Source organism: Olivibacter sp. SDN3 (assembly GCF_014334135.1).
GTDB lineage: Bacteria > Bacteroidota > Bacteroidia > Sphingobacteriales > Sphingobacteriaceae > Olivibacter.
This window is the reverse complement of the sequence record NZ_CP060497.1, coordinates 5,478,789-5,594,131: the sequence shown is the minus strand read 5'-3', so window position 1 is coordinate 5,594,131 and position 115,343 is coordinate 5,478,789. Positions and strand designations below refer to the sequence as shown.

Below are 115,343 nucleotides of genomic sequence, written 5' to 3'. Positions count from 1 at the left end.
AGCCGATCGTCCGCTGGTTGGTTTATACATGTTCAGATACGAAGCCGTTACCCAACAGTTTGATCATATAAAGGCTTATGCCGTGGCGCTTGATACCGCTGGTTTTGAGCCTTTGTTGTTTTATGGACATCCGCTTGAGCAAGCGATTAAGCAATATTGTTTGAATGAAGATAGTACCGCTATGCTATCGGCTTTGCTTAATTTTTCTTCGCTTCCCGGGTCGTCCGATGATCGACTGCGAACAGCTTTTTCCCAGCTCGGTGTGCCCGTAATCAACGCCATCGGGCTCGCGGAGGCAGCACAGGAATGGCAGGCATCAACGCTTGGAATTTCCTTAGCGGCGCGTGCCATGGTGCTCGCAAGACCGGAGTTAAGTGGACAGATACAGCCTACCATTGCTACCACGATGGAAACGATAGAAGATGCACAGGGGACTGAATATACCGTTAAAAAAGCACCAACAAGCCGAATCAATCGCTTGGTGGGCCGCGTTAAAGCATGGTCAAGATTGCAGGAATTGCCCAATGAAGATAAAAAAATTGCACTGGTCTATTATAATGGCCATCCGGGTAAGCACAACATCGGGGCAAGTTATTTAAATGTTCTCCCCCAGAGTATGTCGACAATCCTAGGCCGACTGACTGAGGAGAATTATGATTTAGGAGGAACTTGCCCTCCGGCAGATACCGTATTTCAGGCGGTGATGCGCGGTGGACGAAATATCGGTACTTGGGCGCCGGCAGAGCTGGACCGATTGGTTCGGGAGACGAATCCGGTGCTAATACCCATGGAGACATATACAAGTTGGTTTAAACAGCTGCATCCTAAACTACAGGCGCATGTTACCGCAAAATGGGGAGCACCCGAAACGTCTCGCATCATGACCTGGCAACGGAGCGATGGGAAAAAATTCTTCGTCCTGCCCCGCGTGCGTTACGGCAATATCAATTTGATGCCGCAACCTGCCCGCGGATGGGAAGAAGATACGGAGGCCCTGTTTCATGACGTCACCTTACCCCCACATCACCAATATATCGCTTTCTACCTCTATTTACAGCATGGTTTCCATGCCGATGCCGTTATCCATCTGGGTACCCACGGCACGCACGAATGGTTATCGGGAAGGGAGGCAGGCTTCGATGATGATGATGCTCCCGAGGCTTTGATCGGTAACCTGGTCAATATCTACCCCTATATTATGGACAATGTAGGAGAGGGTACACAAGCCAAAAGGCGGGGCATGGCGGTCATCATTGATCACCTAACACCGCCCTTTGATCAGGCAGCGTTGCGGCCGGACCTGCGTGACCTGGCCGGTGCCATTAACGACTATGACGTTGCCATGGCTAAAAGTCCAGCCCTAGCCGATATTCATCTAAAAACCATCAATCGCTTGGCTAAAAAAGCCAACCTACATCAGGATATGGGCATTACCGGCGATTTTAAAGAGGAGGATATACAGGAATTGGAGCACTACCTGCAAGACATTAATAGCAACCTCACACCTATGGGGATGCATACCTTCGGCAAATCGCCCGATTCTTTGATGGCCATGAAGACTGCGGAGGCCATTGTGAGTAGAATGCAGGATATTCCGCCGGAATCGCGCGATACCTTACTGCATAAAATTTATCAACGAATTGTGGTGAGCGGAGCAAGAGAAATGGATGCTTTGATCACGGCGCTTAATGGAAAATACATTGCCGCTGGATCTGGGAATGACCCTATCCGTAATCCAGATGCCTTACCTACAGGAAAAAACTTTTATTCGTTCGATCCCTCCCGGATGCCTACCGAAGATACCTACCGAACGGGGCGGGAGTTGGCCGAACAGTTAATTGTCGATTACCAACACCAGCATGACGGGCAGTTTCCGGATAAAATTACTATCAACTTATGGTCGGTAGAAACGGTACGCCATGAAGGTATTATGGAATCGCAAATATTGGCGCTTCTTGGCGTCAAACCGGTTTACGACGGGTTTGGCCGTATCAAAGGGATCGAAGGTATTCCTAACGACAGCTTGGACCGCCCACGTGTGGATGTAGTAATTACACCTTCCGGCCTTTACCGGGATATGTTTCCCAATATGGTTTTGCTGTTGGATGAGGCGGTTAATCTTGCTTACCAACAAGGCGGTCAAGATAACTTTGTAAGGCAACATGTAGAGCAGATAAAAACACAACTGTTAGCGGCAGGCGTTCAGGATACGGCACTTGCCGAACGTTTGGCAACGGTGCGTCTATTTGGTACAGCAAGTGGAACCTATGGCACCGGAGTAAACGATGTGATACAGGCTTCAGATCGTTGGAATGACGAACAGGAAGTAAGTGACGTGTATTTTAACAGAATGGGTCATTTATATGGTCAGGGTTTTTGGGGCGAAAATATAGAAGGCGCTACTATGCCCGAATCTGCGAAAGAACTGACCGTTTCACTTTTTAAAGAAGCCTTATCGGGCACCAAGGCAGTTGTACATAGTCGTTCAACAAACGTATACGGAGCATTGGACAATGATGATTTTTTTCAATACCTGGGAGGCATGGCGATGGCGGTGCGTCAAGTTGACGGTACCACTCCCGATATTTTAGTGACGAATCTAACTGACCCCGGAACGCCCAAACAGGAAACCCTGGAAAAGTTTATCGGTCGTGAGATGAACAGCAGATACCTGAACCCTAAATGGGTGCAAAAAATGCTCGATGAAGGTTATGCTGGTGCCCGGATGGTTAGCCGAGTTGCCGATAATATGTGGGGTTGGCAAGTTACTGCTCCAGAGGTTATTGATGCGCAGAAATGGGAACAGTGGTTTGACACTTATGTGGCTGATCAATATGATTTGCAGATAAAGGATCAATTCGAAAAGGCAGGCAATCTTTATGCTTATCAAACGATGTTGGCCCGTATGTTGGAAGTTGTTCGGAAAGAATATTGGAAACCCGATGATGAAAGCTTGGATAAGCTTGTAGAAGAATACTTGCAAACGGCCGATAAAGTGGGCTTATCCTGTGCAGACAATGTCTGTGGCAATGAGTCGCTTACCGAATTCGTAAAAGAAGTTGCACAGCATGGTGGCAGCAAAGCACTCTTGGATGATTTAATTGAAGGCTTGGGTAGGATCCGTCAAAGCCCTTCTAACAGTGCGTCTACCAATCTCCCTTCTAATGTTTCAGGTAATACCCGTCCTATGCCACAAGCGAATACCTCTCCGGTAAAAGAGGGGCAACAGGAAGCAGTAGCGCCGATTAGCGGATACAAAATGGAGGAAGTTAGCCAGGAGGCGTCGACAGCTGAAGGTGGTCAACAGGCAAAAATAAATACCTTAGAGTATTTAATGCTTATTATTGGCCTTTGTTCGCTGATGATTGCAGGCTTTATTTTTGGGAGAAAATATTAATGTTCTTCTACGAAAGCTATTGGAAGGTTTTTCGTTTAACGAAAATTGAACTACGCTTCGATGGCAACCCGGTTGGGTACCGACAATAGTTATCACCTTTTTGTCGCTTATACGTCTTCTTATGAAGCTTTTCGCTGTACCTTTATGTTTTGGCGATAAAAACAGACCCTGTTTTGCAAATTTAAAGCGTCAGTTTTTATAAAAACTGCTCCTTTTTTCTCAAAAACTGCTCCCAAAATAGAAAAAATAGACGGAAATCAGCCCTAGTTTGATAAAAGAACATATCTTATGTCCTTTTTTTTATTTAAAAAATAATAAATTTATCATAATAATAAATTTTTATTCTACTATAATTTAGTCCTGATTTTTCCATGGATGTCTTCATACTCATGCCCAATTATTCGTCTAATCTACTTTTTTACAAACAATTCGATGATGGCTTAGTTAAATGCTAAGATGGGGTGTTATACTTGTCACCGGTACAAATACCTGCTACCACGGATAAAATATTGTATAGGGGAAATTTAAGTGTTAAAAAACGTAAACATATCGCATGTCTGAAAATAAGAATGAGATTGCCGTAGAGAATAGAGAGTGGCTGGAATCGATCAGATGGGTGATCGATAACCAGTCGGCCGAACGTGCAGAAGAATTAATTGAACTGATACGGCAAGAAGCTATAAAACGAGGTGTAAAACCTGAACATCAACTCCATAGCCCTTATGTAAATTCTATTCCCCCAATAGAAGAATTACCTTATCCCGGTGATTTGGAGATGGAAGAGAAGCTTATCGGGATAATGCGTTGGAATGCGATGGCCATGGTGTTGAAAGCGAATAAGTTAGAAGATGGGATTGGTGGTCATATATCAACCTATAATTCTATTGCTGATCTTTTTGAAGTGGGGTTTAATCATTTTTTTCGGGGAGGTGATGACGGAGTGCCTGACATGGTATATTTTCAGGGGCATGCAGCTCCGGGGGTATATGCACGGGCTTTTTTAGAAGGTAGGTTAACAGAAACGCAGCTGGAAAACTATCGTAGAGAGCTTAATCCTGCCGGGGGATTACCTTCTTATCCGCACCCCCGCTTTATGGGTGAATTTTGGAATAACCCCACCGTATCTATGGGCTTGGCACCATTGATGGCAGTGTATCGGGCGCGCTTTAATAAGTATTTGATAAACCGAGGATTAATTGAAAAGAACGATCAGAAAGTTTGGGTGTTTATAGGTGATGGAGAAATGGATGAGCCAGAATCTACTGCAGCTTTATCCATAGCTGCACGCGAGAAATTAGACAACCTGATCTTTATCGTTAACTGTAATTTGCAGCGCCTGGATGGACCTGTGAGAGGTAACAGTAAAATTGTTCAAGAACTGGAAGGGGTTTTTAAAGGCTATGGTTGGAATACCCTGAAGTTACTTTGGGGAAGCGATTGGGATCCACTGTTCGAACAAGATGAAGCCGGTGAGCTGACGCAGTTACTAACGGAGCTTCCTGATGGACAGTTCCAGAAATTTGCTTTTACCGATGGCGCTTACCTCCGTGAACATTTATTCGGCAAAAGCGAGCGACTTAAAAAATTGGTGAAGGATTATTCCGATAAGGAGCTTTTCCGCCTGAAAAGGGGCGGACATGATCTTTTAAAAATATTCAATGCATACCATGCGGCCACTGATCATACAGGGCAACCTACGGTAATACTTGCGCAAACCATTAAAGGTTACGGACAAGGTAAATCCGGAGAAGCCAGTAACGTGACCCATCAACAGAAGAAAATGAGTGTAGACGACCTGAAGCAATTTCGGGATCGCTTTGGTATAGCACTTTCAGACGAACAGTTGGATGAACTGCCCTTTATCCACCCCGGTAAAAATAGTGATGAGGTTAAATATGTATTAAAACAGCGAAAAGAAGCCGGTGGTTCTTTACCAAAACGTGAAGATAAAAGCGACCATCTGAAAGAACCTGATCCAGCTTCCTTTGAGCGTTTCTATAAAGGTTCTGGAGAGAAAAAGGTAGCCACAACGATGGCCATGGTGCAGTTGATGAGTAGACTGATCAACGATAAAGAAATAGGAAAATTGATTATACCGATTATTCCAGATGAATCGCGGACCTTCGGTATTGACGCTTTATTCGGAAGAATTGGTATCTACGCTTCTGACGGGCAACTGTATGAACCGGTCGATAAGAGCAGTATTATGTTCTATAAAGAGGATAAAACCGGCGTAATATTGGAGGAAGGTATTACGGAAGCTGGAAGTATGGGGTCCTTTATTGCAGCGGGTTCTGCCTATGCCTCCCTTGGCATCAATACCATTCCTTTCTTTTTCTTTTACTCGATGTTTGGTTTTCAGCGTATTGGCGACTTGATTTGGGCTGCAGCAGATGCAAAGGCAAAAGGTTTTATGATTGGCGGTGTTTCGGGGCGAACCACGCTGCCGGGAGAAGGACTTCAACATACTGATGGCCATAGCCAAGTGTTTGCCCTATCCGTACCCTGCTTACAGGCCTATGATCCGGCTTTTGCTTATGAGATTGCCGTTATCGTACAGGATGGAATCAAACGAATGTATCGGGATAAAGAGAATATATTTTATTACCTCACCGTAACCAATCAAACTTATGTCATGCCTGAAATGCCAAAAGATAGCAAAGAAGGCATTCTCAAGGGGATGTACCGTTTTAAAAAGTCTTCGGCAGGAAGAAGAAAGCGTAAAGCACATCTTTTTGGTAGCGGTGCTATTATGACAGAAGTATTGCAGGCGGCCGATTTGCTGGAGAAGGATTATAAGGTTTCCGTGGATATCTGGAGCATCACCAGTTATAAAGCTTTGTATGACGATGCCATTGATACGGAACGCAAAAATCGCCTGCGAGGACAATTGAATAAGGAAAGAAATTATATCCAACAATGTTTGAAGGACGAAAAAGGAGCCTTCGTTGCCGCAACGGATTATTTAAAGAATTTACCTTTAGCGATCGACCGATGGTTTCCGGAAAGGCTTGCCGTGCTCGGAACGGATGGTTTCGGTAGGAGCGATTCTTATCGCGATATGCGCAAACATTTCGAGGTAAACTTCGAGCAGATTGCCTTTGCCGTACTCTATGAACTGGCTTTATCTGGAGATATGCCCGCAAGTGAGCTCAAAAAAGCAGCTAAAGACTTGCATATTGATGCCGACAAGGTTGATCCACGAGAATTTAATTAACAAGAAATTTAAAATCCAAATAAACATGGCCAAAGAAATTAAACTTCCCCAAATATCTGAAGGTGTAGATAGTGCTGAAGTTGCAGAAGTGATGGTGTCTGCTGGCGATACCATCAGCGAAGGTGACTCGATGATTGCTGTAGAAACCGATAAAGCGTCGGTGGAAGTGCCGAGTACTGCCAGCGGTAAGATAAAAGAGGTGAAGGTAAAGGAGGGGGGCGAAATTAAAGTGGGAGACGTTATAATTGTGCTGGAAGAGGGCGATGACGATAGCGATGAAGAGAAAGAAGCGTCAACAGATGAAAAGGATGAGGATGCCGAGGCCGAAAAGGAGCAAGCCAACGCAGAAGAAGACAGCGATGAAGATGAGGGAGATGTGGAGGAGGATACGGATAAAAAAGAGGATGACGATTCATCCGGTGATGAGGATGCTGCCGATGGAGAAGAGGGAAGTGATGAGGGAAAGGAGAAAGATGATGAAGAAGAAGATGCCGGGCAGGATAAAGAGGTAAAAGCGCAGCAGGAACAGCCAGAAGATAAAAAGAAAGAGGATGAAAAAGAATATAGCGCTGTAGCGGCTTCTCCATCCGTAAGAAGATTGGCAAGAGAGCTGGGAGTTGATATTCAATCGATTAAGGGTAGTGGGGAAAAAGGGAGGATTAATGAAGGGGATGTGAAGGCAGCAAAGTCGGGAGATAATACCAAAAAACAAACGCCTGCAGCAGCGGATCTTCCGGATTTCAGTAAATGGGGGAGTGTTGAAAGGCAAAAGATGTCGAGTATCCGTAAGGCCACTGCCAAAAGCACTAGCGGTTCCTGGACACAGATACCACATGTAACACAGTTTGATCAAACGGATATTACGGATTTGGAAGCATACCGCAAAAAAATGCAGGAGAAGGCAACTGATGTAAAAATTACGGTTACAGCTATACTTGCCAAAATAGTTGTAAGTGCATTACAGCGTTTTCCGACCTTTAATTCGAGTCTGGATATCGCCAATAAGGAGATCATCCTGAAACATTATTACCATATAGGTATTGCCGTAGATACCGAAAAAGGACTACTGGTGCCTGTGATAAAAGATGCAGACAAAAAAAGCATATACGAGATAGCTGCTGAAATTACAGCGCTCTCAGAAAAGGCCAGAGATCAAAAACTTTCGCCGGAAGAAATGCAGGGAGGCACTTTTGTTATTTCAAATTTGGGAGGAATTGGCGGCACGCAATTTACGCCAATCGTTTATCATCCACAGGTGGCCATATTAGGTGTATCGCGTGCCGTGATTCAGCCGGTATATATCGACGACGCGTTTCAACCACGACAAATATTGCCGCTTAGTCTTTCATACGATCACCGAGTGATCGATGGTGCAGCGGGAGCTAAGTTTTTACGATGGATAGGCGATGCCATAGAGGATCCATTAAAGGCCATATTGGGAAGTTAAACGATGCATTTACGTTAATAAGCATTTGCTCATCATGAAAGATACCGAAGAGAAAAACGGCAAACAGGAAAGTAAAAAACACAAGGTGGTGGTCATTGGTGCCGGGCCGGGAGGATATGCAGCAGCTTTTAAAGCAGCTGACCTGGGGATGGATGTTACATTGGTAGACCCAGCGGCTAATCCGGGAGGGGTATGTTTATACCGAGGTTGTATTCCGTCTAAAGCACTGCTGCATCTGGTTAAAATACAAGAAGAAGCGTTAAAAGCGGGGCAATATGGTATTCAATTTGCTAAACCCAAAATTGATCTTACCAAAGTCAGAGCATGGAAAGAAAGTGTGGTTGAAAAGCTTACGGGAGGGCTTGGTCAGCTCTCAAAAAGCAGAAAGGTGAAGTATGTAAAAGGTACGGCGCGTTTTCTCAGTAACAGTGAAATCGAAATAAAGTCGAATAACAATAGGAAGTCGAAAATAGCTTACGACAATGCCATTATTGCGGTTGGGTCGACACCCGCAACGCTTCCGGATGTAGCGATAGACCACCGATATGTGATTGATTCTACCGATGCCCTGAAATTGGAGAAAATCCCGAAAGAGCTTTTGGTGATCGGTGGGGGCTATATCGGCTTGGAACTAGGCAGTGTATATGCAGCGCTGGGGGCAAACGTGTCTATTGCTGAAATGGCTTCTGGTTTTCTTCCGGGAGTTGATAAAAACCTGGTTGATGTGCTGTATAGAGAGACTAAATCACGGTATAAGGAACTGTGGTTCAATACCGAAATCAGTGATATAAAAGTCGTCAACCGAAAAGTTGAGGTAGCCTTTTCTAAAGATAACAAAGAACAGAAAAAGAAATATGATCAGGTATTAGTGGCTATCGGTAGGAGGCCTAACACGCAAAATCTTGGATTGGAAAAAGTGGGAATTGCACTTAACGAGAAAGGTTTTATTCCCGTAAACATGCAGCGACAAACTAATAAACAACATATTTATGCTATCGGTGATGTGACTGGAGAACCCATGCTTGCTCATAAGGCGAATAGGGAAGGAATTGTTGCTGCTGAATATATTGCCGGTCATAAAGGGGCTGGTTATGATCCTGTTAGTATGCCTGCGGTAGTTTTTACCAACCCTGAAATTGCCTGGTGCGGTTTAACCGAAATGGAAGCCAAAGAAAAGAATAAGGACTACAAGGTGCTCAAGTTTCCCTGGTCGGCTTCCGGAAGAGCGGCAACTATGGGTACAGGCAACGGACTTACTAAATTGCTGGTGGAAAAAGATAGTGGCAGAGTGTTGGGTGGAGGCATAGTGGGGAAAGAGGCCGGGAGTTTAATTACTGAAATTGTTTTGGCTATGGAAATGGGCAGTACCGTGGAAGATCTGGCTTTAACCATCCATCCGCACCCAACCCTATCTGAAACCATTATGGAAAGTGCCGAAATGTTTTTTGGCAAGGCAACGCATTTTGGGTAATTCCATGGTTTATTGTTAGCGAAAAAAGTTCAGGAACTGCTTGCATTTGACTAGCGTGAACGTATAATTCGCGGCTCATGATAGGTAAACGGTAAAGGTAACCGGGGCGTCGGTATCTTTTAACGATAGGTGCCAAAAATTCTGTCCCATATGCTGGTATAAAATCCAAAATTGTGGTTCATATCTTCGTGGTGTTTATGATGGAACGTAGATGTCCCTAAATACCTAAAAAGCAAACTTTTCCTTGTGCGCTGTGCAAAAGGTTCGAAGCCCAGATGTCCGACAATGCCGAACAGCACATTTATAATCAAATAGGCAATGATAGCGTAAATGCTGAAATTGCCGATTAAAAGCAAACCAATCCATAACATACCGAAAGCTATTGTTTCAATCGGATGAAGAACAAAAAGATCGATGGGCTGCGGATGTACAGATAGATGATGCAGAGCGTGTATGCTTCGATGAAGAAATGTGCGGTGTATCACATAGTGGAAAATATACATCAGAAAATCCATCGCGAAAAAAAGAAAGATTAAGTGGCCGATTATCCGGAAAGTGTAGTTGAAATCTATGGTTATAAACCCTTTTCGCCAAAGGGAAAAGCCAATGAGGGTAACGAATGTATTGATCAATACCGTACAACCACTGATTAACCAATCTTTTCTATTAGCTGCTTTAATTTGACGGTGATGACGTTTTAACAGAATGTTACCAAAGCCAATAGCTAAACCGAAGATCAACAAGTTTAGTAAGAGAAAGATCACTAAACATTCGTAAATAGCGCATTGGCTTATTTGTTTCAAAAAAAAATACACTTCTATTTTTATTTAACGCTTATATATAACAGCCAAGATACGAAATGTGGGTTAAATATGGATTAGAAATGATGGCTGAAACCAGCTCCGATAATTAGCCCATTGCCATAGACAGGGCTATTTGCAAGTCTGTCGGCACGTGCTCCGGTACCCATAGCACCAATTTCCAGGTATTGCACAAAATCTGGAGCAAGATTAAAGGCCACGCCTATTAAACCATAACCTCCACTTTTAAAACTTTCAGCTGAAAAAGTACTGTGCGGAAACATGAATACGCCTCCTGCTTCTCCATAGGTGCTTAACTTGCCTTCAATGATGCTTTTTCTGGCAACAACACCTAAACGATTACTGAAAAAACCTTGCCAGGTAGACCCGCCATCGGGTAGGGGCATATCCATCCAGTTGATGCCTGCATGCAAACGAAAAGCAATACGTCCATTAGCAAAATATGGTGAGGTGAAATTGGCCTCAACACCGAAATCCCGGTGTAATTGGTTTATTGCTATTCCTGCGGCAAATTTGGTGGAAACATCATCAAAGGTAGATTGTGCAGATGCATTAGCAGATAACAATAAAAATGGCAGCGAATATAGTAACTTCCTTATACACATCATTTAACGTTTATTTAGCAACAATTTACAAATGGTCTTTACCTGTTAAACGTTTCAGTTTACAGGGTATTGTTTTTACGGTCTGTTTAAACTCGTTGCTTAAAAATTTTTAACCTACCTCCATTTCTTCTGCCGGTTTGATCTCCTTTTTTTTCGCTCCCAATTGCATGAGTACCGGTACGCAAAATGATACGGCACCAATGATACTGATAATGCTGCCGAGTATCACAAAAGTCCTGCTTATCCCTATGTTATCAGCAATAAAACCGGTACTTAATAAGCCAATCATGGAAGGAAGTAGCGCTATGCTGAAAAACATGGAAAATACACGTCCGAGCATGGTTGGGTCAATTTTTTCCTGTATAATAGTTGTAAAACAGGCATTGTACACGGATGCTGCTATTCCTCCAAGTGTTGTTAGTACAACAAAGATGAGGAAACCGCCACTTGGCAGCAATCCGGAGATGGCCAAGGTAATACCCAAAAGAAGGTGCATGCAATTAATGATGATCACTTTGTTCATCGTGGGCTTAAATATACCGAGTAAACCACCACCGGCTAACATACCAATTCCCCATACGACTTCTATAACGCTCATTTCAAATTTTCCACCGCCAAAATGCTGTAGGGTAAGCAGTGGAAAAAGTACGGCTACCGGCATGATACAAAAGGTTGCTAAGATCGAAAAAAGAAACATATAAGATAAACCCTTATTGCTCGTTACCCCTTTTATACCTAATGAAATGTCACGCAATACCTGTTTGATGCTGGATTTTTCTTGTAGTGAGCGTGACGGATTGGGAATTTTTACAAAGAATAGGGATGTGATGGCAATAATTGCTCCAGCGATGTCTAACAATAGAACTTGTCCAATATCCATTAATCCAATGGCTAAAGCACCTAAGGCTGGTCCTGCAACATTGGAAACCGACTGAATAATCTGATTGATACCAGCTATGCGGAGTAATTCGGATTCGGGCGCCAATAGAGGTACAGAAGCCTGCATAGCTGGCATATGAAAGGCAGAACCCAGGGAACGCATACCCAAAAGCAGGTAAATATATAGCAGTTCAAAATGACCCATATAAAAAAGAACAGACATGATCAGCGTACAGATGGCTATGAAGCCGTCGGCAACAATCATGGTGCGTTTACGGTCCCAACGATCGATATAAACGCCGGCAAATGGGCCAATGAGCGCCTGCGGTAGAAGTGCCGCAATAGCTGCGTACGCCAATACTTCAGCGGAGCCGGTTTCAAGGCTTAACCAAATAATAATAGCAAAATTAACGGCCGAACTGCTTAGTAACGACATAAATTGCCCCGTCCAAATAATGGCAAAAGTTTTTTTCCAGGAGTTTTGCATGGTATAGCGTATATTGAACTTACTTAAATGCTATACATATAGCATAAGAAAGTTAATGATAAATGAAGACGTTATTTAAAGTAGATTGTTTCAGGACTGCTCCTGAAAAAAGGAAAAGACCAAGGATTAATTCCCTTGTCTTATTACCAAGCCTTGAAGGCCAAGGTTTTATTTGAATTGATCAGCTTCATTGAAGTAAATGTTTTATTACCAGGCAAAAATAGCGCTTATTTTAATTAAAATGAAATTATGATGTTTTTAACAAGGGCCTTTTACGATTGCCCGGCTTCTTTTGACGGTGTTTAAAGGTAGATGAGCAATTTGTTGTTATATAAAATTTTTATTACAAATAGTTGATTGTCTTTGTTTTACAATTGTTTTTCTGTATTTTTCTATGAAGTTATAATTGCGTATGGCTGTAATGCTGTTTAACAGATGAAACCTGCCTGAGCTAGCGTTAACAAGATGTTATAATAAACCAGCTCATGCAAGCTTCATTGCCATTGAAAAAATAAACCGGGTGTAAAGGTTTCATTTATTCCATTGAATCCTACACGCATAAATAATTATGCTAATGAGAATTTTAGCCGTTGGAGATTTACATGGGAGGCCTTTCTGGCGAAATATAGATTTCAATAATTACGAGAAAATCGTCTTTATAGGAGATTATGTGGATGGTTACGTTTACCGTGATGAAGAAGTCTACGATAACCTTACCCAATTAATCGAAGCGAAAATAAAATACCCGGAAAAAATAGTGTTGTTACTGGGTAATCATGATATTCAATACATGCATTATCCCAATTACCGATGCTCAGGTTTTCGGATGAGTATGCAAAAACAACTGACAGCGATATTTGATCAATATAAAAATCTTTTTCAAATAGCTTTTCAATTAAAGCAATACCTATTTACGCACGCCGGTGTGAGCAGTAAATGGTACGATGATCTGCTAAAGTATGTTGATGTACAATGTCCGACATTCCGTTTCGATCAATTCGAGACCCTAGCTGAGGCACTTAACGCTTTGGATCAAACTTTAGCACGGGATATGTTGCACCAAATTAGCGTTTACAGAGGAGGAACAGCGAATCATGGGGGAGTCACCTGGGCAGACAAGATAGAATTAGAGCACCCTTTACAGGGCTATTTTCAGCTAGTAGGACATACCCCAGTTTCCACCATACAACAATTGGATATAGATGCTGATACATCCGTAACATTTATTGATGTATTAGGGACGGAAGAGAAATTTTATGAATTGTCGATTGCCTTTTAAGCCCTGTTTATTAGCTGCCGTTTAAATTTATATGGTAAAACCGTTTACAAAAATTGATCATTTTAGTTTTACGATGGTATATTGAGCTGATTGTTGATCGTTGCTCCTTTGCTATTGATTGGCTATTGATATCCTAAAACTATTTAGCAAAAATCATGTAAGGAATAGAAAAGCAAGTAGATAAGTGGGATTTAGCCGGTATTATCGAAGATAATGGCTTGCAAAAAACAATTATTGGGTTGTGTTTTTTCATGAAATTGTGAGCAAAAGGTAACAAAAAACATTAATATTATATTCAGCAAACAATAACGGCTGTATTTTTTGTGATAAATTTCTTTCCTTTACGCTAGAATCTAATATGTATCATTTAAGACGAGAATTGTATGAGCGAAGACTTCCTTCTTCACATTCATAATAGACAAAATCGGATGGAAGTGGTGCCTTCTAACGATATTATTGCAGGATGGGCTTTCGACTTGCTAGATCTGATTTATCCGGAGCGTAAGGCCTTACCCAAATACTCTTTGCAAGAAGTAAAGGCTTTGTTTCAAAAACTAGAGCTGGAACTAGTCAAGCTGCTTGACGTTACCAAGGCTTGTAATGATGCTAATAATCAGTTAGTGGCCAAAAATTTTTTTGAGGCTATCCCGGAGTTGTATCGGGTGATGAACACCGATGTAGAGGCTATTTTGGAGGGAGACCCTGCGTCGAGAAGTGAATTTGAGATTATTCGCACCTACCCTGGATTTCTGGCCATTTCTTTATATCGATTGGCGCATGCCCTACTGAAATTGGATGTTCCATTGATACCTAGAATCTTAACAGAACGGGCACATTCGCTTACAGGGATAGATATACACCCCGGCGCACAAATTGGAGAATACCTATATATTGACCACGGCACAGGAATCGTCATTGGAGAAACAAGTATCATAGGAGATCATGTGAAACTTTATCAGGGCGTAACATTAGGTGCCTTGAGTGTTGAAAAATATATGGCTAATATCAAAAGGCATCCCACTATAGAAGACCATGTAATTATTTATGCGGGAGCAACTATTTTAGGTGGCGAAACCATAGTTGGGCGTGATTGTATTATTGGAGGGAATGTATGGCTTACCAAAAGCGTTCCTCCGGGGGCTACCGTTTATCATCAATCTACGGTAAAAGTCATCGAGGCCAATAAGGCCTAAAACCGCATAAATGCCGTGGCACCGATGCGCTAATCAATCAAATAGAAAGCTATTTTATCGATGATTTTCGTAAACGGCATATGAGCGTTCAAAAAAAGCAATTATTTCTTGGCTTTTGTCATTTAACCGTTGTTCTAAATGCTGCGCATTTTAGCTAAGTTTGTAGTTAAAGCAATCACATGATTATGGGAAAATTAATAGAAAATATAGGAAATACCCCCTTGGTAGCCATACAACGCTTAAACACCAATCCCAATGTACAGCTATTTGCAAAATTAGAAGGAAATAATCCCGGTGGAAGTGTGAAAGACCGAGCTGCGCTTAATATGATAAGAAGTGCTATGGAACGGGGAGAAATTGACCAAAAAACACGTTTAATTGAAGCTACCAGCGGTAATACCGGAATAGCCCTGGCCATGATAGCGGCTATTTATGGTTTGGATATCGAGTTGGTAATGCCTTCCAATTCTACTAGAGAACGTACATTGACCATGGAGGCTTTCGGCGCTAAAGTGACGTTATTGGAATCTATCGAGATATGTAGAGATTATGCGGAAGAAAAAGGACAAAAAGAGGGTTATTTCATATTAAATCAATTTGCTAACCCGGATAATTATTTGGCACATTATAAAACAACCGGACCAGAAATCTGGCGAGACACAGCAGGTAAGATTACACATTTTGTAAGTTCAATGGGTACAACCGGGAGTATAATGGGTAATTCTATGTTTCTTAAAGAGAAAAATCAGGCGATAGAGATTATTGGATGCCAACCAACGGAAGAATCTTCGATTCCGGGTATCCGGAGATGGCCACCGGAATATCTACCCAAAATTTTTGATCCCTCTAGGGTAGATCGTATTATTGATGTTTCGCAACAACAGGCAACGGAACGTGCCAGACAGTTGGCAAAAGACGAAGGTATTTTTGTAGGTATGAGTACCGGTGGGGCCTTACATGTTGCCTTACAGGTGGCTGAAGAGTTGGACGAAGGAATTATCGTTTTTATAGCCTGTGACAGGGGAGACAGGTATTTAAGTAGTGATCTGTTTGATAAATAGTTGTTTGCGTCTTAAAAAAATTCCTTTCTCGCAGCTAGCAGAAGTAAACTTGTAACATAAAATAACAATTATTTTTTGTTAACTTTATAATAACCAATTAGAAAAGGAGGTTATTATGAACCTGATTCACAGGGTAGAGCATTGGGGAGATACGCATCATCCCCGCTGGCTTGACGTTTTAAGGATTATTTTGGGCATTGCCATTTTTGCCAAAGGCGTTAGCTTTATAGCAGATACAGACGCGGTTGCTAAGCTTGTAGAGCGTACGCACTTTCAGTTATCTACATGGTCTGTGGTACATTACATTGCTTTTGCACACCTGGTTGGAGGAATTTTGATTACATTGGGATTGCTTACGAGGGTAGCGGTTGCCTTCCAGTTGCCCATATTGATCGGTGCTGTTTTTTTTGTAAACATAACCAGCGAATTCACTTTTCTTAATTCAGAATTTTGGGTGTCTTTAATTGTGCTGGTTCTATTGATAGTTTTTTTCATTGTGGGCTCCGGACCGTACTCCATGGACCATACGATGCGAAAACCCGGATCGAAAAGATGGTTTTAACCCGATTCTGCATTTGGAATTTAAATGAAATGTTATTAATAGCGGTGACAGAATGAATATCAGGGAAAAGGGCATCGCTGTAAAGGGGCGAATACGAATTCCGGACTTAAATACCTGAATTCAGGTATTTTTTATAACAGTTTGTTCATGTAGCTTTGTAGTAGAAAATAAAGGTTTCTATGAACAATAGTTGTATAATAAAAAGCTGCTTCCAAAAGAAGTGGCTTTTTTTATTCAAAAGGTTTGATATATTTATCAATGGAAATTGTATAAGTTAATAATAAATAAAAAAACCATATTTTGTTGTTAACAAATAGCAAACATATGTCCAGTATGTGTTTAAACCAGTTTTTAAACCGAAACAGAAACTTACAGATACCCTGATTGAAAATACTTACCCTTTAAGCAAAACCAATGAAAAGAACTAATTACCTAATAATTTGCCTCTTATCTTTTTTGTTTATATGCTTATCATGCAATAAGAAAAACAAGGATAACTTCAATTCCGATTTTTCGCTCTTTAAAGATTATATCGCTGAGTTTAGTGCAGGCATCATTTCTTCCAGTGCTGATATTCGTATAGTATTTGCCTTTAACAAGAAAGAATGGACCGCCAATCAAGAATTGGATCCAAAGTTATTTAAAATCGAACCAAAAATTGAAGGTAAGGTAATTGCATTGTCTCAAAATACGGTTGTTTTTAAACCAAAGGATCGTTTAAAACAGGATACCGAATATCGGGTTTCGTTTAATTTAGGTGAGGTGATCGATGTTCCGAAAGATCTCGCCAAGTTTAATTTCACAATAAGAACAATCCAACAAGATTTTGTAATGCTCACCAATGAATTACAGTCTTACAACGAGGATTGGCAGTACCTACATGCAATACTTCGAACGAACGATGATTTGAGTGCTCCCTTGGCGGCTAAAATTGTCCATGCAGAGCAAGACGGTAAAAAATTACCATTGCGTTTTGAACCGGCGAAATCAGGAACTGAATTCCGATTTATAGTTGACAGTATTAAGAGGCCAGCTGCTGATAGTGAGATAAAACTCGTTTGGGATGGTAAACCATTGGGTGTTGATCAAAAAGGGGATGAAGCCGTTGAAATCGCTGCAAAAGGTAATTTCAGGGTATTGAAGGTGAGTAAAGCCGGCGATAATGGGCAAACGATGTTGGTGAATTTTTCAGATCCAATAAAAAAGAATCAACATTTTGATGGTCTTGCCGTATTGGATTCAGTAGAGAACCTGACCTATAGTGTCGACGGGAATGTACTGAAGATTTTTTCGAACAATACCATTCATGGGGAACGGGTGTTGGAAATTTTTCAAGGCATAGAAAATGTATATGGAAATAAACTAAAAAAGAGCTATACCAAGAAAATTCTTTTTGAACAGACGAAACCGGGAGTACGGATGTTAAAAAACGGATCACTTTTACCAAGCTCAAGCAATCTTAAAGTGAATTTTGAAGCCGCCAACCTTAAAGCCGTCGACGTAAAGGTATACAAAATTTATCAAGACAATGTTTTACAGTTTTTACAGGATAATGATATCAATGGGAACTACAATTTGAGAAAAGTAGCCCTGCCTATTGCAAAGAAAAAATTGGAACTTACACATAATAAGCTCTATAATAATGGTAAATGGAATGTTTTTGCATTAGATTTAGCAGAGTTGGTTAAACCCGAACCGGGGGCAATCTATCACCTTGAGTTTAGTTATAAGAAGGCTTATTCGATCTATCCTTGCGGAACTAAATCGGATGATGAGATGGCGTTAGACGAGGATATACCCCTCGAAGATGAACAGGAGAATTTGCGTGGAAATAGTAATGCCGATGACTACACTTATTATGACGATTATAACTGGAAAGAACGGGACGACCCCTGTTCTAATTCCTATTATTATTATGATAATAAGGTGCATGCCAATATTTTAGCGACAGACCTCGGTGTGATCGCCAAAATGGGTAAAAATAATACCTACTTCTTTGCGGTCAACAATATCGTAACTACCGAACCTGTTGCGGGTGCAACCGTTGAGCTTTATGATTATCAGCAGCAACAGGTGGGCACCGGGCAGACAAATGGAGAGGGGATAGTCACTTTTGATGATACAAAGAGAGGATATTTTGTTATAGTAAAGAAAGATAAGCAGACTACTTATGTGAAGTTGGAAGAGGGACTTTCGCTTTCGCTCAGTAATTTTGACGTTTCGGGTACTGAACTTCAAAAAGGTCTCAAAGGATATATCTATGGCGAAAGAGGGGTATGGCGACCTGGCGATACGCTATTTCTATCATTTATGCTAAATGATCAGGCGAATAGGTTGCCATCTACGCACCCGATTAAATTAAGATTAACTGATCCGAATGGTAAACTCATCACGCAGGAGGTTCAAAAATATCAGGAATCGAATCATTATCGTTTTGTTATTCCCACCGATGCAGCATCTCCCACAGGGAATTGGGAAGCGATGGTGAGCGTTGGCGGTGCACGGTTTTATAAAACGGTGAAGATTGAGACGATTAAACCCAATCGTTTGAAAATCAAGAATAAATTGGCGGGTAAGTTGATAACGGCGGGCCGGCCTATCACCGACCAGATTGAGGTTATGTGGTTGCACGGAGCAGTAGCTAAGCAGCTGAAAGCAGAGATGCAAGCGAAATTCTATGCTACCAAGACCACATTTAAGGGGTATGATAACTATGTTTTTGATGATCCCGCGCGAAAGTTCAGCCCAGAAGAGGTGAATATTTTTTCAGGCAATTTAAACGAAGAGGGTAAGGCAACTATCGGCATAAAACCATCTTTACATACACAAGCGCCAGGCATGCTCAGGGCTTCTTTTATCACTAAAGTATATGAAAGCGGCGGCGATTTCAGTACGGATATAGCATCGGCTACCTATGCGCCCTATAACACTTATATAGGGCTAAAATTACCTGATAAAAACAAGTACGGAATGTTGGAAACAGGTAAAATGAACCGTTACGATATTGTATCGCTAGATGAGCTTGGGAAACCGAAAGCTACCCCAAATCTGGAAGTAAAAGTATATAAAGTGGAATGGCGTTGGTGGTGGGATGCGTCTAATGACAACTTATCCAATTATAGCGCTTCTTCCAGCAAAACTCCAGCAGAGCATTTTAAGATCAGCACCGGTGCGGATGGAAAAACAAGTGTTCAATTTAAAGTGGATGAGAACGACTGGGGGCGTTATTTTATCCAGGTAACTGATCTGGATGGAGGTCACACAACGGGTGAGACGGTGTTAATTGATTGGCCTTATTGGTCTGCCAAAACGAAAAACACGGATGCTACTAATGCGCATATGCTTGTTTTTTCTGCTGATAAAACAAGTTATCATGTGGGTGACAAAATGAAAGTTTCTTTTCCCTCAAGCGAAGGTGGTCGCGCATTGGTGTCTATTGAAAATGGTTCGGAGGTGATCGACACCCGTTGGGTGGAAACAACAAAGGGTGAAACACAATTGGAGATTCCGGTAACAGAAGGAATGGCTCCCAATGTATATATTCATGTGTCCTTATTGCAGCCACATGCTTCCACGTTAAACGATGCGCCGATCAGAATGTATGGTATTATTCCAATAGAAGTGCTGGATACCCAGACGGTATTGGAACCTGTATTAGCTATGCCCGATGTATTGCGGCCCGAACAGACGGTGAATATACAGGTGAAAGAGAAAAAAGGACGGAAGATGACTTATACGCTCGCCATAGTAGACGAGGGACTGCTCGATCTGACCCGTTTTAAAACGCCCAATGCCTGGGATAAGTTTTACTCGAAGGAAGCCTTGGGTGTCAGAACCTGGGATGTATACAATGACGTAATTGGTGCTTATGGTGGCAAAATAAACCAAGTATTTAGTATTGGAGGTGATGAGGATGTCGGCGGCGGCGAGGCCAAAAATGCCGATCGCTTTAAACCTGTGGTAATTTATTTAGGGCCCTTTAGTCTTCCAAAGAACGGGAATAATAACCATAAGATAAAAATACCAAACTATATAGGTTCCGTACGTACTATGGTCGTGGCAGGTGATGCGGAGCAAAGTGCTTACGGCAAGGCAGAAAAAGCGACTCCGGTGAGAGCGCCCCTCATGGTTCTGGCGTCACTCCCCAGAAAAGTGTCACCCTCAGAAAAGGTGACCTTGCCGGTCACTATTTTTGCTATGGAAAACCATGTGAAAAATGCTCAGGTACAGGTTAAAACAAGTGGAGGAATAAAAGTTGCAGGTAGCACAAGTCAGTCGGTCAGTTTTACACAGCCTGATGAAAAGATGCTGTATTTTGACCTTGAGATCGGAAATAATACGGGTGTCGGTAAAATAGAGGTCTTGGCCACGGCTGGCAATGAGAAAGCTTCGTATCCTGTTGAGATTGCTATTACTAATCCCAACCCGATAACGAACGACTATAAAGAACTAGTGTTAAAGGCAAATGAAGAACAGACAATAGCTTGGGAAACTTTTGGCGTGAATGGCACTAACCAAGCCTCTTTGGAAGTGTCATCATTTCCCTCAATTAATTTGAACAGTCGGCTGAACTATCTCATACAATATCCGCATGGTTGTTTGGAACAAACGATATCGAGCGTTTTTCCGCAATTGTATTTAGGCGAAATTGTCGATTTGGATAAAAGAAGGCAGCAGACTATTCAGCAACACGTAACAGAAGGTATTAACAAACTGGCGCATTATCAGCTTACCAATGGTGGTTTTGCTTATTGGCCAGGGCAGTCTGCCGCGGATGACTGGTCTACTTCCTATGCCGGACATTTTCTGCTGGAAGCTGCAGCGAAAGGTTATGTTCTTCCTTCCGATTTTAAAAATAAATGGATAGCCTATCAGCAAAGAGCATCCAAACAGTGGCGCATTGAAACGCACCGTGGTAGTGATTTTGCACAGGCTTATCGTCTATATACGCTTGCTGTAGCAGGTGCTCCAGATTTGGCCTCGATGAACAGATTACGTGAAACCGTTGGGATCTCAAATGAAGCTCGACTTCGATTAGCGGCTGCCTATGCTTTGGCAGGCCAAAAGAAGGCAGGTAATGACCTACTTGGCCAGAGTAGTATAGATAATACCAATAGCGCTTATCATGCTTTCTATTACGGCTCTCGGGAACGCAATCGGGCTATGGTTTTAGAGACTTTGATATTGTTAGGACAAAGCGCTAAAGCTTTTCCTTTAGCAACACAAGTTGCAAGAGATCTCTCTTCGGGTAATTGGATGAGTACCCAAACTACGGCGTATAGTCTCTACGCTATGGCAAAGTTTGCAAAAGTAAATGGCGGGGAAGGTATAAATGCATCATATAGCTATAAGGGAACACAGGAACAGCTAAAGAGTGAAAAAGCTTTTGCAGATCGTAAATTGGACGTCAAAGCGGGAGCAAATAGTCTGGTCATCAAAAATAACGACAAAAACTCGTTGTATGTCCGGCTACTTAATAGCGGCGTGCTGCCTGTTGGAGAAGAACAGGTGGTACAACGTAATTTGCAAGCGAACTTGCGATTTCAGGATAGAAAAGGAAATGCTATTGATATAACGGCTCTACCTCAGGGAACAGAATTCGTGGCAGAAGTTACCATTAAAAATCAGCGTTTAGACCGTGTAGAAAATATTGCATTAATGCAAATTTTACCTTCGGGTTGGGAAATCGTAAATACCCGATATACGGATTACGGTGCTTTCGGACAAAATAAGGCAGATTATATTGATATTAGAGATGATCGAACCTCCTTTTATTTTCATTTAAATGGTAGTGAAGCCCGTACATTTAAATTGTTGCTGAATGCTTCTTATCCAGGTAAATATTACTTGCCGGGAATACAATGCGAGGCCATGTACGATCATTCGTACCTCGTGAGAACGAAAGGACAATGGATATCGGTTGTCAAATGAGTACTTAGTATTAGTCTGAATGAAATGAAAGTAGAAGAATATTGTGATTTTCGTGGAACAAATAATAACTAAACTTCGTTTGTTGAGACAATGGGTGCTCCGAAACAAAGTGAAGAGTACGATCATCTTATTGACATGGGTTGTTTACTACTTCAGTTTACCAAGAACCTTATTTAACAGTCCTTATGTAACCGTTTTGGAAAGTGAGGAAGGGGAGCTGCTGGGCGCCAAAATTGCAAATGATGGGCAATGGCGGTTTCCAGCGCAAGACACCGTGCCAGAGAAATTTAAATCATGTATTCGTTTCTATGAAGACCAGTATTTTTACAGGCACCCCGGTTTTAACCCGGTAGCCATGTTTAAAGCCTTTTCGCAGAATTATCGGGCTAAAAGAATAACCCGGGGTGGCAGTACGATTACACAACAGGTTGTCCGCCTATCGAGAAGGCAACCCGCACGTACCTATCTCGAAAAAATAGTTGAGCTTATTTTAGCTACGCGGCTGGAGTGGCGACATAGTAAGGATGAGATTTTGGGATTGTATGCCGCTCACGCGCCCTTTGGCGGAAATGTTGTTGGCTTGGAAATGGCTGCCTGGCGTTACTTTGGTGTTAAGCCCAACCAGCTATCTTGGGCGGAGTGTGCGACTCTCGCAGTTCTACCCAATGCACCCAGTTTGATCTATCCCGGGAAAAATCAGCATGTACTCCTGAAAAAGCGCAACCGCTTGTTGCGTAAATTGTACGACGAACAGGTTATGGATTCGCTTACTTACGCCCTATCATTGCAGGAACATTTACCCCAAAAACCCTATGAACTTCCTCAAATGGCACCTCACCTACTAGAGTGGCTAGCCAAAACCAATCGGGAAGAAAGGCTGCATTCAACCATCCGGTTCAGTCTGCAACAGCGTGTAAATCAGTTGGCAGAACAATACTACCTGTCTTATAAGCAAAATGAGGTCTACAACTTAGCTATTCTAGTGGTAGACGTTAAAACAAGAAATGTACTGACTTATGTTGGCAACGCGCCCACAGATAAGATGCATCAGAAAGATGTAGATGTCGTACGGTCACCTCGAAGTACAGGTAGTATTTTGAAGCCATTGCTTTATGCAGGAATGTTAAATGACGGCAAGATCCTCCCAAATACGCTGGTGCCGGATGTGCCCACGCAGATATCGGGATACAGTCCCGAGAATTTTGACAGGACCTATGATGGAGCTGTACCGGCACATGCCGCGCTCTCCCGATCGTTAAACATCCCATCTGTGCTGATGCTTCAACAATATGGTATAAATAAGTTTTACGAGGAATTGCAGCAGTATGAATTAAAGAACATCAATAAACACCCCAATCATTATGGCTTATCGCTTATTTTGGGAGGGGCCGAGTCGAATTTATGGGATTTGTGTAAAACATATACTAATTTATCATCTACTCTCAATTATTATAACACTGCCAATGCTTATAGAAAAAATGAATTCACTGATCTGAATGTGTTTGCTGAAAAGAAAATGATGTTCGGTGAACAACAGACAACCGAACACATCATTTCTGCAGGTGCCGTTTGGTTAACCTACCATGCAATGGAAGAGGTAAATCGTCCTGCAGGAGATGAAGCATGGCGGTTTTATGATTCGGCTTTAAAAATTTCATGGAAAACCGGAACCAGTTTTGGCAATCGAGATGCTTGGGCTATCGGTACAACAGCTGATTACGTAGTAGGGGTTTGGGTGGGAAATGCAACGGGTGAGGGGAGACCTTCACTTACTGGAGTAGGGAGCGCGGCTCCACTTTTATTTGATGTTTTTCGTTTACTGCCCCGATCAAATGGTTTCGTGTTGCCGTCAAATGACCTGATTACGGAAGACGTTTGCCTGTTGAGTGGCTACCTTGCGCAAGAGAACTGTGAGTCAACAAGGGCATTTATCCCACGAAACGGTGTTCGCTCAAAAAATTGCCCCTACCATCAATTAGTCCATCTTAATAATACCGAGGAATTTCGCGTAAATAGTAGTTGTGAAACAATGGATCAAATCGTATCCAAAAAATGGTTTGTATTGCCTCCCGTTATGGAGTGGTATTATAAAAGTAAACATGCAGACTATAAGGTGCTGCCGCCACTGCGGGAAGATTGTTCGAATACACAGCGCATAAATATGGACTTCATTTACCCTAAAGATTATGCCAGCAAAATTTACTTGGCAAGAGATTTTTCCGGAGAGGTTCAACCTGTTGTATTAAAGGTTGCACACACCTCACCCCAAGCAAAGTTGTTTTGGTATGCCAATGATCATTTTTTGGGTACAACGCAAACGTTTCATGAGATGCCCCTGAATATCGAGTCGGATACTTACTTCATTACTGTCACAGATGAACAGGGAAATGAGATCAACAGAAAAATGGAGATAATTAAAGATGATAATTGACCTTATTTGGCATTCTTCGAGTTGATAAAAGAAACGTCTTTATAGTAATCGATAATCAGTAGCTAACTTAATAACAGAAATAATATTGTTCACTTCAAATTTCTCCATAAGTTTTTTTCGGTGGCTCTCCACGGTATGCGGACTTATAAATAGCTGGTCAGCCACCTGTTGAGTCGTTAATCCTTTTCCGATGAGGTGAAGTACTTCTTTTTCCCGCCTAGTGATTAACGGTATAGTAATATGAGCTTCTTCGGCATTTTCCATGGCAATTTTTGTTGCTGTACATAAATATTGCTGGTTACTTGCAACTACCCGAATGGCTTCTAATATTTCGTTTCCAGGTGCGTTTTTTATAACGTAGCCAACGGCCCCTTGTTGTAACATGCTCCTAATGACCGCATGCTCATTATGTAAGCTTAAGGCAATTATTTTTATTTGAGGAAATTGTTTGCTAATCTCAGCACATAAACTGATACCATTGACGTCTGGGAGATTAATATCTAACAGTACGACTTCTGCGTGAAGATGTGGCAATGCTTCTAATGCCTCATAACCTTTTTTGTATGACCCAATCAGTGCTATTTCAGGAGAACTTGAAAATAGGTTTTTTAAACCGTCTATAACGATGGGATGATCATCAATGATTACTGTTTTTATCATAATATGAGCGTTATAAAATTGTACATTCAACGGTAAAAGTAGAGCCATTTCCGGGTTCCGTATATATATCGAGCTCACCGTTGATATATTCTATTCTTGACAAGATGTTGGTTAAACCAGCTCCTTTCCGATTTTTTAATAATAATTCTCTGTTAAAACCAATCCCGTTATCTTCAACTGTTAACGTGGTTTTATTATCACTTTTTAGCAGTTGTACAAAGATGGTAGTTGCGTTAGCATGTTTAAAAGCATTGGTCACTAACTCTTGCATAATACGATATAAGATGAGCTCCTTCTCGGGCGATAATTCATTTTGATAATGAAAAATCTGACAGGTTAATTGCACGCGTTTATTGCTGTTACGCATCCGCATGCAATAGGATGTAATCGTTTCTCCCAAACCGTATTTTATCAATGTTTCTGGCATTAAATTATGTGAGATAAGGCGTAGTTCATCTACTGCATAATCCATTTTTCTTAAAATACTGATGTTTTCCGACTTAGACTCATCCTTAGTTCCTGTAAGTTCGAGCTTGAGTACTGAAAGTAAACCCCCGAGACCGTCATGCAAATCTTTGGCAATTCTGGTTCGTTCCGATTCCTGACCGTTTAGCATGGCCGAAAGCAAAGAAATTTTGTTCTGTTGGTTTACTTTTTCCATTTCTAGTTGATGTAATTGCTTATGCTGTATGAGTTGTTTTCTATTATTTCGGTTAAATTGAAAATATAGAATAACTAATGTGAGTAAGAGTAACGAAATGGCCGTTAGTAAACCGGTGTATAATCTGTTTTTTTGTAAAGCAAAAGATTTTATATCATTCTCATGCTGGAGCTGTAATATTTTCTTTTCGTTACTCGCGGTTTCGAACTTTTTTTCTATTTCCAGGAGATTGTTTTTCTTCTCCTCCTGTTCAATACTGTCAACTACATCAGCATAGGTTCGCATGGCTACATACGCCTGCTTATAATAGCCTAATTTTTCGTTGATTTCTGCAATGTCAAGCAAAGCACCTGATTTATTAAATTTGGCCTGACCTGTTTTTTTAAATTCATAATCTGACTGTGCGTATTTTAGCGCTTGTTTGTAATTACCTTTGGCTTTACTTACTTTAACGAGCGTGCCTAATATATTGCCTTGGGCCAGCAAATCTTTCTCTCTTTTAGCAATCTGTAAACCTTTGTTGAGTAGTGTGTAGGCATATCCGTACCGCTTTTTACTGTACTCATATAAACCATAATAATTATAGTACCAGCCCCAGATTTCCGGCCGATCTTTGGCTTGAGAAAGGTGTTTTTTTGCTTCTTCAAGATAAGGCAACATCTTGTCTGTCTTTTCCGTGCGGTGCAGACAAGCTGCTATGTTAATGTATGAGTAAGCAAAACGGGCAAATTGCCGGTGTTCTAATAACTTTACCTCTACGCTTTTTTCGAAGTATTTGATGGCGTTCTCATACTGATTAATATTCATAAACCACACACCAATATTATTGTAAATATTACCTAAAGTAACTTGATCGTCTACTTCTTCGGCTATAGGGATAAGTGTATAGGCCTGGTCAAGGGCAATATTGGGATCTGTTTTTGACTGTAAGACCAGATGATTGAGTTTTGTAAGTAATAGGAGTCGTTGAAATTCTTGCTGTTCAGGATACTTTTCCAACATTTTTTCTGCCTTTACATAGTAGGCAATTGCTGAATCTGTCTGATAATAAACATGATTAAAGCGGGCCAAAGCGGAATAAGCGTTCGCAATATAGTAGTCATTTTTCGCAACGATAGCGAGCGATAGTGCTTCTCTTAGATATTTTAAACCTCCGATACTATCTGATATACTGATTTGATTGCCAATACTAACCAGTAAACGCGAACGTAGGGTGTCGGTACGGGCGTTTTTGAGTTCGATCCGTAAGCTGTCCATCAACTCGCTTGGTTGATGCGGTTGACAATAGCTAGTCATAAAAACAAGCATCAGCGCCCAACAGGTGGAAATTTTAAACATTCAGTACCAAATTTTTACGCAATTTAGTAAGATTTGAAATTAGAACTGCTACGATTAATAAAACCCCTGATTTCAGGGACAATGTGCGCAGCATGGCAAAATACCTGAAAACAACTATTTTTTATACTAACTTTTAGCACTAATTTTGTCCCCGATAATAAAGAATTAGGTTAGACACACATGAAAAACCGGGCAGGTATTTATTAAGAAAATACTTGCCTTCTTTATACTTAGACCTTTGGAGAAACGTATCGGGCAGCTATTTATTCGTTTGGTTGAAAGATGTTAAATAAATCTTTTGAAGTGTTAGATATGTCATACCGTAGTACCTTATTAAAGTCAACATATCGTGCCAATAAATTCGCAAATTTATCATTGGCACTTGTAATTTTGTCTTTTTTTTGTTTTATATTATTTGCATTGGATGATATAGGCAATCTCTTATATGAATTATTAGGTGTTATTGGTGTTTTGTGTACTGTTGTTGCCTTTGTAACGGCTTTCTTTTCTATCCTCATTAGAAGCAATACCCGTGGATGGATTTCCTTAACATTATCTATCATGCTTATTATCATATTGATCGTACTGATAGTACAGTTAAGGAATATATGTGTCATCTGTTAAACTAGTTCGCCTGGGAGAGCATTTTCCTTAAAATAGTAGCTCTACTAGACCATCTGTAGGATAGCCTGTACAGGTCAGTACGTAGCCATCGCGGATTGATTTTTCGCCAAGTACTTCGTTATGTCGCATCCAAACCTCACCTTTTGAGCAAATTGCTGCGCATGTGCCGCACTGGCCATTTTCACAACTATAGGGAATCGGTATATGCGCTTTCTTGGCCGCCTCTAGAATAGATGTTGGGTACTGTACATTTATAGTGAATCGATTGCCATCGATGTGTACAATGACGTCATGAGCACTTTTATCTGGAGGTTCGGGTAACTTATACAACGGTTTTTCAATAACAAATATCTCGCGTTTTATGTTATTATCTGCTATTCCATCTGCCCTTAGTTTTATGCTCAGCATGCGCATATAGGCGTTAGGACCGCATAAATAAAATAACGTGCCCGGTAATTCATAAAGTGCATATTTCTCAACAAGTCGGTCAATCACATCTTGCGTTAACCTACTTTCTAATATAGAGGAAGATTCGCTGAACAAAAATTCTAAATTGAAGCGCTCTTTGAAAATTTCTTTCAATTGAAGCAGATCATCCATAAATATAGTAGTAGATGGGTTTTTATTACTGTAAATTAAAGTAACTGAGGTGTTATGATGACCATATAATAATGTTTTAATGATAGAAAAGATCGGTGTTATACCGCTACCGGCAGCAAAACAGCAGAAATGCGATGGTATGGAGACGGTAGGGATAGTGAAAAGGCCGCTGGCACCTATGCTGGTTAAAACGTCACCAACTTGAGCATGGTCGACTAGCTTTCGCGAAAATTCACCATTGGGGATTTTCTTTAAGGTGATCGTAAGTGGGTCATAGGCAGGAGAGGAGCTGATAGAATAACTTCTTCTAACTTCCTTATGTATAGCATCGTTAAACAATAGGGTGAGAAATTGCCCTGATTGATATTCAAGTGGTTGTTTTTCCAGATTTTTTAAAACAAAAGACCTTGTTGCTACTGCCTCATCAACAATGGCTTCAATGCGTAGTCTGAAGAGATCGGAACGGCTATTCACATGCATATAGACCCCGAAAATAATAGATTTATTAATTTTAAGCAAGTTAACAGATTGCTATTTATACTGTTTACCTATTTATGCGCTTTTGCATAGCTTCAATTACGGGTGTATAAAAATCTACATCGTATAGTTCACAAGCATGGGCAAGTCCGCCTGGACTGAAAACGTTCACTTCCATCAGTTTATCTCCAACAATGTCGAGACCGGTAAGAAACATGCCGTCTTCTTTGAGCTTAGGTCCTACCAATTCAATGATCTCTCTGATTCGTTTGGTGATTCTTGCTTTTCCTACTTGGCCACCTTGGTGAATATTACTTCTGATATCTCCCGCTTTTTGATGACGATGTATGGCGGCCATCCGACCTTTAACTATAATGGGATCGCCATCCAATAAAAACAAACGAATATCTCCATTTTTGGCCGCAGGAAGGTATTCCTGAGCAACTACAAATCCGTCTCTACATATAGCGTCAACAATCTGATTCATATTTTTGGCTTCCTGTTTGTTAATAAGAAATACATTTCGTCCTCCCGATCCCTGTAAGGGTTTTAAAATGATCTTGTTATTGTTGGCATTATAGAAAGCTTCTATGTCGGAAATATTCCTTGTTATAATAGTTTTAGGCCTTACCTGCTTAGGAAAGTATTGAAAGTACATTTTGTTCGAAGCTTGCGATAGGCATGTAGGATCATTAATCACCGTTAGACCTTGACTTTGGGCAAGCTGCCCAAAAACTATTCCTGCGTTTTGGGCCCAAGGTCTTTTATCTATATCAGCTGATGGATCGTTTCGTAGTACCAGTATGTCAAGGTCAGTAGTACTGATCTTTAGCTTATCGGTTTCTTTAACTGCCTGTAAAAAGGTGTCTACTGATCTGAATTGTTTGTCGGGTATTTTTCTTGCAAAACCGCCCATCTGCTCATTTTTTAGGTAAGCTAGATCGCCAACCCCCATATAGTATACCTCATGCCCCATTTTATGTGCCTGTAAGGCTAAGCCGGTAGTGGTATAATCTGAGGTTTCCTTCCGCACTTGGTTCACAACAAAAGCTATTTTCATAGAGTGGTATGTTACAATAAATTAAATACTAAAATCCTATAGACATCAAATCTCACAGTTAACAGTTGAACTTGCCGATTAGTTTAAGATGCTGAAGATATTTCCTCCTTTTTTTATTTTATTGATTTTTCTTATGTAAGGTGGACTGAGATACCTTGGCTTGATCGGTATTTTTGATAGCAAACCTCTAAAAGTTAGCTCGTTGATAACAGGAATATAATCTTGTCTGATTTTGCCTATTAACAGGGGAGCAAGATCTTTACCTTGTTTTATATATTCGAGTAAATGGAGTAAACCCTTTAAGTATACTGCATCTTTTGTTAGTCCGCCACCCCGATAAACACGCATGGTAATATGGAAGGCAATTTCCGGCTTGAACTCGTACTTATCGGTAAGCATAAAAAAGGTATCAACAAATGAATTGCCAGCAGTCATATGATACACGGCAACAACCCTAGCTGCTAAAATGCGCATGCGATCGTTCGTTAATCCACCACTTAGGTATTCTGAAAAAACTGCTAGACCTTCTTGTAACTGCTCATAACCCGGTACACCAATGTAGAATAACTTTAAGGGTTGGGCTTTTCCATTATAGTAAGTTACTACATGGGTTCCAATTTCATGTTGAATGAGTGCCGTGGCCCGCTGTCGGGAAATTTTATAATTTTTATTTACATTTAAAGTTCCTCTCGAAACCATTACTCCTTCCACGTCATCGCGTACCCGAACAGCTGTCAATATATTTTTATCCTGCTGCTTTAGCCAAATAAGTTCTTCCTCTGCCATTTGAGCAAATTCCTGGGCATTGAGTAATTCTTCTTTCTCATCCTCCAAAGCAGGCTCTGCAGCTACTAAAATAGCTCTGGCTACTTCTAGAAGATGCTCGTCAATATTACCAAAGAGCTGCAGACTGCTATGCATAAAATCTGGTTTCTCCCGTTCAAGCATCATATTGAGCATACGGTCGATCTCCTTTCTCTTATCCCTAAAAAGAAAGGCAATTGTAGGGTCAGAAATATCCTCAATGGGCAGGTTATATATTTTGCGTTTTATCAGCTCCGGTTCGATGGGCATGGGCCGATAGTGAAATACCGGCGTTTCCATGAAGTTGCTTTTGGAAAAACTTTTCCAGGCTTCAGCAACGTTAATGGGAGTAACTAATAAGAGAAAGTCAAATAAATTAGTGTACTCCGCGAGGTCTCTGTCGATGTCCCATACTTTACTGTCTAACACAGTGGTGCCCAACATTTCAAAATGAGTGGCGTTGTATGAAGTGTTGGTCCGTACAAATTCGAAAAGACTTTTTCGGAGCGCTTTGCCAAAAGATGCTCGTAGCTCCCTTAGAAATAAAGGATAGGGTTTCCCGGTTTTCTCATCATTGTATACAGGAGCGATCTCAATTCCTACTAATGCAATTTCTGATTGATTTGCTTCTTTTTTGTCGATCAGCGGAGGATAATAAGGGGGGGCAACAGCTGTTTTTTGTTTATCTAGAGCGGCGTTGACCGCGATATTACCTAAGCGTAAATTATTAAGCTCATCCGTTAGCTTGTTTGCCATGCTTAACGCACTTTTTTGATTAATATGAATATTGAAAGCGTGTGTGTTAATCTCTTTGGAAAGCCAAACTTCTACCAAAATGAAACCACCAAAAAGATCGGCCAAAGTTTCCGAAACTACTTTAATAACCGAACCTACTTCGCATTTCTCATTATCTAGAGCCATTAAATAAGCCGATTCCGTTCTTCCTAGGCTATAGGTGAAATTGTCTTTGCCGTTGGGAGGCACCCGATAGACGATAAGGAATGGCACAGGTCTATCTATTTTTAATATTCCCTTACAGGGCAACGACATACGAATAGGGTCTCCTTTTTTTAACTTATCGGAAATTTGATTAATTAACTTTTCTTTTTGGCTCATTATAACGTATAGATTTTTTTAACCTGTTTTTTTATCGACTTTAAATTATGATGCGCTATGAAGCTGATATTGCTTTTTTTAATTCTTTTTTCAATAAAGGTAAGCTGCTTTGAATAGCCTCCTGTATATCATTAATGTGATCGATATCTACCCGGCCCGTCCACTCATCCATAAAAGTTTTTTTGAATTCAATCGAAAGTACGCATCCGTATGCACCGTAGTGCTCGGCTACCCAATTAGCAAAAGCACCTCCTTTAAATTTGATATTTTCCCGAACATCAGGCTCGTGATCTTTTATCGTTGTTTGCGAAAGAAAATCAATAAAGGCCTGTATTAATGGATGCCATTTGGATGAATTGTATTGTGTACCTACATTTATCTCAGGGTTTTCTATAGCAGGAGCTTCGGTGTGTGGCGTTGCACGTTTATGGTTGTAGCTGTGCATATCCAATATCACAAAGCCCCCATGGTTAGCGATAACTTCTTCTATTAATTGTTTCATCTGCTTATAAAATAGATCATAGTACGCTAACAATCGCTTTTCGTGTTTTAATGGTATGGGTGTTTTCCAAACAGCTAAACCCCAGGCATCTTCCGGTGTTTTGTAGATACTTTTTTCGCGCGGCCTGTTCAGATCAATAATAAACCTTGAATTACCAATGACAACGGTATTAACTGGAAGGTGCGCCACGTACGCCGTATAAGGGTCTTCTTCCCGCATACGCTCATGTTCTTTCAGCTTGATATTATCCAGTAGCTGCTGTGGAATATAATGGCCATCATGAATAGCTGCTGCAATGATCGGGCTGTTATGTTTAGTCAGCGAAATGCGTGATTCCATACGGTTTAATTAGTACTTGTTAAAACTGATTGATATTATGTTCCAGTTATGATAACAGGAAGCGACGACCGATTGTTTTTTTACCAAGGGGAGGTGATGTTGATTAATTTTTATCTTTACCAAATAAAAAATTTCACAATGGATTATAGAATTTTTGCTCAAAGCGTTTTTTCTGGAGAACTTGTCTTAGAGAATCAACTCATTACCTGTGCTAATGGAATTGTGCAGCGGATAGAGCCAGGAGAGGCAGGATCGGCAAATGTGGCTGTTGAAAATATTGCACCTGGATTTTTCGATATTCAGGTAAATGGGGGCGCTTCTTTTCACTTTACGGCCAAACCTGACGAGGAAAGTATAGCTGATATAGATAAAGCATGTTTACATGATGGTACAGCATACGTACTTCCTACGTTGATTACTTCATCTTTTGAAAATATTTTTAGGGGAATAGATGCCGTAAGAAATTACAAGAAGAAAAACAAGTATACAGGTGTTTTAGGAATGCATTTGGAAGGTCCTTTTATTAATCCCGAAAAACGCGGAGCACATCTTAAAAAATATATACAGCAGCCTAATAGAAAACAGGTGGAAGAGTTATTAAAATATAGTGATGGTATAATTGTTCAGATAACTGTGGCTCCAGAGATGCTCGACCGAGAAACGCTTGAGCTCCTCCTTCATTCGGGGGTTTCCGTGTCTTTAGGGCATTCTAACGCTTCGTATGCAGAAGCTGCCTCGGCTTTCAATCTGGGAATCAACCAGGTTACTCATCTGTTCAATGCAATGTCTCCGTTTTTGCATCGCGCGCCTGGTGTTGTAGGAGCTGTTTTTGACAATGCGGAAGTTTTCGCCCCTATTGTACTAGACGGCAAACATATAGACTATGCAACGGCAAGAATAGCTCATAAAATCAAAAAGGATAAATTGTTCCTTATTTCAGATGCACTTTTCTTGGGAAGAGAAAAACAATCGTTTCAGTGGGAAGAGTTCGATGCCCAGTTGCTGAATGACGAATATTTAAACAGCGATGGTAATTTAGCAGGCGCTAGTATTTCTTTGGCTGAGGCGGTTAGAAATGCTATAGAACAATTGGATATTTCTGTACAGGAGGCTGTAGAGATGGCAACTGTACGGCCTGCTGAGGTGATGGGTATGGCCAATAAAATTGGAAAAATTAAAGCGGGATATCCTGCAAGATTTACAGTGTTTGACAAAAGGAATAGGAACTTCCGTGTCTTGACAGCGCAATAACTCTCTAAAAAAGAGGCAGTTTAAAAAAATATAACAGAAATGAAAATTATTTGTAATTATTCTAAATAAGTACCTATCTTTGGCAAAGAAAAAGGGTCGTACAGTTCGCACCTGTACGACCCAGTCCTAACTTTTTGTCAGGTACTTTTAAAATTTAGTCAACATTAAAAGCAATGCAAATTAATAAAATTTTGCTAATTGGATACCTTTGTATCCCATTTTTTTCAACCTACGCCCAAGAATCGAAAACATCGTCAATTACAGGGACAGTAAAAAACATCCAGGGGCAGGCCATCGAAGGCGCGTCTCTATACCTACCAATAGCGGGAACGCAGAGTGATCACCAAGGAGTCTATAAAATCAACCAGTTAAAAAGCGGGAATTATAAAATTACAGTATCTGCTTTGGGCTTTGAAAAGCAGGAACGAGCTATCGAAGTAAAGGAAGGGACAGAAAGCGTTGTGGATTTTATTCTGATAGAAAATGTGCGGCAAATGGAAGAGGTTTCCGTCATCGGCCGAACAGAAAATCAGGAGGTTAATCGGCAAGCTTATAATGTGACATCCGTAGATGCAGCAAAACTTCATAATACTACGCTTGATCTTTCGCATGCGTTGGATCGTGTATCAGGCGTTCGAGTGCGTGAAACTGGTGGCGTAGGTTCGAACTTTAATTTTTCGCTCAATGGATTTACCGGTAACCAGGTAAAGTTTTTTATTGATGGCATACCGATGGATAATTTTGGATCCTCGTTTCAGATTAATAATATACCCATCAATTTAGCAGAAAGAGTAGAGGTCTATAAAGGAGTTGTGCCCATTTGGTTAGGAGCGGATGCGTTGGGCGGTGCAGTAAACATTGTGACAGGTAATAGTAAGCGAAACTACCTAGACGCCTCTTATTCCTACGGTTCTTTTAATACGCACCGGTCGGCAGTTAATGCCGTATATACTTCCCAAAAAGGATTAACATTTCAGCTCAGTGCATATCAAAATTATTCGGATAATAATTATTGGGTTAATGTAGATGTTGCGGATGTAAATACTGGAGCCTATTTTCCCAATCAACGAGTACGACGATTTCATGATACTTATCGAAATGAAATGATTATGGCAAATGTTGGGCTTGTAGATAAGAAGTATGCAGATCAATTGCTTCTAGGAATTAGCCTCGGACAAAACTATAATGAAATCCAAACTGGGGCCCGTATGGTTTCCGTATTCGGCGATTGGCATAGAAGAGGCAATATGGTGATGCCTACCCTTAAGTATCAAAAGAAAGATCTTTTTCTTAAAGGATTGGACGTTACATTGAACGGTAATTTTAACTTGGGTTCTGAACAAAATATAGACACTGCATTTAGAAGATATAATTGGTTTGGTGAGTATAAGCAATACGATGGATCGGGTAGTGAACGTAACCGAACAATGAATAAATTCAGCAATAACAATGGCATTGGAACAGCTACCATAAGCTATGTGATTAATGAAAATCACTCTTTTGTTATCAATAATACGTTTACCACGTTTAATCGCAAGCAATCAGATGAGTTGTATCCCGATGAAGAACGTTATCGGTTACCCCAAAGGAATATTAAGAATACTACCGGTTTAGGGCACAAATTCGATTACAAGGAAAGATGGTCAACCAGTATTTTTGGTAAACACTATTTGCAGAAAACAACCTATGCATCTGCTTATAATCCGTCAGGTAATTGGGGAGATGTAGCTTACCTCGAGCAAAGAAACGCCTATACTAGATTTGGTTACGGTTTGGCTACTACCTACTTTTTACTGCCCACCTTACAGTTGAAAGCTTCTTACGAAAAGAGTAACCGTTTGCCTGAAAATGAAGAGCTGTTTGGAGACATGATTAACCAAGAAAGCAATTTTGATTTAAGACCTGAGCGTAGTGATAATGTTAATTTCGGTATAAGTTATCAAACACATATTGATAAAACCCACCAATTCTCTTTAAGTAGCAATTTAATTTACCGGAACGCAAAAGACTTTATACGCGCCAGACTGAACAATAACCAAACGATGCTGGTGATGGAAAATATTGGCGGTGTGAGAAATACGGGGGTTGACGGTGAAGTCCGGTACTCCTATAAAAGATTGTTTACAGCTGGCGTAAACATGACTTATCAGCATGTTATCAATATGACCGAGTATGTACCCGAATCAAACAGTGTGAGTTTGCTTTATAGGGATAGGATGCCCAACCTGCCGTTCCTGTTTGGGAATGCTGACGCAACAGTCTTTATCAGAAATTTTGCCAGGCAGGGTAATACTTTAAGTATTGGCTATAACCTCTTATATGTACATGCTTATTATTTATACTGGCCGAGTCAGGGGTCCCGTGAGGGAAAATATGATATTCCGAAACAGTTGGCACACGATGCCAATATGGTATATGCATTAGCCAACGGTAAATATAATATAGCACTCGAATGTAAGAATATATTAGATGCCGAGTTGTTCGATAATTTTAGTTTACAGAAGCCCAGCAGAGGGTTTTATTTTAAGCTACGCTATTTCGTTGGAAGGTAAAACACCTGATTATTTGATTAAAATAAAAAAACAGACAAAGCTTCGGCTGCCGAGTATTAATTTTTTGGCATCTGCGCTCCTTATTACATTAAAAAATAAAATATGAAAAAGCAAATTTTACCAGTAACCTGGGCTTTAGGCCTTGCAGTAGTACTAAGTGCCTGTAGCAAGAGCGACAGTAGAACTGACGACGATGGATCTAATCCAGATCAAGGAAGACCAAAGTATGTGATTGCTGCAAATCCGATCGGTGCCGCTCAGGGAACAGCAGATTATTTATTCGCCGTCGATCAGCTAAATTCCGGATCAATTTCTACCCAAGGTGATGGGATAGAACAAGATGGTAGTTATAGATACTACGTGAGTACCCAAAATAAGTTTTTTAGTTTATTGTATGGCCAAGGTAATCCCGGGGCAGTTACCACATACGCATTGAATGCGGAAGGTAGGCTAACAAAATCATCGAATTTTCAAACAGAAACCGTTCAGGTGTTTGCGCCGGTGAATACTGATCTGTTGTTGATAAAAGTGCCTCGAAGTGGTGACCCAAATGCGTTGATGTACCGCATAGATGCGCAACAGTCTCTCATTAGTGGAGAACAGAATTTTGATATCGAAAAGCTGGCAGGTAACGGTGAACGTGCGCATTTCACTTGGGCTACGCAAGTGGGTGATAAAGTGTTTGCACCTTATATGAGTATTAAGGGGTGTTGTAACGATACTTTTGGTACCGCATATCCTGATAGTTCATGGGTGGCCGTATTCAGTTATCCTGAATTAAACTTAGAAGGCGTGATAAGAGATAACCGCACAAGTTATATTGGTGCATATTTCACTAACGGACTTTTCGCCGATGAAAATGGTGATGCCTACGCTTTTTCGCCTGCTTCGGCTACAACTGGCGGAGAAAATACTTCTACAAATCCATCGGCCTTCGTTCGTATAAAGCATGGAGCAAATGAGTTTGATCAATCTTATTTCTTTAATGTGCAGGAGGTTTCAGGTGGGTATCACATAAATTCAGCAATTTACTTTGGCGGTGGTAAATTTCTGTTGCAAATGTACGGACAACCAAATGCTTTTACAGGTAGCGCTAAATTTGCAATTGCAGATGTATACAGTCAAGATTTTAGATGGGTGACGGGATTGCCAGATCCGGAAGCGAGTGGCGACAATGTAATTACGAGTACTACTACTAACCGGTATTCTTTTGTATCAGATGATGGAACAAAAACTTATGTTGGTATCACCACACAGGATGGTAATAGTCACGTTTATGAATTTGACGTAAATAGCGCAACGGCTACACAAGGATTGAAGGTGGAAGGCGGAATAATTACTGCTGTACAAAAGTTGTCGTATTGATTTACTTTAGGAGGTTGGTGGTCATATTTTGTAGCCCCACCTCCCTTTTACAGAACCGTTAACTTTCACATTCCACATGTCATCAACTAATCCAGTTGATTTTTTGAATTAAAAAATGGCTAACCCAAAAGTTATAATGAAAAAAGCACATTCCCGATCGTACTTCTACCGCATTTCTGCTTGGTTGCACCTGTGGCTTGGGTTAATCACAGGCATTGTTATGGTGATTGTCTGTGTAACAGCTTGTATCTGGGTTTTCCAAGATGAAATCACGGCCTACGGACTTGAACCGGAAACAAGAATCAGTTACCGGGAAAAACCCGTGCTTACACCTTCTGAGCTCGTACAGATTGCCGGTAAAAAGTTTCCGGATAAAAAGGTTTCTTATGCAAGTTATCAACAAGGACGTGCTATATACCTTGGTTTGGGCAATGGTAGAAGAGGAAATACTGTTCTCAGGATTCATCCTTATTCTGGTGATGTCATTGGTATAAAAGAGCATCAGGAAGGCGAGGTAGATTTCTTTCGGTTTATTTTAAATGGCCACCGCTTTTTATGGTTGCCCTGGGAGATAGGTAGACCAATAGTGAATTATAGTACTTTGATCTTTGTGATAACACTGATTACAGGTATGGTGCTCTGGTGGCCAAAGAAATGGACGAAAAGCACTCGCGAAAAAAGTTTTTTTATCAAATGGAAGGGAACATTTAAACGAGTAAATTACGACCTGCATAATGTGCTTGGTTTTTATTCTCTGTTGATTGTTTTTGCCATCGCTTGTACAGGTATGGTATATGGTATACAATGGTTTAGTAAAGGGTTATACTGGACTACTTCGGGGGGCAAGTCGATACCAGATTTTGCACGCCATGAGTCAGACTCCCTACAAATGGGGAAACATTATACACCTCAGCAAGCAATGGACGTGGCATGGCACAAAGTGCTATCAAAACACACTGATGCAGAAGGGTTTTATTATAGCTTTCCCGATACTTCAAGACCTAAAACACTCATTAATATAACGTTGTATCCAAGTGCAGGCAAATACTACAACCATATTGGTTATTCCTTTGATCAACACACGTTGAAGGAAATGCCGAAACACGAGGTATATGGTGCTGACTTTGATTCGGCTTCTTTTGGTGTAAAATTACGTAAAATGAATTATGATATCCATGTGGGTTCTATTTTGGGGTTGCCAGGAAAAATTATCGCTTTCTTTGCTTCGTTAATTGGTGCCAGCCTACCTATCACCGGATTTATTATATGGTGGGGTAAGAGAAAGAAGGGTAAGAAAAAGAGCGCATTGCCAAAGAATAAGAAGCAAAAAGCCTTATCGAGTATGGAGCTGCGAGATTTGTTGAATCAGGAGCGAAACTTGAAAAAACCTGTTCCACATTCGTATAAGCCAACCGCTGTTCTACCAATAAATAAACTCGAATAAGCTGCTCACGGCTTTTGAGAGAAATGTAGGCCTGTAATAATGAAGTTATCAAAAAGTTTTATTGGCTTTGCGTATTTTATGTTGGAAAAATATGATTTTCATTACTTTTGAATTTTTAAAGAATGATATATTGTTGTATAAAGTATTGAAAAATAACGTGTTATAGTTTGTTTCTGATCTAATATATCAGGGGATTATAGGTTAATCAATCGTTATTTTACATCCATATGCGTATATTTGTCTGAATATATGGAAAATACCATGCAACCAATATCTGAAGGGTCGAGAAAAGAAGTGATGAGCTATCTTGAGCCGTTTATGCTCAATGAAATGAGCGAATATTTAAAACCCGTTGAAGAAATGTGGCAGCCTGCAGATTTCTTGCCTGATGCCTCTCGTGATACGTTTTTTCAAGAAGTAAAGGATTTACAAGATAGCGCTAAAGAACTGCCATACGATTTGGTGGCCGTTTTAATTGGAGACACCGTAACAGAAGAAGCCCTACCCACTTATGAATCATGGTTAACTATGGTGGAAGATGTAGAAAAGCATGAGCAAGGGGGTTGGATGAAATGGGTAAGGGCTTGGACTGCTGAAGAAAATCGTCATGGTGATCTACTTAATAAGTATATTTATTTATCAGGTAGGGTAGATATGAAGCAGTTTGAGATCTCTGTACAATATCTGTTACAAGATGGTTTTGAAATTGGAACAGGAAGAGATCCATACCGCAATTTTATTTATACATCTTTTCAGGAGCTGGCTACAAATGTATCGCACAGGAGAGTTGCAGGATTAGCGAAGCAAGCTGGAGATAAGTTGCTGGCAAAAATGTGTGGGGTGATTGCTTCAGATGAGGCGCGCCATGCAAAAGCATATATGTCTTTTATTTCGAAAGCGGCCGAGGTTGATGCGAGTGAAATATTGGTGGCTTTTGAGGATATGATGAAGAAAAAAATTGTGATGCCCGCACACTTCCTTCGTGAGGCAGGAGAACCTCAGGGAGAATTATTTTCTCATTTTTCTGATGCAGCTCAACGTTTAGGCGTTTATACCGCAATAGATTATGTAGATATTCTGAAAGATCTACTGGCCGAATGGAAGATAGATACCCTGTCTAACCTGAATGAAACCGGGGAAAAAGCACGCGACTATTTGATGCGCTTACCTGATCGGTTACTCCGCATCGCCGAACGCATGAAAAATCCAGCAAAGCACTATAATTTCAAATGGATCCATGGCGATCGATAGGTAATAGATAAAAAAATAATAATAGCCGTTGAAGGGTTAACTCTTCAGCGGCTTTTGTATTAAAAGTAATTGAGTCAATCGATTGCGTTGGCAGTGAACTTTGTTTACGTATATTAAATATTTAGTTTAGCTGCATAAACCAAATAACAGCTAACATGCAAATCAAAAAATTACTTGCTTTATGCTATCTGATGCTTGTATGCTTTTCGCTAAGAGCAGAAGTAAAAAAAGTTAAACACGTGGTACTCATAGGCTGCGATGGTTTCGGTGCTTATGCTTTGCCAGAAGCTGATATGCCCAATCTGAAGAAACTGATGACAACAGGTGCTTGGTCTTTGGAGGCGCGAGCAGTGTTACGATATAGGGCTGGAAATTCCGCAGCCTTGGCGAGGAAAAGCGGTGGAAGAAGCTTTCGATCAGCAACCTTAATCCAAAACAGGTAGGAATGAGTTTTACTGTTATCTTCACACCGAGTTTTAATAGTCTAATGGGCTCGGATAAAGGAATTGATAATTCAAAATGCGAATTAATTTTTCTGAAGAGATAACTTTTTGTTTTTCAGTAGCGGCAAGGAAAGACGAGGGCAATGGAAAATGATATTTATGTGCCATTCTCAAGATGATATCCTTTTTTATGGGATGATGTGGAGAGACAACATTTAATATTTCATTTGTTATGCCTGATCGGTAAATAGATAAAATGACGTTGATGATATCATCGGCATGTATATAGTTAGCATATTGATAACCTACAGAACAGGTTTTTTCGCTAAAGTGTTTTCCCGGCACCCTATCATAACCAAAAATTCCTCCAAGTCTCAAAATAGTTAAACGCATCAAAGAGGATGATAAGATTTTTTCTGCTCCGTATAACTTTTTATCCAACATTTCATCCGGTATATTATCTTCAGCGATTGTTGTTTCAGCCTGCGGATAAATTCCAGTTGAGCTTAAATAGATTGCGTGATGATACTTGATTTTCTGTAAAAAATTGGCCAGTCGTTTAAATTTTTCCATGCAGGCGGTATGTTCTTCTTTTTTTTTAGCGGGCACACTTATAAGTACCAAATCAAAAGAATTAGTTGCTAACTCTTTGCCGGGGAAAATTGGCTCGTTGAAATTTATTACAGCCGAATGGATGCCAATTTTATTGAGCTGAATAGCTTTATCAGACGACGTAGTTGACGCGAATATTTTATGTGGACTCTCCGCCAAGAGTTTTTCTGCAAAGATATTTCCAATCCACCCACAGCCAAGTATGAGTACGTGCATAGTTTTAATTTATATTAACCATTTGTTGAGGCTACAACAGGCCGTTGTTTTGTCGCTATATCTCTTTTCTTTTGTACCCACTTGGAGGATGGTTTCTTTTTCATTTTATTAATCCATATGAGCGTTCCGGTAACGGGTAAAGTGGTAGCTATCAAGCAAGCGATGAAATAAAGTAATTTCGTGAAAGACCCGTATACATTTCCCACATGTATGGCTTTTATAGAACTAGAAATGCGTTCATTTAACGGTTTATCAGTAAAGACGCTCACTTCTTCCAGGGCTGCGGTTTGTGTATTCAGTTTTAGTTGATCTCCTGCGGCAGGAGCAAAAAAACCTACTTTCGTTTTATTCAAACTCACGTGTTCCTTTATGGTCTTAGGTAGCGTGATTCGATAATCGCCTTTATACGTCAATGTTTGATCTGCTGAAGCTAAATACCGTTCTATTGGGAGTAACGTTACCTCTTCTTTCTCGGATTCCGCTTTATTGGCACCACCTTTCCCTGTCGGTGCGCCATCAGGTCTACCTCGCGTTGCATTTGCCTCGTAGGTTCCTAACACTTTACGCAGCCCATCGCGATACCATTCAAAAGACCATTGTGGCCCAGTAATACCCATTAGCAATAATAGAATAAAAGAGTAAAAACCTAGGGTATTGTGAAGATCGTGATTCGTCCGTTTCCAACTTCCGCCCCATTTTATTTTAAGTCCCTGTTTCCAGTTTCTTAATTTTTTGGGAAACCATAGGACAATTCCCGTGAGCGCCCCGAGGGTAAACAGTATAGTCGCTGTACCGGTAATGTAACTGCCTAGTTTTCGGTTTTCAAGTCCCTCAAAAATTGGTTCTTCTATTCTATCTAAAAATAACCAACGATGTAAGCTGAACATATCCCGCATAAAATCAGCCATTTTAGATTTTTCTAAGGAAGTTCCGACAATTTCACCATTATAAGGGTTTATAAAATAGCTTGTTCCAAACCTGCTTTTATCGTCTGCTGCTCGAACACTGATTTGGTAAGTGCGCGCCGCATCATCAGGAATATTAACACTGGTTACGTTTCCGCCCGAAGCAGCTTTGACAATAGCAATCAGTTCAGCAGCAGGCATTCTTTCTGTAGAAGAGTCCTGCTGCTGTACACGATATAAATGAGGAGAACTAAGCTCTTGCAATTCAGTATTGTAGACATAGATCGTACCACTCAGGCAAACAGCAATGAGTATCAGTCCACTGGCTAATCCCATCCATAGATGGATATCGTTCAATAATTTTCTGATTTTTTCCCATTTAATTGTTTGCCTTGCCATAGCTTGTTGTGTTAGTTTTTTTCGTAAGTACAAAAATAATAATTAATCTAAATAAAGATCATTTACGTTTATGTTATTCTACATCCCACCAAATACGAGCGCTAGTTAAACCATCGTCTCCTTGAGCAGACACATTAGCTCCGTTTGTCATCATTTCTGTCTCCGGGTACATCAGTCTCAATGGCCTGGCGCTTGGAGAAGGAGCAGATAAGGAATTAGGAATATTGGGAAGGCCTAATCGTCTATAGTCATTCCAGGCTTGGACACCACTTATGAAGTTAAGTGCCAGCCATTTTTGCTCAATGATACGTTCAATTTTATCCGATGTGGCATCGAAGTTTACGAGATTTTGACCGATATAATCGGCAAATGTACCATCTTGTACTTCCATGTAAGCGAAGGATTCGCTAATTGCGTTTTCATATAATAACTTTGTATCACCATCAATCCAGCCACGTTGAGCTGCCTCGGCTTGTAGGAATAGACTTTCGAAAGAGCCTAAGAGCACTGTGGGTTGTGTGCTTGATTTAAACAATGCTGCTGGCTGGTTATTGTTCTGCGAAGGACCTCTGAAAGGGGACGTGTTACTTCTGTTATATTGTGCAGTCTCATTTGGATTGCCAAATAGTACACCCTGGTAATTCTCGGTGTTGTCTACAGGTACATATAGAAGTGCTAAACGAGGGTCATTTCTATCGCTGTATTGTTCAATAGCAAAAACAGTTGGTCTCAAATCAACATAGTTGTTGGTGGCGTTTCCCTGTACATTCTGATAGTAGGTTTCCCAAAAAGGATTTAACTTTCCAGCGGTATTTAGGTAACCAGGTTGTATGAGTGCATGTTCACCTACAGATAGATATCCTGCACCGTTTTGATTGATAGAAGCCAACTGTGTGTTAATGTAAGACATGTTTCCCGTTTCACTTTGCCGAATCAATGCGCGTAATTTTAGTGTATTGGCAAACTTAATCCAAGCAATTACTTCGCCGTCGAACATGATATCTCCTGAATTTGCAATGCGTGCTTCATTAACTTGCCTGAAATCAGTTACGGCTTCACTTAGATACGCTACGGACCGCTCGTATACCTCTTGTCCTGTATTATAAGATGGGCTTGGAGTATCAGTGCCCTGAAGTGCATCGTCAAAAGGGATGTTATTGTAAAAGTCTACTAAACGCATAAATACCAGTGCCTGCATTACTTTGGATATACCTATGTAAAACGGTTGATTTTCTTGTGCCGCTTGTGCCTGTAATAGGCGATACTGCTCTAGGTTGACGTATCCATTTTCCCAAAAGTGGATGCCATCCCGCTGATGGCGTATAAGTGGCCCGTTGTATTCTTTCTCTCTCCTGAAAAGACCTACACCTTCACTTGTAGTGCCGAGATAACCTGCCCAAAAACTACCTAGCTGATTAACAGTGCCAGCTTCTTCATTGGCGGTGGCTACAAGCGCTCCCGGTAAGGTAGCGGATAATGGTAAGTTTCCTTCGACCGGCGCGTTTGGATTATTGTTCACATCCAAAAATTTGTTACAAGCACTGCAAAAAACACTAACGGCGATACTTGCTATAATATATTTTATATTCTTCATTTCTCTTTAACGTGATTAACTAAAATTCTACATTGATGTTAAATCCGTAAGTTCTGTAGGGAGGTACTTGCCTGAAACTGATATAACCGTCTGTTTGGTTATAAAGCATTTCAGGGTCACCTAAGTCATTACTGGAATGTCGGATAATGAATAGGTTATTTGCTACAAAGCCAATACTAGCCGCTTTAATTGATTTTTGTCCTGTCAACCATTTTGACGGGAGGTTATAGCTTAAGTTAAGTTCTCTTAATTTGAAATAATCACCTTTGGCGACGGTATTACTTTGTACGGCACCTTGAATAGCCCAGAAAGATCTTCCTGTGCTCGATACCGGTGTGGTGTTCGGTGAATAAGTGCCATCTGCATTTTGTATTACAGAATTTGGCCATACGAAAGGTTGACGGTCGTTATAAACCGTTGCCGGATGTGTACCCGCATTGTACATTCTCGGTACAATTTCTGAATAAATCCAAGCACCCATGCGCCAGTCGAATTGTGCTCCTAAATTGAACCCTTTATAGCGGATGTTTGTATTAATACCCAACATATGTGGAGGCACCATGGTACCGATATCTACCAAGTCATTGGAAACGACAGGATCGCCATCAGCATCAACTACCACATTGCCTTCATTGTCTCGCTGATAGTCGTTTACACGTAGTGTTGGAAATGCTTGATTGACCACTGCATACGATTGTCTAAATACGTTCTGATTGTCCGTTGATCCGTAAAGTGATTTCACTTGATTATTCGTATAACTGTAGACAACCCCGATATTCAAACCAAAATCGCTTTTGCGGATAAGATCGCCACTGATACTTGCTTCCACGATGTTGTTCGTAAGGTTCCCAGCATTTACCAAGGCTGTTCGATATCCTGTGGCTGCTGATTGTACGGCATTCAGAATTTGCCCGTCAGAATCTGAGTATACATAATTTGCCTCTATATTTAAACGGTTGCTGAACATGCCTAATTGGAATCCAGCTTCTACAGACGAAACAAATTCAGGCTCAATCAATGGGTCGGGGAAAAGGGTGCTCGGCGAAAAACCAATCTGTCCGCCGAAAGGAAATCCGTTGATTTGACTATAAGGATTATTTAGCTGGTAAGGGTTGAGGGTTACGTTTCCTGTACGATTCCATGATCCAAAGAATTTTAGAAAATCTACGGTTCTACTATCCTTGATGCTTTGAATGGCGTCACTTGCAATAAAAGAAGTACTCACACCAGGGTAGAAAAATGATCGGTTTTGTTGCGCAAGGAGGGAAGTCCAGTCGTTCCTGCCAGTAAACGTAACAAAAAGATAATTTTTATATCCGGCAGTGAACTCACCATAAACTGAAGTGGAACGGACGTCGGTGATAGCTGAAGATCCATTTAATTCACCAATACGGCTTGCAGGATTAAAAAGATCAGGGAAAAGCAAATTGCCGCTTCCAATTGATGCATCTTTCCTGTGATCTGCCCTAATATTATTACCTAAGAGTAATTTAGTACTGATATCTCCGAACTGTTTTTTAAAGTTCAAGATCAAATCACTATTATATCTCCGGAAATTATCACTGCCATCCGTAACTGATCCATTCACATTTCTTCTTCCTTCAGCCTCGAAGCGGCCTACAGTATTTCTGCTTTCGGCAGTGGTTGCGTACATACCGAAACGGTACATGGCGCTAAACCAATCGGTGAACTCATAATCGAACTGCATTTTTCCGTTGAAGGTTTGCTGTTTGGTGTTATTTCGATAATTACCAATCTGAAAGTATGGGTTTTGCTGTAGGTCTGTGAAGAAGTGCATAGGGTCTGCAACAGTTCCCCTATCTTGCCAATTTTCCATTTGTTGATAGGGGAAATTAGCAGGTAGCTGATAGGCCGTAATCCATGGGCCATCTGGAGTGGTATTGTTGTTATTATAGATATAGTTTAAGGTATAGGAAGTGTTTAGTTTGCCAAATTTTCTCGAACCGTTAAAACGAGCACCCGTTCTACTACCTTCATCTTCAGGAATCACACCTTTTATGCGCACGTCCTGAAGTGAAACAAAATAGGTCGAGTTTTCATTTCCTCCGGTAAAAGAAAGGTCATTTTGAACATTCAATCCAGTGTTGAACAAGTCGAGTCTACCGTCTCGGCCAGGAGCACTATATACGAGGTCAGGTTGCGTGCCATCTGGCAGTTGCGGTCCGAAAGGTCTGGTTGATCCATCAAAGGCCGGGCCCCACGATTCAAATTGAGTAGCACTGTATTCACCCCCTGTTCCTTGTCCGAAACTTGTCTGTGCAGGAGGCAATAACATCACATTGGAGAACAAAGTGGAATTGGAAAAACGAATATTGCCACCACCTGTTTTGCCTTTTTTTGTTTCGATCATGATGGCTCCATTTACCCCTTCAGAGCCATACAAAGCAGCAGCATTTGCACCTTTCAACACTGTAATATTGGCTATATCATTTGGATTTATGCGATTGATGTCAGGTACGGGTATACCATCTACTACATAAATGGGATCATTTGCTCCGGCATTTCTACTTAGCGATCGGCTTCCTCTCAATCGCACTTGTATTTGTGGGTCTACCTTGCTATCATAAACATTGATTCTTAGGCTTGAAACCTTACTCGCTAATCCGTTAATTGGGTTTACTGTCTTTCCTAGGTTGAGGTATTCATTGTCTACAATAGCTGTAGCACTTCCCATTTCACGTGCCGATCGCTTAAGCCCTAATGCGCCAGTTACCACCACTTCGTTGAGTTGGTTTACATCTTGCGCCATGTTGACATCAACCTGATTTCTACCGGCGTTGATGGCAACTTCCGTTGTTTTATAACCGATGAATCGAAATACCAATGTTTCTCCAACGGTAGCAGAAACACGATATTTTCCTTCTTGGTCTGTTTTTGTCAAACCATTGTTTCCTTTAACATGAATAGAAACCCCTGGAAGAGGTGCGCCGGAAACTTCGTCGGCAACTCTTCCGGTTATTTCAATGTTTTGGGCAAATAATGGAACTGTACAACAGAAGCTCAGTAATAAGAGTAATAATTTTGGTCGATACATTTTTTATTTATTGAGTGAATGTTGATTGAAAAAAAAAGACCACATTATTTATAAACAGTCTAATTAATTTTTATTTTTGTGCAAAAAAAGGTATAATAAGTCTAAATAAGGTAACCCTAGACGGAACAAGAACAACGCTAAACGGAAAAAGATGCTAAAATTCGGGTTTTCGGTGGACGAGCATTACGCGATAAAGCCTATTTTTCATTATACAGAGAGATTTTTAGATCTGGACGAACATCCGAAGTACCTAGAGTATCGATCTACTAATGACGAAAGAGATCTTAAAGAGCTTGCCTATGTTATTGACGGGATGCGTATTCGTTATGCTAAATTAAGCTTCCAGGAAATATCGGAATTGCATATACATAATGAGCAGCCTTTTGTCCAGTTACGTGTGAACTTAAATGATCAAAGTGTGGTTTATGTGGAGGGGGATAAACCGCATGTATTAAAATCTCAACAATATAATCTATTATTCTTTCCTAAGGGCAAGCAGATTATTGACCGGTTTCCTGCTGGCGATGAACAGGAAATATTAAGAGTTGATTTACAACCCCATTTATTTCTTAAATACTGTCCAGCTTTGAAGTCGGGGTTTCAGTTTTTCAGAGAGCAGGTAATAGAAAGTAATTTTTCGGTATTATCAAAAAACGGCTTGCCGTTGAACACACAAATGTGTGAAATTATACGAGATATTATATCCTGCCGAAAATCGGATCTGTTTCGCCACATTTATTTAAAGGTTAAGATTGCTGAGCTTTTGTTACTGCAATTAGAGCAGTTTGAACAATTACGGATAGGAGGAAGAGAAAATACGGTTATGGTGCTTAAAGAAAAGGAATTGCAGCGGGTGCAGCGGGTGAAAGAGATTTTGGAAAACCAATACCATCTTGACCATACTTTGTTAAGTTTAGCCCGTAATGTAGGGACGAATGATGCTAGCTTGAAGAAACACTTTAAACAGGCCTTCGGGGTAACGGTATTTTCATACCTTAATGAGGTGCGAATGTTACGTGCTAAGGCTTTGCTATTGCAGGAAAATGAAAAAGTAGCTGTAGTAGCAGGAAAGGTGGGCTATAAGCATGCCACACACTTTTCTGCTGCTTTCAAGAAATATTTTGGCTATTTACCAACTCGGATAAAACTTGCGTGTGTTTCGTGCTTGTTTGATGTTAGCGCATTATTGAGTGGGATAGAGATGGCTTTTGCGCCATATGCTTAATTTTTATTTTTCTCATTATCTGTTCTGGCACCCGAATCTGCTGATCGCGCACCTGCATTTGGTAAGCCTTTGTGTCTTTTTAATGTTTTTTGGTCTTTAAAAAGTTTATCAGATGTAGGGTTACCCATAATCTTATTCCTTCCGCTGTCTTGGATACCTGTTACTTTTTTTTCCTTCATATTGTAGTTCCTTTCATTATAGCTGATGTATTTTACATTAACAGCTACGCGGAGTTAATTGTTTATTCTAATCCTAAATAACTACCTTTGCCTCTACTATGGCAACTCTACTAGACACCGGAATAAAACCTTACAATCACTACGGGGCATATCTAAAGAAGAAATACAATGATAAGCGGGTGTTCAAGATTATTGTTGACGGTAATTTTACCTGTCCCAATCGTGATGGTAGTAAAGGCTATGGTGGATGTTCCTATTGTAATGTCGATTCTTTTACACCTGAGAGTGCACGTAAATTACCCACGATACGTGAGCAGATAGAGCGAGGGATGGAGAAGGCAATCAATAGTTACCGAGCCGAGAAATTTGTGATTTATTTTCAACCCAATACCAACACTTACGCGCCAGCGCATTATTTAAAAGCGATGTATGATGAAGCGCTCAGTATTGCACCTGAAAACGTTGTAGGTCTATCCGTTGGAACAAGACCTGATTGTATCGATTTTGAAAAAGTTGCTTTATTGGAAAGTTATACAGATCGTTATGACGTGGATCTTGAGATGGGGATGGAGTCAATTTATAATGATACGTTAAACCGGATTAATCGTGGGTGCTCACACGAAGAATTGGAACAAACGTTACATCTTGTTCAAAACAGCCCACTTGATATCTGCGTACACACCATTTTTGGTTTTCCTTGGGAAACCAAGGAGATGATGCTGAAATATGCTGATGAAATTAATCGTTTTCCGCAAATCAAATTTGTTAAGTTACATCACCTTCATATTGTGGAAGGCTCTATTATGGGCGTTCAGTATAAGCGTAACCCATTTCATGTATTTAGCTTAGCGGAATATACCGATTTTCTCTGTGAGTTTATACCATTGCTGCGCCCCGACATTATTTTGCAAAGACTCTTCGGTTTGGCAGATCAGGAGTTGTTGATTGCCCCGATTTGGGGTAAGGGCAAATCCAGTATACAAACGTATATTGATAAAGCGCTTGAAAGGCGAGGGGCTGTACAGGGCTCTCAATATAGTGTTCCGGTTGCTAATACGTTTTAAATTGATAAAATCCTTGTGTTAGGAATTGTTTTTCCTTTCAAAAATGTATATTCGTGGCGTGCTTTTCAGCTAACATTGCTTTAGCTGAACGGTCAAGAAGCTTAACTATATTTAAACGTATTATTAATGAGCAATACACCAAACACACCGGGTAATCAACGCTACGTTGTTCCGTTAATTACACTCACCTTGTTGTTCTTTATGTGGGGATTTATCACTTGCATGAACGATATCCTGATCCCTTATCTGAAACAATTGTTCAATCTGAGTTTTTTTGAGTCTATGCTGGTTCAATTCTGCTTTTTTGGAGCATATTTTATTGGATCTGTTGTATATTTTGTGGTCTCATCCAAGTGGGGCGACCCAGTCAATAGGATAGGGTATAAGAAATCAATTATAGCAGGTATCATTTTATCTGCTGTTGGTTGCTGTTTGTTCTGGCCCGCGGCTACCTCTTCCCTCTATGGATTATTTTTAACAGCGTTATTTGTTTTGGGGTTGGGGTTCACTATTTTGCAGATAACGGCAAACGCATACGTTTCGCTGTTAGGACCCGAAGATGGAGCTTCTAGCAGATTGAATCTAACACAGGCTTTTAATTCATTAGGTACTACTATTGCTCCTGTATTGGGCGGGCATTTGATTTTCGAGTTTTTTGCTGATGGAGATACCATCAGCCCGCAAGCAACCCGTATTCCTTATGTAGTGTTTGCAGCGATTTTACTTTTGGTCGCTGTTTTTATATCAACCGTTAAGCTTCCTTCTTTCCAAACTTCGGAGGAAGAAAAAGATGTGAAAGGTCTCGGAGCGCTGAAGTTTGCTCATCTGAGGCTGGGGGTGCTGGGAATTTTTTGTTATGTGGGCGCCGAAGTTGCCATTGGGAGTTTTATTATCAGTTTTTTAGAACAGGAGCAAATTATGGGCTTAAGTGAATCTGTTAGTAAAAACTATTTGGCGCTCTATTGGGGAGGTGCCATGATTGGTAGGTTTTTAGGGGCTATTTACCTCAATCATACCATCGCGTTTTCCAAAAAGATTATTTATATGGTAGGTATGTCGGCCTTAGTCTTTCTATTGATCTTTAGTTTAGTGGATTTATCTTTCACTGAGGTAAGCTTCTTCTTGATTTTTATAGCGCTGAACCTAATCGCTTTCCTAATAGGAAGGGCGGCACCCGCCCGGACCTTGGCTCTCTTTGCTGGAGTAAATGTACTGTTATTGGCATCGAGCATCATCAACACAGGGCCCTATGCGATGTATTCTATAATCGGAATTGGTATTTTCAATTCCATTATGTTCTCTAACATATATACACTGTCTATTGCTGGTCTAGGAAAGTTTACCAGCCAGGGCTCTTCATTGCTGGTTATGGCGATCCTCGGAGGAGCGATTGTTCCGGTGATACAGGGAGCATTGGCAGACCAAGTGGGGGTTCAGCTATCATTCATTTTACCAATTGCATGTTATGTTTATATTTTCGCTTTTGGTGTATACTGTTCAAAGAAGTTAAAGAACATAGAACATGTTGGCCCTGTTGCTGGTGGTCATTAGTCTAGATCGTTTTAATAAATAAGACCAAACAAAAGGCCGGTTAATTTTTAAACCAACCGGCCTTTTGTTTGGTCTTATTTATGATATTCGCTGTTAGAAAGCAGTTTTATCGTCATTGATTTCGATCCAGTGACCATCTGGATCTTGAAAGTAAATCTGTTTTACCCCGTCTACCCGTATGGTGATTTTTTTACTATTTCCCGCCCAATCAGCATAACTGACGGCATGTTTATCTAAATGTTTAATATAATGATCAACCGATGGAACGCTGAAGCATAAATGATCATTTTTGTCTCGTGGGATGTCACTTTTTGCCCCTTCTATAAGATGTAACTGTCCTGCCGGCCCTAAGCTAAACCAAGTGTGTAAACCATCCTTAAAGGGTTCATCAATTTCTGTAAGCTGTAGAACTTCTTTATAGAAAAAAGTGCTTTTCTCTAAGTTCTCTACATAAATGGCTATATGATTTAATCGAGTCATAGATTGTTGTGCTTGTAATTTGTCAGTTGGAAAAAACGCAATAATCAGTATTACAATTACTTTTAAAATGTTCATCATTAACGGTGTTTATTTTTTGTTGGCTTTTGATTTCAAGCAAAAAAGAGTTTCAATATAAGCATATCTGTCAATTTACTGAAAAATATTTTTTTGCTATTTTTTTTAGTAAATTAGCTTTATGAAAGGAAATGTTGCTGATTTGCCTTTACACTACGGTAGAGTGCCTTTGTGGTTGGCAGAAAGAATGAGTTCACTGGGAGGGGCAATAGTAGAAGCTATTGTAATGGAATATGGAGTGAAATCTTTGTTACAAAAAATGAGCGACCCTTGTTGGTTTCAATCGTTGGGCTGCGTTTTAGGAATGGATTGGCATTCTTCGGGTGTTACGACGGCTGTCATAGGCGCGTTGAAACGAGCAGTTAATAAGCGTTCTGCTGAACTGGGCGTTTATATCTGTGGAGGCAGAGGTAAGTATGCGCTTCAAACTCCTCGAGAAATCCTAGGAATTGCGGATAAAGCCGGTCTCGATGGGGATAGTCTTGTGAAGAGCAGTAAGCTTGCCGCAAAAGTAGACAATAATGCCATCCAAGACGGGTATCAAATTTATTTACATTCTTTTATATTAACCAATGATGGTGATTGGGCAGTGATACAGCAGGGTATGAATACCACTTATCGGATGGCCCGAAGATACCATTGGCATTCACCTACTTTGGGTTCATTTACGGAAACACCTCATAGTTTTGTTTATGGAATAAATGAAGGGCTAATACTAAACCTTACAGCTCCCGATGCCAAAAGTACCCGTCATGCACTAGTTGATTTAGCTAAAGAAAATACACACAAGATAATAACAGAGGTTAGCAAGTTAGTCATGCCCATGCATCATGATGTTCGTGCACAAAATGTTAATTTAAAAAGGTTAGGAGCGGTATTAACACGAGCTCAACAACAGGAAGCAAACGATTTAGAATCTTTGTTGTTGCTTGATGGTGTGGGAAGTCGCACGATACAGGCGCTGACTTTGGTGAGTGAAGTGATTCATGGCACAGCCAGCAGATTTGATGATCCTGCCCGCTTCTCATTTGCACATGGCGGAAAGGATGGTTACCCTTTTCCGGTACCTACTAACATATACGATGAATCAATAGTGATGTTAGAAAACGCCTTACATAAAGCTAAATTAAGACAAAGTGATAAATATTTAGCCATCAAAAATTTAAGTAAGGTGGCGGAGCAAATGGAAAAGGATTTCATTGCGAACGACAGTTTTGACAAGGTTGTTGCTATTGAAAAAGCAAACGCCCGGAGATACGGTGGACGCACCGCAAAAAGAACATTTACGAAAGAAAACGAACAGAATCAGCTTGCGTTATTCTAAAGGTTAGATTTGTTTTTTTATAATCCCGATGTTACAGGAGTAAGATCAATATATGCTAAATTTATGCAGGTATTACCAATTGCTTATGATACATTAAATATCCCACAGGCTACTCTTGTGCAGAATGAATTGAGGCGTAATTTGAATATTGCGCCTATAAAGAAAGTAATTAAGACAATAGCCGGTGCGGATATCTCACTTAATCGTTTCAGTAACGTCATCTACGCGGGTATTGTCGTATTAGACTACGAAACGTTACTTCCTATTGGGTATTCAATGGTTGAAAGTGAAACGAATTTTCCTTATGTGCCCGGATACTTGGCATTCAGGGAAGTCCCTGCCTTGGTGAAAGTTATTGATCAGCTACCGGTTAAGCCGGATGTGATCATGGTCGATGGACATGGCATTGCGCATCCGCGACGCATGGGCATTGCCGCACACTTGGGAGCTGTATGTGGTATCCCAACCCTGGGGTGTGCAAAGAAAAAGCTATACGGCAAATATATAGAACCAGAACTGCTAAAAGGTTCTTATACTTCGCTTCATACAAAAGACGAAACGATTGGTTATGTACTGCGATCAAAAAATAACGTAAAACCCGTATTTATATCGCCGGGAAATAATATGGATCTTTCCGATAGCCTAAATATTGCACATCACTGTACTTTGAAGCACCGTTTGCCCGAGCCAACACGCAGAGCACATGAGTTTGTCAATCTTTTCAGAACGGGTCGTATTTCTTCGGGGTATCATGAAATAGCCTCTCAGCTCCTATTTTGATATAAATGTGCTGTTACCTATGAGCTTTCGGGTAATTTAAATGCCTGTCTGGCGAAAAGTTTCCACTGATCTCCATACTTTTGGAAAACCAGAAGAACACCTATTCTCACATTTCCCGGGTTTCCGTTATCATTTGTTTCGGCAGAAAGTACATGGTGTACGGTAGCCACTTTGTCGGATATCTTGAAAGTCTGATCGGACAAGTCGATGCTAATAAAATCCGATTTACCAGAAGTGAGTGCTTGAATGAATTCGGCTTTATCTTCATGGTTTCCTCCCGAATGCCAGTAGCTTAGATTGTCAGCGGCAATCGTGCTCAATACCTGTGTGTCTACGCGGATCATCGCATCGTATAAGTCATCCAACGTTTTCAGTAGTTTTTTTTCATCTGTTGTTTGCGCTTGGGTGATGCTCGCAATAATGAGACAGCATAACGCCATAAAATTTTTTTTCATATTAAATTGTTTGTTTTTGGGTATAATCCATTAACACCTAAATTTACGACATCGCTGTTAGTAGGCGTTTCGCTAATATAAGCAATGTTAAAGAAAAAGGCGTGCTGCTAAATTAACAACGAAAATTCAACCAATAATTGTTATGCACCTGAACTATCTTTTGCTGTCCGTTAATGGTTGTTGATCGTCAGAAAAGTGCTGTTTGTCGAAAACTTGAAAAAAAACAGCATTCGTTTGCAACGTTTTTAGAAGGTAAGCGTCTTATATACAAAAGACATTACAGCTTTAAACAAATAAAAAAAGTAGTAATACGCTTAAAAATACGTCCGGCCGGCGTTATATAAAATAAACTGTGTTAAACTTTGATCCCCTCAAAAAAAGGTTGGTCATAAAATTTAAAATTATGAAAACGCTATTAATTGCATCGTTATTGGGAGCTTCCATATTGACCGTACAGGCCGGAGAAATTAAAAAAATTGAAAGTTCAACTATCGTTAGCGAAGCGGAGAATGAGAAGGAGGCTTTAGATCAGAAGGTTGAGGTTCAGCTTTATAATCTTAGCATGTTAAAAAGTCAGTTCAAAATGGCTCAAGAGAATATAAAGAATTCGAAAGGCAACCATGAGGAGATAGAAAAGGATTTCGACTATTTTCATTCGCTATTGTTAGAAAACGCAAAATTAGACGATAATAAAGAGCAAACAGAGAAATCCATTGAAAAACTAAAGAAAGAATACGCTCGTAAACATAAGAGTAGGGCAACACAAGAATTAAAAGAGTTAAAGGCATTGGAGGATAATATGAAAAAAGAACTGAATGCCTATAACCGGGAGCTTGCGTCGCTGCGGTCAAAGTATAAAAAAGCAACAGGCGATGAAACCTCTCCCGCTTTGGAGAAATTTGAACAGGAGATATTAGCCGTAGAAAATATGCTTGAAGATAGCAGTAAAAAGAATGTACAGCATGCAGCTTTCTACCAGAACAGATTTGAAAAGCCTAAAAACATATAGTATATGCTCATTTGCAAAAAAAACTGGTCTATCACCATAAATACTTGATGTTTTAATTGAAGGTCTTCATCCATGACATGGCAGGAGGCCTTTTTTACATGATGATGCGTTTGATATGATACATAATGAATGCTGTTCTTGTAGTTATATCCCGTTTAGGAACCTCGATTAACTTATAACCCGCCTTATCATAGATCTCTTTCATTGTTAGGTAGGTGTCTACTGCAGTTAGGTAGTCTTGTTTTCTTTCTTGGTCATTTTGATAAATGGTTTTCCATGGCGGAAATATAAATACATGCTTGTTGTATCTATAATGTAGTACAGCCTCCTCCACGGGTGGGTCGAGGTAGAGCCTGCTCAGTTGTAAATAACCTAATACATCTGGAATACCACGATCGAATATAACCGGTTGTTGAGCGGGATAATTTAACAGGTAGTTCACTTTTTCCGCCTGTAGCATTTGATGGGCAAACAATAGTCTGTTTTTCCATGGTAATGCCTCACCGCCAGAGACTAACTGCTCTTTAATGATATATCTACCTGTCTCCGTTACTGTGGTAAAAAATTGCTTATGTAATTCATTGACAACCGATGTTTTTCCTGCCCCGGGGCCACCGGTAAGAATAAAAAAATATGGATTATATTTAATCATTATAATTGCTTTAATATTAATAGCTTCGAATTTATCCATGAAAATCTGAAGGTGTTTTAAATCGGTACGACCGGGAAGTTTTCGTTGGAGGGCTTTAAAAGAAATGTCGGTATCGCATGATTTACCCGCGACAGGAAAGTATTGCACCTGCTTTGTAGCAATGGTAAAATTATAAATATAAATGAAATCTAGCAACTTTATGTGTAAGTGCTAGAGATGATACACCATACCCAGAGGTACCGACAGGTGTAATGGTACACTTATTAGATGCTAAAATGCTCGGTATAGCAGCAGAAAGCTTCTATAGAACACCCGGTTGACGCACATTCTTACCCGAGCGACGCTGCAAATCGTCTCCTAGGTCTACTCTTGCTTTTTCCGCAATAGCTTCAAGTTCTGCCACAATCTCTGGATGCTCATCCAGCACATTGTAGCGTTCGGAAGGATCACGGTTTAGGTCATACAGTGCTTTCTGAAATTGATACTGCTCTGTTGTTGGCCCCGGCTGTCCGCCACTTCCAGGTAAAAAACCTTCATAAGTTCTACCAGGGTGTGCAAAAACTAATTTCCAGTTGTCCTTTCTAACGGCTTCTAAGCTGTTTTTTCTATAATAATATAAGAATTCAGTTCTTGGGGAGCTCTCCGCTTGTCCTTTTAGTAAGTCTACCGATGCTAATCCATCTATTTTGTTCTTGGGTTGAGGTGCTCCGGCAAGCTTAGCCACTGTTGGTAAAATATCTAAAGTAGTTAAAAGTTTATTCGATATCTTGCCCGCTGGGACCTGTTTTGGCCACCGCGCGATAAGTGGTACCCGATGCCCGCCTTCAAAAGATGTCCCTTTCCCTTCCCTGAAACCTCCAGAAGAACCGGCATGGTCACCATAGTTGAGCCAAGGACCGTTGTCGCTGGTGAACAATACCAATGTGTTTTCGTCCAGACCACATTCATGTAAAGATTTTAGAATCTCCCCTACAGACCAATCCAACTCCATGATAACGTCACCAAACAAACCACGCTTACTTTTTCCCTTAAACTTGTTTGATACAGCGAGAGGTACGTGTGGAAGTGGGTGTGGTATGTAAAGAAAAAAGGCTTGCTCTTTATTACGTTTGATAAAATCGATTGCTCTGTTGGTAATGTCGGTAGTCAAGGAGGCTATTCCGTTCAAGGAATTTATTTCTTCTTTGATATCATTCCCTTCTATAACATGTAGTGGGGGAAATTTGAAAGATGGATGCAGGGGCCACATATCATGGGAATAAGGGATTCCATAGAACTCATCAAAACCATGTTGCAGGGGAAGAAAATCGTGATGGTCTCCCAGGTGCCATTTTCCGAATATTCCTGTATGATAACCAGCTTTTTTCAATAGATCGGCTATCGTCTCTTCTTCCTTACTGATGCCGATTTTGGAGCCTGGACTAAGCGCTCCAGAGAAGCCAATACGATTGGGATAGCAGCCGGTTAGTAAAGAGGCTCGGGAGGCGCTGCACACTGCCTGCCCAGTTAAGAAGTTTGTGAACCGCGTGCCTTCGTTCGCCATACGATCTATAGCAGGCGTTTCGTAATCCAATGCACCGGTTACACCAAGATCCCCGTAACCAAGGTCGTCCAAATAGAAGATGATGATATTTGGTTTTTTTTGTGTATCAGGCTGCTTCTCTGTTGCGTATACAAATAATGTGATAACGGTAAATAATATTGTCAAACAATAGTTAACGCTTTTCATAATTGCTAAAATTTATGCTGTGGTCCTTGTTGAATGAATGGTATAGTTGTTTTATTAGCTAAAAGTGTTTCCAACGTTTTGGTATAACCTAATTCGATAAGATAATCTGCCTTATGGTAATCCCATATACCGGCAACGTTCCGAGGAATATGTACAACGATGTCAGGTCGGTGCAATTTAATGGATAATTCTGTAATTCTACCGAGCATGGTGAGTATGGCTTTTTGAGTAATCGTAAAATAGCCATTATGTTTATTAGCTATTTTTGGAGGTGCCAAACTTTCATCTTCGGGAGCATTTAGATTGATCGCTATCACAGGATTTTCAGTTGTAGGTTCTATGTGGTTTAATGGTAGAGGATTGATTAGCCCTCCGTCTACTAAAGTATAATCAAGGTGATTAACAGGGGTAAATACACCGGGAATGGAAATAGAAGCTCTTACTGCGTCAAAAAAACTTCCGCTTTTAAATACAATTTCTTTTTGATGTAGAATATCCGTAGAAACCGCAACAAACGGTATTTCCATCTGCTCGATCAATACATCGGGTATAAACGTTTTAATCTTGTTAAAAACTTTTTCTCCTTTCATTACGCCACCGGCACTCCAGGTGAAATCCATTAAGTTAAAGACATCTCTTCTTTTGAGTGTCTTCAGCCAGATGGTAAATACATCTAACTTATCCATCGCATATATGCCGCCAATAAGACTACCAATGGAAGAACCCGCGATTGACTTTATAGAAAAGCCTTGTTCTTCCAGTGCACGGATGGCTCCAATATGAGTGATTCCTCTCGCGCCACCACTCGATAATACTAAAGAGATAGGTGTTTTCATTTATTATGAGCTAATATAACGATAAAGTGTAGAAGAAAGGCTTGCCAATTTGTATTACGACAAAAATGTTTTTTATTTGTGTTAATAAGACATTTAAATTAAATTGCTCATCTTCATATTTTTTGCCTAAGAGGAATTGTCTTTAAGATGAGATTTTTTCTTATAAACAATTAGATAACCGATTAATCGGAGTACAAAAAATAAAAGGGCTATAACATAAGCGATCTATTCATTGATATAATTTTCGGCATTCAGTAGCTAAATCCCGTACGTAAAATAGTTAGATAATTTAATGAACGATATACAGTATAGATAATGAGGTATTTGAGTAAACTTCTCGACTTTGAAGGTAAACATTTAGCAGGGCTCGACCATTTGAGAGCTTTGGCGATTATACTGGTGTTTTTATGTCACTATCGTGCTTATGAGCGCCCAGAGTGGGTGGAAGTTATCGGAAGTTTTGGATGGGTGGGAGTAGACTTGTTTTTCGTTTTAAGTGGTTACTTGATCGGGTATCAATTATTACGTTATCTCCAATTAAATCAAGTAATAGATTTTAAACATTTTTATATCAGCAGAACGTTAAGAATTTTACCAGCTTATTTTCTGGTTGTTACGCTTTACTTTATGTTTCCTGTTTTGCGAGAGCGGGGAGGAATCGCACCTTTCTGGCAATTTATCACGTTTACCCAAAATTTTAATCTGGATTTTGGAAATGAAGGCTCCTTTTCTCATGCCTGGTCATTATGTATAGAAGAACAGTTCTATCTATTGCTGCCTCTTACGCTCACACTAATTGCACAGAAAGGCTACCTTAACAAAGGAATGTACATTTTATTATTCTTATTTGCTGCAAGTATGGTCGTTAGAGCGATAAGCTGGTACTATTTTATGGCACCTTTTTATTTTCACGATATTTTAGATGGAAGATTTGTAGCCTATAATAAATGGGTGTACTATCCAACCTATAACCGTTTGGACGGATTACTGGTTGGTGTGGGAATCGCTGCATTAATGGTCTTCCGTCCAGGGTTAAGAGACCGGCTTGCCGCATATGGTAACCAATTGTTTTTTGCTGGATGTGCCGTAATTATTGTGGCCTACTTTTTTTTATCAAAAGATCGACTCGATCTCTTACCTACTCTGTTTGGTTATCCACTCATTGCTGTTGGGTTTGGTTTAATGGTATTAGGAGCTTTGTATCCAACTTGTTTCTTATATCATTTGCGGTGGAAAATAAGTACTTTAATTGCTGCCTTATCGTACGGAATCTACCTCTGTCATAAATTTTTAAATCATCTATTACAAGGGCCGCTACAAGAACTCGGTATACCAGCAGAGAGTAATTGGCGTCTATTGATTTGTGCTATAGTATCTGTACTGGGCGCTTTGCTTATGCACCGATTTATCGAATACCCCTTTTTACAATGGCGGAATGTGCTATTGCGTCGTCGTCGGACGATACGTAAGGTGAAAGAGGCTTGGTCAAGTAAATAAATTGATGAACAGTTTTTAAGCGAATACCCTAATATAATTATCGATTTTTATATAAGTAGCTATTGACAATAGACGCTTTCAAGCCGTATATGCGTTTTGTTACTGCATGTAGTTTGGTCGGGATAATTAGGACGATAATACCTGATCGCTTCTGCATAGGCTTTAATAGTTTTAGGTTGACCACGATGGGAATGCTCGTAGAATTTGTTTTTTGGAGCTTTATTCTTTATCTTGCATAATAAAGAAACTATACCTTATTTGACGTACCGTTTTATCCGGGAGATTGTTCCCATTATTGTTTATTGATTCAATACGATCTCATCCAAATTGAGGCGTACTATTTGCTTTTAGAGTACGGGATTCTTATACATCGCTAAACGTTAATCAAACACTATGGAGCTAGGTGTAATAAAGTGGTTTAACAATTTAAAAGGTTTTGGCGTAGCAGATACCATCGATGGGCAGGTGTTTATTCATATAAAAAGCTTCAAGGTTAAACCTGCTAATATTGAGAATAGAAGTATTGTATTATTCAAAAAAAGAATAGATCCCAAAAGTCAGAATACCGTAGCTATCCATTCGAGGTTAATAGGAGCAGAACACGATTGGGATATTATAGCTACCTATGCACTAAAAACATTAGCCTTTAGAAAAACAACTAAACCTACAGGACATTATGATGCTCATTTAGCAGAAATAGCTGCTTTGCAATACCTCAATGGAAAATCTAAAGACCAGATCCTGAATTCAATTAAAATCTATTATGCTAATCACCTAGCAGACCGGGACTTTATTTCTTATTGTGAATTTCTCGAAAAAGTATTTACCCGGAGCATGGGTATTGACAAGCGAAATGAACTGTTAACGCTACTGTATAATTACTTCGGCGAAAGCATCAATGAACGTAAGCTTTTTTATGTATGGAAAGCGATGAAGTTTGGTTATATCGGTTATACCGATGCTGACGATTTTGAGATTCCGGAACAAGTGCTTTACTCGTTTTCAGAGCAGATAGATGCATCAGACCTCATACGTATACATGCCTATAGTTATGGCGAGAGCTTCTGTAAGGAGCTTATAGACAGAAAGTTGGACGACACAAAGAAACTATCTACTGAAGAGATAAAAAAATATGAAATGTTAAGCCACGTTAAATTTTCCAAAGAGTAAATAATATTTTCAATAACTTGACATTTGCGCTGCAGTACTCGCGTAATTATAAGCTGTTTTCTGAATTTTCACATTTGGCATTTACGAAAAGTTATATGTGTTTAAAAATTAACGAAACTGGTATAATAAAGTTTACCCTTTACCGTTATTGAGTAAATAGGTTTAGGTTGATAAAAACATATGTTTTTACCCGGCATCCCAAATGCCGGGTTTTTTTATGTATAAAACGATCTTAAATTAGCTGAATTTGTCAGTTAAGCCTATTGCCTGGCAGATCATCGGAATAATTTTAACTCACCTGTTCCATTTGTAGTGAAGCATCTTTAAAATGATTGGAATACATCATGATTTAAATAAATGATTAAATTTTCCCTTTAAAATAGGTGGTCAGTTTCGTACTTTTGTTATCTTATTTAACGAACAGATATGGCAAAGGAAAAGAAAGATGTCTCTACAGAGGAAAAGATTAAAGAAGCTGCTCGGGTGGTTTTTACCAAAAAGGGTTTTGCAGCCACGCGCACCAGAGATATCGCTGAAGAAGCCGGATTGAATTTAGCGTTGCTGAATTATTACTTTCGAAGCAAGGAAAAATTGTTTCATATAGTAATGGACGAAAAATTTGAACAGTTCTTTGGTATGATCATACGTATATTGAATAATGAAGATACATCTCTGGAAGAAAAAATATATGCTGTAGCGAATGATTATATAGATATGCTGTTGGCAAATCCAGATTTACCCATATTTGTGCTTAGTGAAATAAAAAATAATCCAACGATGTTTAGCGATAGAATCGCAGGTAAACTGATGGCATCTACGTTTTTTAGGCAGTTAAATGCGGTTCGAACAGATATCAATGTGTTTCATTTTATATTGAATTTGTTAAGTATGATCATTTTTCCGGTGTTGGCGCAACCGGTTATTTCCCAGATGGACGTATTAAAAGATAAAGCCTTTGCCAACTTTATCCTGGAGCGAAAAAAATTGATACCCCTCTGGTTTAACACTATGTTACATACTAAATAGCTTTATAAGCCCAAGAAGAGAACATATCCAAAATCGTTAGAATCTTATTATTTTGTTTTAATGCGTTGAAATACAGTTTACTATTGTTGTTTTAATATTTTAATCAAATGATTAGAAAATTCTTTTAAATCTAAAAAAGAATACTACCTTTGTGTAATAATACCTTGTCATGAATTGATGTAGCCAAAAAATAGTATCTTTTTTGGAATAGTTGTAATCAATTGATTAAAAAAAATGAATAAATGATGTTTTTAGAAGTTTTTAGATGGCTGGAAATCAGCCTGATTGTTTCGGCCAAGAAGCGTGGGAGAACGAGAAAACCAGGCGGTAAAAAGAATAAATAACTAATTATGAAGGGTTTTATAGTCATAAGTTTATTATTGCTACCCGTAGTATTTGTCCAAGCGCAACAGGAAGCGATACTTACTTTGGAGGAGTGCTATGAACTGGCAAAGAGCAATTATCCATTGATAAAAAAGAGAGAACTGATCAATAGAAGCAAAGGTTATTCTATAGAAAATGCAGCGAAAGCACAGTTGCCTCAGTTAAATATCAATGGGCAGGCAACCTATCAATCGGCCGTGACAGAAATTCCGCTGTCAATGCCCGGCGTTGAAATTCCGCAGTTAACGAAAGATCAGTATCGAATTTACGGCGAAGTAAACCAATCTATTTACGACGGTGGTACAATCAGACAGGAGAAGGAAAGTATCCGGATAAGCGCTGCTCTTCAGGAGCAAAGTTTGGAAGTCGAACTATACAAATTGAAGGAACGCGTCAATCAACTATTTTTCGGTGTGCTCATGGTTGATGAGCATCTGATGCAGAATCAATTAATGGAAGCTGATATAAAGTTGGGGCTTAAAAAGGTGAAAGCCGCTATAAAGAACGGTGCCGCTTTGAAAAGTGAAGCAGATATTTTGGAAGCTGAAAGACTGAAGGTGATTCAACGTGGCATCGAATTGGTGGCCAATCGTAAAGCTTATATGGAGATGCTGGGAATGTTCGTAAACACAAGGTTAGATGGCAATGTGGCTTTAGAGAAGCCAACCCCATCGATAACACCAGCTACTATTAATAGGCCTGAGCTCGCTCTCTACGATTTTCAATTGCAGCACATAGCTATTCAGGAAAACTTTATAAATGCACGTAATAAGCCAAAGGTAGACTTTTTCTTCCAGGGGGGCTATGGTAGACCGGCCCTGAATATTTTAAACCCCGGCTTTGAGGCTTATTATATCGGCGGTGTTCGCCTAAGTTGGAATATAGCTGGATGGTATACATCCAAAAAGGAGAAAGCAATCTTACAGAATAATCGTTTAGAAGTTGCATCTGAAAAAGAAACGTTTTTATTCAACACACAACATAAGGTGCGTCAGGAACAAGCGGAGATTGATCGTTATCAGCAACTGCTAAGGTCGGATGACGAAATTATTGAATTGCGTAGTCGCATAAAAACGAGCTCATTCGCGCAACTTGAAAATGGGGTAATTAACACAAGTGATTATTTACGGGAATTAAATGCCGAAGACCAAGCGCGAACAAATAAGATCCTGCATGAAATTCAGCTGTTATATGCGCAACACAGTAATCTTAATACTACTGGAAATTAAAGAAGCTTAAAATACGAAGATATGAGAACGCTTATTTTTATAATGGGTTTAACCGCCGTTACTTTCTCTTGTAGGGATACGGGCCTTCCCTATGACGCCTCAGGTGCATTTGAGGCAGTTGAAACAATAGTATCAGCAGAAACTGCTGGAGTGATAAAGGAACTGTCCTTGGAAGAAGGGCAGGAGTTATCAATTGGCCAGGTAGTTGGCTATGTTGATACCATGCAGTTATATCTTAAGAAGAAACAATTGGAGGCTCAGGTTGCCGCTATCTTAAGTAAGCAACCAAATATTGCTACTGAAATAGCTAGTTTGCAGGAAGAACTGAACCATGCAAAAATTGAGCAAGAGCGACTAACTCGCCTAGTTCAAGCCGATGCTGCAACTCCGAAACAACTGGATGATGCAATTGCGCAGGTGAATATTATCCGAAAACGCTTGGAAGCACAGCAATCGTCTTTAGGAATAACAGCTACGAGCTTAAAAGAAGAAACAACACCATTGTATTTTCAAATGGAACAAACCAACGATCAGTTGACAAAAAGTAGGATCGTTAATCCCGTAAAAGGATTGGTGCTGAGCAAATATGTAGAAGCAAACGAAATGGTTACCGTCGGAAAACCTATCTATAGAATTGCTGATTTGTCAACGGTAATTTTGAGAGCATATGTTACAGGCGATAAATATACGCGATTGAAAATTGGAGAACAGGTGAAAGTTCAAGTGGATGAAAATGAGCAGGATTATAGAACATTCGATGGTGTTATCGAATGGATTAGCGATAAGGCGGAATTTACACCTAAAGCGATTCAAACAAAAAATGAACGGGCTAACTTGGTATATGCCACTAAAATACGTGTAAAAAATGATGGTACTTTAAAAATAGGGATGTATGGTCAGGTGCTACTTGCTCATGATACGAGGTGAGTTCGACTGTTTGTTAATGAGAACGTAATATGAATGCTGTTACATTAAATGCTATTACTAAGTCTTACGATAAGGGAAATGTTCGGGCGGTAAACGGTGTGTCTTTCGAGGTTAGTAAAGGTGAATTGTTCGGACTTATTGGTCCGGATGGCGCCGGAAAAACGTCTATATTCCGTATACTAACAACGGTAATGTTAGCGGATGAAGGGGAGGCGTTTATTACTGGACACGATGTGCGTAAGGATTATCAAGCCATTCGTAATTGCGTTGGTTATATGCCGGGAAAATTTTCGCTTTATCAAGACTTAACCGTAGCGGAAAACCTAAAGTTTTTTGCGACTATTTTTGGCACCACAATAGATGATAATTATGACCTGATTAAAGATATTTATGATCAGATCAAACCATTTAGTAACAGGCGGGCCGGAAAGCTGTCGGGAGGAATGAAACAGAAACTAGCCCTGTGTTGTGCACTCATTCACAAACCGACTGTTTTGCTCCTAGATGAACCTACTACGGGTGTAGATGTGGTATCGCGTAAAGAATTTTGGGAGATGCTGAAAAAACTTAAGGAGCAAGGTATCACTATTCTGGTATCTACACCTTACATGGATGAAGCCACCCTTTGCGAACGCATTGCATTAATTCAAAACGGAAAGATCTTATCGGTTGATACGCCAGAAAATATCATACGATCTTATCCAACAAAGCTGTACGCCGCAAAGTCGAGTGAGATCTACCGGCTGTTGCGCGACTATAGGGAATTTGAGGCCATTGATAGTAGCTATGCGTCTGGAGAATACTTACATATTACGTTGAAAGAATCGCAAAACAATGGTGTCTCGCAGCTGCGAGATTATGCACATGAGAAAGGTCACCTGCAAATAGTGGTAGAGGAAATTACCCCGAATATAGAAGATAGTTTTATTCGATTAATGCAATCTAAAATTGAATAGGCAAAACCCTGATATTATCATGGAAAACGAAAAAGTTATCACATGTAGTAAATTGACTAAACGATTCGGCGACTTTACAGCTGTCGATCAAATTTCCTTTGATGTCTTTAAGGGCGAAATCTTTGGGTTTTTAGGAGCGAATGGTGCAGGCAAAACCACAGCAATGCGGATCTTATGCGGTTTATCATACCCCAGTGACGGTGAGGCCAGTGTTGCTGGATATGATGTGTATAAGCAGCAAGAACTGATCAAAGAAAATATCGGATATATGAGTCAGAAATTTTCCCTGTATGAAAATCTGACTATAGTAGAAAATATCACTTTTTTTGGTGGTGTATACGGCTTGCGGAGAAAGGAAATCAATGAAAGAACTCAAGTACTCGTGGAGTCCCTTGGTCTTCAGAAAGAAGTTAAAAAACTAGTAGGAGAACTGCCTTTAGGATGGAAACAGAAATTGGCATTTTCTGTTGCAATCTTTCACAAACCGAAAATTGTTTTTTTGGACGAACCTACCGGAGGAGTCGACCCGGTAACGCGGCGTCAGTTTTGGGACATGATATACGAGGCAGCAGCCACCGGTATCACGATCTTTGTTACTACGCATTATATGGATGAGGCCGAGTATTGCGATCGTGTTTCGGTTATGGTTGATGGAAAAGTGGAAGCACTCGACGCCCCCGCAAATTTAAAGAGCATACATGAGGTAAACTCAATGGACGAAGTGTTTTATAAACTTGCTCGAGGTGCCAAAAGAGGAGATACTTAATTATTAGTATGTTTCAGTAACCAGCATTTATAGACAGCGGTTTCGATGAAAAAATGATAGGTATACTTGATAGCGAATGATAAAAAATGAAGCAATTACTCGTATTCATCAGAAAAGAATTCTATCACGTTTTTCGTGATCGACGAACACTATTGATCATGTTTGGACTTCCCGTGGTGCAAATCATTTTATTTGGATTCGCTCTTTCCAGTGAGGTGAAAAACGTCCATATAGCTGTTGTGGATTATGCGAACGATGTTGTTAGCCAACGTCTTATTGATAAAATAAAAACATCAGAATACCTCATCGTAGAAAAAACAACTATGGGCTATGAAGGTATTGAAGATGAATTCAAAAAAGGAGAAATTAAAAGTGCGCTAATCATTCCACCCAACTTTGGTAATGATCTGTATAGTTCAGAAAATATAAAGGTTCAAATCGTTACCGACGGATCAGATCCCAATATTTCGAAAACTGTAGTCAATTATTTAACGACTATTATCAATGCTTATCAGCAGGATATTTTACCTAAAAAGACTTTTCCCTATCGCATTATCCCTGAAATACGCATGTTGTACAACGAAGAGGGAAGTGGTTCATTGAACTTTATTCCGGGAGTAATGGCGCTCATCTTAATGATTGTATGCACGGCACTAACATCGGTATCCGTTGTGAAGGAGAAGGAGATGGGAACTATGGAGATTTTATTGGTATCACCATTTAAACCAATATTTGTACTTATAGCGAAAGCTATACCTTATTTGTTGCTTTCCCTGGCTAATTTTACCCTGATATTACTGCTCGCGGTATTTCTGCTACACGTTGAAATAAAAGGTAATATAGGTCTTCTATACCTGGAAAGCATTTTGTTTATCATCACGTGTCTGTCCTTAGGGCTGTTGATTTCTAACGTGACGAATTCCCAACAAACGGCATTATTAATTTCACTGATGGGCATGATGTTGCCGACATTGATCTTTACAGGTTTTATTATGCCCTTAGAAAACATGCCGAAGGTTTTTCAGGGGATTTCACACATCGTGCCATCCAGGTGGTATTATACAATTGTTAAAGCAGTCATGTTAAAAGGTTTGGGTTTTAGTTATATCTGGAAAGAAACATTGATACTTTTTTGTATGACGATAGGTCTACTAAGTATAGCGTGGAAGAATTTTAAAATTAGGTTATAAAAACGGAACGGATTAATGAATATCTTGGGTTTTATTTTACAGAAAGAATTCCGGCAGATTTTTCGCGATAAGTCCATTTTGGCTATGATGTTTGTCATGCCCATGGTACAATTGGTAATCCTGCCGCTGGCTATGGACTTTGATGTGAAGGCTGTCAGTTTAGCTGTTATTGATCATGATCATAGTAGTTATTCTCATCAGCTGATTAATAAAATAGGTTCCTCTGGATATTTTAAACCTATACACTTTGCCTCTTCCTATCGAAAAGGATTACAGTACATCCAGCGAGAGGAAGCAGATATTGTCATAGAAATTCCCCCACGATTCGAACGTACGTTAATTCGTGATGGTACCGAAAAGCTCGGAATCTCGGCAGACGCCATCAATGGCACCAAAGCGGGTATCGGCAGCGCTTATCTCACAAAAGTAATAGCCGACTTTAATGCAGATCTTGATATAAATGTACAATCAGAAGAAGCTTTGCTGAACAAACCGATAGAAATCGCTGAACGTAGCTGGTATAACCCATTGGCCTTATACAAATTTAATGTAGTACCCGCAGTGTTAGTGCTGTTACTTACGTTGATAGGCGGTTTCATGACTGCGCTTAACATTGTGAAAGAAAAAGAGATTGGGACCATTGAGCAGATCAATGTGACACCTATAAAGAAATGGCAATTTATTCTTGGCAAACTGATACCTTTCTGGATTATTGGAATGTTTATTTTTACCGTTGGTTTGATGGTATCTTCTTTCATGTACGGAATATATCCACAGGGGAGTTTATTGCTGTTGTATGCTTTTGCATCTATTTATCTGATTGCACTACTGGGATTCGGACTACTTATTTCCACTTATAGTGATAATCAGGTCCAAGCGATGTTTGTGGCTTTTTTCTTTATGATGATTTTTATGTTGATGAGTGGTTTTTTTACTTCAACAGATAGTATGCCTAATTGGGCAAGAACGCTATCAAACTTAACGCCAGTTACACATTTCGTAAAGGTGGTACGGATGGTGATATTAAAAAGTAGCAATTTTGAAGATGTAAAAATGGAATTTATATATCTTATCGGTTTTGCGGTACTACTGAATGGTTGGGCTATGTGGAATTATAAAAAAACAAATTAAGACAAAATGTCTTTGAACAGCCGTGTATTCAAAAATAGGTTGAATGACAAAAGATTTAGAAACTTCTGTTTTCTCGTAATATTTCCTGATAAAAACGAATGTCTTCTTCTAGTTTTGCAATATATAGTTCTTTATCGGTGATAATTTTGTGATAAAGTGCCTTTTCCTCATTGCTTTTTTCTGCTGTACCTTGTTCATCACGGAAAACATAGCTTAAATTTAAATCAATCAATGATGCAATTTGCTTCAGTCGATCAATATCGATGCGGGTTATGCCACTTTCGATATTTTGGTAGGTCTTTAAAACAATATTCATTCTTTTCGCCATCTCTGCCTGAGATAAACCTTTGGCTTTCCGTTGACGTTTGATGAATTTAAGAAGATCGTTGCTTGTCATTGTCTTATATTAATTTGTTCATAATTTTATTTAATCATTAAAAGCAAACGCCTCGGTGGGCGACGGTTTCTTTCCAAATTGTAAACCCATAATAAGAGAAAGAAACCATATAACACCGTAATATCATTACATACCGCAAAAAATCCCCTCAGGTGTGAACTGAAGGGATCTTTGCTACTAAGATAAATTTAACCTTCAGTATAGAAAACCAACCATATCATCCATGCCCATAATGAAGGTGTAAAATGTAATATGGTTATCTTTTATAAGGTGCATAGAGCAAATATATGAATAAAATCTACTAAATAGGTAGATTTTATTCATATATTTTATTGAAATAATGGTATTTACACGAAGTGCCAAAGCGTTCGGTTTGGAAATGCCCTGGCTTTCCTCGTTTTTTATGCACTATTTCTTTTACTTATTGTGCCGTAATTTTATTTGAAGACGAGAGTGATATAGGTGTTTATACGCCAGTTATTGTTCGGGAAATGCTCCTTGTTAAAGAAAAAGTGTACACTAAGGTAACTAATATTTGTTTGGAAGTGTTAATAAAAAAACTCCATTTCCGATAAAGAGTCAGAAATGGAGTTTGTACAAACGCTGTTGTACGGTGCTTCCTAGTGCTAGTATTTCCAGCTGAGGTTTGGAAGTTTTCTAACATGATTCTCATCAAGCACCTCCTGCACTCGTTGTTTATATGATTCTAACAATAAGAGCACCTGAAATGTTTTACAAAACTTTTTGTTTGATGTTAGAAAAGAACAATGCAGTGTTAGCCAATGTAAAGTAAGGTGTTATCATCGCTTTCTTAAAAGGATTGGGAGGGATGCCGCATTTTATTTTGTTTACCCATTCGGGGTCGCCAATCGCTGCCTTTCCTATGGCAATTAAATGCCCATGTCCTGAATTAACGATTCTTTCTGCTTTAGCTAAATCATGTAATCCACCATTAATTATTATTGGTAACTGAGTAAGTTCCGCTGCAATTGATGATGATGAAATCCCATCAGTGTATAAGCATTCTCTTTCCCAATTGCCTCCTTCTGCAGCAATATGAATATAGGATAAGTCCGCGGTCGCTACCTCTTTAAATAGTTCTTTCGCAAAAGCCACCCCCTCTGGCCATCGGTAGGTTAAATCGTTTACTTTACTCTCTGAAAGCCGTAAACCGATAAGAAAAGCTGAGTCGTATTTTTTCCTTATCGCTGAAATGATTTCCTTTACGATTCGAAATCTATTTTTAATAGTTCCACCGTAATCGTCCGTGCGTGTATTGGTATAAGGGGTAATAAACTGATCAAGGAGATAACCATTGGCGGCATGAATTTCTACCCCATCAAAACCTGCTTGCTGCGCCGCTTCCGCAGCATTAGCAAAACCGTCGATTACTTGTTGAATGTCCTTTTTGTCCATTGCTTTGGGAATAGCGTAAGATTCGGCGCTTGCACCTCCTTTAGTCATTCTAGTTCCCAAAGGTTGGATGGCAGATGGAGCGATAGACTCACCGTCTTTTGTTGCAAGAGCCCCTGCATGCATTAACTGACATATGGCTAAACTCCCATATTTATGGATGAACCGAACAACTTTATGCCACCCTTTGGTGTGTTTACTATTCGTCATGCCGGGCTGATAAGATAACGCCTGGCTGTAGGCATCATCGGTATAAGTGCCTTCAGTTATGATTAATGAGAATCCACCTTTCGCTAGTGCTGCGTAATAATCTTGCATCTTTTTCGTCGGCACTCCATTCGCATTTGCACTGGTTCTGGTCATCGGAGCTAGTGCAAATCTATTCTTCAAAACATGCCTTCCCAAAGGGAATGGATCAAATAAATTCTGCTTTTTCATCTTCATGATATTTTATGAAAACAAAAATCTTTTATCTCTTCTAATTTTTACATAAGATATTTTAAGAAAAATCCTTTAACTATCTTAAGAAGATTTATTTTTTCGACCTGCTCTTTTTCTTATGGAGCTTAAAAATTCGGGAGTGATTCCTAGGTAAGAAGCAATATATTTTTGAGGTATGCGCTCCACAAAAAAAGGATAATGTTTTACAAACCATTCGTAACGTTCAGCTCCAGATAATTGAATGTTATGGAGTATTCTGCGATCCTGCGCAATCGTGCCATTTTGATGAAGAACTAAAAAAAAGTGATTGAATGCAGGAATATGTTTAAGCAATGATGTAAGGTTTTCCTTATTGATCTGAAGGATTATGGCATCTTCTAAAGCAACAATATACCTGCTCGCCGGAATTTCTTTCAAAAAGCTTTCAAAGTCATTGATCCACCAATCTTCTATAGCTAAATGGAGTATGTGTTTATTGCCTTGATCGTCTAAAGCATATGAATAGAGACATCCTTTTACAACATAGTTTTCATAAAATGAAAAATTGCCCTCCTGTAATAAAAACGCTCTTTTGGGAAGCCGTTTCACTTGAAAAGATGCTCGAATCTGTTCTTCTTCCCGTGGAGTTAACGTGATATGTCGGCGTATATGATCTAACAATTGAGCATAGAAATCCATTCTGGTCTGTTTTTATTGTTTGCTATACTAAACGTAATGAATAAAATGTGTTTTTATTAGTAACAAACTAATTAGTGTTTTTGAAAACAATTTAAACGAGTAATGGTATCTAATATATAGATTTTTTATCTTCACGTTTAATTGGATATGGGTATTTTGTAAACGTTATAACAAAGTTTACATATTGCTAAGAATAAATTAAACAATATTTTTTGTTATGTACTGATGAAAGCTTTGGTGAAGTATTTCTTGTTATCCGCGGTGTTTTTTTTTTATCAATTAGGAAAAAGTAATGCGCAAAAGGTTTCGCTCATAACGTTAGATCAATTGGAGCACCGCATTGATTCTGGAAAAGACACTGTATTTATAGTGAATTTCTGGGCTACTTGGTGTACGCCTTGTATAGAAGAAATTCCATATTTCCAGCAACTTTTTAACACGCAACCCGATCCTGTCACTAAATTGATTTTTGTGAGTCTTGATAGTCCAACTAAGATAGATAGTTTGGTTAAACCTTTTATAAAAAAACATCACATTACCAATGAAGTATATGTTTTAAATGAACAAAATCAACAAAAATATATCGAACAGATTGATCCAGACTGGTCTGGTGCAATACCAGCTACCTTGTTCATAACTTCTGGAGGAGAGAAACGATTGTTCTTTGAACAATCGTTTGATTTCCAAGCATTGGAAGACACCTTTTTAAGCTTTAAACGTAAGTTTCGATAATTTTTGTTTAGCTGCGATTTGCAAAATAAAAAATGGAAGCATAATTTACAGGTGGCCCCGCTGCTATTGGAAATTTAAATGATAATGAAAAGAAAGGTGTGATGATTTGCCAGTCGAGAGATGGCTTTATTGGTTATGCAACAGTGGCAATCATCGCCTCATAACGGTATTATAAACAAAATCAATTGAGATGAAAAATTTAGTTATTGGAATGCTGCTACTAAGTTGCTTTAGCTTAAATGCACAAAAAAAAGGTTATGAAATAGGAGATAAGATAGAAAACTTCTCTCTTGAAAATGTATCTGGAGAAAAAGTTTCTTTGGCAGATTATGACGGGGCAAATGGTTTCATCATAGCTTTCACTTGCAATACCTGTCCTGTTGCTCAAGCTTATGAAGGGCGCTTAATTGCTTTGGATAATCAATTTAAAGAACAGGGTTACCCGGTAATTGCGATTAACCCAAATGATCCTGAAGCGCAGGAGGGGGAAGCGCTTGAACATATGAGGCAACGGGCAACGGATCAAGAATTTACTTTTCCGTATTTATATGATCCCGATCATATGGTTACGAAAAAATTTGCTCCCACGAGAACTCCGCATATGTTCGTTGTTCAAAAGGTCGACAACGATATGGTGTTGAAATACATCGGTGCTATAGATGATAGCCAGGATGGGACGCCAACAAATTTATTCGTGGAAAATGCGTTGACGGATTTAATGCAGGGTAAAGACCCGTCAACCCCTACAACAAAAGCCATCGGTTGTGAAATTAAATGGAAGAAGGGTACTACCAGTTCCCTATAAGACTAACAAAAACTCCATTTCTGATTAATATCAGAAATGGAGTTCGCACAAAATATATTGATATTGTGCAGATGCTTCCCTACGCTGGTATTATCCAGTTCAAGTATTAAGGATCTATCTCAGCCCGATAGTAATCAAGCACTCCCAGCACATTTTAATCAAGAACAAGCGTTATTGTAAATTGTTTTAAGTTAGTAAAAAGAGATGCAGTTAAATTTGTTTAACGAACCGCCCAAAGTAGAATGTTTTTTATTGCTTTCTCCACCGGAACACATCAAAACGAGGATCAAACAACAAAAGGTATATCTAGCTAAAAAGATTGGTTTATCTCGGGAAAACCGATATGCACTGGCACACATATCGCTTTTTAAATTGTATACAAATGAAAATGATAGGGCGATCGTCAATACATTAAAATCAGCACTATCTGATCAGGGAAGTTTTGATATCAAGCTTCACGGTATTGAATACCTCATGCATGGCGCTGTGTCTTTTAGCGTTTGCGTGAAAATAGCGAATAGCACACCTATTACGGCACTGTATAAAACATTAACAGAGGTATTCAGGACAAAGAAAGTATACTATTACCCTCACTTAACAATAGCACGGAGCATTACGATCAATAAGTATAGAATGGTTAGTGAAATTTATAAATATGTAGCTATTAAAGAAGATTTTGTATGCAATGTTGTGTCTGTATTGAAAAGATACCTAGATGAAAAAAAGCCGTATAGGAAAATTTATCAAGCCCAATTAAATTAAAAGCGAAGGTCGCGAGAATTTGGCTTAGGCCTTGGCTTCCAAAATGATTTCTCTATTATATTTATTTCTGTATGCTATTGGGGTGAGGCCGGTAACTTTCTTGAAAACCGATCGGAAAGCTTTTGTATCCGTATACCCTACATCATACATGACCTCACTGATGTTTTTTCGCTTTAATTCAAAACTGCGTTTCGCAGATTCTATTTTTGTGCGTTGTATATATTCTATAATGGTGTTGTTGGTGGCATTCTTAAACCGTCTTTCAAAGTTACGTCGGCTAATAGCAAACATGTTGGCCAATTGGTCAACAGTAATTTTTTCATGATAGTTTTCCTCAATAAACTGCTGTGCTTTTTTCACTTCCTCGTCCTGATGATTTTTCTGACCACTAAAGATCGTAAATGCAGCTTGACTATTACGGTCTATATCAATCGCAAAATACTTCGCCGCAAGAATAGCGGTTGCTCTATCAGTGTATTTCTCTACCAAATATAAAAGTAAATTCCAATAGGAATTGGCGCCTCCGCTGGTATATATTCTAGAAGATTCGGATATAATTCCTCCATCGATTAAGTCGACCTCCGGAAACATGTTTTTGAATTCATTTGTATATGCCCAATGTGTAGAACATTGTTTATCCTTTAGCAGGCCAGTAGACGCAAGTAAAAATGCACCTAAACAAAGAGAGGCTACTTCAGCCCCTTGGTGATAATGCTTAATTATCCAGGGAATCAGTTCTTTATTTAGTTCCACAGCGTTGCTCATATTACCGAATAGCGCAGGGATAATTATTAGGTCAGTATGCTGTACTTCTTCAAGCTGTTTATCAGTATATACGGAATACACGCCGTTATGAAGTTTGATCTCTTTTGATAGACCTACAAGTTGCACGTCGAAAAAAGGCAAATTTCCCGACGATTGCGAAAACTGATTGATGGTAGCGAACAAGTAGCGTGGATTGGTTATGGCTTCCATCACTGCGGATTCCGGAACTAATATGGATACTTTTTTCATACAAGATGATTTATAAATGGCAGTAATGTTTTCAAGTCAAACATGGCGCAATTAACCCTACAAAAGTCGCTATCACACCCGTTCGAATTTTGCTTAAAAATACAACTTTGTAATATCAAATGAACGGAAAATGTCATATCTTATTACATATCTTACTTTCAATGGCAATTGTAGGGAAGCTATGCTTTTTTATCAACAATGTCTGGGAGGGAATTTGTCTATTCAGACGATTGCTGATTCTCCTTTAGGGAAAAATTTTCCTATTCCCATACAAAAGTACATTTTGCATGCTTCGTTAAGGAAGGGAGGGCTGGTACTTATGGGAACAGATATGGTGAGTGATGCCGGTTTAGTAAAGGGAAATACGGTTTCCATTTTATTGGAATGCACTTCAGAACGGGAGATGAGAACCTATTACAAGAACCTGTCTATTGGAGGGCTGTCAACAAACCCGCTCGAAGCAACGGAGATGGGCGATTTTTTTGGCGGTTTGACGGATAAATTTGGTAACCATTGGTTACTACAATATACCGGTAACAACTGATTTATAGATTATTGTTAATCGCATATTGTTCTCGCCTCGTTCAATAGCTTGAGTCTTGTTCGACTGAGCGACTCTCGACTGGTTTGAATATATTTGGAGAGCTCTGTAAGTGTAACTTTTTGCAGCAATTCGGGTTGTTTCTCTATTAAGTGTCTGTACTTATCTAGGGGATTCCCATATGATAAGAGGTATCCAATGTTGCGCTTGTTTGGCGAGAAGTTCCCTATGGTAGTAAATAGAAAGCCGTTAAGGTGCTAAAAAACGCGCTACAATTGTATTGAACTGATCGGGTCTTTCCATCATAGGGGCATGACCACATTGATCGATCCACTCCAATGCTGCATGAGGAAGAAGGGAGTGAAAAGTTTCTGCTACCGAAGGGGGAGTAATCCGATCCTGCTTTCCCCATACTAGCAAAGTTTGTGTCTTGATTTTTGGAAGTAAACCTCTGATATTATCACGTTGTGCAGATTTAGCCATTTTTATGATACCAATACACTTGCTATTGTCTTTGGTAATCCTATAGACCTCTTCTATCAATGTTGGGTTGGCAACTGCAGGATCGTAGAATGTATGTTTGATGCGCTCCTCTATATATTGTCTGTTGTTTCGCTTCGGATAACTTCCGCCCATGCTGTTTTCGAATAAGCCAGAGCTGCCTGTTAATATTAAGCAACGTATATTTACAGGGTTTTTATACGCATAGTGTATGGCTAAATGTCCCCCAAGGGAATTCCCGATGATGGCAGGGTTTTGTAAAGCTAAGTGGGCGATGAGTGCTTCCAGGTAATTTAAAAGCTTGAAAATATGATGTTCACCTTGTAGATCCTGTATAGGTAGAATAGGGACAATAATTTTATGGTGACTCTGAAACGTATCGATAAAAGCCGTCCAGTTACTCAGACCGCCAAAAAGTCCGTGTAGCAAAAGTATCGGTGTACCGGCGCCAAATGTGGTATATTTAAAATCAAATTTATTAGTCATGTTTTTTTACTGCGAAGGTAAAAGGTGTACGTATGACGTGCTGTGATTCAAATCACAAAATCTTTATCAAGGCGACATGATGTGCTGCTTATTTAACCAGGTACTCTTTTGTCCTTTGAATATTATGATCGGAGGGAAATCTGTTTTCGAAAACACCTTTATATTTGGGACCCGAAAGAAAACCACATATAAAGATGAAATACAACAACTACAAGAAATATTCCGATAGGTAATTAATATGTTTGATTTTTCTGTTCATGAAATCAATCAAAATATGTCTTTCGCTGTTATTGGTAATAAAGTCTTGAAGAAAATTTTAGCCTAAAATAGACACTATGGATACTGTACCCTTATATTTACCCAACCAGAAGAAAAGTAGAACAGGTATTAAGATATTGGCTGTTGACATTGGTGGAACGAAAACCAGTTTAGGAGTTTATAACCTTGTAAATGGAGCGATGAATTTGATGGATGAAATTACACTTCCTTCGTCTGCACATACTTCATTTGATCATATTTTAACCGACTATTTAAAGAAAAATATAAGCGCTCGTCCTGATGTGTTAGCCATTGGCGTCGCAGGCCCTGTAATGGACGGGAAAGTAAACCTTACGAATCTCTCATGGTCAATCGATGTGGAAGCGATTAGGCGGCAACATGGCATTGAGGAAGTCTATTTGCTAAACGACCTGGAAGCTACTGCTTATGGGTTGGTGGGCATTGCAGATGACGACTTGGCTGTTATTAATACCGGATCCGATCAAAAAGGTAATATGGCTATTTTAGCCCCAGGTACGGGATTGGGTGAGGCTGGTTTATTTTGGGATGGCGAAAACTACCGCCCTTTTGCTACGGAAGGCGGGCATAGTGAATTTTCTCCAAGAACAGAATTAGACTTCGAGCTTTTTCAATATTTACGTGACGAAACACCACTTATAAGTTGGGAGCATCTAGTGTCGGGTAAAGGAATTTATCGTATTTATCGCTTCTTAAGGGAAAGTAAAAGGTACAAAGAGCCTGCCTGGCTTCGGGAGAAACTTGAAAATGAAGATCCCGCGGCGGTGATTAGCCATACTGCTATCCGGGAATTAAACGACACCTGTGTAACGGCTATGCAGCTTTTTGTTACGTATATGGCAAGAGAATCGACAAGTTTAGCCTTAAAGCTCAAAGCTACCGGAGGGCTTTACCTGGGAGGAGGCATACCACCAAGGATATACCCGCTATTGAAAGATGAATTGTTTCGTGAACAGTTTATACAGAGCGACCGTATGGATCCCTTGTTACGGGAGATCCCTATCCGCGTAATCTTAAACAGTAAAGCCGCATTGCTGGGAGCAGCGTATTTTGGGGCCTTTGGTTCAAGGGATTAGAAATACGTTTGCGTTTGTATATACGTTGTATCGTTTTACCGATTAGACCATTTTTGTAGTGGTTTGAGTTGCTACATTTTGTGATACCTGATAGACCTTGATAAACTAAACCGAACAGGAAAACTCCTTGCGCTATGATGAAATTTATAAACACCTTGATATGGTAAACGAACGATGTCTGCTTTGATAAACGAACGGAAAAACTACGTTTTTTCTATTTTTATTTAAAAAAACACTTGTTGGTTTGATATATGAGGAAAAAATACGTTGTTGATGTGTTTTATTTATATTATTTTGATCAATTTATTGTTTTTTTGATATTTTTTATCGTTTTTAGTTGAAAAATTTGTTATTTGTGCTTGTAAAAATATTCCTTTAACATCTAACCTGTCAGATATTTGTTAAAACAGTCGTACCTTTTTGCTTGTTTAGGAATGATTTTTCTGTATTTCTTTAAATAATTGCCTTTACCGTTTGCGTTTCAGCCTAAGGTGTGCCATTAATTTAATTTAGTATATGAAAACAGATCAAATTTTTTTCCGGGAACAACGAATGGTCTTTTATAAAGACAAATTCAAATGTTTTGTAGTCTTACTCCTTTTTTTAGTGCCAATTTTTGCAAAAGGTCAATCTGTTGCTGTAAAAGGTACTGTGAAAGATGAAAAGGGGCTACCAGTTGTTGGTGCTAGCGTAGTTGTCCAAGGTAAAACAGGTGGAACAAAGTCTGATCAGGACGGTACCTATACATTAGAGGTTGCTGCTGGTGATGTAATGGTGGCTTCGGCCATTGGTTATACCAAACAGGAACTTGTGGTAGAGGCTGACAAGTCTGTATATGATTTTACGCTCAGCGAAGAAGCTGAAAGTCTAGAAGAAGTCGTGGTCACCGCTTTGGGAATCACCAGACAATCCAAAAGCTTGGTTTACGCCACACAAACGATTAAACCGTCAGAATTGACCGGTGTTCGCGATGCAAATAATGTGATCAATTCCCTACAAGGTAAGGTGGCCAATGCGGTGATTACGCAAGGTTCTGGCGGCCCCGGGAGTGGTGCTCGTATCGTGCTCCGTGGTAACCGTTCGATTCAAGGAACTAACAATGCATTAATCGTAGTTGATGGCGTTCCCGTAGCAAATCCTACCTATGCTACTCCAGGGAATACTTTTGGTGGAATTCAGGGGCCTGATGGGGCATCAAACGTTAACCCTGACGACATCGAGAGTACGACTGTTTTACGGGGAGCCTCTGCTGCGGCCCTTTACGGAAGCCAGGCAGGTAACGGTGTGTTAGTGATTACCACCAAAAAAGGAAAAGTAGATCAATACCGGGTGGATATCAATTCGGGTGCCGTCTTTGAAAACGCTTTTGCACTTCCTCATGTGCAAAATCGGTATGGACAGGGTTTAGGAGGTTCACTGGATGGTAATATTGGCGATAGCTGGGGGGAAGAGATGTCCGGTCAATCGTATACAAATTATTTAGGTGAGACCGCTACCTATAATGCTCAGGAATCTAATATCCAGGATTTTTTCCGGACGGGTACCAGCTTAAATAACTATGTGGGTATTTCGGGTGGAAATGAAAAAATGCAAAGCTATTTCTCGTATACCAATAATAGTGTACAGGGTATCGTGCCCCAGAATAAACTAGGACGGCATGTGATTAATTTGCGTATCAATAATCAGCTAACAGATCGCTTGTCGAGCGATGCGAAGGTTACCTATATCAAACAGGGTATAGATAACCTACCGCGAACGGGAGAGGAAAACTCGCCCATTATGAATATTTACCAGATTCCCAGAAATATTTCGATCGCAAACGCCCGGCATTATCAGGCAGAAAGTGTAAGTGGACTGATGATGCCATCGCCCTGGCCCTCAACCTTGAGCTCCATCTATCAAAATCCCTATTGGATGGTCCATAATACTTCCATTAATGCCGATCGTGATCGTATCATGGGTTTTATTTCGTTGAAATATCAATTGACCGACTGGTTAAATGTAACCGGTAGAGCTAACTTGGATAGGATTGTCGATAATCTACAACAATCATATGCCGAAGGAACCTTGCTCTATACCAATTCCGGGGCGGGAGGAGACTTCATTAATAATGATATTTATACTACACAGCAATGGTATGATCTTATTTTTTCAGGAGACAATCAAATCAACGAAAATTGGAGAGTGAACTATAACGTAGGGGCCATTTACAGGGATATATCCAATGTGCAACGAAATGTACAGGCCAACGGTTTAAGAGTGCCAAATATGTTCAGTATTGCTTATGCGGCTTCACCTAATACCACTAATATTGTTGGTGGGAATCAAACACAGTCGGTATTCGGACAGGCAACGGTTTCCTATAAGGATGCCATATTCTTGGATGGCAGTTATCGTAATGATTGGGATTCCAGGTTGCCGTCGCCCTATTCCTATGGTTATTACTCTGCGGGTGCGTCGGTCGTTTTATCTGATTTGCTTGCGCTCCCTTCCTATCTATCTTTCTTGAAAGCAAGTCTTAATTACGCCGAAGTAGGTAACGGTGGACAAGAACAGATTCGGTTGGCAACCTTTAACTTCTTTCAAAGTGCGGGAAATGGACAAATTGGAAGAAACCCGTTGTACCCGATAGCTGATCTAAAACCAGAAATTGTAAAAAACATAGAAGCCAGTATCGAAACACGGTTTTTTGAAGATCGCATTGGTTTTTCAGCTACTTATTACAAGAGCAACTCAACCAATCAATTGCTCTCCCTTAGTGTGCCCGCGGCTACTGGCTATACCACCCGATATATCAATGCCGGTAATATACAGAACCATGGTTTTGAATTTGTAATAGATGGCACTCCGGTTAGAAATGATAATTTTAGCTGGGATGTTGGCTTCAATCTAGCGATGAACCGAAATAAGGTGGTAGAACTTTCTGACGATATTTCTTTTTTCTATATCAATAGCGATGCTCGCGTTGCTTCTGTAGCTTTAGAAGAAGGTGGTCGATATGGTGATTTATATGCTTTGAAATGGGCAACGGATGCGGAAGGAAGATATTTGGTAAATGCTAATGGTTTGCCTATCAGTACGGCAGAGCCCGATGTGATTGGTAACTTTAATCCCGATGCTAATATGGGATTGAGCAATACCTTCAACTATAAGAATTTTTCACTGAGAGCATTGGTAGATGGCAGAATCGGTGGTACGGTAGTGTCTGGCACAGAGATGAATCTTGCTTTCAGCGGTATTCCGGAAGTTACTGATCAGTTCCGCGAAGGCGGACTTCACCTTGGTGGTGTAGATAATAACGGCAATGCGGTAGATGCTACTGTAAACGCCCAGGATTTCTGGCAAACGGTTTCCGGTAAACGGTACGGAAGTGGCGAATTTTTTGCATATGATGCTACCAGCTTTAGGTTGAGGGAACTCGCTATCGGTTATGAAATACCGCTTAAGGAAACTTCTTTCTTTAATAATATGCGGGTATCATTGGTGGGCCGGAACTTATTCTGGATTTATAGAGGCAGCTCTAAATTGGATATTCCAGGTATCGGTAAGCGAAAAATGTGGTTTGATCCTGATATGAGCTTAGCGAATAGTAATTATCAAGGAGTAGAATATGGTACGCTTCCTTCTACCAGAAGCTGGGGAGTAAATGTACAGCTAAGTTTTTAATAGCGTTTGGTCTATCACACAACAACAAAAAGATTATTATGAAACCATCATGATTTTCAAAATCATACAGTGAAATGAATAACTGAGCTTGCCAGCTCTTGAACACCAAATAGATAAGTAGCTGTGAAAAATCATGATAGCTTCATCACCTTTAAAAAAATATGAGATGAAAAATATTAAATATTATATCGTAAATATAAGTTTTACCTGTTTCTTGGCTGTACTGTTGACCTCTTGCACAAGAGATTTTGAAGAAATCAATACCAATCCCGATGCCATCATAGATGTTGGTGCAACAGAACTACCTTTCCTTTTCAGCCGTGCAGAGACACAGGCCTTGTTTGGTACCTCTTATCAAACCGCTCAAAATCTAAGTGCCGATCAATATGCACAATATTTTGCCTGTGTAGCGACTTCTTTCCCTTCAGATCGGTATGTCATGCGTCCCGATTGGTTCAATGCAGCATGGAATGCCTTGTACGCGAATACTATGCCGCAGTTATTAACCATTTTTGAAAATACTGAACCGACTTCATCAGAATATGCGTTGGCGAATATCGTATGGGTCTTCGCTTTTCATCGCATTACAGATTATTGGGGGCCTATTCCTTATTTCAGTGCCGGAACAGTCGATAATAGCGTTCCTTATGATCCGCAGGAACTTATTTATGACGATTTTTTTAAACGTTTGGATTCGGCTGTCACGGTTTTACAAGACCGAACAAGCGAAACACCCTATGGAAGCTACGACATCATTTATGGTGGTGATGTGAATAAATGGATAAAATTTGGTAACACCCTTCGCTTACGTTTGGCCTTACGTATTTCGAATGTGGATCCTGAAAGAGCTAGACTGGAAGCAGAGGCTGCAGTTGCTGGTGGGGTATTTACAACAAGTCCAAGCGATGATGCACTATTGGAGAAAAGCCTGAATGGAAATGATATCAATGGACTGTCGCAAATGAGTGATTGGAATGAGTTTAGAATGAGTGCTACCATGGAGTCTATTTTAAAGGGCTATAACGACCCACGGATAGCTGAATATTTTATGCCGGTTGCAAGTAGCGGAAGTTATGAAGGTTTACGAAATGGTTTGACGGCTAATCAGCTTACTAATAGTGCGAATACACCTAACGCAAACTCTCGCGTAGGTGCCAAGTGGTCATCTCCTGCGGCTAACGGCATCGCGAGTTTTCTAACAACACCACAAAATGTGATGTGCACGGCAGAGGCTTATTTTTTAAGAGCGGAAGGTGCTGTTTTGGGTTGGAATATGGGCGGTTCCTCGCAAGAGTTATACGGAGAGGGAATTCGGAACTCCATGATTCAGTGGGAAATTACCGATGAAGAACTTATTGATGACTACATTGCTAGCACTGATCTTCCGGTAGCACCTGAAGATTTTCTAAGTTCACCTCCCATTACGGATGTGCCTGTGCGGTTTGATCCTTCGAACACAAGCGTTCAATTGGAACAGATCGCAATACAGAAATGGCTGGCTGTTTTCCCCGATGGATGCGAAGCTTGGGCCGATAATCGAAGAAGTAGAGCCTTCAGGTTCTATCCGGTAGCCAATTCGGATAACCCTGATGTGACGGACCCGAGTACGCAGTATATTAGAAGGCTTACCTTCTTATTGCAAGAGCAGCAGGTTAACGCACCAGGTGTAGAAACAGGAGTACAACATTTGGGTGGGCCTGATCGGATTATAACACCTCTTTGGTGGGATACCCACTAAAAAAATCCATTCATTTTTTGCATATGAAAAGGCGGTATCCATAACAGGCGATACCGCCTTTTCCCGTTTTCTACAACTAATTGTTGATATTTCAATTTCTTGATATATCAATATAACCCGTTGTTGATATAATCAATTTTACTTAAGTTTGCTTCTGCCAAAGTAAAACTTGCCCGCTGATTTGTTATGATTTCCTACGACTCATGTAATGACCTGCAGTTATTAAAACTTATTCAGATAGGTGATCACCAAGCCTTTAATGAAGTTTACAATCGTCATTGGGAAATGTTATATCAATTCACTTATCGCATGGTGCAGGATAGGGGATTGAGTATGGATATCTTACAGGAAGTTTTTGTCTGGCTCTGGGAACATCGACAGAAATTAAGGGTGAATGTGTTTAAAACGTACCTGAGCGTAGCCGTTCGCTATAAGGTCGCAAATTATATCCGTCATAACAAAGTGAAGGTCCTTGCGTTTAAAGATATCACTTATAAAACAACCAATTATACTTCTTTTACAGACATGCTCGATCTGAAAGAATTACAGTACATCATTCAACAATTTACCGATAGCCTGCCAAATCGCTGCGGCGAAATCTTTCACTTGAGTAGGAATGAGTTTCTGACAAATCAGGAAATTGCCAAAAAACTGGATATCTCAGAGAAAACAGTAGAAAATCAGATCACGATTGCATTAAAGAAACTTCGGGTCCATCTGGCTAATAATAACCATTTACTGTTCTTCTTCCTTTAAATTTTAAAAAAACTCGCTACGTTTTGGGGGATAGTCTGCCCTGAAGTGCCTTCTTTTTATAGAGCATTGCTATGGATAGTAAGGAATTGAAGTTTTTAGCGGGTAAAGTAGCTGATGGAACAGCCACTGAGAAAGAACTTATCGCATATAATGCATATCTCGATCAGTTGGAAAAACAGGGAACAGATGATCCACTGAATGCCATTGAAAAAGAACGTTTAAAGGAGAACCTAAAAAACCGGATAGACGCTCATATAAATAATATCGACATTGAAAAAACTCCATTGCCCATCATCAAGGGAAACAATCCGGTAGCGCGCAAACTGGTAGCCGCAGTGATACTTATCGTACTGTCTTTATCTACTTATTATTGGTACATAGAGCGAACTCAAGAAAAAGAGGCAGTGGTTAATCAAGCACTACTTGTGGATATAAAACCGGGAGGAAACAAGGCGATGCTAACATTGGCAGACGGTTCTCAAATCGTTTTAGATGATACCGACGATGGCACTGTTGCTGAGCAAGGTGCAACCAGAGTCATTAAGACAGCAGATGGCAAGTTACTGTATGAAAAATCAACAGAAAAACAGGGAGAAGGACAAGCTAGTGGTTTAAACATCGTTGAAACTCCCCGAGGAGGACAATATCAAATGGTATTGCCAGATGGTTCAAAAGTATGGTTGAATGCAGCCTCCTCTATTACTTTCCCAACAGATTTTTCTACGACGGCTAACCGTACGGTTTCGATCAGAGGAGAGGTTTATTTTGAAGTCGCCACAGATAAAAAAAGACCCTTTATTGTTAATACCGCAACACAGTTTGTTGAGGTGCTCGGAACCCATTTCAACGTAGCGGCATATTCCGATAATCATACGCATACAACGTTGCTGAAAGGGGCTGTAAGGGTCAACACCACCGGTACCATAGGAGGTCAACACCAACAAGAGGTGGTTTTACGTCCAGGAGAACAATCAACGGTTATGAATGAAAGGATAGCTGTGCGCTCAGTAGATTTAGATGAGGTGCTAGCTTGGAAGGATGGTTACTTTAAATTTAAGGGTAATCTGGAAGATATTATGTCTCAGATAGCACGCTGGTATGATGTAACGATCGATTACGATAAAAAAACTACCAAGCCTTTAGCTTTCGGAGGTAAGATATCCCGTAACCGATCCATTGAAGATGTACTGAAAATGATCGAAGAAACTGGTCAGGTACGTTTCAAAATAGTGGGAAGGAGGGTTATGGTACAGGATTAATTGATACTTGATGTGTAATATATACAAACGGTGCTTCGATGTTCAGTGCCGGCAACACACAGACCAAATTAGTGAATTATGATAACTAAAACCTGAGTAAAGCCTTTTCTTGGCTATTAATGTATTCCTAGATGAAGAAGACAATTTTATCAAAAACAACTCGATGGCTCAGACACCACAGGCCATGGATGGCATTAACATTCACATGTAAATCCTTGCTTATGAAAACCAATCTTATCATCGTTTTTATGATGTGCGGTATAATGCAAACCTTTGCTTATAGGGCAAATGCCCAAAAAATCACCTTACAAAAAACAAAAGCTCAGTTTTCAGAAGTGATAGACCAAATAAGCCAACAAAGCGATTATGATTTTATTTATGACCTAGATTTAATCGAGCGTGCAAAACCTATTGATATTCAAGTGAATAGTGTGACACTACAGCAGGCCTTAGCTATATGTTTTGAAAACCAGCCTTTTACCTATGTGATAAAGAACAAAACCGTGATAGTAAAGGAAAAATTGGAAGAAGCATCGCCAATCAAAAAGAAACAGGTACAAATGGAAGTAAGCGGTATAGTAAATGATGAAAAAGGACTTCCACTTCCGGGAGTAAGCGTGATGCAAAAAGGTACATCGAACGGTACGACGACAGATGATAAAGGAGCCTTTAATCTTCAAGTTGGAGATGTACAAGCAGTGTTAGTGTTTCGGTTTATAGGTTATAGGTCATTTGAACAACAGGTGTCGGAAGATTTGATGCAAATAGTACTCGATGAAGATCAAGCAGCGCTGGACGAAGTAGTTGTTGTTGGTTACGGTACACAGAAAAAAGTAAACCTTACCGGAGCCGTGTCTTCCATTGATTTTTCAGATGTTGCCGAAACAAGACCTATTACCAGCCTTTCCGCGGGGCTTGCCGGCTTAAGTTCTGGTATGCAGGTGCAGCAATCAACGGGGCAACCTGGGAGTGACGGGGCTACTTTACGTATTAGAGGCCAGGGAACATTAAACAACTCCGATCCTCTGGTCTTGGTAGACGGGGTGCCCAGTAATATGAATGATGTAAACCCACAGGATGTAGCCAATGTCTCCATTCTGAAAGATGCTGCTTCTGCCGCCATTTATGGGTCGCGGGCAGCTAATGGTGTAATATTGGTTACCACAAAACGCGGTGCTGCCGGCACCTCCAATTTGACGTATAATGTACGGATGTCGCAGCAAGAGCCTTCTAATTTAATTGATATGGTGAGCGATTACCCACGGCATATGGAACTGATCAATGAAGGCTTTAATAACCTTACACCAAACTCAGGTCCCTTTCAGCAATCGGTGATCGACGAATGGCGAGCAAATTCAACTACCGATCCCATACGTTATCCCAATACCAATTGGTTTGATTGGATCTTACGGAAAAAATGGGCACAGGAGCATAATCTTTCGGCTACCGGCGGAAATGATAAAACAACCTATCTATTATCGGCCAACTACTTGGATAATCCCGGTATTGTCGAAAATGCCGGTTTTAAACGTTATGGTGCTCGGGTGAATGTTGAATCTAAGATCAACGACTGGCTAACCGTTGGTAGTAACACCTTTGGGTTATGGTCAAATGCTGGATTGGCAAATATTAATGACTTGTTTAGTTTTACGGCCGGTTCAGTCCCTGGTATTTTACCGAGAGATCCTCAGGGAAGATACGGCTCAGCAATGGCTCCCGGCGAAAATTTACAGGCAAACAATTACCTGCATAATATAAACACCACAATCGGTGATCTGGAACGACAAAAGGTCTTTTCACGTTTATACGCGAATATTAATCTTTACAAAGGATTAACCTTAGAGTCGGGCTTTTCCATTGATTTTGATAACCAATCTCAACGGAGCCATACCGTATATATTCCTCGCTGGAATTTCCAGACAGAACAGATTACCAATCCGGATCCCGGAAGAAATAATGTGTACAATACGCACCAACGTGACTTTCAATATGTGATGAACCATGTGTTGAAATATCATACGCAGATTGGTCTACACGGACTGGATATGTTGGCGGGGTATCAGGAAGAATATTATCGGAGAAATAATTTCAACGCACGTAGGTATGACCTGATAGATGAGTCTACTCCAGTTCTTGACGCAACTATATCTGCAGATCCTGTTGTGGGAGGAAATGCAACCGACTGGGCTTTAAGGTCTTTCTTTGGACGTTTCAATTATAATTACGATGATCGTTACCTTTTTGAAGCAAATATCCGAAACGATGGCTCGTCCCGATTTGCAAAGGCCCGTAGATGGGGTGTGTTCCCCTCTTTCTCTGCGGGCTGGCGGATTTCACAGGAAGCGTTCATGAGCGGTGTACATTTGATCGACGACCTAAAACTGAGGGCATCCTGGGGCAGCTTAGGGAATAATAGCATTGGCGATTACGATTACATGAATGCCTATGGGGCAGCTAATTATTCCTTTGGTGGAACCATTGTACGTGGCGCAGCACCTCTGGCCATAACCAATGCATTACTTACCTGGGAAAAGACGGATGTGACGAATGTCGGACTGGACTTGGCGCTGCTCAACAGTCGCCTAAACTTCGAATTTGAATGGTTTAACCGTAATACTAAAGATATCTTAATTGATCTACCCATCCCTTTGGTGAATGGTATTCCAACAAATAATCAAGGTGTGCTGCAATCGCCTAATCAAAATGCAGCTATTGTTAGGAACCGGGGAGTCGAGTTTTCTCTGGGCTGGAACGATAAAGTAGGGGAGGTGCATTATGGAATAAGTGCCAATTACACTTATGTGAAAAATAAGGTGATGCGCTTTAAAGGAGAAGAATTTAGTTTAGCCAACCAAAATATACTATTGGAAGGACATCCGATCTGGGCATTTTACGTTAGGTCGGTAGACCGTATTGTGCAAGAAGGGGATATGGACTATATCGATCAATTGGTGGCTGATGGCTATACATTTCAACCAAGTGTGCCTCAGCCAGGTGATTTTCTATATGTAGACGCTAATGACGATAGACACTTTAATGAAGATGACCGTACGATTTTGAATGCTGGCCATAATCCTACTTCGCTATTTGGGCTTAGTGTAGATGCAAGTTATAAAGGCGTCAGTTTACAGGTCTTATTACAGGGGCAGGCAGGCAATAAGGCGTATTGGAGAGACGGTTACATGACTACAGGTGTGAGAAATGGTTACCTTATAAATGAAGCTGTTGCCAATGATTATTGGACGCCACAGAACCCCAACGCGAAATATCCGCGGCTAACCAATTATATATATAATCAGAATATTGAGCCGGCATCTGATTTTTGGTTGCAAGATGCGTCTTTTTTACGGGTCAAAAATATCCAACTGGGCTATGCTCTGCCTGTAGATTGGACAACGAAGATAAATGTCAAGCGCCTCTTCTTATACTTGAATGCGGAAAATCTTTTCACATTTACAAACTATGAGGGTATTGATCCGGAAATAACGAGGTTGGGTGCAACGCAAACGCTTTACCCAACCATGAAACAAATCAGTTTTGGCCTTAATGTAACCTTTTAGATATGATTACCATGAAGAAATGTAAATATATGATCTTATTTGCGGCGCTTATTATTGTAGGATGTAAAAGTTCCCTATTGGAAACACAACCCTATGATCGTATTGGAGAAGAGCAGATGTGGCAAACAGAAGCGCAGGCGATCATGGGGATTAATGCCATATATAATAATTTGAGGGATGAAAACGTGTACCGGGAATATTATATGTTGGATTGTCTGTCTCCCTATGCTTATGGATACGATCGGTTAGAGCAGGAAATGGCAGGTACAGCTACTACTTTTAGTGCTACCTATACGAATAAATGGCGTGAACTTTATAAAGGAATACAACGCGCAAATGATGCGCTGTTTCATATTCCGGCAATGGAGACTGTCGACCCCACGTTAAAAGATAGGCTAATAGGTGAAGCATATTTTCTCCGCGCCCTGCATTATTTCAATCTTCTCGATTTTTATGGCAGTGTACCTATTTATGAAGAGCCGATCGCTTATGATGAAGCGTTTAATCCTCGTAACACGGTAGAAGAGGTTCGAGCATTCATTCGAGCAGATCTTGATGCAGCGGAAACACTGTTACCGGCAACTTATAGTGCTTCTGAGTTTGGGCGGGCAACAAAAGGTGCCGCTATTGCTTTGAGAGGAAAACTAGCTTTATACGCCGGAGATTGGCAATCGGCGGAAGAAGACTTCAAAACCGTTATGGGAATGGATTACAGCCTCCATCCTGTTTATAGTGAATTGTTCCGGTCGGAAACTGAGAGAAATAGCGAAGTCATTTTTTCTATACAGAATGTAGCGGTGCAGGGCCTTGGAGAGAATCTAAGTTTCCGCCTGGGAACCAGAGCTACTAGAGGTTCTTGTTGGACAAATGGAGTGCCTTCACCGATATTGGTTGATAGCTATGAAATGGAGGATGGTTCACCTTTTGTATGGGATAACGTTATTTCTGGATATTCGAATATGAGCTTGGAAGAACGGGATGCTTTGTTCAGAGATCCTGATGTCATCAAAACGGTATATGAAGGTCGGGATCCACGATTGCAGCAAACCATCATCACGCCCTATGCTGATTATCTAGGAGCCAATAATGTCACTTATACATTGGCTTGGCCTTTTGTAAACGATATACAGCCGTATTTTCATATTCGGCATAATTGGAATGCGAATGCATTGTACCTTTGGCGTAAATTTGTCAGTATAGGCGATGAAAGTTTAATGCGTGAAGACGGTCCTATCGATTTCCCGGTGATTCGCTTGGCTGATGTCTTACTGATGTATGCCGAAGCAAGAAATGAATCACTGGGTGGCCCAGATAATGAGGTGTTTAATGCGATTAATCAAGTGCGACAACGTGCGGGTATGCCTGAATTGCAGAATAGTGATGGCAGTAATCCTACTTATGTGGCCAATAAAGAAGAAATGCGTGAACGGATCCGTAAGGAACGGGCAGTAGAACTGGCTACAGAGGGTGTAAGCTATAGTGATGTACGTCGGTGGAAAATCGCACAGGAGGTTTGTAACGGACCTATTTTGGAGTTTACTACTCGGGTACTGAAAGAAAGGGTATTTACTGCCCGGGATTACCTATGGCCTATACCTCAGGCAGAGGTCGATCAGAATGATCAGTTAGAACAAAATCCAGGATGGCAATGATGAAAACAATGAAATATATATTGGCGACGTGCTTACTATTTCAAATAGCAATAGCAGCCGAAAAGCGTGATTTACTGATAAAAACCTTTCCATTGGAAGCTGTGGCAAGTCATTTGGCTAATGCGCAGGAATGGGTCGATTTTCCGGCGTATAACAATCGGGAGTTTTGGGATAGTCAGCCTGTTGAGATCAAGACAGACTTAATTAAACGCGGCGAGAAAGCGCTATCTTTCGATTGGGCAGTAATTAAAGCGACTGATTATCTCGAGTTGGGAAGATCGGGAAGTAGAGATCGGATGCAACAACCTGATAACGCCCGGAAAAATGCGTTGAAAGCATTGTTAATGGCCGAGCTCGTAGACGGAAAAGGTCGCTTTTTAGATCAAATAATTAACGGTGTGTGGGCAATCTGTGAGCAGAGTAACTGGGTGCTTTCAGCACATTTAGGATTACAAAAAAAAGATATAGAGCTGCCTGATGTCAATAATATGGTCATCGATCTAGGTTCGGGAGAAACTGGCGCATTATTGTCTTGGATTCACTATTTTATGAAAGACCGCTTGGATGAAGTTAGCCCTTTGATTGCACAGCGCATTGCGCATGAGGTACGAAGGAATATTCTGGATCCTTATTATAACCGTAGCGACTTGTGGTGGATGGGTTTGGGAGGTGAGAAATCCAATAACGCCAGAGGTTTGGTCAACAACTGGAATCCATGGATTAATTACAATGTGCTGCAGTGTATCTTGTTGATGGAAACCGATCCTGATAAGCGGGTACAATATACCTGCAAAACTATGCAATCCGTCGACCAGTTCATCAACTCCTATAATGATGACGGGGCCTGTGATGAAGGCCCCTCGTACTGGTCGCATGCCGGGGGTAAGTTTTTCGAGTACCTGGAATTGTTGGCACAGGCCACACAAGGCAAAGTGGCCATCTACAACCATCCGCTGGTGAAAAATATCGGAACCTACATTTATCAGGTATACATTGACGATCCTTACTTCGTAAATTTTGCAGATGCTAGCGCTAAAGGGGGAGTTAATGCAGGACTCGTTTATCGTTATGGTGAAGCTATCGGCGATGCAACGATGAAAGGCTTTGGTAGCTTCTATGCACAAAAGAAAGGCTTAGATAAAACGTTGGCAAATGCCAGTGTAGCAGCCATGATCAACGATCTTTTATGGATGCCCAGGATAATGCAGGATAAACCAATTGAACCATTAGTAGGATATTATTGGTTTCCACAAACACAAGTGGCCGGAGCCAGGGAACACCCAAACGCCAAAAGCGGATTTTATTTTGCTGCGAAAGGAGGGCATAACGATGAGTTTCATAATCATAATGACGTAGGAACTTTTATCTTATATTACAATGGATTACCCTGTTTAGTAGATGCCGGAGTAGGAACGTATACCAAGCAAACGTTTAGCAGTGAACGTTATAAGATCTGGACGATGCAATCGGGTAATCATAATCTACCTCTCGTTAACGGTTTTGAGCAACCGCATGGCTTAACTTATCGGGCTAAGCATACATCTTTTAAAGTAAGGCCTAATCCACAATTCTCGGTAGATATTGCGGACGCCTACCCAAAAGAAGCGGCTGTTAAGTACTGGCAGAGGACTTACGAATTGAATAAAAAACGAGGGTTTGTTATCCAAGATCAGTTTGAACTGGAGGAATTTAATGCAGCAAATGCTATTCATTTTTTAAGCCCCTGTAATATCAAGCTGGTCAAAACCGGGTTGCTGGAATTAGAACTAGGAGAAGAAACAGTATATATGCAGTACGATGCCGAGCTATTTACCGATCCGAAGATCGAGAAGATTTCAATAGATGATCCCAGGTTACTGGCCAGCTGGCCTGAAGGACTTTATAAAATAGCTTTTACAGCGAAAACTACTGACAAGAAAGGCAGATATGTTTTTACCGTGAAGAAAACAGAATAACTCATTATACAGCAAAACTCAAAATGAAATTTATCTTTTATAGTTTCTCTTTTTTAATTTTTATATCTTGCCAAACCAGCCAGCAAAAACAGCAGATGCGATATACATCGGCTAACTTAACATTTGCTTACAGGCAGACCCAACATATGTTGGATAGCCTAACCCACTTGCAAAAAGACCGGTTGCCAAAGTCCGTGGATGAACAGGGAAACATGACGCAATCGGATATTTACGATTGGACCAGTGGTTTCTTCCCTGGAACCTTATGGTATATTTATGAATTCAGTGAAGATACGGCAATGAAAAATCAAGCTATTCATTGGACACGCTTGTTGGAGCCTGTTAAGGATTTTTATGGGCACCATGATGTTGGCTTTATGATCAACTGCAGTTACGGTAATGCTTATCGCATTACACAAGACACTGTATATAAGCAGGTGATGGTGAAAGCGGCTAGGTCGCTGACTAAAAGATATGATGAAAAGGTAGGCGCTATCTTATCTTGGAATGTGGATGATGGTAGCTGGCAAAGTGAGCGTGGATGGAAGTATCCGGTAATTATTGATAATATGATGAATCTGGAGCTATTGTTCAATGCCTTTAATTTTACTGGCGATTCTACCTTTTATAAAATTGCCGTAGCACATGCCGATAAGACGCTAGCTAATCATTTCCGGTCGGATTACAGCTCCTACCACGTTGTCGATTATGATCCCGAAACAGGAGTGGTGAGCCACCAACATACAGCACAGGGTTTTGCGCACGAGTCGGCTTGGTCACGTGGACAGGCATGGGGCTTATATGGCTTTGCTTTTTGTTATCGAGAAACGGGTTTTGATCGTTATTTGGAGCAAGCAGAACATATAGCCGACTATATATTGAATCATCCCCGTTTACCTGAAGATAAAATTCCTTATTGGGATTTTGATGCGCCAGACATTCCCAGTACCTACCGGGATGCTTCTGCCGCTGCTATAATTGCTTCCGGTTTGCTTGATTTAGCAGAAGTGATGGATGGGGAAAAGGCACAACACTATCGAATAGTTGCCCGGGAAATTATACATAACTTATCTGCTCCCCCTTATAGGGCTGCTTTGGGTACTAATCAAGGCTATATCTTGAAACATAGCGTAGGTAGTATTCCGCATGGTAATGAGATTGATGTCCCCCTTATATATGCAGATTATTATTATGTAGAATCCTTGATGAAGTTAAGGCGTTTGCAATAACAGATGCCAAGAGAGAATTCCGATAAGATGCCATTATCGGAATTCTTTCTTTTGGTGTGCAGTATAATAGTTATTTTAGCAATCTTTAATCTGCTATATATGCGAAAGTGTGTCGTCATAATCGGTCTTTTTCTTTTAAACGCTTGTTTTGTTTTTGCACAGCGTATCGCTTTTGAACGTGATCCTGACCGCAACACCACAGCGACTTATGAGGAAGTGCAGCAATTCTATGGAGAGATAGATCAGAAATATAAACAAGCGAAGTTGTTCTCTTTCGGAAAAACAGACATAGGGAAACCACTGCAATTGTTGGTGTTGTCAAAAGACGGAGACTTTGATCCCTTATCTATCAGAAAAAAGGGAAAAAGTGTGATACTGTTCAATAATGGCATACATCCAGGTGAACCAGAGGGAATAGATGCATCGATGTTATTGATTAGAGATTTGTTGGAAGAAGATCAAGTTCCAGAGGGGGTAGTGCTTTGTTTTATTCCAGTGTACAATATTGATGGAATGTTAAACAGAGGGGTGTCACGTGTAAACCAAAATGGCCCGGAACAGTACGGATTTAGGGGAAACCGCCAGAACTTCGACTTAAACCGTGATTTTATAAAAACGGATTCTCGTAACTCCAAAGCTTTTCAGCAATTATTTAATACCTGGGACCCAGATGTGCTCATGGACAACCATTCGAGTAATGGAGCGGATTATCAATACACCATGACCTTGATTGATACCCAAAGGGATAAATTGAATCCGATTTTGGCAGATTATATGGTGGATAATTATACCAAAGAACTATATCGCCGGATGGAAGAGGAAAATTATCATTTGGTACCATATGTTGATTTTAAAGGAGAAACGCCTGAGTCGGGCATCGTAGCATATCTCGAAAACCCACGCTATTCTACAGGTTACGCCGCTTTGCATAATACTATCGCGTATATGCCGGAAACACACATGTGGAAGCCGTACAAAGAGCGCGTTTCTTCTACTTATTCGCTTATGAAACACTTGATAGCTATTACTGTTGAGCAAGGTGAAAAATTGTTGGAAGTGAGGGACGCAGCAAAGCAATCGGTAAGAGAGCAAGATCTTTTTCCTTTAGTTTGGGAGCTTGATACCGCTAAGTTTAGCAAGATTGACTTTTTAGGTTACGAGGCATTATATAAACCAAGTGAAGTAAGTGGTATGAAACGTATGTATTATGATCGTAAACAACCTTACAGCCGGGAAGTTAAGTTATATGATCGCTATAGGCCAAGTGTAAAAGTTAAAAAACCAAAGGCTTATATCATACCACAGGCCTATGAAAAAATTATAAACCTTTTGAGTATCAATGGAGTAAAGTTAGATACCTTAATGAAAGATACCATTATCGATCTCGAGATGTATTATATCAAAGATTTTAAGACGGTTGCTAGTCCCTATGAGGGGCATTACCTACACAGTGATGTGCAAGTATCAGCGAAGCACCAGGAAGTTCCTTTCTATGCAGGAGATGTGATCGTGTATACCGATCAAAAGGCGAACCGATATATTATAGAGACCTTAGAACCGCAAGGAGTAGATTCTTATTTTAATTGGAATTTTTTTGATGCTATTCTGGGACAAAAAGAATATTTTTCTTCGTATATTTTTGAAGATGAAGCAGCAAGATTATTAAAAGAAGACCCCGCATTAGCAAAGGAAAAAGAGATTAACCCGTCTTTAAAAGACGACCCAAGGGCACAACTCGATTGGGTCTATAAACGCTCACCGTATTATGAAAAAACACATATGCGTTATCCAATAGGACGATTGGTGGATTGAGCAAGAGCGTCTCAATCCATCTTTTTTACATTAATCTCGCCTACAGTGATCAATCGTTTAATTTCAGGATCTCCTGTGTAATTGATAAAGGCATCACCAAATGCCCAAACACTTATTTTATCGCTGGTATTCAGGGTGAAGGTATTGCTTCCGTAGGAGGTAATTTTAGCGTAGGCATTCGATAGGTGTTTTACATCAACTTTACTGTCTCCATAAGACTTAAAAATTTGTGACGCCGCATTTCCTTTGTTGATGGTAATCTGGTTGTCGCCATAAAGAAATGCTTTTAATTCATCTGTTTGGATGCTGTCTATGAATAATGCAGCTTCTCCATATAGGTTAAAGGAGAGTTTCTCCGCAGTTAAAGTACTTATACAGGTAATCTTTTCTTCCCCTCTGATAGATAGGCTTTTTAGGGTTTTATAACTGATGTGCGCACTCACCTGTGTGCCTTTATAGATCGGAACGGACTGTGAATGTCCGTTAACGGTGCGTTTCACCTGTTTGGTTGTTGTTTTTGCATCGTCTAGATAAATGAGTAGGTTTTTACCTTTTACTTCAATATTGATTTTTTCAAGTGGCACCTCATGATTGTTGATGATGGCCTCCTCTTTATCGCCTTCTTCTAAATACAGGCTTATGTGCGGACTCACGGTTATTTTTTCAAAAGAGCTAACCGATATGGCTTGTTTTTCCTGTGCGTTTCCGGCCGAAATAAACACAAGAAAACAGCTAATTGTAATCAGCAATTGAAGTTTCTGTTTCATCATTATTTTTTATTAACGTTTTACAATACGTTTGCCATTACCGTAAACTGACCATTACAGCGAGTAGTGGTGTCTTGGCTGTCTTTTAACCGTTCGAAAACGGACAGTCAATGTCCGCTTATGCACGGCTATTCTACAAGAGCCAGAACCATCCCGTCATGCTCTTTTGCGCCAACCGTTTGTATAATAGTTGAAAATACTTTCGGATGATTGCGTAAGGATTCGTTCAGCTTATGAACACCAATTACTTTGTCATCTGTACTGTCGGGATCAAGTACCTGTCCTTCTCTAATCACGTTATCTGCAATAATTAAGGTCCCGGGTCTGGCCAGTTTGATTGCCCAATCGAAATATTCAAGGTAGGGGGGCTTATCGGCATCTATAAATATGAGGTCAAAAGGACCTTCCTTATTGTTTTCGATCTGTGGCAGAATGTCTAAAGCTTTACCAATGCGTATATCTACAAGATCTTGGAGTTTTGCTTTATTGATGTTCTCTTGTGCTACCCGAGCATGCTTTTCGCTAAATTCAATTGTAATGAGTTTTCCTCCTAGAGGCAGCGCACGTGCCAACCATATCGTGCTATAGCCCGCTAACGTTCCTAACTCAAGTATTTTTGTCGCCTTAGTTAACTTCGCTAATACCTGCAGTAGTTTGCCCTGACTGGCAGAAACGCTTATCTGAGGGATACCATGCTTTTCAATAGAAGTATTTACTGCTTTTAATATTTCATCTTCGGGTGCGACGCGCTCACTAATATAGTGATCTACAAGCGCAAATAACTTATTGTCCATGTTTACTTATGTCATTTTTAAAAAAACTAATATAGGAAAATAGCGTGATAAATTGCCGACAATAGCATCGTGCGCCCGATATGTCGAAAGCTGATCGATCGAATTAAAATTTGATTAGAGAAAGTATGAACTTTTTAAACGTTCAGGTGTTTTTACCAACTCACTAACTACTGAAAGCTTATATAAATTAAACAGTTATGGCAAGGAAATCGAAGGGAAATCCAAGAAATTTAAAACAGGAAAATTTGGCTCCGCACACGGAAGATGGGCACGACCAATTTTTGACAACAAATCAGGGCCTACGTATCAACGATAATCAAAATTCGCTGAAAGCAGGGGAAAGAGGGCCATCATTGCTGGAGGACTTTATTTTACGTGAAAAGATTACGCATTTTGATCATGAACGTATCCCCGAACGTATTGTGCATGCAAGAGGAGAAGGTGCTCATGGAATATTTCAATTGTATAAATCAATGAGTGATTATACCAAGGCGGGTTTTTTGCAAGATACGAATAAACAGACCGCTGTATTTGTCCGCTTCTCTACCGTTGCTGGATCCAAGGGATCTAGCGATCTGGCTAGAGATGTTCGTGGTTTTGCTGTCAAATTTTACACGGATGAAGGAATTTTTGATCTGGTAGGGAATAATATACCGGTATTTTTTATTCAGGATGCCATGAAGTTCCCTGATCTTATACATGCAGTAAAACCAGAACCTCATAATGAAATTCCGCAAGCGGCTTCGGCACATGACACTTTTTGGGACTTTATCTCACTGATGCCTGAATCTACGCATATGATCATGTGGGCGATGTCTGATCGAGCTATTCCAAGAAGCTTACGCATGATGGAAGGGTTTGGCGTGCACACCTTTCGCTTTATCAATGCCAAAGGGAAATCGACCTTCGTTAAATTTCATTGGAAACCGTTATTAGGCGTTCACTCCGTAGCTTGGGATGAAGCGCAGAAGATATCTGGCAATGATCCAGATTTCCACCGGAGGGATCTGTGGGAAGCCATTGAGCATGGCGATTTTCCCGAGTGGGAATTCGGTGTTCAATTGATTCCGGAAGAAGATGAACACAAATACCCCTTCGATTTACTGGATCCGACGAAAATTATCCCGGAAGAGATCGTGCCGGTTCAAAGAATCGGTAAACTAACATTAAACAGAAATCCGGATAACTTTTTTGCAGAAACAGAACAGGTAGCCTTTCATCCAGGCCATTTAGTGCCAGGAATAGACTTTACCAACGACCCACTTTTACAAGGTCGCCTATTCTCCTATACCGATACGCAGCTGAGCCGTCTAGGAAGTCCAAACTTTCATGAGATACCTATCAATCGCTCAACTGCACCGGTACACAACAATCAGCGAGATGGTCATATGCGGCAAACAATCAATAAAGGTGTTACCAGCTATCAGCCTAACAGTATAGGTGGTGGCTGTCCCTATCAGGCCATGATTGCCGACGGAGGTTTTTCTTCGTACCCGGAGAAAGTTGACGCACATAAAGTGAGGGACAGAAGTGTCAGTTTCTCTGATCATTTTAGTCAGGCGACGCTCTTCTATCAAAGTCAGTCTGCCCCCGAACAGCAACATATCATCGACGCCTTTAGTTTCGAATTGGGTAAAGTAAACTATCCGGAAATCAGAAGCCGTATGTTGGGTATATTGACGCAGGTAGATCTTTCCCTAGCAAAAGCTGTTGCAAATAATTTAGGAATGGCGGTACCTAAGAAACCCGAAAAACCAATTAACCAGGGAATACCGGCTGACGCCGATAAAAAGAAATACGAACCCAAAAAGGTAAAACCGGTGATTGATCAATCGCCCGCTTTAAGTATGTCTAACACGGTTAAAGACACCATCGCTACTCGCAAGATTGCTTTCTTGATAGCTAAAGGGGTAGATGATATTTCTTTTGAGACAGTGAAGAAATCATTAGAAAAGGATGGTGCAATGGTTGAAGTTATCGCTCCAAAATTAGGTGAAGTAGTTACTGCTAAGAACAAGTCTATAGCGGTTCAATATAGCTTTTTGACAGCAAGCTCTGTTCTTTTTGATGCAGTTTATATACCTGGGGGCAGTGAAAGTATTGCGGCACTGAAGAATGAGCCAGATGCAATTCATTTTATTAATGAAGCATATAGACATTGTAAAACGATTGGTGCTGCTGAGGAGGCGACGGTTTTGCTTGCAGATACCTATTTAGGAAAATCTGCAGGTAATAATAAACAGCTCTCAAGCGATGAAACTATCGGCGTACTTATTCACATGGACGATTTGAAGGCTTTTACATCCAGTTACGCACGTGCTATTGCCAAACATCGTTTCTGGGAGCGGGAGACGCAACGCAAAGTGCCGGCATAGTTTAAAAAAGATGAATCTTATTACTGGAGGTAATATACAACTTATTATATCGCCTCCAGTTGTGAAAATAGCTATACGCGAAGCATTTCTGAAGGGTGCACCTAATTATGAGTAGCTAGGTTCCGACAAATTATATTCTACCTCGGTAATTAATTTATTAACACTTCATCAATAAAAACCCATGCAGGTTCACCTTTTTTATGATGCCAGTTGGGGAGTTTTTTTAAGTTTTTGGCAATAATCTTTATGCAACCTGCAGGTTGTTTGTTAAATGTAGTTTCCAACGCAATCAGGCTGTCTGCATCATCTTTTTTAGGTATTTTTGGTTTTGTGGTTCCCAACAACTTTAGGTTGTCTTTATCTGTGCCTCCCCATATTTCAATATGTTCCGGTGGAAAAATAGCAGATGGCGTCTGTTGCAACATATGTAGGGTAATGGATTGCAAATTAATGGGTTTGTTAAAGAAAAGTATAGCTTCCAGATGATGTTCCTTAAAGGCTAGCCATTTATCGGTGTTTGTATTTTGGTCGCCTAAGCTATGATCGGTGAGTGTTTTTTCTTCTTCCCCTCTGTATGAAGGGTGTGGTGGAAAACGAAGGGCTACACTATCGGGTTTGAATCGGCTCTGGTAGAAATTTAAAGCAATGGCATCACTGCCGTACCAACCGTCTTTGTATGCTTTTGCTCTAAATATCGTATTGTCTTTGATTTCGATATGTTTTTCATAGATGGGAGATTTCAAGCTGTCTGGCTCAGACCCATCGATGGTATAGCGTATTTGTACCCCATTTATAGGGTGCTTGACCTCTAAATCCATGGTCTCTGTAAATACGCCGAAATTTTCAGCTAAGCGGGGAGGGCTTAGTTTGACAGGATGTTTACCGTCGTCTTTAAAACCACCAATGATTGCTGTGTTCTTATTTTCCTTTTGGAGTTGATTTATTTCTGACGAAGTTAATGAGGTGTTCCACAAAGTAAGTTGTTTAATATTCATTAGATTAATCATTTGTTTAATATAATTGTAGCTTACTTGTGTGCCTGATAGAGATAAGTTTTTCAAATGTTTAAGTGCTGTTAGATCGCTTAGCCCTTCGCCTGTAATCTGCGTGAAGTTGAGTTGTAGATTTCTCAATTGTTCAAATTGACTAATAAGCTTTAAATCATCGTCTTTTACGGGTAAATGATTCAAATTAAGTGAAATGATCTGCTTTTGAATCGCTTGTAATTCTTCTAAAGAGGCTGAGGTAAAAATAGCTTTGTTGTAGATATTAACCGCTAGGGCGGGGGATCCTTGGGCTATTGGGTAGATAACCCGGTAATCGTTGTTTAATTTTTCAACGGTGGCTTTATCTGCAGCAGAAAAGTCAAAACTAATAGGTGAATTTCCACTCGGATATAACCTATTCGTTGCAAGTATTCTTAAGGAGTCATTTTCCGGCAATTCAACTATATCGGTGTCCAAAGAGGCATTATTTTTTACCCACAAATTTAGAATTGCTACTTCTTCATCTGTTAGTTGGGGTTTTCCTTTTGGAGGCATATGTTGTTTTTCACCTATAGGAAGATGAATACGTTCCAACAATAAGCTAGCTTTGGGGTCTCCCGGAACAAACAATTGACCACTTTCCCCCCTTTCAAAAGCGATTGTACATCTGCCAGAATGAGGTTTCCTTTAGCTTTTTCTGTACTATGGCAATTGACGCATTTTTGTGTGAAAATAGGCATAACCACATGCTCAAAAATTTTTGCTTGATCGATGGGTACTGTTGCGGTTTTTGATGTAGATATTATCGGTTCCCATATAAAATTTTCGCCATGTGTTAGTATTGCGCCGTAGTGACCGGCAATTATTAAACAAGCGGTAACAATCACCGCTCCGATTTTTGCTACCTTTATTTTGTGCCAAGGTCTTGTTCTAAGCCAGTAAATCGTAGAAGCAACAAAAACAACACTCACCCCCGCCCACTTATGCCAAAATAGGGCATTACCGGTGTACCCTTCCTCTTTCGATAAAACTAGGCCCATAATGGCTGTCAAAGCTGCTAAAAGGGTGCCACAGAGGAGTAAGTTTGTGCTAAAGTTTGTCGAAGATTTTTTGTCGGTATCGAATGTTTTGAAGCGAAAGAATTCTAAAAAGAAAGCGAGTAACAGCAATACAATCGGGAAGTGCAGTAACATAGGGTGCATTCTTCCAATACTTTGTAGCCAGTTGGGCACAGCAATCCTGTCAAAAAATATAATCAAGAATAGAATAAAGACATTGGAGACCAAGAGTGCATGTTCGGTAAAACGTTTGATGTCTAGCTTCATTTTATTCGCAGCGGATAAATATTATACCAGAATATCTTTAACAACTTTTCCCGCTACGTCGGTTAATCGATAACGGCGACCTAAATGTTTAAATGTCAGTTTCTCATGGTTAAGCCCAAGTTGATGGAGTACCGTTGCTTGGAAATCGTGCACATGCACGGGGTCTTTAATGATATTATAGCCGAAATCATCTGTCTCACCATAAACGATACCCGGTTTAACTCCTCCGCCCGCCATCCAGACGCTAAAGCATCGGGGATGGTGGTCTCGGCCATAGTTATCTTTAGTAAGTTTCCCTTGACTGTAATTTGTTCTGCCAAATTCTCCCCCCCAAATAACAAGCGTTTCATCTAACAGTCCTCGCTGTTTAAGGTCTGTAACTAAGGCGGCAGAGGCCTGATCAACATCTTTTGCCTGGCCTGCCATCTCACTGGGCAGGTTACCGTGTTGATCCCAGCCTTGATGATATAATTGTACAAAACGAACGCCGTTTTCACTGAGCTTCCTGGCCAATAAACAGTTAGCAGCAAAAGTTCCAGGCACTAGACAATCAGGGCCATATAGTTTAATGATGTCATCTGGTTCTTTGGATACATCTGTAATTTCAGGCACAGCGGTCTGCATACGATAGGCCATTTCATATTGCTGGATTTTAGCGCCTATTTCCGGATCTCCGAATTCTTGGAAAGATAATTCATTTAATGCGGCCAGGTTGTCGAGCATTTTTCGCCGTTCTGCTCTTCCTAATCCCTCAGGGTCTTTTAAATAAAGAACGGGGTCTTCTCCACTACTGAATTGTACGCCCTGATGGGTGGAGTCAAGGAAGCCGTTGGTCCACAATTTAGAATATACTCCCTGTCCGTTACCTTTGCCACGTGATAACAGTACGGTAAAGGCCGGAAGGTTTTTGTTCTCGCTACCTAATCCATAACTTAGCCAAGCTCCCATACTTGGTCGATTACCCTGTTGCGCTCCAGTTTGAAAAAAGGTAAGGGCAGGATCGTGATTGATCGCTTCGGTAAACATGGATTTAATAATGCATATATCATCTACTACTTTTGCTGTATGTGGAAAGAGGTCACTGACCCAGGCTTTTGATTGTCCATATTGCTGGAAATCGTAGTAAGAACCCACCAAAGGAAAAGAGGATTGATTGGAGGTCATGCCTGTCAGTCTTTGTCCGTCCCGTATGGAAGCGGGAAGCTCTTGCCCCATCATTTCCCTAAGTTTCGGTTTGTAATCGAAAGATTCAAGTTGTGAAGGTGCTCCATTTTGAAAAAGATAGATAACACGTTTAGCTTTGGGGGCAAAATCCGGTACGCCGGAACTAAAGCCGTCGTCATCTGTTCTGGAACGGAATAAGTCTGGTATAAGTAATGAACCTAACGCAACACTTCCGATTCCGAGACTGAGCTTGGAGAGAAACCGACGTCTATTAAAATGTAAGCCATGTTCTAAAAAATCTTTTTCCATATCTCAAGACTTGGTAATGGTTTCTTCTAAATTATATATTGTGGTAATTACACTCATCATAGCTGCAAGTATGGTTTTATCCATTTGAGAAGGAAAGGGAGATTCCCCTACCGCTAAAACTTTGTCTGCAATTGAATTGTCCTCAAATACTTTTAATTGATCTTTATAATACGAATGGAGGAGCAGCGTCTCCTTTTCTTTTGGTTTTCTGCATACGATTAAGCGAAAAGCTTTCTGTATTACTGCTTCGGGGTCGGTGTCAGCCACTAATAGTCGCTCAGCCAATACTCGTGACGCTTCCAGTACTGTAGGATCGTTTAGCATGACCAAAGCTTGTAAGGGTGTATTGGTGTTCAAGCGTTTTATTTCACACATATCACGGTTGCTAGCATCGAAAACACCCATCGATGGTGGGGGTACGGTCCTTTTAATGAATGTGTACATGCCTCGGCGATACAGATCTGCGCCGTGGTCCTGTTTGTAGTTGGCCAATATGCCACGACCTGAAGTTGCGCCTTCCCAAAGGCCAGGTGGTTGGTAGGGTTTCACACTGGGGCCGCCTATTGTCGGGACAAGTAAACCGCTGCTGGCTAATACAACATCACGTACAACTTCGGCGGGAATACGGTAGCGGGGCGCACGGGCAAGCAATAAATTTTCGGGATCTGCCTGCAATTTTTCTTTTGAAACTACAGCGGATTGTCGATAGGTGGCAGATAAAACGAGCTGTTTAACTAAGCGTTTGATGTTCCAGCCATGTTCCATAAAATCTACAGCAAGCCAATCAAGGAGTTCCGGATGGGTAGGAAGTTCTCCCTGCATTCCGAAATCTCCCGATGTTTTTACGATACCATTACCGAAAAATTCTTGCCATACCCTATTGACATATACTCGTGCAGTAAGTGGATGCTGCTTATCGAAGAGCCATTTTGCCAAGCCTAGACGATTTTTGGGATATTTATCATTGAACAGCATGATGGATTTTGGGGTTGCCGGCGTCACCTCTTCACCGGGAGCATCGTATACTCCTCTGTCAAGGATATATGTTTTTCTTGTAGTATCACTATCGCCCATTACAGAGACAATTAAACGATTAGTGTCTTGTTTATTCACGAAAGTTAAGATTTCCCGTACATCTTTATCAGTGATTTCCATCAATGGTTTCTTCGCATAGGTCTCAGGTCCACCAACTGTCGACTCTAATCCTACTTCCTTTACATTGTTAAAAAACGCAAAAACTTGATAATATTCCTTTTGTGAAAAAGGGTCATATTTATGATCATGGCACTGTGCACATTCTAGTGTGACACCTAAAAGAGCCTTCCCTAAAGTAGCCGTACGATCAATAACGTATTCCACACGGTATTCTTCATCGATAACACCACCTTCTTCCGTGATTTTATGATTTCTATTGAACCCAGTGGCTAAAAGCTGTTCTTTCGTTGCACCGGGCATGAGGTCCCCTGCTAATTGCCATGTTACAAATTGATCGTAAGGTATGTTCTCATTAAACGCATGAATAAGCCAATCTCGCCATGGCCACTGCGAACGGTAGTTGTCATCTTGATAGCCGTGCGAATCGGCATAGCGTGCCACATCCAACCAGTGGAGCGAATTTTTTCTCCAAAAGTAGGACTTTGAAGTAGGGAGTCGACAATCTTTTCGTAAGCTTGTTCGCTAGCGTCTGCAATGAATTTGTCCATCAGTGTTAAGCTTGGCGGCAAACCCGTTAAATCTAGGCTCAATCTTTTCAGTAGTCGTTCTTTATCGGCTTCGGGATTTGGAGTGATTCCCTCTTGTTCAAGTTTCGCTAAAATAAAATGATCAATTTCATTTTGTGCCCAATCCTTATTTTTATTGTTTGGTACTTCGGGTATTTGGGGTGGTGTAAAAGCCCAATGCTCCTCATATTCCGCACCCTGTTTAATCCATTTTTCTATAACTGCAATTTCAGTTGCTGTTAACTTAAGATTGGAAGATTTAGGTGGCATGATTTGGGTAGAGTCATTTGAGGATATCCGAAGAAACACCTCGGAAGTTTGCGGTTTAAATGGTACAATGGCGTGGGCACCGGTATTTTCTTTAAGTGCTTTGTATGCTTCTTCAGCTACGTCCAACCTTAAATCCGCTTCTCGCTTGTTGGCATCCGGTCCGTGGCAGGCAAAACATTTGTCGGACAGGATGGGTCGCACATCAAAATTATAGCTAATCTTCTCAGGGACTTTTTCTACTACTGTGTCGCCTGAAGACGAAGAAAAACTGTTGCAAGACTGTATGCAATAAATAGTAGCTAAAAAAAAGAATAATATTGCTATCAATCGCAGGTTCATAATCGGGTTTATTTTTAGGACAATTGCTGGCAAATGACCTAACAAAACATAAATCTATTATTATTATCTGCATAAAACAAGTTGTTTTTCAAATTATTATGAAACCGAGATGTAAATAGTATTGACACACAAGGCAATGACTATTTACATCTCGGTTTCATCAACCATTAAAAAAATAAATAGATGAAAAAGATTTGTTCAAAGTATCGTTGTTGGAAGTAATGGGTTGGGATTTATCCCAACCCATTTATCGATTCAATAGGCGATGCTATTATCTACCTGATAAGACATGGCATTGTAACCTAATGCTCTACGCATAAGTGCTAACTGCCCAAAAAGATATTCTTCCCGGCCAATACACATACCTACAGCTGTTAATAGGGTTTCTTCAAAGAAGGAAACTTCCATGCCAAGGGTATAAGGTTGTCGTAACTCATCTTCAGTCAATGAACAAAGCTTGTTAAATAATAATGGAGATATCTTATGCCATTCTTTTTGAAGCGTAGCCAAATCAGGATAATCATATGTCTCATCCAATGCCTTGGCATCTGCGAAAAAAGCTTCATAGGGATCTCTTTGAGAAAGCCCAAGAACCCCTGCCAACCAATAACGGCAATTGACAAGATTTCCTGTCATCCATAATATATGATTGGTCCGACCGCTTAAGCGTTGTTTAGCATCACTTGTGCTGATGCCGGCTATGACATTGTTGAAGAGCTGTGTATGCATGCGATAGGCCGGTATAGCCATTTTCAATAAATTATTCTCAGACATGTCTTTCGTTTTATATATTTACTGTTTGTTGACGGTGTAAGAGATCATTTTTGTAACCTTTCCATGTGAAAGTTCATATATGTCGCAATAGTACATCTCATGAACCTTTCCATCTTTACCTTTGTAGGCTACTATGCCGTCCACCGAGGCGTTGTTCTCTTCTATGATGATATGATTTTTGGTGGAATCAAGCATTTCCATGTCAGCCATACCATTCAAACTATCGCGTATTTGATCTTTGCCAATAAAGGTCTTATCACCCAACATTTCCCAAGTGGCACCTTCTGCCATGATATCAAGTATACCTTCCACATCTGACCGATCAAAGGCGTCTACTATATTTTCTATAACATCTCTAGTGTTCATGATATTAAATATTATTGGTTTAATAATTACTTAATTATAACAAGTGTAACTGAAAACTGGTATTTCAGCTATTTTTCGCTGTTTCGGTTATACTCGGCATTGTAGTTTACCATCCAATGGATGCCGAATTTATCTTGAAAGCTGCCAAAGTAGTCGCCCCAAAAAGCATCGGCTATAGGCATTTCTACTTTGCCTTCAGCTGAAAGTTCATTGAAAAGACGATCAGCTTCTTCACGGCTGTCGGGATGTAAAGAGATATAAACATTATTTCCTTCAGTAAGTTGATGCCCCATGGATGGACAATTATCCGAAGCCATCAAAATGGTACCTCCTCCTATGGGCAAGGAAACGTGCATCACTCGGTTCTTTTCTTCCTCGGGGAGATCTTCTGTTCCTGGAGCATCACCCATTTTATGAATACCACCTAGGAATTCTCCGCCAAAAACAGATTTGTAAAAATTGAATGCTTCTTCGGTCTTACCGTCGAAATTAAAATAAGGGTTCATTGTAGTCATAATTTTATGTTTTAAGGTTCTATCTTCTTTAATTGTTGTTTAGCATAACGGAGTAACACTAAGCCATTATGAAAGTTTTTGCTATATACACGTTTGCCGGTACCATTCATAAAATGAATGATAATACGGAAATAATCCATCTAGATAAATTCCGTTAAAAAATATTATTTTTCTCATAATAAATTATTTATGATGTTTATTTAAACAAAAGATATATTTTGGAATTCGAATTCAAACCGTTGGTGGTGCCACAGGTGCTGTCGATGGTACCCCCTGTGATAGCAGCAGCCTTTTCCGATGCCAAAAAGACGGCTACATGGGCAATATCTGCTACCATCGGAAGTCTGTGGAGCATCGTGTCTTCTTCGAGTTTCTGAATAAAGGAGCGAGCTTGCGTATGGCTTTGATCCAGTGCCTCCATAAATGGTCGGGAGTCGGGAGAGCCGGCAGATCGGATATCGATCCACGCGTCGTATATGACCATATTCTTGTTTTTTAATAGCATAATATAAAGTTTTTTATAGCAAGTTTTTAAATAAATAGTTTATATAAAACGAATATAGTAAAGTACATCTTTCGGCGGCTCCATGGTTTGGAGCGAAAAAGGGAAAAACAGAAAATGCAAGGCTGGTATCGGCCAGTTTTCAAGATTGTTATTGTCGAAAACGCTTAATTTGTCCATAATTTAAAATGATTTTGTTGTTATATACAAAAGTAGGGCTTCAATAGAAGCGAAGTCCTGTGTGAAAACGACAATTTGAAGGGGGGATTGCGTCTTTTAAAAAAGCATATTTTTAAGTGATCTAAAAATTTATATAAGATAAATTATATGTTGATAAACAATATTTTATAAATTAAGTTTATAAATACTAAACGCTCTGTATGTCTTTCATAAGTGCGATTTAGACTTTTAGTTGTGGTCATTCTTCCTATCTTTAGGCTACCTTTTATCAACAGTTAGCGAAATAGCCATTGATACGAGAATACGATTGATTTATAAACTAACCGATTTAATCACCAGAGGCAAGATGAATATCGATATAGTAGATACCCACGTGCATATGTGGGATTTAAATAAAGCAACCTACGCATGGTTGGAAAATGATACCAGTATTTTGAATCGCTCTTATGATTTGGAAGAATTGTTACCGTCCTTATCTCATGCAGGTGTCCAATCGGGGGTTTTGGTGCAAGCTGCTAATAACATCGAAGACACCAACTTAATGTTAAATGCTGCGCATCAGCATCAATGGATAAAAGGAGTGGTTGGTTGGTTGCCTTTAGATAATAATAAATTGACTGAAAGATATTTAAATGATTTTGTATCAACAAATAGTTGTTATAAAGGTGTAAGGCATCTCATTCATAATGAACCTGATCCCAAATGGTTACTTCGGCCAAATGTATTGAATAACCTCAAGCTATTGCCTGCGCACAATTTAACCTACGATATTGTAGGGGTGAATTTTCAACATTTAAGAACAGCAATAAACGTTGCTGAAAAGTTGTCCGATCTAAAATTAGTACTTGACCACCTTAATCAACCCCCTACCGATAGCGTAGACTTTGAACAATGGAAGAGCTTAATGAGCACCCTCGCTGAATTTCCTAACGTGTATTGTAAAATATCTGGACTTGGGACGGCCATTGGCAAATCAACTTGGGGCAAGAACGATCTGGTACCGGCGATTAGCTTCGTGCTCGAGCATTTTGGAGTAAATAGATGTTTTTGCGGTGGAGATTGGCCAGTTTCTTTACTCGCAGGCCCTTACGAAAAGGCCTGGCTGCTCTATCGCGAGATATTTAGCGAAATGTTATCAGCTGAAAACCAAAAGCGGGTTTTACACGATAATGCCTGTGAGTTTTACAATTTGTAATATCGGCGGAGATTTCAGTAAAAAGTAAAAACGTTTATTTAGTCGGACATATAGGTCAGGAAAACCATGCGGCATACGGTGCTACAAAGGGAGCAATCAACGCACTCACCAAATCCATGGCGATAGACTTGCTCCCTACAAAATCAGGGTAAATGCGATCGCTCCTGCAGGAATGTGGACACCGATGTTACGTGAGTGGAGCAGCGAACAAACAAATGGAGCCGAAAGAACGGCTTATTTGGATAACATTCATGTTTTGGGCTATTGTCCAGAAGCAGATGTAGTTGCAGACGCTTGTGTGTTCCTGCTATCTGATAGCGCCCGATTTATCACAGGGCATATACTCCCGGTAAGTGGAGGAGCAGAGCTCGGCTATCGAATGCCGTCGCCGTATAATAATCCATGTTATCCAAAAGAATGACTATTTTTTTTATTATAAGCACTGGTAATTTTGCTTATCTACTATTCTTGTATCATATAAAGTAAAACCTAAAATAATGGAACGAATCTTATTCCCGACTTTTTTAATTGTCGCTATTATTGCGGCTGCACCTTTCACGGTAAGTGGCCAAAACAATGATTTAAATATTTACTTTGATCGCCCTGCCGCACAATGGGAAGAGACCTTGCCCTTGGGTAATGGACGTCTGGGTATGACCCCCGATGGAGGAATTGAAGATGAACTTATCGTGCTGAATGATATTACGTTATGGTCGGGAGCACCGCAGGACGCCAATAATTATGAAGCACATAAACGTTTGCCAGAAATTAGAAAGCTAATCAATGAAGGTAGGAATGATGAAGCGCAGGCACTGGTCGATAAGGATTTTATATGTTTGGGAGAAGGCTCGGTTAACGTACCTTTTGGCTGCTTCCAAATGCTAGGTAACTTACGTTTAAAGCATCGTTATCCTGCGGATATGGAAATCGCTCATGTGACGGATTATGAAAGGAGGCTTTCCCTAGAAAAAGCGCTAGCGACTACGCGTTATACGTTAAATGGTGTACAGTACAGCCGTGAATATTTTACTAGTTTTGCCGGTGACGTGTGTTTGATAAGATTAAGCGCTGATCAACCTCATAGCATCCATCTGGAAATAGCGATGGATCGGCCGGAGTGGGGTGATCGTAAAGTAGTGAGCGATATATTAGCATTATCTGGCGTTTTGGAGAGCGGAACGGCAGCAAGTGGCATGCAATACCAGGCAAAAGTAAAACCGGTGCTTAAAGATGGTACGCTTCGCACTAACGCTGATAAACTGTTGATTCAGGATGCTTCTGAGGTATTGCTGGTCATTTCCATGGGAACTGATTATAAGAACGATAATTACCGGAACGACATTGATCGCTTATTGCGGGAGGTATCAACGAAAAGCTATGAAGCTGAACGTTCGGCACATGAGGAAAACTATCAGCGATTGTTCAATAGATTGTCGATCAATCTCGGTAAAGGATCTGCTTCGGCTCTAACAACCGATAAGCGCTTGGCTAATTTTTACGACCATCCGGAAGATGATCTAGGCTTACCGGCTTTATTCTTTCAATTTGGCCGTTACCTGAGTATCAGCAGTACACGGGTGGGATTGTTGCCGCCGAACTTGCAGGGCTTATGGGCAAACCAGATTCAAACACCCTGGAATGGTGATTATCACTTGGACGTAAATGTGCAGATGAATCACTGGCCCCTGGAAGTGGCCAATCTATCAGAGTTGAACCTGCCTTTAGCTGATCTGGTAAAAGGCTTAGTGGAACCTGGGGAACGTACAGCCAAAGCATACTATGACGCCGATGGTTGGGTGGCACATGTGATTACTAATATCTGGGGGTTCACCGAACCCGGAGAGAGTGCTTCTTGGGGAACAACTAAGGCAGGGGCAGGCTGGTTATGCAATAACCTATGGGATCATTATGCGTTTACAAGAGATACCGAATACCTCAAGGAAATTTATTCTGTACTGAAGGGGTCTGCTCAGTTTTACAACAGCATGTTGGTGGAGGACCCTAAAACTGGTTTTTTGGTAACTTCCCCTTCGTCATCACCAGAAAACACCTTTTTTTTGCCAAACGGAAAAACAGCCAGTATCTGTGCAGGCCCTACCATTGATAACCAGATTATCCGCGAACTGTTTACGAACGTAATCCATGCCGCTCAAACCTTACAGGTAGATAATGAGCTGGTCAGTGAACTTCAAGAAACGTTAAAAAGCATTCCACCTACAGGACAGGTCGCACCGGACGGACGGTTGATGGAATGGATGGAAAATTATAGCGAAACAGATCCGGAACATCGACATATTTCACATTTATACGGTCTTTATCCAGCGACACTCATCACGCCTGTACAAACACCGGATTTAGCAGCGGCCAGCAAGAAAACACTGGAAGAAAGAGGGGATGATGGGCCGAGTTGGACCATTGCCTATAAGTTATTGTTCTGGGCCAGGCTGCTGGATGGTGAACGGTCATTTAAACTCCTGAGAGAGTTGCTTAAACCAACCCTCCGCACCGACATCAATTATGGCTCTGGTGGCGGCGTGTATCCCAATATGTGGTCGGCGGGCCCTCCTTTTCAGATCGACGGAAATTTCGGGGCAACCGCAGGAATAGCTGAGATGCTGTTGCAAAGCCATGAGGATTATATTGAACTTTTACCAGCAACGCCAGCAATTTGGAAGGCCTTTGGTGAAATCAGGGGAATTAGAGCACGGGACAATATAACTGTAAATATGGAATGGGAAAACGGTGTAGTGACTAAATGCGAGTTGCTTTCATCTGCTAACCGAAGCGTCAAAGTTAAGATGAATGGTCAAATGAAAACGATGAGAACAAAAAAGGCCAAACATTAACGCTTGGCCTTTGCAATATAGAGGTTGATTAGTTTTGTTGTTGCTCGTCTTTTATGCCTCCTCGTCCAAGCTCTTTCCTTTCGTCTCAGGCACAAAGAAACATAAAAATAAGAAATAAACTAAACATATACCAGCAAAAAATAAAAATGTTTGACTGGCAGAAAAGCGATCGATCATTACGGGAAAAGCATAAGTGAGACTAAAACAAGCTACCCATAGCATCGTAGAGGAAACGGAAATGGCAAGTTCTCTCACTTTTGTCGGAAATATTTCGGAAATCAATACCCAGGTTACCGGCGCTAAAGTGGCTGCATAGGTAGCGATAAAAGACAGTACCAGCAAGCTGAGTAAATATCCCCCAAATAATTCTTTCATAAAAGCATAAGCAATAAAAGCGAGTAGCAATGCCATCATTCCGGCTCCGAAGAGCATGAGCTTTTTCCGGCCTATCTTATCTACCAATTGCATCGCTATTAACGTAAAAGATAGATTAATTCCGCCAATCAGTACCTGTTGGAAGAGCTGGTCATCGACATTCATCCCTGTCCTTTCAAAAATAAGGGGCGCATAAAACAAAACAGCATTCGCTCCAGATATTTGCTGAAAGATAGCAATCAGAATACCTATCATCAATAAGGGAAAAATTCCCTTTTGCAGGAGGGTGCCGAAACTCGGCTTCAGGGATGGGTTTTGTTTATGCCTACTGATCAACAAGAGTTCTTTGGCGACCTCAGTAGGCGCAAGCAAACGCCTAAGTACTTCTTCACCCTTTTGCTGGTAACCTTTAATTAAAAGCCAGCGGGGGCTTTCGGGTATAAGAAAAACACCTATAAAGAATAAAATGGCCGGTGCTGCTCCACTTGAAAACATCCAGCGCCAGTTGTTCGTTACAGGGGCCAGAAAGTAATTGGAAAGGTAAGCGAGTAAGATGCCGATTACGATGGCAAGCTGATTGATCGATACCATTTTGCCCCGCATAGCTGCTGGGCTAACTTCGGCAATATATAAAGGAGACAGCACGGACGCTCCACCTACACCCATGCCGGCGATAATGCGCCACAGGGTAAGCGATGAGGAACTTTCCGCCAATCCCATCATTATGGAAGAGAAGGCAAATAATACCGCTGCACATATCAATGGTTTTTTCCTCCCTATACGTTCGGTTATCCAACCGGTAAATAATGCACCGAGCATGCAGCCGACGTAAAGACTGCTGGCCACCCAGCCGAGTGCAGGGGCATCTAACTTAAAATAGGGTTGAATAAAAGGGATGGTGCCCGAAAAAATGGCGATGTCAAAGCCAAATAGCAACCCACCAAGCGCTGCTACCAAACTGATTAACACGGTGTGACGATAAGGATTGTTCATGATGAATAAGGTCTATTTCCAATTAGGCTAAGCTAGTAAATCCTTTATCTTCAAAAATGGAATAAAACAGGTTTAGCATGGATTTTCTTATGATTCATCGGTTTTCCTTTTTGGCGATAAAGACCACCTACTACGATAATTTTTCGGCGATATGCCCATATGAGACCGGAAAAGACGTGAGAAATAGTAAGGATCATTGATCCCAATAGCGAGTGCTATTTCGAAAATTCGTTGGTTGGTAAATTGCAATAATTGGCAGGCCTTCTGAATTTTAAGGTGATTAAAATACTCGATAGGCGAATAACCGGTCTTCTTGTGAAAAATACTTGAAAAATGAGAAACTGATAGGTGGACGTGCTCGGCTATTTCTTTGAGTGTCGTTGGTGTCGAAATACGGTTTTTAAGGAAGCGGATAGCCTGTTCGGTAAGATCTTCTAGCTGTTCATCCAAATGGTGATTGAAACGTTCATTTAATAGGTAACCACTTAAATAATAAGGAAAAGTCAAGGAAATAAATTCCATGTTATCCCGACTATAACCTTGTTGTAACGTACTGTAAATTTTATCAAACAAAAAAAGATGCTTTTCATTATACATGACGCTATTTTTCCGCGAAAGCATTTTATCATATAACCGTTCGCAAATACTGCTTGCTTGCAAGCCTTGAAAATGTACCCAATAAATTGTCCAGGGATAATCGGGATCTGCCCGATATAAATGTTGTTTACCCGCAGGAATAATTAAAAAGTCGTTTGGTCTTATTGTAATTTCATGTCCATCTACTTGCGCGGTACCCTTTCCTTCTATACAATGAATCAAAATATATTCATGTGCACCCGAAGGCCGATCCCGATAATGGTATTGTGCCTTTGGATAATAACCGATGTCTGTAATATAAAACTCCTGTGTAATGGATCTGCTTTGGTATTGTTCGATAATCTTTGGAGGAAGAATGATGGCTTTTTCCCCTTCAAAACCCTCTTTTTTCTTAATCATAACGGTTAGTTTGGTGGCAATATAAGAAAATAATCCATTGTTAAAAATGATTTCTCCATTTTGACGAACAGAACAAAAGCTATTTTTGCCTTGTAAA

At 40.2% G+C, this 115,343-nt stretch carries 85 protein-coding genes, 1 pseudogene and 1 riboswitch (1 of these 87 only partly in view); of the genes and pseudogenes, 49 read left to right on the top strand and 37 right to left on the bottom strand.

The features are described 5' to 3' along the window. The 4 genes from H8S90_RS23455 to lpdA all read left to right on the top strand — a co-directional run. Positions 1-3,397, top strand: the 3' portion of a protein-coding gene (locus H8S90_RS23455; protein ID WP_187340204.1) for a cobaltochelatase subunit CobN. 581 nt of this gene lie to the left of the window's left edge; 3,397 of the gene's 3,978 nt are visible here — the last part of the coding sequence; the start codon falls outside the window, past its left edge; the stop codon is at positions 3,395-3,397. Positions 3,398-3,950: 553 nt separating this feature from the next. Beyond that, positions 3,951-6,614: a pyruvate dehydrogenase (acetyl-transferring), homodimeric type gene (gene aceE / locus H8S90_RS23450; protein WP_187340203.1), complete on the top strand. Its 2,664-nt coding sequence runs from the start codon at positions 3,951-3,953 to the stop codon at positions 6,612-6,614. Positions 6,615-6,639: 25 nt separating this feature from the next. Beyond that, positions 6,640-8,061 carry a 2-oxo acid dehydrogenase subunit E2 gene (locus tag H8S90_RS23445; RefSeq protein WP_187340202.1) on the top strand — a complete coding sequence of 474 codons (1,422 nt, stop codon included), beginning with the start codon at positions 6,640-6,642 and terminating at the stop codon, positions 8,059-8,061. Positions 8,062-8,095: 34 nt separating this feature from the next. Beyond that, positions 8,096-9,532, top strand: a complete 1,437-nt coding sequence (lpdA, locus tag H8S90_RS23440; protein ID WP_187340201.1) for a dihydrolipoyl dehydrogenase — start codon at positions 8,096-8,098, stop codon at positions 9,530-9,532. Between the two features lie 119 nt (positions 9,533-9,651). Here the strand turns inward: lpdA and H8S90_RS23435 are convergent, their stop codons facing one another. The 3 genes from H8S90_RS23435 to H8S90_RS23425 all read right to left on the bottom strand — a co-directional run bounded on the left by H8S90_RS23435 (position 9,652) and on the right by H8S90_RS23425 (position 12,324). Then, on the bottom strand, positions 9,652-10,335 hold the full coding sequence (locus H8S90_RS23435; protein WP_255501715.1) for a sterol desaturase family protein: 684 nt from the start codon (positions 10,333-10,335) through the stop codon (positions 9,652-9,654). Positions 10,336-10,409: 74 nt separating this feature from the next. Then, a complete protein-coding gene (locus H8S90_RS23430) occupies positions 10,410-10,961 on the bottom strand; it encodes a hypothetical protein (RefSeq protein WP_187340199.1) in 552 nt (183 codons plus the stop codon). Between the two features lie 106 nt (positions 10,962-11,067). After that, positions 11,068-12,324 carry an MFS transporter gene (locus H8S90_RS23425; RefSeq protein ID WP_187340198.1) on the bottom strand — a complete coding sequence of 419 codons (1,257 nt, stop codon included), beginning with the start codon at positions 12,322-12,324 and terminating at the stop codon, positions 11,068-11,070. A gap of 574 nt (positions 12,325-12,898) precedes the next feature. Here H8S90_RS23425 and H8S90_RS23420 point away from each other — a divergent pair. The 6 genes from H8S90_RS23420 to pbpC all read left to right on the top strand — a co-directional run bounded on the left by H8S90_RS23420 (position 12,899) and on the right by pbpC (position 24,781). Then, a complete protein-coding gene (locus H8S90_RS23420; RefSeq protein WP_187340197.1) occupies positions 12,899-13,603 on the top strand; it encodes a metallophosphoesterase in 705 nt (234 codons plus the stop codon). A gap of 383 nt (positions 13,604-13,986) precedes the next feature. After that, positions 13,987-14,796 (top strand): serine O-acetyltransferase EpsC, encoded by an 810-nt coding sequence (gene epsC, locus H8S90_RS23415; protein ID WP_187340196.1) that lies wholly within the window; start codon positions 13,987-13,989, stop codon positions 14,794-14,796. Between the two features lie 185 nt (positions 14,797-14,981). Then, a complete protein-coding gene (gene cysM / locus H8S90_RS23410; protein ID WP_187340195.1) occupies positions 14,982-15,857 on the top strand; it encodes a cysteine synthase CysM in 876 nt (291 codons plus the stop codon). Between the two features lie 115 nt (positions 15,858-15,972). Then, positions 15,973-16,419 (top strand): DoxX family protein, encoded by a 447-nt coding sequence (locus tag H8S90_RS23405; RefSeq protein ID WP_187340194.1) that lies wholly within the window; start codon positions 15,973-15,975, stop codon positions 16,417-16,419. A gap of 414 nt (positions 16,420-16,833) precedes the next feature. Then, on the top strand, positions 16,834-22,350 hold the full coding sequence (locus H8S90_RS23400) for an alpha-2-macroglobulin (protein ID WP_187340193.1): 5,517 nt from the start codon (positions 16,834-16,836) through the stop codon (positions 22,348-22,350). Positions 22,351-22,402: 52 nt separating this feature from the next. Then, complete coding sequence (gene pbpC / locus H8S90_RS23395) at positions 22,403-24,781, top strand: penicillin-binding protein 1C (protein ID WP_255501714.1); 2,379 nt, start codon at positions 22,403-22,405, stop codon at positions 24,779-24,781. 39 nt (positions 24,782-24,820) lie between these two features. Here the strand turns inward: pbpC and H8S90_RS23390 are convergent, their stop codons facing one another. From H8S90_RS23390 to H8S90_RS23360, 7 genes are all read right to left on the bottom strand, one after another. After that, a complete protein-coding gene (locus tag H8S90_RS23390) occupies positions 24,821-25,441 on the bottom strand; it encodes a response regulator transcription factor (protein ID WP_187340192.1) in 621 nt (206 codons plus the stop codon). A 10-nt stretch (positions 25,442-25,451) separates the two neighbouring features. Further along, entirely contained in the window at positions 25,452-27,440 is a 1,989-nt protein-coding gene (locus H8S90_RS23385) for an ATP-binding protein (RefSeq protein ID WP_187340191.1), read from the bottom strand. Between the two features lie 263 nt (positions 27,441-27,703). After that, positions 27,704-28,003 carry a hypothetical protein gene (locus tag H8S90_RS23380; protein ID WP_187340190.1) on the bottom strand — a complete coding sequence of 100 codons (300 nt, stop codon included), beginning with the start codon at positions 28,001-28,003 and terminating at the stop codon, positions 27,704-27,706. 88 nt (positions 28,004-28,091) lie between these two features. Continuing rightward, positions 28,092-29,144, bottom strand: a complete 1,053-nt coding sequence (locus H8S90_RS23375; RefSeq protein WP_187340189.1) for a ferredoxin--NADP reductase — start codon at positions 29,142-29,144, stop codon at positions 28,092-28,094. A gap of 64 nt (positions 29,145-29,208) precedes the next feature. Continuing rightward, a complete protein-coding gene (locus H8S90_RS23370) occupies positions 29,209-30,201 on the bottom strand; it encodes a glutathione synthase (RefSeq protein WP_187340188.1) in 993 nt (330 codons plus the stop codon). Positions 30,202-30,279: 78 nt separating this feature from the next. Further along, positions 30,280-32,121, bottom strand: coding sequence for a flavohemoglobin expression-modulating QEGLA motif protein (locus H8S90_RS23365; protein WP_255501713.1), 1,842 nt, complete (start codon positions 32,119-32,121; stop codon positions 30,280-30,282). 55 nt (positions 32,122-32,176) lie between these two features. Continuing rightward, positions 32,177-32,962, bottom strand: coding sequence for an N-formylglutamate amidohydrolase (locus tag H8S90_RS23360; protein WP_187340187.1), 786 nt, complete (start codon positions 32,960-32,962; stop codon positions 32,177-32,179). A gap of 138 nt (positions 32,963-33,100) precedes the next feature. Here H8S90_RS23360 and nagA point away from each other — a divergent pair, with 138 nt between their 5' ends. The 6 genes from nagA to H8S90_RS26040 all read left to right on the top strand — a co-directional run bounded on the left by nagA (position 33,101) and on the right by H8S90_RS26040 (position 41,268). Then, complete coding sequence (gene nagA, locus H8S90_RS23355) at positions 33,101-34,213, top strand: N-acetylglucosamine-6-phosphate deacetylase (RefSeq protein WP_187340186.1); 1,113 nt, start codon at positions 33,101-33,103, stop codon at positions 34,211-34,213. A 173-nt stretch (positions 34,214-34,386) separates the two neighbouring features. Then, entirely contained in the window at positions 34,387-36,765 is a 2,379-nt protein-coding gene (locus H8S90_RS23350; protein ID WP_187340185.1) for a TonB-dependent receptor, read from the top strand. Between the two features lie 102 nt (positions 36,766-36,867). Further along, positions 36,868-38,130, top strand: a complete 1,263-nt coding sequence (locus H8S90_RS23345) for a DUF4374 domain-containing protein (RefSeq protein WP_187340184.1) — start codon at positions 36,868-36,870, stop codon at positions 38,128-38,130. 136 nt (positions 38,131-38,266) lie between these two features. Further along, the gene (locus H8S90_RS23340) at positions 38,267-39,574 is read left to right on the top strand and encodes a PepSY domain-containing protein (RefSeq protein ID WP_255501712.1); all 1,308 of its coding nucleotides are present in this window, start codon (positions 38,267-38,269) and stop codon (positions 39,572-39,574) included. Between the two features lie 249 nt (positions 39,575-39,823). After that, positions 39,824-40,825, top strand: coding sequence for an acyl-ACP desaturase (locus H8S90_RS23335; protein ID WP_255501711.1), 1,002 nt, complete (start codon positions 39,824-39,826; stop codon positions 40,823-40,825). Positions 40,826-40,980: 155 nt separating this feature from the next. Beyond that, a complete protein-coding gene (locus tag H8S90_RS26040) occupies positions 40,981-41,268 on the top strand; it encodes a hypothetical protein (RefSeq protein ID WP_222852173.1) in 288 nt (95 codons plus the stop codon). A 33-nt stretch (positions 41,269-41,301) separates the two neighbouring features. Here H8S90_RS26040 and H8S90_RS23325 read toward each other — a convergent pair whose 3' ends face one another. From H8S90_RS23325 to H8S90_RS23310, 4 genes are all read right to left on the bottom strand, one after another. Beyond that, complete coding sequence (locus H8S90_RS23325; protein ID WP_187340182.1) at positions 41,302-42,096, bottom strand: hypothetical protein; 795 nt, start codon at positions 42,094-42,096, stop codon at positions 41,302-41,304. A gap of 14 nt (positions 42,097-42,110) precedes the next feature. Further along, a complete protein-coding gene (locus H8S90_RS23320; RefSeq protein ID WP_187340181.1) occupies positions 42,111-43,400 on the bottom strand; it encodes a PepSY domain-containing protein in 1,290 nt (429 codons plus the stop codon). A 73-nt stretch (positions 43,401-43,473) separates the two neighbouring features. Beyond that, entirely contained in the window at positions 43,474-44,994 is a 1,521-nt protein-coding gene (locus tag H8S90_RS23315; RefSeq protein WP_187340180.1) for a SusD/RagB family nutrient-binding outer membrane lipoprotein, read from the bottom strand. A gap of 19 nt (positions 44,995-45,013) precedes the next feature. Next, on the bottom strand, positions 45,014-48,049 hold the full coding sequence (locus tag H8S90_RS23310) for a SusC/RagA family TonB-linked outer membrane protein (protein WP_187340179.1): 3,036 nt from the start codon (positions 48,047-48,049) through the stop codon (positions 45,014-45,016). A 151-nt stretch (positions 48,050-48,200) separates the two neighbouring features. On the opposite strand from H8S90_RS23310, the gene H8S90_RS23305 reads away from it, so the two are divergent. Beyond that, complete coding sequence (locus H8S90_RS23305) at positions 48,201-49,274, top strand: helix-turn-helix transcriptional regulator (RefSeq protein WP_187340178.1); 1,074 nt, start codon at positions 48,201-48,203, stop codon at positions 49,272-49,274. Here H8S90_RS23305 and H8S90_RS23300 read toward each other — a convergent pair. Beyond that, positions 49,271-49,453, bottom strand: a complete 183-nt coding sequence (locus H8S90_RS23300; protein WP_187340177.1) for a hypothetical protein — start codon at positions 49,451-49,453, stop codon at positions 49,271-49,273. The two genes, H8S90_RS23305 and H8S90_RS23300, sit on opposite strands and share 4 nt — an antisense overlap. Before the next feature lie 98 nt (positions 49,454-49,551). On the opposite strand from H8S90_RS23300, the gene H8S90_RS23295 reads away from it, so the two are divergent. Together H8S90_RS23295 and H8S90_RS23290 are read left to right on the top strand one after the other, a co-directional pair. Then, on the top strand, positions 49,552-50,517 hold the full coding sequence (locus H8S90_RS23295; RefSeq protein WP_187340176.1) for a TIGR01212 family radical SAM protein: 966 nt from the start codon (positions 49,552-49,554) through the stop codon (positions 50,515-50,517). A gap of 126 nt (positions 50,518-50,643) precedes the next feature. Then, a complete protein-coding gene (locus tag H8S90_RS23290; RefSeq protein WP_187340175.1) occupies positions 50,644-52,068 on the top strand; it encodes a sugar MFS transporter in 1,425 nt (474 codons plus the stop codon). Positions 52,069-52,161: 93 nt separating this feature from the next. Here the strand turns inward: H8S90_RS23290 and H8S90_RS23285 are convergent, their stop codons facing one another. Then, complete coding sequence (locus tag H8S90_RS23285) at positions 52,162-52,626, bottom strand: VOC family protein (protein WP_255501710.1); 465 nt, start codon at positions 52,624-52,626, stop codon at positions 52,162-52,164. 118 nt (positions 52,627-52,744) lie between these two features. Between H8S90_RS23285 and H8S90_RS23280 the strand changes: the two genes are divergently transcribed. Beyond that, positions 52,745-53,947: a DUF763 domain-containing protein gene (locus H8S90_RS23280; RefSeq protein ID WP_187340174.1), complete on the top strand. Its 1,203-nt coding sequence runs from the start codon at positions 52,745-52,747 to the stop codon at positions 53,945-53,947. A 63-nt stretch (positions 53,948-54,010) separates the two neighbouring features. Continuing rightward, positions 54,011-54,727 (top strand): deoxyribonuclease V, encoded by a 717-nt coding sequence (gene nfi / locus H8S90_RS23275; RefSeq protein WP_187340173.1) that lies wholly within the window; start codon positions 54,011-54,013, stop codon positions 54,725-54,727. A 17-nt stretch (positions 54,728-54,744) separates the two neighbouring features. Here nfi and H8S90_RS23270 read toward each other — a convergent pair whose 3' ends face one another. Then, positions 54,745-55,182, bottom strand: coding sequence for a nuclear transport factor 2 family protein (locus H8S90_RS23270; RefSeq protein ID WP_187340172.1), 438 nt, complete (start codon positions 55,180-55,182; stop codon positions 54,745-54,747). A gap of 403 nt (positions 55,183-55,585) precedes the next feature. Here H8S90_RS23270 and H8S90_RS23265 point away from each other — a divergent pair, with 403 nt between their 5' ends. Next, complete coding sequence (locus H8S90_RS23265; RefSeq protein ID WP_187340171.1) at positions 55,586-56,191, top strand: hypothetical protein; 606 nt, start codon at positions 55,586-55,588, stop codon at positions 56,189-56,191. 94 nt (positions 56,192-56,285) lie between these two features. Here the strand turns inward: H8S90_RS23265 and H8S90_RS23260 are convergent, their stop codons facing one another. From H8S90_RS23260 to H8S90_RS23250, 3 genes are all read right to left on the bottom strand, one after another. Beyond that, the gene (locus H8S90_RS23260) at positions 56,286-56,882 is read right to left on the bottom strand and encodes an AAA family ATPase (protein ID WP_222852172.1); all 597 of its coding nucleotides are present in this window, start codon (positions 56,880-56,882) and stop codon (positions 56,286-56,288) included. A 262-nt stretch (positions 56,883-57,144) separates the two neighbouring features. After that, positions 57,145-58,572 carry a sulfatase gene (locus tag H8S90_RS23255; RefSeq protein WP_187340170.1) on the bottom strand — a complete coding sequence of 476 codons (1,428 nt, stop codon included), beginning with the start codon at positions 58,570-58,572 and terminating at the stop codon, positions 57,145-57,147. Positions 58,573-58,577: 5 nt separating this feature from the next. Further along, entirely contained in the window at positions 58,578-59,408 is an 831-nt protein-coding gene (locus tag H8S90_RS23250; protein WP_187340169.1) for a patatin-like phospholipase family protein, read from the bottom strand. A 315-nt stretch (positions 59,409-59,723) separates the two neighbouring features. Here H8S90_RS23250 and H8S90_RS23245 point away from each other — a divergent pair, with 315 nt between their 5' ends. The 9 genes from H8S90_RS23245 to H8S90_RS23205 all read left to right on the top strand — a co-directional run bounded on the left by H8S90_RS23245 (position 59,724) and on the right by H8S90_RS23205 (position 69,684). Beyond that, positions 59,724-60,905, top strand: a complete 1,182-nt coding sequence (locus H8S90_RS23245; RefSeq protein WP_187340168.1) for an acyltransferase — start codon at positions 59,724-59,726, stop codon at positions 60,903-60,905. 393 nt (positions 60,906-61,298) lie between these two features. Further along, a complete protein-coding gene (locus H8S90_RS23240) occupies positions 61,299-62,075 on the top strand; it encodes a cold shock domain-containing protein (RefSeq protein WP_187340167.1) in 777 nt (258 codons plus the stop codon). A gap of 426 nt (positions 62,076-62,501) precedes the next feature. After that, entirely contained in the window at positions 62,502-63,101 is a 600-nt protein-coding gene (locus tag H8S90_RS23235) for a TetR/AcrR family transcriptional regulator (RefSeq protein WP_187340166.1), read from the top strand. 350 nt (positions 63,102-63,451) lie between these two features. Beyond that, positions 63,452-64,714 (top strand): TolC family protein, encoded by a 1,263-nt coding sequence (locus H8S90_RS23230; RefSeq protein WP_187340165.1) that lies wholly within the window; start codon positions 63,452-63,454, stop codon positions 64,712-64,714. Between the two features lie 21 nt (positions 64,715-64,735). Then, positions 64,736-65,641 (top strand): HlyD family secretion protein, encoded by a 906-nt coding sequence (locus H8S90_RS23225; RefSeq protein ID WP_187340164.1) that lies wholly within the window; start codon positions 64,736-64,738, stop codon positions 65,639-65,641. A 29-nt stretch (positions 65,642-65,670) separates the two neighbouring features. Further along, positions 65,671-66,597 (top strand): ABC transporter ATP-binding protein, encoded by a 927-nt coding sequence (locus H8S90_RS23220; protein ID WP_187340163.1) that lies wholly within the window; start codon positions 65,671-65,673, stop codon positions 66,595-66,597. Between the two features lie 19 nt (positions 66,598-66,616). Next, positions 66,617-67,363: an ABC transporter ATP-binding protein gene (locus H8S90_RS23215; RefSeq protein WP_187340162.1), complete on the top strand. Its 747-nt coding sequence runs from the start codon at positions 66,617-66,619 to the stop codon at positions 67,361-67,363. A gap of 86 nt (positions 67,364-67,449) precedes the next feature. Continuing rightward, complete coding sequence (locus H8S90_RS23210) at positions 67,450-68,553, top strand: ABC transporter permease (RefSeq protein ID WP_187340161.1); 1,104 nt, start codon at positions 67,450-67,452, stop codon at positions 68,551-68,553. A 15-nt stretch (positions 68,554-68,568) separates the two neighbouring features. Further along, the gene (locus H8S90_RS23205) at positions 68,569-69,684 is read left to right on the top strand and encodes an ABC transporter permease (RefSeq protein WP_187340160.1); all 1,116 of its coding nucleotides are present in this window, start codon (positions 68,569-68,571) and stop codon (positions 69,682-69,684) included. 55 nt (positions 69,685-69,739) lie between these two features. Here H8S90_RS23205 and H8S90_RS23200 read toward each other — a convergent pair whose 3' ends face one another. The 3 genes from H8S90_RS23200 to H8S90_RS23190 all read right to left on the bottom strand — a co-directional run bounded on the left by H8S90_RS23200 (position 69,740) and on the right by H8S90_RS23190 (position 72,613). Continuing rightward, positions 69,740-70,081, bottom strand: coding sequence for a helix-turn-helix domain-containing protein (locus tag H8S90_RS23200; protein WP_187340159.1), 342 nt, complete (start codon positions 70,079-70,081; stop codon positions 69,740-69,742). 732 nt (positions 70,082-70,813) lie between these two features. After that, entirely contained in the window at positions 70,814-71,932 is a 1,119-nt protein-coding gene (locus H8S90_RS23195) for an NADH:flavin oxidoreductase (protein ID WP_222852171.1), read from the bottom strand. Between the two features lie 84 nt (positions 71,933-72,016). Further along, positions 72,017-72,613 (bottom strand): Crp/Fnr family transcriptional regulator, encoded by a 597-nt coding sequence (locus tag H8S90_RS23190; protein ID WP_187340157.1) that lies wholly within the window; start codon positions 72,611-72,613, stop codon positions 72,017-72,019. Positions 72,614-72,838: 225 nt separating this feature from the next. Here H8S90_RS23190 and H8S90_RS23185 point away from each other — a divergent pair, with 225 nt between their 5' ends. From H8S90_RS23185 to H8S90_RS23175, 3 genes are all read left to right on the top strand, one after another. Continuing rightward, a complete protein-coding gene (locus H8S90_RS23185) occupies positions 72,839-73,345 on the top strand; it encodes a TlpA disulfide reductase family protein (RefSeq protein ID WP_187340156.1) in 507 nt (168 codons plus the stop codon). A gap of 190 nt (positions 73,346-73,535) precedes the next feature. After that, positions 73,536-74,150, top strand: a complete 615-nt coding sequence (locus H8S90_RS23180; protein WP_187340155.1) for a thioredoxin family protein — start codon at positions 73,536-73,538, stop codon at positions 74,148-74,150. 59 nt (positions 74,151-74,209) lie between these two features. Beyond that, a riboswitch (TPP riboswitch) is annotated at positions 74,210-74,306 on the bottom strand. 48 nt (positions 74,307-74,354) lie between these two features. Then, the gene (locus tag H8S90_RS23175) at positions 74,355-74,912 is read left to right on the top strand and encodes a 2'-5' RNA ligase family protein (RefSeq protein WP_187340154.1); all 558 of its coding nucleotides are present in this window, start codon (positions 74,355-74,357) and stop codon (positions 74,910-74,912) included. A 24-nt stretch (positions 74,913-74,936) separates the two neighbouring features. Here the strand turns inward: H8S90_RS23175 and H8S90_RS23170 are convergent, their stop codons facing one another. Beyond that, a complete protein-coding gene (locus H8S90_RS23170; RefSeq protein ID WP_187340153.1) occupies positions 74,937-75,926 on the bottom strand; it encodes a GlxA family transcriptional regulator in 990 nt (329 codons plus the stop codon). Between the two features lie 130 nt (positions 75,927-76,056). On the opposite strand from H8S90_RS23170, the gene H8S90_RS23165 reads away from it, so the two are divergent. After that, a complete protein-coding gene (locus tag H8S90_RS23165) occupies positions 76,057-76,470 on the top strand; it encodes a VOC family protein (protein ID WP_187340152.1) in 414 nt (137 codons plus the stop codon). Positions 76,471-76,716: 246 nt separating this feature from the next. On the opposite strand, the gene H8S90_RS23160 is transcribed toward H8S90_RS23165, so the two are convergent. Continuing rightward, complete coding sequence (locus H8S90_RS23160; RefSeq protein ID WP_187340151.1) at positions 76,717-77,454, bottom strand: alpha/beta fold hydrolase; 738 nt, start codon at positions 77,452-77,454, stop codon at positions 76,717-76,719. Between the two features lie 335 nt (positions 77,455-77,789). On the opposite strand from H8S90_RS23160, the gene glk reads away from it, so the two are divergent. The 10 genes from glk (at position 77,790) to H8S90_RS23110 (ending at position 96,454) form a co-directional block, all read left to right on the top strand. After that, positions 77,790-78,827: a glucokinase gene (glk, locus tag H8S90_RS23155; RefSeq protein WP_187340150.1), complete on the top strand. Its 1,038-nt coding sequence runs from the start codon at positions 77,790-77,792 to the stop codon at positions 78,825-78,827. 516 nt (positions 78,828-79,343) lie between these two features. Next, positions 79,344-82,493, top strand: a complete 3,150-nt coding sequence (locus H8S90_RS23150) for a SusC/RagA family TonB-linked outer membrane protein (RefSeq protein ID WP_222852170.1) — start codon at positions 79,344-79,346, stop codon at positions 82,491-82,493. 166 nt (positions 82,494-82,659) lie between these two features. Further along, positions 82,660-84,231, top strand: a complete 1,572-nt coding sequence (locus H8S90_RS23145) for a SusD/RagB family nutrient-binding outer membrane lipoprotein (RefSeq protein WP_187340149.1) — start codon at positions 82,660-82,662, stop codon at positions 84,229-84,231. 186 nt (positions 84,232-84,417) lie between these two features. After that, the gene (locus H8S90_RS23140; protein WP_187340148.1) at positions 84,418-84,987 is read left to right on the top strand and encodes an RNA polymerase sigma-70 factor; all 570 of its coding nucleotides are present in this window, start codon (positions 84,418-84,420) and stop codon (positions 84,985-84,987) included. A gap of 71 nt (positions 84,988-85,058) precedes the next feature. Further along, positions 85,059-86,246: a FecR family protein gene (locus tag H8S90_RS23135; RefSeq protein WP_187340147.1), complete on the top strand. Its 1,188-nt coding sequence runs from the start codon at positions 85,059-85,061 to the stop codon at positions 86,244-86,246. A gap of 221 nt (positions 86,247-86,467) precedes the next feature. Then, positions 86,468-89,806 (top strand): TonB-dependent receptor, encoded by a 3,339-nt coding sequence (locus tag H8S90_RS23130; protein WP_187340146.1) that lies wholly within the window; start codon positions 86,468-86,470, stop codon positions 89,804-89,806. Between the two features lie 11 nt (positions 89,807-89,817). Continuing rightward, positions 89,818-91,458 carry a RagB/SusD family nutrient uptake outer membrane protein gene (locus H8S90_RS23125; protein ID WP_187340145.1) on the top strand — a complete coding sequence of 547 codons (1,641 nt, stop codon included), beginning with the start codon at positions 89,818-89,820 and terminating at the stop codon, positions 91,456-91,458. An 8-nt stretch (positions 91,459-91,466) separates the two neighbouring features. Then, positions 91,467-93,413 (top strand): heparinase II/III family protein, encoded by a 1,947-nt coding sequence (locus H8S90_RS23120; RefSeq protein WP_187340144.1) that lies wholly within the window; start codon positions 91,467-91,469, stop codon positions 93,411-93,413. A gap of 95 nt (positions 93,414-93,508) precedes the next feature. Beyond that, positions 93,509-94,642, top strand: coding sequence for a glycoside hydrolase family 88 protein (locus H8S90_RS23115; protein ID WP_222852169.1), 1,134 nt, complete (start codon positions 93,509-93,511; stop codon positions 94,640-94,642). Between the two features lie 99 nt (positions 94,643-94,741). Beyond that, positions 94,742-96,454 (top strand): M14 family zinc carboxypeptidase, encoded by a 1,713-nt coding sequence (locus H8S90_RS23110; protein ID WP_187340142.1) that lies wholly within the window; start codon positions 94,742-94,744, stop codon positions 96,452-96,454. Positions 96,455-96,465: 11 nt separating this feature from the next. Here H8S90_RS23110 and H8S90_RS23105 read toward each other — a convergent pair whose 3' ends face one another. Together H8S90_RS23105 and H8S90_RS23100 are read right to left on the bottom strand one after the other, a co-directional pair. Next, positions 96,466-97,224, bottom strand: a complete 759-nt coding sequence (locus tag H8S90_RS23105; RefSeq protein ID WP_187340141.1) for a GIN domain-containing protein — start codon at positions 97,222-97,224, stop codon at positions 96,466-96,468. A 125-nt stretch (positions 97,225-97,349) separates the two neighbouring features. Then, a complete protein-coding gene (locus H8S90_RS23100) occupies positions 97,350-98,015 on the bottom strand; it encodes an O-methyltransferase (RefSeq protein WP_187340140.1) in 666 nt (221 codons plus the stop codon). 197 nt (positions 98,016-98,212) lie between these two features. Here H8S90_RS23100 and H8S90_RS23095 point away from each other — a divergent pair, with 197 nt between their 5' ends. Then, complete coding sequence (locus tag H8S90_RS23095; protein ID WP_187340139.1) at positions 98,213-100,390, top strand: catalase; 2,178 nt, start codon at positions 98,213-98,215, stop codon at positions 100,388-100,390. Positions 100,391-100,539: 149 nt separating this feature from the next. Here H8S90_RS23095 and H8S90_RS23090 read toward each other — a convergent pair whose 3' ends face one another. The 8 genes and pseudogenes from H8S90_RS23090 to H8S90_RS23055 all read right to left on the bottom strand — a co-directional run bounded on the left by H8S90_RS23090 (position 100,540) and on the right by H8S90_RS23055 (position 108,664). After that, positions 100,540-101,970, bottom strand: coding sequence for a chitobiase/beta-hexosaminidase C-terminal domain-containing protein (locus H8S90_RS23090; protein WP_187340138.1), 1,431 nt, complete (start codon positions 101,968-101,970; stop codon positions 100,540-100,542). Further along, on the bottom strand, positions 101,946-102,701 hold the full coding sequence (locus H8S90_RS23085) for a DUF2231 domain-containing protein (protein WP_187340137.1): 756 nt from the start codon (positions 102,699-102,701) through the stop codon (positions 101,946-101,948). Before H8S90_RS23085 ends, H8S90_RS23090 begins: the two co-directional genes overlap by 25 nt. Positions 102,702-102,722: 21 nt before the next feature. Then, positions 102,723-104,174 carry a DUF1501 domain-containing protein gene (locus H8S90_RS23080; RefSeq protein ID WP_187340136.1) on the bottom strand — a complete coding sequence of 484 codons (1,452 nt, stop codon included), beginning with the start codon at positions 104,172-104,174 and terminating at the stop codon, positions 102,723-102,725. A gap of 6 nt (positions 104,175-104,180) precedes the next feature. After that, positions 104,181-106,343 (bottom strand): annotated as a pseudogene (locus H8S90_RS26510) (DUF1549 domain-containing protein); the annotation flags it as partial. Between the two features lie 416 nt (positions 106,344-106,759). Beyond that, positions 106,760-107,278: a DinB family protein gene (locus tag H8S90_RS23070; RefSeq protein WP_187340135.1), complete on the bottom strand. Its 519-nt coding sequence runs from the start codon at positions 107,276-107,278 to the stop codon at positions 106,760-106,762. 18 nt (positions 107,279-107,296) lie between these two features. Next, the gene (locus H8S90_RS23065; protein ID WP_187340134.1) at positions 107,297-107,644 is read right to left on the bottom strand and encodes a nuclear transport factor 2 family protein; all 348 of its coding nucleotides are present in this window, start codon (positions 107,642-107,644) and stop codon (positions 107,297-107,299) included. 68 nt (positions 107,645-107,712) lie between these two features. Further along, on the bottom strand, positions 107,713-108,159 hold the full coding sequence (locus H8S90_RS23060; RefSeq protein ID WP_187340133.1) for a VOC family protein: 447 nt from the start codon (positions 108,157-108,159) through the stop codon (positions 107,713-107,715). Between the two features lie 196 nt (positions 108,160-108,355). Further along, the gene (locus tag H8S90_RS23055; protein WP_187340132.1) at positions 108,356-108,664 is read right to left on the bottom strand and encodes an SDR family oxidoreductase; all 309 of its coding nucleotides are present in this window, start codon (positions 108,662-108,664) and stop codon (positions 108,356-108,358) included. A 523-nt stretch (positions 108,665-109,187) separates the two neighbouring features. Here H8S90_RS23055 and H8S90_RS23050 point away from each other — a divergent pair. From H8S90_RS23050 to H8S90_RS23040, 3 genes are all read left to right on the top strand, one after another. Then, positions 109,188-110,036, top strand: a complete 849-nt coding sequence (locus H8S90_RS23050) for an amidohydrolase (RefSeq protein ID WP_187340131.1) — start codon at positions 109,188-109,190, stop codon at positions 110,034-110,036. A 172-nt stretch (positions 110,037-110,208) separates the two neighbouring features. Further along, a complete protein-coding gene (locus H8S90_RS23045; RefSeq protein WP_255501709.1) occupies positions 110,209-110,457 on the top strand; it encodes an SDR family oxidoreductase in 249 nt (82 codons plus the stop codon). Between the two features lie 76 nt (positions 110,458-110,533). Then, the gene (locus tag H8S90_RS23040) at positions 110,534-112,882 is read left to right on the top strand and encodes a glycoside hydrolase N-terminal domain-containing protein (protein ID WP_187340130.1); all 2,349 of its coding nucleotides are present in this window, start codon (positions 110,534-110,536) and stop codon (positions 112,880-112,882) included. A gap of 51 nt (positions 112,883-112,933) precedes the next feature. Here H8S90_RS23040 and H8S90_RS23035 read toward each other — a convergent pair whose 3' ends face one another. Then, positions 112,934-114,250 carry a sugar porter family MFS transporter gene (locus H8S90_RS23035; RefSeq protein WP_187340129.1) on the bottom strand — a complete coding sequence of 439 codons (1,317 nt, stop codon included), beginning with the start codon at positions 114,248-114,250 and terminating at the stop codon, positions 112,934-112,936. A gap of 87 nt (positions 114,251-114,337) precedes the next feature. Further along, positions 114,338-115,246, bottom strand: a complete 909-nt coding sequence (locus H8S90_RS23030; RefSeq protein WP_187340128.1) for an AraC family transcriptional regulator — start codon at positions 115,244-115,246, stop codon at positions 114,338-114,340. Positions 115,247-115,343 lie beyond the last annotated feature (97 nt).

What these genes read in the sequence shown, in the direction of transcription:
- H8S90_RS23445 (WP_187340202.1), top strand. Translation starts at nt 6,640, where the DNA reads ATGGCCAAAGAAATTAAACTTCCCCAAATATCTGAAGGTGTAGATAGT.
- H8S90_RS23160 (WP_187340151.1), bottom strand. Translation starts at nt 77,454, where the DNA reads ATGACTAATAAATTTGATTTTAAATATACCACATTTGGCGCCGGTACA.
- H8S90_RS23170 (WP_187340153.1), bottom strand. Translation starts at nt 75,926, where the DNA reads ATGAAAAAAGTATCCATATTAGTTCCGGAATCCGCAGTGATGGAAGCC.
- H8S90_RS23140 (WP_187340148.1), top strand. Translation starts at nt 84,418, where the DNA reads ATGATTTCCTACGACTCATGTAATGACCTGCAGTTATTAAAACTTATT.
- H8S90_RS23130 (WP_187340146.1), top strand. Translation starts at nt 86,468, where the DNA reads ATGAAAACCAATCTTATCATCGTTTTTATGATGTGCGGTATAATGCAA.
- H8S90_RS23255 (WP_187340170.1), bottom strand. Translation starts at nt 58,572, where the DNA reads ATGAAAAGCGTTAACTATTGTTTGACAATATTATTTACCGTTATCACA.
- H8S90_RS23425 (WP_187340198.1), bottom strand. Translation starts at nt 12,324, where the DNA reads ATGCAAAACTCCTGGAAAAAAACTTTTGCCATTATTTGGACGGGGCAA.
- H8S90_RS23365 (WP_255501713.1), bottom strand. Translation starts at nt 32,121, where the DNA reads ATGAGCCAAAAAGAAAAGTTAATTAATCAAATTTCCGATAAGTTAAAA.
- H8S90_RS23065 (WP_187340134.1), bottom strand. Translation starts at nt 107,644, where the DNA reads ATGAACACTAGAGATGTTATAGAAAATATAGTAGACGCCTTTGATCGG.
- H8S90_RS23220 (WP_187340163.1), top strand. Translation starts at nt 65,671, where the DNA reads ATGAATGCTGTTACATTAAATGCTATTACTAAGTCTTACGATAAGGGA.
- H8S90_RS23190 (WP_187340157.1), bottom strand. Translation starts at nt 72,613, where the DNA reads ATGGATTTCTATGCTCAATTGTTAGATCATATACGCCGACATATCACG.
- H8S90_RS23295 (WP_187340176.1), top strand. Translation starts at nt 49,552, where the DNA reads ATGGCAACTCTACTAGACACCGGAATAAAACCTTACAATCACTACGGG.
- H8S90_RS23325 (WP_187340182.1), bottom strand. Translation starts at nt 42,096, where the DNA reads ATGCACGTACTCATACTTGGCTGTGGGTGGATTGGAAATATCTTTGCA.
- H8S90_RS23260 (WP_222852172.1), bottom strand. Translation starts at nt 56,882, where the DNA reads ATGGATAAATTCGAAGCTATTAATATTAAAGCAATTATAATGATTAAA.
- H8S90_RS23175 (WP_187340154.1), top strand. Translation starts at nt 74,355, where the DNA reads ATGCAGTTAAATTTGTTTAACGAACCGCCCAAAGTAGAATGTTTTTTA.
- H8S90_RS23210 (WP_187340161.1), top strand. Translation starts at nt 67,450, where the DNA reads ATGAAGCAATTACTCGTATTCATCAGAAAAGAATTCTATCACGTTTTT.
- H8S90_RS23215 (WP_187340162.1), top strand. Translation starts at nt 66,617, where the DNA reads ATGGAAAACGAAAAAGTTATCACATGTAGTAAATTGACTAAACGATTC.
- H8S90_RS23385 (WP_187340191.1), bottom strand. Translation starts at nt 27,440, where the DNA reads ATGTTTAAAATTTCCACCTGTTGGGCGCTGATGCTTGTTTTTATGACT.
- H8S90_RS23335 (WP_255501711.1), top strand. Translation starts at nt 39,824, where the DNA reads ATGGAAAATACCATGCAACCAATATCTGAAGGGTCGAGAAAAGAAGTG.
- H8S90_RS23105 (WP_187340141.1), bottom strand. Translation starts at nt 97,224, where the DNA reads ATGATGAAACAGAAACTTCAATTGCTGATTACAATTAGCTGTTTTCTT.
- H8S90_RS23205 (WP_187340160.1), top strand. Translation starts at nt 68,569, where the DNA reads ATGAATATCTTGGGTTTTATTTTACAGAAAGAATTCCGGCAGATTTTT.
- epsC (WP_187340196.1), top strand. Translation starts at nt 13,987, where the DNA reads ATGAGCGAAGACTTCCTTCTTCACATTCATAATAGACAAAATCGGATG.
- H8S90_RS23070 (WP_187340135.1), bottom strand. Translation starts at nt 107,278, where the DNA reads ATGTCTGAGAATAATTTATTGAAAATGGCTATACCGGCCTATCGCATG.
- H8S90_RS23290 (WP_187340175.1), top strand. Translation starts at nt 50,644, where the DNA reads ATGAGCAATACACCAAACACACCGGGTAATCAACGCTACGTTGTTCCG.
- H8S90_RS23080 (WP_187340136.1), bottom strand. Translation starts at nt 104,174, where the DNA reads ATGGAAAAAGATTTTTTAGAACATGGCTTACATTTTAATAGACGTCGG.
- H8S90_RS23375 (WP_187340189.1), bottom strand. Translation starts at nt 29,144, where the DNA reads ATGCATGTGAATAGCCGTTCCGATCTCTTCAGACTACGCATTGAAGCC.
- H8S90_RS23120 (WP_187340144.1), top strand. Translation starts at nt 91,467, where the DNA reads ATGAAATATATATTGGCGACGTGCTTACTATTTCAAATAGCAATAGCA.
- H8S90_RS23285 (WP_255501710.1), bottom strand. Translation starts at nt 52,626, where the DNA reads ATGATGAACATTTTAAAAGTAATTGTAATACTGATTATTGCGTTTTTT.
- H8S90_RS23280 (WP_187340174.1), top strand. Translation starts at nt 52,745, where the DNA reads ATGAAAGGAAATGTTGCTGATTTGCCTTTACACTACGGTAGAGTGCCT.
- H8S90_RS23100 (WP_187340140.1), bottom strand. Translation starts at nt 98,015, where the DNA reads ATGGACAATAAGTTATTTGCGCTTGTAGATCACTATATTAGTGAGCGC.
- H8S90_RS23135 (WP_187340147.1), top strand. Translation starts at nt 85,059, where the DNA reads ATGGATAGTAAGGAATTGAAGTTTTTAGCGGGTAAAGTAGCTGATGGA.
- H8S90_RS23040 (WP_187340130.1), top strand. Translation starts at nt 110,534, where the DNA reads ATGGAACGAATCTTATTCCCGACTTTTTTAATTGTCGCTATTATTGCG.
- H8S90_RS23360 (WP_187340187.1), bottom strand. Translation starts at nt 32,962, where the DNA reads ATGGAATCACGCATTTCGCTGACTAAACATAACAGCCCGATCATTGCA.
- H8S90_RS26040 (WP_222852173.1), top strand. Translation starts at nt 40,981, where the DNA reads ATGCAAATCAAAAAATTACTTGCTTTATGCTATCTGATGCTTGTATGC.
- cysM (WP_187340195.1), top strand. Translation starts at nt 14,982, where the DNA reads ATGGGAAAATTAATAGAAAATATAGGAAATACCCCCTTGGTAGCCATA.
- H8S90_RS23115 (WP_222852169.1), top strand. Translation starts at nt 93,509, where the DNA reads ATGCGATATACATCGGCTAACTTAACATTTGCTTACAGGCAGACCCAA.
- H8S90_RS23300 (WP_187340177.1), bottom strand. Translation starts at nt 49,453, where the DNA reads ATGAAGGAAAAAAAAGTAACAGGTATCCAAGACAGCGGAAGGAATAAG.
- H8S90_RS23380 (WP_187340190.1), bottom strand. Translation starts at nt 28,003, where the DNA reads ATGATAGATAATGTTAAGGAAATCCATCCACGGGTATTGCTTCTAATG.
- nfi (WP_187340173.1), top strand. Translation starts at nt 54,011, where the DNA reads ATGCAGGTATTACCAATTGCTTATGATACATTAAATATCCCACAGGCT.
- H8S90_RS23430 (WP_187340199.1), bottom strand. Translation starts at nt 10,961, where the DNA reads ATGATGTGTATAAGGAAGTTACTATATTCGCTGCCATTTTTATTGTTA.
- H8S90_RS23095 (WP_187340139.1), top strand. Translation starts at nt 98,213, where the DNA reads ATGGCAAGGAAATCGAAGGGAAATCCAAGAAATTTAAAACAGGAAAAT.
- H8S90_RS23050 (WP_187340131.1), top strand. Translation starts at nt 109,188, where the DNA reads ATGAATATCGATATAGTAGATACCCACGTGCATATGTGGGATTTAAAT.
- H8S90_RS23350 (WP_187340185.1), top strand. Translation starts at nt 34,387, where the DNA reads ATGCAAATTAATAAAATTTTGCTAATTGGATACCTTTGTATCCCATTT.
- H8S90_RS23195 (WP_222852171.1), bottom strand. Translation starts at nt 71,932, where the DNA reads ATGAAAAAGCAGAATTTATTTGATCCATTCCCTTTGGGAAGGCATGTT.
- H8S90_RS23305 (WP_187340178.1), top strand. Translation starts at nt 48,201, where the DNA reads ATGCTAAAATTCGGGTTTTCGGTGGACGAGCATTACGCGATAAAGCCT.
- H8S90_RS23110 (WP_187340142.1), top strand. Translation starts at nt 94,742, where the DNA reads ATGCGAAAGTGTGTCGTCATAATCGGTCTTTTTCTTTTAAACGCTTGT.
- H8S90_RS23240 (WP_187340167.1), top strand. Translation starts at nt 61,299, where the DNA reads ATGGAGCTAGGTGTAATAAAGTGGTTTAACAATTTAAAAGGTTTTGGC.
- nagA (WP_187340186.1), top strand. Translation starts at nt 33,101, where the DNA reads ATGGATTATAGAATTTTTGCTCAAAGCGTTTTTTCTGGAGAACTTGTC.
- H8S90_RS23390 (WP_187340192.1), bottom strand. Translation starts at nt 25,441, where the DNA reads ATGATAAAAACAGTAATCATTGATGATCATCCCATCGTTATAGACGGT.
- H8S90_RS23265 (WP_187340171.1), top strand. Translation starts at nt 55,586, where the DNA reads ATGAAAACGCTATTAATTGCATCGTTATTGGGAGCTTCCATATTGACC.
- H8S90_RS23150 (WP_222852170.1), top strand. Translation starts at nt 79,344, where the DNA reads ATGAAAACAGATCAAATTTTTTTCCGGGAACAACGAATGGTCTTTTAT.
- H8S90_RS23125 (WP_187340145.1), top strand. Translation starts at nt 89,818, where the DNA reads ATGAAGAAATGTAAATATATGATCTTATTTGCGGCGCTTATTATTGTA.
- H8S90_RS23340 (WP_255501712.1), top strand. Translation starts at nt 38,267, where the DNA reads ATGAAAAAAGCACATTCCCGATCGTACTTCTACCGCATTTCTGCTTGG.
- H8S90_RS23045 (WP_255501709.1), top strand. Translation starts at nt 110,209, where the DNA reads ATGTGGACACCGATGTTACGTGAGTGGAGCAGCGAACAAACAAATGGA.
- H8S90_RS23245 (WP_187340168.1), top strand. Translation starts at nt 59,724, where the DNA reads ATGAGGTATTTGAGTAAACTTCTCGACTTTGAAGGTAAACATTTAGCA.
- H8S90_RS23315 (WP_187340180.1), bottom strand. Translation starts at nt 44,994, where the DNA reads ATGAAGAATATAAAATATATTATAGCAAGTATCGCCGTTAGTGTTTTT.
- H8S90_RS23200 (WP_187340159.1), bottom strand. Translation starts at nt 70,081, where the DNA reads ATGACAAGCAACGATCTTCTTAAATTCATCAAACGTCAACGGAAAGCC.
- H8S90_RS23320 (WP_187340181.1), bottom strand. Translation starts at nt 43,400, where the DNA reads ATGGCAAGGCAAACAATTAAATGGGAAAAAATCAGAAAATTATTGAAC.
- H8S90_RS23250 (WP_187340169.1), bottom strand. Translation starts at nt 59,408, where the DNA reads ATGAAAACACCTATCTCTTTAGTATTATCGAGTGGTGGCGCGAGAGGA.
- H8S90_RS23370 (WP_187340188.1), bottom strand. Translation starts at nt 30,201, where the DNA reads ATGAAAATAGCTTTTGTTGTGAACCAAGTGCGGAAGGAAACCTCAGAT.
- H8S90_RS23270 (WP_187340172.1), bottom strand. Translation starts at nt 55,182, where the DNA reads ATGAAAAAAAATTTTATGGCGTTATGCTGTCTCATTATTGCGAGCATC.
- lpdA (WP_187340201.1), top strand. Translation starts at nt 8,096, where the DNA reads ATGAAAGATACCGAAGAGAAAAACGGCAAACAGGAAAGTAAAAAACAC.
- H8S90_RS23345 (WP_187340184.1), top strand. Translation starts at nt 36,868, where the DNA reads ATGAAAAAGCAAATTTTACCAGTAACCTGGGCTTTAGGCCTTGCAGTA.
- glk (WP_187340150.1), top strand. Translation starts at nt 77,790, where the DNA reads ATGGATACTGTACCCTTATATTTACCCAACCAGAAGAAAAGTAGAACA.
- H8S90_RS23185 (WP_187340156.1), top strand. Translation starts at nt 72,839, where the DNA reads ATGAAAGCTTTGGTGAAGTATTTCTTGTTATCCGCGGTGTTTTTTTTT.
- H8S90_RS23405 (WP_187340194.1), top strand. Translation starts at nt 15,973, where the DNA reads ATGAACCTGATTCACAGGGTAGAGCATTGGGGAGATACGCATCATCCC.
- H8S90_RS23060 (WP_187340133.1), bottom strand. Translation starts at nt 108,159, where the DNA reads ATGACTACAATGAACCCTTATTTTAATTTCGACGGTAAGACCGAAGAA.
- H8S90_RS23420 (WP_187340197.1), top strand. Translation starts at nt 12,899, where the DNA reads ATGAGAATTTTAGCCGTTGGAGATTTACATGGGAGGCCTTTCTGGCGA.
- H8S90_RS23165 (WP_187340152.1), top strand. Translation starts at nt 76,057, where the DNA reads ATGTCATATCTTATTACATATCTTACTTTCAATGGCAATTGTAGGGAA.
- H8S90_RS23035 (WP_187340129.1), bottom strand. Translation starts at nt 114,250, where the DNA reads ATGAACAATCCTTATCGTCACACCGTGTTAATCAGTTTGGTAGCAGCG.
- H8S90_RS23400 (WP_187340193.1), top strand. Translation starts at nt 16,834, where the DNA reads ATGAAAAGAACTAATTACCTAATAATTTGCCTCTTATCTTTTTTGTTT.
- H8S90_RS23085 (WP_187340137.1), bottom strand. Translation starts at nt 102,701, where the DNA reads ATGAAGCTAGACATCAAACGTTTTACCGAACATGCACTCTTGGTCTCC.
- H8S90_RS23030 (WP_187340128.1), bottom strand. Translation starts at nt 115,246, where the DNA reads ATGATTAAGAAAAAAGAGGGTTTTGAAGGGGAAAAAGCCATCATTCTT.
- H8S90_RS23180 (WP_187340155.1), top strand. Translation starts at nt 73,536, where the DNA reads ATGAAAAATTTAGTTATTGGAATGCTGCTACTAAGTTGCTTTAGCTTA.
- H8S90_RS23235 (WP_187340166.1), top strand. Translation starts at nt 62,502, where the DNA reads ATGGCAAAGGAAAAGAAAGATGTCTCTACAGAGGAAAAGATTAAAGAA.
- H8S90_RS23145 (WP_187340149.1), top strand. Translation starts at nt 82,660, where the DNA reads ATGAAAAATATTAAATATTATATCGTAAATATAAGTTTTACCTGTTTC.
- H8S90_RS23230 (WP_187340165.1), top strand. Translation starts at nt 63,452, where the DNA reads ATGAAGGGTTTTATAGTCATAAGTTTATTATTGCTACCCGTAGTATTT.
- H8S90_RS23310 (WP_187340179.1), bottom strand. Translation starts at nt 48,049, where the DNA reads ATGTATCGACCAAAATTATTACTCTTATTACTGAGCTTCTGTTGTACA.
- H8S90_RS23055 (WP_187340132.1), bottom strand. Translation starts at nt 108,664, where the DNA reads ATGCTATTAAAAAACAAGAATATGGTCATATACGACGCGTGGATCGAT.
- H8S90_RS23225 (WP_187340164.1), top strand. Translation starts at nt 64,736, where the DNA reads ATGAGAACGCTTATTTTTATAATGGGTTTAACCGCCGTTACTTTCTCT.
- aceE (WP_187340203.1), top strand. Translation starts at nt 3,951, where the DNA reads ATGTCTGAAAATAAGAATGAGATTGCCGTAGAGAATAGAGAGTGGCTG.